Source organism: Streptomyces sp. NBC_01264 (genome assembly GCF_026340675.1).
Classification (GTDB): domain Bacteria; phylum Actinomycetota; class Actinomycetes; order Streptomycetales; family Streptomycetaceae; genus Streptomyces.
Genome location: NZ_JAPEOX010000003.1, coordinates 172,693 through 283,899 on the forward strand (window position 1 = coordinate 172,693; position 111,207 = coordinate 283,899).

Below are 111,207 nucleotides of genomic sequence, written 5' to 3' on the forward strand. Positions count from 1 at the left end.
GAGACCGTCAAGGACGGCCGGGGCTTCGTCACCGCCCTGCGCACCGAGGACGGCACGGCCTTGGACGGCGACCTGTTCGTGGACTGTTCCGGTTTCCGCGGACAGCTCCTCGACGAGGCCATGGGAGAGCCGTTCACGGGCGTGGAGGGGCATCTGCTGGGCGACAGCGTGGTGACCGCCGACGTCCGGCACGACGACGCCGCGCACGGGGTGGAGCCGTACACCTCCGCCATCGCGATGAAGGCTGGCTGGACCTGGAAGGTCCCCATGCCGGGCCGGTTCGGCACCGGGTACGTCTATTCCAGCCGCTTCACCACGCGCGAGGAGGCCGCCGCGGAGCTGTGCGCCCTGTGGGGCCTGGACCCGGCGACGACGCGGATCGGGTACGCCCGGCTGAGGGTCGGCCGCAGCGAGCGCGCCTGGGTGAAGAACGTGGTCGGCATCGGCGCCTGTACCGGCTTCCTGGAGCCGCTGGAGCCCACCGGGGTCCACTTCATCACCACCGCCCTCCACCAACTGGTGCGCTACTTCCCGGACCGCACCTTCCAGCCCGCCCTCGTGGACCGGTTCAACCGGGAGGCCCGGGTGATGTTCGACGACACCCGCGACTTCCTGCAGGCGCACTTCCACTACGCTCCGCGCGACGACACCCCCTTCTGGCGGGCCGGCAAGGAGCTGGAGCTTCCGGAGGGCATCCGGGAGAAGGTCGCCGCCTACCGGGCGGGCCTGCCCATCGACGCACCGGTCACCGACGAGTCGGCGTACTACGGCACGGAGTCCGGGAGCCGTTCCACCTGGACGAACGGCAGCTACTACTGCATCTTCGCCGGTCTGGGCCTGATGCCGGACGCGCCGATGCCGGTCCTCGCCCACATGCCCGACTCGGTGGCCGGGGCGGAACCCCTCTTCGACAGCGTCAAGCGCCAGCAGCAGAACCTGCTGGAGACGCTGCCCAGCACGTACGAATACCTGCGCCGGCTGCACGGCGAGAGCCGGTTCTGACGGGTGCCGGACACCGCGGCGCGACAAGTGGCCGGAAAGGGCGGACCACTACGCCACGCCGGAGTGGTGCCGCTACAGCGTCCGTGGAATGTCACTCGAATCGGGCTCGAGTGATCCTTCCGATTCCGCCGGACAGGCTACGCGAGATGCTTCAATGGCCACCGTCAGGGGCACTATTGGATCAGCAGGGAGCGGGCACGGGGATGCGGAAGTCGTATGTCGCGGCGCATGTCTACATGATCGTCGGAGTGATCTCCGGCCTGTACTACCGCGAGCTGACCAAGATCAACGATTTCGAGGGCGAGACCCAGCTCGGCGTCCTCCACACCCACTTGCTCGCGCTGGGCATGCTGGTCTTCCTGATAGTCCTCGGCCTCGACAAGGTGTTCGGCCTGTCCGGGAACAAGCAGTTCACCTATTTCTTCTGGTTCTACAACGCAGGCCTCTCGATCACCTGCCTCAGCATGCTCTACCGGGGCACCCAGACCGTGCTCGGCAATGAGGTTCCCGAACTCTTCTCCCTGGTCGGAGGGTTGGGCCACATCATCCTGACGGTGGGGCTCGTGCTCCTCTTCATCCTGCTCGGCAAGCGGGTCAAGGAGCACGAGAGCGCGCGGTCCGGGCAGGCCGAGCAGACCGAGCCGGTGAACAGCCCGGTCTGACGGCCGCCTTACGGCGTGCGGGCCGCCGGGCCGGTCAGGATGCCGGTCAGGGCGGCCAGGCGCTCCTGCGCGAGGTCGGGGCGCAGGCGGCGGCCCCAGGTGAGGGTGGCCAGGCCGTGCCAGGCGCTCCACAGCACCTCGGCGACGAGGTCGGGGTCGCGGTCGGCCGCCACCGGCTCGACTGCCTGCCTGATCTCGGCGAAGGCCGCCGACAGCGGCTGCGGCGTACCGGCCGCGGAGTGTTCCAGGCCGACGTCGAGGGTGAGCATGGCCTCGTAGAGGACCGGGCCCCGGGCCGCGAAGTCGGCGTAGGCGCGCGCGACCGCGTCCAGGGCCGCGTGCGGGTCCTGCGAGGAGAGCCGGGCCGCGTGCAGCGCCGCGGTCAGCTCGGTGAAGCCTTCGAGAGCCACCGCGTTGACGATGGCGTCCTTGTTCTTGAAGTGCTGGTAGAGCACGGGCTGGCTGTACTCGATGCGCTCCGCCAGCCGTCGCGTGGTGACGAAGTCCCAGCCCTCCGCCTCGGCCATCTCGCGGGCCGTGGTGAGGATCAACTGCCGGCGCTGGGCCTGCTCGCGGACTCGGCGCTCTCTCAGGGTCATGCGAACTACGGTAGCACTGTCGGTGAAAATCTAGTTGTCAGTGATAGGGTTTCTGTCTTTGGGCGGGGGCGCTTTTCGGCCGGTGCCCACAGCGGTCGTCCGGTGCGGTCGTCCAGTGCGTCTCTAGGTGCGGTCGGCAGCATGCGGGGCAAGACCGCCCACGGAGAGGCCACCCCCATGCAGACCCCGACTCCCCTGGAGCAGCTGCTCGACCTGGCGGCGGACCTGCTGGGCCACGACCGCCGGACCCTGCCCGCCAGGGCCGCGGGTTCGCCCTTCATGACGCTGGGCGGCGGGCTCGGCCAGGCCATGCGGCTCCAGGCCCTGGCCGGCGAACAGCTGCAACTCTCGCTGGACATAACCCAGCTGCTCGGCCCCCTCCCCCTCGCGGACGTCCTCGCGCGGGCCGTCGCCGTCCCGCGCGGCGCCGCGCCCCGGGCGGCCGGCTCCGGGCCGCGCGCCCTGCTGCCCGGGCAACTGGCGACCCTCACCGCGCAGCAGTACACCGGCGCCGCCGCGGTGCACCGCATGCTCAGCGCCGAGCTCACCGGGCCGCTCGACCTGGGCGCGCTGCGTACGGCCCTGGACGCCCTGGGTGCGCGCCACGAAGGGCTGCGCACCGCGTTCGGGCCCTCGCCGCAAGGCCCCGTACGGCGCGTTCTCGACGCGTACGCGCTGCCGCTCGTCGTCATGCCGAAGGTGCCCGCCGACGCCGGCGAGGACCCGGTGGCCGCGGCGCACGCGCGGCTGGCGGTGGACGTGGAACACCTGGCCGGGCATCCGGAGCGGCCGCCGCTCGCCTTCGCCCTGACCCGGCTGGCGGCCGACCGGCACCTGCTGACCTTCCTCTACCACGAGGCCGCCGTGGACTGCTGGTCCGTCTCCCTGGTCTGGCGGGAGCTGCTCGCCGACTACGGCCGCGCCGTACGGAGCCGGCCGCTCGACCGGAGCGACCGCTCCGGCTCCGACGCGGCCCTGCGGCGGGCCGAGGGGCTCGAGCGGTCCGGTGCGCTGCGCGCGCTGGCCGCCCAACGGGTCGAACGGCTGCGCGACTTCCCCGCCGTCGTGGACCTGACGGAGCCGGGCCGGAGGCCGGCGGTGTTCGACTTCCGCGGCGACCGGGTGCTGTTCGGGCTCGGCCCGGGACTGCGCGGGGCCGTCGACGCGACGGCCGCGCGGGCCGGGGTGCCGCACGCGGTCGTCCTGCTCTCCGCGTGGGCGCTGGCCGTGGGCCGGCGCTCCGGACACGAACGGCTGCTGGTGGGCACCGAGATGCCGCGGCGCCCCACGGCCGAGCTGCTGGGCACGGTCGCGCCGTGCTCGGCGACGGTGCCGGTGTGCTGCGAGCTGGAGGGCGGGGTCGACTACTTCCTGCGGGGCGTCGCCTGCGCGTTCGGCGAGGCCCTCGGTTACGCGGACCTCGATACGGCGGCCCTGGCGCGCGAGCTGGGCGTACCGGGTGACCGGTCCCGGCCCGCCCTGACGCAGGTGGTCTTCGCGGCCTGCGACGAACTGCTGCCCGAGACGCTGGAGGCGGGACCGCTCACGTCCCGCTTCCACCACGGACACCTGGGCGGCACCACCGCGGACGCCGCGCTGCGGGTGCTGCGGTGGGGAGCGGATCCGCTGCTGAGCCTGGAGTTCGCCTCCGGAGTGTTCACCCGGGCCGAGGCGGTGGGGCTGGCGAGCGAGCTGACGGACTGTGTGGAGGCGCTGACGGGCGCGGACCCGCAGGATCCCGTCGAGGACCTGCCGGCCATGTCGTGCGGCGGAGGGGCCCGTAGCAGAGCGGCCGCGGCCGGTGGGGCCCACACCTAGGGCAAGTCTCGCCACGGTACATCCGGTGTGCGCACGACCGGGGGATGATCCGCGCACACCGGATGCCATGGGCCCGGACGACGGGGGATGGACGTCCGGGAGTTCGGTGTCAGCCGGCGAAATCGGGGAGGCGGGCGGCGACCTCCTCCGGGGACGGCATCGCGGCGATCTCGGCCGCGATCTTGCGGGCCCCGTCCCGGTAGCTCTCGTCGCCCAGGATGAGGCGGGCCTTCTCCGTCACGGCGTCGGCCGCGAGGTCGAAGACGAACTCGCCCGCGCCGGCGGCGTGCAGGGCCTGGGCGTTGGCCGGGCCGTCCGCGCCCTGCGGGATGATCAGCTGGGGCAGTCCGGCCGAGAGCGCGGCCAGGGTCGTACCGCTGCCACCGTGCTGGACCACCAGCGAGGCGCGCGCCAGGACCTCGGACTGCGGAACCCACGGCGCGGCGATCACGTGGGCGGGCAGTTCGCCGAGCTCGGCGAGCTGGATGCGGAACCCGGTGGCCACCAGCACCGGCACGCCCAGCGGGGTCAGCCCGTCGATGACCGTGCGCAGGTTCTCGGCGGAGCCCAGCGCGGTGCCCAGCGTGAGGTACACGAACGGGTCGCCGGAGGCGCCCAGTCCGCCCGGGATCTCGCCCGGCTCCACGAACGGGACGGGGCGCAGTTCGATGCGCGGCTGGCCGGACTCCAGGAGGCTCCGGTCCTGGAGGGAGGGCGGGCAGATGTCGATGAGGGTGTTGCCCAGGGTGCTGACCCGGTCAGCGGGAACCTCGACGCCCAGGTCGGCCGCGGTGGCGAGGATCTCCTGCCGGAGCCGGTCGGCCTCGTGGTCCTGCGCGAGCAGGCCCACGTCGTGCGCGAGGGCGGGGATGCCGGCGAGCCGCGCGGCGAAGCCGGCGCCCGGGTTGAGGACCTCGTGGACCACCAGGTCGGGGCGGTACGTGGCGAACGCCGTGGCCAGATCGGCGGCGATCCAGCGGGGCAGGACGGAGCCGAACACCTTGATGTGCAGGTCCGCGAGGACCGACGCCGGAACGTCCTGGGCGCCCACCTCGCCGCCGTGCGCCTCGAGGAAGGCTTGACCGCCCGCTGCTTCGATGAACGCCTCGGGCACGGACCGGCCCGCCGTCACCGGTTCGAACCCCGCCTCACGGAGGGTCTGGTGGAACTGCTCACCCGTGGCGAAGGCCACCTGGTGGCCGGCTGCCCGTGCGGCCCTCGCCAAGGGAAGCAAGGGGAAGACGTGCCCGAAATTGCCCACGCTGGCAAAGAGGATTCTCATGAGCCTCAGCGTAGGGACGCCGCCGGGCCATGTCTAGTGTTGCTAGAAATTTTGTCGTCGATCAATTTTCTGTCGAGGCTCGCTCCAGTGGCGGCCGATCGCGCTCCCCCATCCTCGCGATGCGGCCGCCTGCCCCTGGGCATGCGGAACAAGGCGAAGGAGCCATTGATGATCACAGCCCAGACGGTGCCCGCGGGCCTCGTTCCGAGTCTCGGGCGACGGTTCACGCTGTCGGCCCAGACCCTCGACAGCGCGGTGACGCCCAACGCGGTGTTCCGCGCGTGGTTCGCGGAGCAGCGGCGCACCAACCGCTACGACGTGCGGCGCATCCCCTTCTCCGAACTGGTCGGCTGGCACTTCGAGGACTCCACGGGGAACCTCGTCCACGACAGCGGCCGGTTCTTCTCCGTCGTGGGCCTGGACGTGCGCTCCGAATGGAACGGGTACGGCGCGTCCTGGTCGCAGCCGATCATCAACCAGCCCGAGATCGGCATCCTGGGCATCGTCGTCAAGGAGTTCGACGGCGTCCTGCACTGCCTGATGCAGGCCAAGATGGAGCCCGGCAACATCGAGACGGTCCAGCTGTCCCCGACCGTGCAGGCCACCCGGAGCAACTACACCGGCGTGCACAAGGGCGCGGCCGTCAACTACATCGAGTACTTCCGGCCGCCGCGGGTGAACTCGCGGGTCCTCTACGACTCGCTCCAGTCCGAGCAGGGTTCCTGGTTCCTGCGCAAGCGCAACCGGAACATGGTCGTGGAGGCCATCGGCGACGTGCCGGAGCACGAGGACTTCATGTGGCTGACGCTCGGCCAGATCCACCAGCTGCTGAACGAGTCCAACGTGGTCAACATGGACGCCCGTACGGTGCTGTCGCTGATCCCCTCGTTCGCCAGCGAGGGCACTCCGCTGCACAGCACGGAGCACCTGCTGAACCGGCTCACCGAGATCAAGGCGCTCCGGGAGCTCGTGCAGACCACCATGCCGCTGTCGGACGTACAGCGGTGGAAGCGCACGGACTACGCGATCGAGCACGAGACGGGCCAGCACTTCAGCGTCATCGCCGCCTCCGTACAGGCCGCGAACCGCGAGGTGAAGAGCTGGACCCAGCCGCTGATCGCCCCCGCAGAGCAGGGACTCGCCGCCTTCCTGGTCCGCCGGATCGGCGGGGTGACGCACCTGCTGGCGCAGGCCAGGTCCGAGGCGGGCGTACTGGACGTGGCGGAGCTGGGCCCGACCGTCCAGTGCCAGCCGGCCCGGGCGCTGACCCTGCCCCCGGAGCAGCGCCCGCGCTACCTGGAACTGGTCCTGCGGGGTCAGGGCCGGCTGCTGTACGACACCGTGCAGTCCGAGGAGGGCGGCCGTTTCCACCACGCGGGCAACCGCTACGTGCTCGTCGAGGTCGGGGACGATTTCCCCCTCGACGTCCCCGAGGACTTCCTCTGGGTGACCCCGGGACAGCTCGCCGGCCTGCTGCGGCACAGCAACTACCTCAACATCGAGGCCAGGACGCTGCTGACGAGCCTGCGCGCGACCCGGGCGCTGGACGGGGAGTACGGCCTGTGAGCGGGGGCGGTACGGAGTCGCTGCCCGGACGACGGCTGCGGATCGGCGTGCTGGGATGCGCGGACATCGCCGAGCGCCGCATGCTGCCCTCCATGCTGGGGCAGCCGCTCGTCGAGGTGACGGCCGTGGCCAGCCGCAGGATCGAGCGGGCGCGGCAGTTCACCGAGCGGTTCGGCGGCGCCGCCGTGGCCGGGTACGAGCGGCTGCTGGAGCGGGACGACGTGGACGCGGTGTACGTGCCGCTGCCGCCCGAGCTGCACGTGGAGTGGACCCTGCGGGCGCTGGCCGCCGGCAAGCACGTGCTGTGCGAGAAGCCCTTCGCCACCAGCCTGGCCGACGCGGAGAAGGCCGTGTCCTTCGCCCGGGAGAACGGCCTGCTGCTGATGGAGAACTTCATGTTCCTCCACCACTCCCAGCACGCGGAGGTACGCCGGCTGGTGGCGGAGGGCCTGATCGGCGAGGTCCAGCTCTTCGGCTCGGAGTTCGGCATCCCGCTGCGCCCCGACACGGGGCCCGAAGGCCTCCCGCGGCGCGCGAGCACCCTGCCGGAGGTCGCCGCGTACCCGATCCGGGCCGCGCGGCTCTTCCTCGGTGACGGGCTGCGGGTCGCGGGCGCGCAGGTGCGCCCGGACAGTGCGTACGGCCCTCAGCCCTCGGGCAGCGCGCTGCTCGTCGCGCCGTCGGGGGTGGCGGCCCAGCTCGCCTACGGGGTCGAGCACGGGTACCGCAGCGGCTACGGGCTGTGGGGCAGCGAGGGACGGCTGCGTCTGGAGCGCGCCTTCAGCACACCGGACGAACTCACGCCCGTGCTCCGGGTCGAGCGGGCCGGCGGCGTCACGGAGATCCCGCTCCAGCCGGACCGGCACTTCACGAACATCGCCGGCGTGTTCGCCCGGGCCGTGCTGTGCGGGGAGGACTTCACCCCGCACACGGAGGCGATCCTGGCCCACGCCCGGCTCGTGGACGAGGTGGAGCGCGCCGCCTCGTTCTGACGGCGAACGGCGCGACGACCGTACGACGCAACGGCCGATGGGCCGGTGCGCGAGGTGAGGTCCACCCCGCGCACCGGCCCATCGGGCCGCCGGCTCCTGGAGGCCTACTCGCCCTGGCCCGCGTAGAAGTCGGCGCCGAGCTGGTGGAACATCCCCGCCACGTCGAGCTGGTCCCAGTGCTCGGCCAGCAGGCCGTCCTCGACGCGCCAGATGTCGATCGTCTGGAAGGTCAGGGTGCGGCCGGTGGCCGGTATGCCGAAGAAGACGCCCTGGTGAGTGCCCGAGTACTCGAAGCGGCCGACGATCCGGTCGCCCTCCGCGATCAGGTCGTGCACGACGATCTTGACGTCCGGGAAGGCGTCGAAGATCTGCTGGAAGAAGGCCGTGTTGGCCTCGATGCCGTCCGCGACGATCGGGTTGTGGTCGATGTGTCCGGGAGCGGTGTGCTCGGCCATGGTGCTCACGTCGTGACTGTTGATCATGTCCACGAAGCGCTGGATGAGTTCGCGGTGGTTGTCAGACATATCGGGGTGCCTCTCTCGGGCAGTCGTCGCCGGTGGATGGTCGGCGGTCCGAGGATCCTCAACCCCGGTCGAGCCGTTCTGGAGGACGCCTGGCCCCGGGCCCAAGTCGTCTCTCGGTCACTTCCGCCAGAAGAGGTGGTGCGTCACCCCGCTCGGGCTCGGGACCACGTCCATGTGGAACCGGTCGAGCAGCTCGTCGGGGGATTCCCAGAGCCGTACTCCGGACCCGAGCTTCAGCGGTGAGACCACCACATGCAGGGTGTCGACGAGGTCGGCGTCGAGGAACGCGCGGATGGTGGTGGCCCCGCCGCCGAGCCGGACGTCCTTGCCCCGCGCGGCCTCCCGGGCCTGCCGCAGGACCGTAGCGGGGTCGCCGTCGACGAAGTGGAACGTGGTGTCGGACAGCGTGATCGAAGGACGTCCGTGGTGGGTCAGGACGAACACCGGGGTGTGGAACGGGGGCTCGTCGCCCCACCAGCCCTGCCACTCGTGGTCCTGCCAGGGACCGCGCTGGGGCCCGAACTTGTTGCGGCCCATGATCTCGGCGCCGATGTTGCGGGCGTAGTCCCGCGTGAAGTAGTCGTCCAGGCCCCGGCTGCCCCCGGGATCGGTGCGCATGGGCCAGCTGGCCGTGGCGCCGGCCCACGCGAACAGCCGCCCCGGATCGACGTGGCCGAACGGCCTCTCCAGGGTCTGGTCCTCGCCGGCACCGATCCCGTCACTGGAGACGTTGAAGTTCTGCACCCTCAGCAGCTGGGTCACGTGTTCCTCCTGGGTTTGCGACGACGGTACTGAGAACAGACCGTGCGGCCCGGGAGAACTCATCGCCGCATCCGGGTGACGCGTCCAGGTGACGCGTCAGGGCGGCGCCCGCGCGGCCGGTCCCCCACCCCCGCTCAAGTGCCCGCTCCTAGCCTTCGGTGCCATGAAAGCTCTCGTGCTCTCCGGCGGGGCCGGAACCCGCCTGCGCCCCCTCACCCACACATCAGCCAAGCAGCTCGTTCCCGTGGCCAACAAGCCGGTGCTCTTCTACGGCCTGGAGGCGATAGCCGACGCCGGCATCACGGAGGTCGGGATCGTCGTCGGGGACACCGCCGAGGAGATCCGGGAAGCCGTAGGCGACGGGTCGAAGTTCGGGCTCCAGGTCACCTACATCCCGCAGTCCGCGCCGCTGGGCCTGGCCCATGCCGTGGTGATCGCCCGCGAGTTCCTCGGCGACGACGACTTCGTCATGTACCTCGGGGACAACTTCATCGTCGGCGGCATCCGCGACCTCGTCGCGGCCTTCCAGGCGGAGCGGCCGGCCGCGCAGATCCTGCTCACCGAGGTCTCGGACCCGAGGGCCTTCGGGGTGGCCGAGCTGGGCCCCGACGGCCGGGTCGTGGGCCTGGAGGAGAAGCCGGAGGTCCCCAAGAGCAATCTCGCCCTGGTCGGGGTCTACCTGTTCACCGGCGCCGTGCACCGGGCCGTGCGGGCCATCGAACCCTCCTGGCGCGGCGAGCTGGAGATCACCCACGCCCTGCAGTGGCTGATCGACACGGACGAGGACGTCCGCTCCACGACGATCTCCGGCTACTGGAAGGACACCGGGAACGTGGCCGACATGCTGGAGGTCAACCGCTCCGTCCTGGAACTCGCCGAACCGCACACCCTGGGCGAGGTCGACGAGGCGAGCGAGATCATCGGGCGGGTCCAGATCGACGAGGGCGCCAAGGTGAGCGGATCGCGCATCGTGGGGCCCGCCGTGATCGGGCAGGGCACGGTGGTCTCGGGCTCCTACATCGGCCCGTTCACCTCCGTCTCGCGCGACTGCCGGATCATCGACAGCGAGATCGAGTTCTCCATCGTCCTGGACGGGGCCTCGGTCCGCGGCGTCAGCCGGGTGGAGGCCTCCATCATCGGACGCCACGCGGAGGTCACGCCCGCCCCGCCGGTGCCCGCCGCCCACCGGCTCGTCCTCGGAGATCACAGCAAGGTGCAGATATCCTCATGACGACGACACGCATCCTGGTGACCGGCGGAGCCGGGTTCATCGGCTCCCACTACGTCCGTACGCTGCTGGGCCCCCAGGGGCCGGGCGACGTAGAGATCACGGTGCTGGACAAGCTCACCTACGCGGGCAACCCCGCCAACCTCGACCCGGTCCGCGGGCACGCCGGCTTCCGCTTCGTGCGGGGCGACATCTGCGACGCGGAGCTGGTGCGGGAGCTGGTGGCCGGGCACGAGCAGGTGGTGCACTTCGCCGCCGAGTCCCACGTGGACCGCTCCATCCTCGGCGCCGGCGAGTTCATCACCACGAACGTGCTCGGCACCCAGACCCTGCTGGACGCGGCGCTGCGCCGCCCCGGCGGCAGTGCCCGCTTCCTGCACGTCTCCACGGACGAGGTGTACGGCTCGGTGTCCGAGGGGTCCTGGCCGGAGACCGATCCGCTGCGGCCCAACTCCCCGTACGCGGCCTCCAAGGCCTCCTCCGACCTCATCGCCCTGTCCTACCACCGCACGCACGGCCTGGACGTACGGGTCACACGCTGCTCGAACAACTACGGGCACCACCACTTCCCCGAGAAGGTCATCCCGCTGTTCGCCACCCGGCTCCTCGACGGGCTGCGCGTACCGTTGTACGGGGAGGGGCTCAACGTCCGGGACTGGCTGCACATCGACGACCACGTCCAGGGCCTGGAACTGGTGCGCACCGGCGGCCGGCCCGGCGAGGTGTACAACATCGGCGGCGGCACGGAGCTCAGCAACAAGGAGCTGACCACTCTGCTCCTGGACCTGGCCGGCGCGGGCTGGGACAGCGTCGAGCACGTGGCCGACCGGCTGGGGCACGACCTGCGCTACTCGGTGGACTGCTCCAAGATCTCGGCCGAGCTGGGCTACCGGCCGAGCAGGGACTTCGCGGAGGGGCTCGCGGAGACCTTCGCCTGGTACCGGGACAACCGCGCATGGTGGGAACCGCTGCAGCAGCGGGCCGCCCTGACCTGACCTGACCGGGCGGGCGCACGAAGAGACGCGGCGGGCGATGGACGTGCCCGCCGCGTCTCTTCGTGCGCCCGGGTCAGCCGGTGACCCGGTGCGCGTGGGAGTCGGTTGAGGGCTACTGCAACCCCGACAAAGCTGCGGCGGTCTGTTCGTCGTGTTCGCGCAGCATGCGCATGACGGTCGCAGGGGCTGAGTGCCGGCCGCGCTTCTTGCCGGTGCGGATGACCAGCCGGGCGGCGATCTCGCGCAGTGACAGGTGGTCCTGGTAGCGCAGGCGGAGGGCGGTGGCGAGCATGTCCTCGTCGGAGACTTTGACGCCGCCGATGGCCTTGCCGTTCTTGCGGGCGGTCTCCTGGCCTTCGAGGGTCTTGTCGCGGATGTAGTCGCGCTCGGACTCCGCCATGGCAGCGAAGAAGGCGAACAGGGCGGCCCCGCGCCCGGCCGGATCGTGCTTCCCGGCCAGGGGGCCGGTCAGGAACTCCAGCTCGATCTCCGCGTCCCGCAGTTCCTCGGCGGCCTTGAGGATTTCAAGGGCACCACGGCCCAGCCGTTTCATCTCGTGGACGACGAGGGTGACCTTCGCGCCGAGCGAGCGGTACTCGCGGGCGGCGGCGAGGGCGGCCTTCATCTCGGGTCGCTCGCGCACGCGGGTGCTGATGCGTTCCTGGAACAGGCGGTGCACGCTGGAGGCTTCGATCGCGTCGACCTGCGACTGGATTTCCTGCGTCCGAGTCGAGACGCGTGCGTACCCGAGCCGGACTTCCATCGGAGTGGACGCCGCCACGGGCTTCACGGCCGGCAGGGCGGTCCAGAGCGAGCCGGGATGCCGTACGGCTGGGGTGGCGACGTGGAGTTCGGAGCGGAGTGCGGGGACGAGCTGGAAGCGGGCGGTGTGGTATTTGAGTGCGACCTTGCCCGCGGTGGTCCGGCACGGGGAGTCGGCCGGGGCCCGACAGGTGGACATCGGGCACGTGTGCGCTTCGACGAGCTTGTGGGGGTCGGGTTCACACCGGAATCGTTTCAGGAGTGGGTTTCACAAGTCACGAGGAACGAAACGGCCTGTGAAACACAATGACCTGCACGGATGTCCCGACGGCACGGTGTTGCAACGGGGAACACCCATGAAACACGGCGTGTCGATCCGGTTCCGGGCAATCGACGTCGTGGGGCCATTCCGCTCAGGGCTGTGTCCAGCAGCATCCAGCACGTGAACGCGTGGTGCTCTTCGAACCGGCCGGTCAGGGATTCGGCCAAGGTGGCATGACTGGCCTTGATCGTGCCGTGCGCGAGGTCCGCGAGGGCTTTCGGGCTGCATTTCCCGGCGATCAGGGCTTCGAGCATGGCGCGTCCGGAGACACCGAAGGTATCGGCTTCACCACGGAGGACGTGACCCTCAGGGAACCGTAGGCGGCTCGAACGCCGCGGACCGGCGCCGGGCGCTCGCGCGGCACGCCCGCCGAGGTGCCGGCCGGTGGGGAGCTTCCGCTGCACCGTGGCGGCTCGCATCGAGCGCCGTCCGTGGGAGCGCTCCCACTTCCGTGCTCCGCGTGATGCCGTTCGTACGGCCTCCCCTCTTGCGGGGCAGCCATTTTGCCTAGGGCCCGCCTTCCGGATCGGGCCGGGCTCGCGGGGTCCGGTGCGCACGCTCGTCCTTGTCGTCGGTCGCCGAAGCTCAGCGTCGACTCCGCCCTCCGCCTTACGTGCGTAGGCACTTGCCCAGCTCCCCGATCCGGCCCGGTGCCGGAGCCAGGCCCCAGGGGCCCTCGACGTGCAACGCCGTTGGTGAGGTATGGGGCTGCTGAAGCGGGAGTGAATCATGAGGTTTGCCGGATTGGTGGATGTTCGTTTCGTGTAAAGAACTGCCGATCGGTTAAGTCGTGAGCGACAAGGAGCGGTACGGATGGATGCTCGTCGTAAGGCGAGGGTGCGCTCGAGCGGTGCCTGGCTCGTGTGCGGGGCCCTGGCGTCACTGGCGTTGGGTGTGGGAGGTGCTCCGGCCGCGGCTGCTTCGGCCCGCGCGCACCAGGTGAACGTTCCGTCGTATGCGGGCTCCCATCAAGCGCCGTGCGGGCGCGAGGATGACGACCCGCGCAGGGGTGGTGGCGGCGGGGACAAGGACTGCAAGGAAGGCAAGCCCGGCCCTCGCGGCCCGAAGGGCGACACCGGTCCGCAGGGGCCGAAGGGTGACACCGGCCCCAAGGGGCACCCGGGCAAGCAGGGTGACACGGGCCCGCAGGGTCCGAAGGGCGACACCGGGTCGCCGGGCCCCAAGGGCGACACGGGGTCCCAGGGTCCGAAGGGCGACAGCCCCAAGGGCGAAACCGGAATCCAGGGTCCCAAGGGCGAAACCGGAATCCAGGGTCCGAAGGGCGACACCGGAATCCAGGGTCCGAAGGGCGACACCGGAAACGCGGGTCCCAAGGGTGACCAGGGCGCGCAGGGCGTCAAGGGCGACCCCGGCGCGCAGGGGCAGAAGGGCGACACGGGCAACCAGGGAGCGCCCGGCACCGTCGGCCCCGCCGGTCCGGGCGGCCCCGCTGGCCCCGCTGGCACGGCGGGCATCGGCGGTCCGCCCGGTCCGGGAGGCCCGGCTGGTCCCGCAGGCCCGGCCGGTCCCGCCGGACCTGCGGGCCCCGCTGGCTCCTCCGGCAAGGGCAAGCCAGGACCCCAGGGGCCTGCCGGCCCCAAGGGCGACAAGGGCGACAAGGGCGACAAGGGTCCGCGGGGCCCCAAGGGCGACGCGGGCCACAAGGGCCACGCGGAACTCGAGGTGCGACGGGTCGTCAACGTCAGTGCCACGGTGGCTCCGGGCGCCACGACCACCCTCGAAGCCGTCTGCCCCCGCGGGTACTTCGTCACCGGAGGCGGCGTGACGCTGCAGAGCCCGGACCTGAAGGTCCTGTGGGACAACTCCGGTGATGCCCAGAACTGGATCGCGTCCGTGAGCAACACCCTGGCCGCGGGCACCCCCGCCCCCACGGCCGGGACCTGGGTCGCGGAGATCCACGCGCTCTGCGCGAGGCTCGACCACAAGAAGCCGGTCCAGGGTCACGCATGACACGCCTCCCCCAGAGAAGGGCTCTCACTCCCGAGCGCCACTCTCCCACCGTCAGCCGCAACGAGGAGCGAGAATTGAACGTCCACCGCACCCCGGGCCACTCCGGTGCCCGCCTCCGCCGCCCGGCCGTACTCGGCTCGGCTCTGGCGGCCTCCCTGGCCTTCGCCCTGACGGGCATCACGGCCCCGGCCTTCGCCGCGGCCGCACCCGTAGCGGTCGCCGACACCCCGCACCAGTCCAAGGGCGGTGATTGCAACGGCCACGACGGCGACAGGCGCGACGGCGGCGGTCGGGGCTCGGGCTACTGCAACGACCACCGGGGCGGCATCAGCTACGAGCTGCAGTCCCGTACGGTCGAGGCCACCTTCACCGTCCTGCCCGGCATGCCGAAAAACGGAAGCGTCGCTTGCGACGCGGGCTGGCTCATCGACAGCGGCGGCGTCGAGCTCAGCTCGCCCCTGCTCTTCCTGCAGAAGTCCATCAAGGGCGTGAGCTCGTCGTGGGAGACCACCGTGGTCAACAACGACACGACCTCGCACACTTATGACGTGGCAATCGTCTGTAGTCGGCTGATCGCCATCCAGCACTAACCGGGCTGCCCTTCGGACCAAGCCGAGCCGCTTCGGCGCCAACCGTCGAAGCGCCTCGGTGCCGGAACGACTACTCTCCCCGAAGTCCGCGTCAGGCTCCGGGGAGCTTCCCCCCATGAACCGGGGAGCTTCCCCCCATGAACAAGTCGGCTGCCGTTCCCCGGTAGCTGACGCAGTGCCACCGGACATGCCGGTCATGAGCCCCAGGTCTGCAAGAGCCCCACCGACGAAGCGGCTCGGGAGCAGAGGGGGATCCCCGGATCCCCCTCTCACCGGACAGGCCTACGGGGGCCCGCGTAGCGTTTGGGGTTACGCCGTCGCCTCTGCACCGGGGCGGCTGGCGGGGGAACGCTTCCGTCTCCGGTTCTCCGTAACACTCGGGCCGACGTGGAAGAACGCTTCCACGGACCGACGAGTGACAAGGCGACCTCCAGCACCGTCGTGTCGCCGCCGGGGGCGGTGAATGAGCCGGGGTTCCGCTTGAGGAGGCGTTCAAGGGCGTCCCAGCCCACCCGGGGCGGCCGGTGACTCCGGTCGATGAGCGGGACGTCAGCCGCGGCATTGAGCCCTTCGTCGTACAGCAGCCGGCGCAGCCAGTAGCCGTTGCGGTCAGCTCCAAGGAGCCGGATCGCTGCCTTCATGCTCTCGTTGCGCAGTCCCTTGAGCAGCACCGCGGCGAGTTCCTCGCCCGTCCGGCTGTCCTTGATCATGGGAGGCTCTCCCGGTCAGGATGAGATAGAAGATCTGCGACGATCCCACCCCACTGCCTTCAACCCATGGGACGAACCCCGCCCTCACACGCCGTCTGATCACCCGAAGGACGGGCCGCCTCGGCCTTACGGACGCACCTGTGGTGTGAAACCGCCGACCACCCCCAAACGAGAATCACGCCACCCCCGCTTGACCGGCCCCGCGTTAGGGTGTCCGCACCGCCTCGGCACCTCCCTCCCCCGCGGGGCGCCGGGTCCGCTTCACTGTTCTACAGCCCGGCGCCGGGCTCGTGCGTGGCTACGGTCCGCAACGGGCGGTGCCCCTTGTCATCGAGCTGGGCGAGTTCGTGTTCGTAGTCGACGGTGATGGAGCCGTAGAAGTTGACCACCGAACTGCGCGCCGGGAAGATGCGCGCCAGCACCTCGGCATCCACCTCGCGGCCGGCGCTACGGGTGATCTTGCCTCCGCGGGCGTAGTGCAGCTGCCGGCGCAGCGCGTGGAGGGACTCGCCCTTGTCCAGCTGACGGGCGATCTTCCTACGGTAGACGGTATCGGACAGGTACTTCGCGGCACGGATGGTCCTTCGGATCGCCCCGTACTCCTTCAAAGCGGCCGCCAGCGCGTTCTGCCGGGAGGACGCCGAGAGCTTGCCCACGATCAGCGAGGCGGTGGCGTGGCCGTACTTCAGCGAGCCGGCCAGCCGGAGCAGGTCGTCCCAGTGGTCGCAGACCAGGTCGAGGTTGGCTTTCTTCGTCAGCAGCGGCCCCGCGGTCGGGAAGCGCGCCTCGTAGTCGCTCTTGGCACCCATCCTGCAAGGGGATGCCGCAGGACGCGGCCATGCCGTGCAGACCGAGATTCGTGGACAGCCCGATCAGGCAGGCGATCAGATTCCTTTTGAGCTGCGGGGAACGGGCCGGCTTGCCGTCAGCGTGGACGAAACAGGCCAGGAAGGCGGTGTGCCGGTCCATCTCCACCAGCAGCGAGGTGATCGGCAGGCTCGGCAGCATCCGCTCCAACTCGCCGTGCAGTTCCTCCGCCTCGCTGGGGATGTCCTCCGCCGTCAGCGGCGAAATCACCAACTCGCCGCCGTCGTTGGGCCGAACAGGTCCGTCGCCGCGCTTGAGAGTGTCCTCCAGGTCGCCGAGCGCCTCATCGAGTTCGTCCAACACCTGTGGCAGGGCCTCGGAGAAGTCGGGGCTCTTGCCGACCAGGCGACAGAACTCCGCCCGGTGCATCTCCCACTGGGCGGGCTTGAACAGATAGGCGGCCGGATTGTCGGAGCGGCGCGGCACGTACACGTCCCCGCTCCGCAGGCCGTCGCGCAGCGCGAGCAGCGTGCACAGCTCCCAGTAGTGCCGATACGCGCTCGCATCGCCCTTCGCCGCAGCCTCATCCAGGTACCCCTGCCAGCGGGCCGGTACGAACAGGGTCGGAGCACCTTCGGGGACGTTACGGGCGCCGGTGGCGTTCAGCTCCCGCAGGATCTCCAGCGCCTCGATCAGCGGCTTCGCCTCCGTGCCGCCCTTGAACCGTACGGTCTCCAGGACCTTCGGCGCGAACTGCCGGATGTAGCTGTAGGAGCCGTCCGGCAGCCGCAGGTGCCCGTGGTCGCGGGGCAGTCTGACAGTGGATCCGGCATACGCGGACCGCAGGTGGCTCATGCCGATCTTCCCCGCAGCAGCGTCCCGACCTCCTCGTCCCGGATACCGGCATCCGCCAGCACGGGCAGGATCTCCTCCAGCAGCGCGAGCCGGTCCTCCGACAGCTTGGCCCGCTCGGCGAGCTCGTCGCGCAGCTTGATCCTGACCCGGGACTCCGAGCCCGACAGCGTCTGGTCGAACAGCTGCACCACCGAGTCCAGCACGTCGACCGAAGACTGCGCCAGCAGCGTCAAGAGGATCGGGTGGCGCCGGTTCGGCTCCCGTCGCACCAGCGCCTGCGCCTGCGAGGTCAGACGACGCCCGATCTGGGCCAGGAAGCGGCGCCGCTCGGCGGGCAGGGACGACATGTCCAACGTGTCGGCTCCCAGTCCCCGCAGGAACCTCAGCTTCTCGACCTCACCCTTCACTCGTCGAAGACGCCTGCACGGGCCCGGTCACCAACCAGTGCAGCCGCGACGAGCGCAGCTGAGGGTCGACCACGAGCAGGCCGTCCAGGCCACGGGAACGTTCAAGAGCGAGCAGATGGGCCACTCGTGCGTGGGTCTCCCGCTCGGCCTCCGTACGCGCGGCAGCGACCTTCTCCAGCAGCGAGACCACCCCCGGCCTGATCACCTTCGCCGCACACAGGTACTCACAGCCCAGCCGGAACGGCAGCGATGGTGAATCGTGCCGCATCGCCCGCGCCAGCAGGAACTCGTCCGGCTCCTTCAGCTCCAGGACCTTCGCCGCACGCCACCCCACATACTTGGCGACCTGCCGAAGGTGGTCCGTACGCGTCTGTTCCCGGGACGTGCCGTAGCTGCGCAGTACCTCGACCGGTAACTCGAGCTGCCGGGCCAGGCGGCACACCGCCGCCAACGGGGCCGCGGGCCGCCGGCACCTCGTCCGGCACGAAACGCAGCCACGGCAACGTGCACAACTGCACCGCGGCCCCCAAGACCGTCGCAGGGCGCAGGAACTTCCGCAGGAACGCCTCATCAGCCGGGGCGAGGGTGAAGTAGCGGATCAGCTCGTCCTTACCGATCGCCGGGAACGACCGCAGAGCCTCCAACTCCTCATCGGAAAACACGCTCGTGGCCATCGCACGCCCCTCCCGTCACCGAATTCACCCAGTCAGCCCAACGAGACAACCGACTCCAAGGCAACGGGCCAGGTCAGGAGCTACTCCGTTGTTTATTCGGCGGGTAGTACTGGGACCCCGAGCCCCCGTAGGAGGCGACGGCCTGCTGGTAGGTCGGGAGCAGTCCGAGGGCGGCGGCCTCGGAGAGGCCCGGCGCGGCGGCGTCCTTCTCCGATCTGATGAACGGCTCCGAGCTGTTCCACGGTATGCCGATCTCCGGGTCGAGCGCCTGGATGTCCACCATGGTGCCCGGCACGTACTCCTCGGAGCAGAGGTAGTTCATGCAGGTGTCCTCGGTGAGGGCGAGGAAGGCGTGGCCGAGGCCGTCCGCGAGGTAGACGCCGATGCCCGAATCGGCCTCCTGGAGGGTGGTGTCGAACATCCCGAAGGTGGGCGAGCCGACCCTGAGGTCCACGACCACGTCGAGGGCGGCGCCCCGTACGCAGGTCACCAGCTTGGCCTGGCCGGGCGGCAGCAGCGTGCCGTGGATGCCGCGGAGCGTATTGCGGTGGGAGACCGAGAAGTTGACCTGCCGCACGGTGAACGGCTGGCCGGTCAGTTCCGTCAGCTCGCCGATGCGCCAGGCCTCGAAGAACCTGCCGCGGTTGTCCGAGAGCGGTGACGGCGTGATCCGGAAGGCGTCCTGGATCTTCATCTCCTCAATGGGCATGTTTCCTCGGTTCGTTGTCGTAGGTCGTGAACTGGGGCCGGGTCAGAGTCTGTGACGGCCGGCTCCGGCACCGCTCGGAGCGGGCTGGAGCGGGCCTGCGCGGACATGGCGACGGCCTCCGCGCGCAGGCGCGGAGGCCGTCGACGTACGTACGGGCTGCGGTCAGCGCACCGCGGCCGGTGCGGACTCCTCGGCGGCGGCCGGAGCGGCCTTGGCCGGGGCCGGAGCGGAGGACTGGGAGGTGGGCTGGGAGGTGGACTGGGACGCGGACGGGGACGCGGACTGCGCCACCGGCGGACCGCCCGCCTTGCTGCCCGGGGCGATCAGCATGGACAGGGTCGCGGCGGCCACCGCGGCGGCGCCGACCCACATGGCGGGGACGAGGCCGTCGACGAAGTTCTCCGCCGAGGCGTACCCGCCGTTGGCGCTGAAGATCGAGGCCAGGAGGGCCACGCCGAGGGCCGCGCCGACCTCACGGGTGGCGGCGGTGACGCCCGAGGCGATGCCCTGCTCGTGCTCCTTGACCGAAGCCATCGTCAGGTTCATCAGCGGCGCGTAGAACAGGGCCATGCCCGCGCCGCAGATCATCAGGGAGGGCAGCTGGGCGACGTAGGAGGTGCCCGGTTCGAGGACGAAGGCCCACCAGACCATGCCGGCCGTCATCATCGCGAGGCCGACGGTGACCACCGGCTTGCCGCCGATGCGGTCGGAGACCATGCCGCCGAGCGGGGCGACGACCATCGGCATCGCGGTCCATGCGAGCAGCCGGACGCCGGTCTCCATGGCGCTGTAGCCCTGGATGCTCTGGAAGAACTGGGTCATCAGGAAGATCGCGCCGAACATGCCGACCGACATCAGGGTGCCGGCCAGGTTGATCGCGGTGAACGCCTTGATCCGGAACAGCCGCATCGGCACCATCGGGTGCTCGGTGTGGTTCTCCCAGAGGACGAAGAGGACCATGACGACGGCTCCGCCGATCAGGGAGCCGAGCACCAGCGGCGAGGTCCAGCCGTCGATGTTGCCCTTGACGATGCCGAGGACGATGCCGAACAGGCCGATGCCGCCCAGGATGGTGCCGACGACGTCGAGACGGGAGCCGGAGATCTTGCTCTCCGCCAGCATGCGCAGCGAGACCGGCGCGAGGGCCAGGCCGATCGGCACGTTCAGCCAGAAGATCCACTGCCAGGAGAGGTGCTCGACGATGGCACCGCCGACGAGCGGGCCGGCGGCGACCGAGAGACCGTTGACGGCGCCCCAGATGCCCAGTGCCGTACCGCGCTTCTCCGCGGGTACCGCGGCGGTCAGCAGGGTCACCGACAGCGGCATGATCATCGCCGCGCCCGCGCCCTGGACGGCGCGCGCCGCGATCAGTTCGTTGATGCCCGGGGCGAGCGCCCCGGCGGCCGAGGCGGCCGTGAAGAGCAGCAGGCCGAGGACGAAGACCTTGCGCCGGCCGAAGCGGTCACCCAGTGCGGCGCCGAACATCATCAGCACCGCGAAGGACAGCGTGTAGGCGTTGACCGTCCATTCCAGATCCGAAAGGCTGCCGCCGAGTTTGTCCTTGATGGTCGGCAGCGCAGTGATGATCACTAGCTGATCGAGCCCCGCCATGAAGGAGGCGACACTGGTGGTGAGGATGGCCCATAAGACCACCTTCTTGTTCCCACCGCCCGATGCTGGGGGGTTGACGGCGCTCATTCAGAGCTTCCTTTCTGGAGGGTGACACATGCCGAGCCGGCGCTCATGACGCTACGGACGGAACCTCAAGTTCAACTTGAGTTCCGGTCGGGTCGCCGCAACGCCGCGGGGCCCCGTACCGGCGTCGGTACGGGGCCCCGCATCAGCGCGAAGGCGGTACCGGGTCAGCCGAGCTGACGCTGGAAGGTGGCGATGTCGAAGTAGAGGGTCTCGTCGACCAGCACGTCACCGTCGAAGTGGAAGAAGACGGCGACCGGGGCGTCGATGGACTTGCCGAGGTTGGGTATGCCCCGCCAGTCCGCCTCCTGCTTGCCGCGCGCCTGCGCCTCGAGGATGACCGCGGTGGGGGTGTGGTGCACGTGGTGCAGCTCGTGCTCCAGGTTGGGGAACGCGGCCTGGAGCTCGGCGAAGTAGCCCTTCTTGATGGCTTCCGCACCGATCAGCGGGCCCTCCTCGAAGGCCTGGATGCGGTAGACGCCACCGCGCGGGAAGGTGGCGAGCACACCGTCGATGTCCCAGGCGATCTCGGCGACCGTGTGCTCCAGGATGACCGCTTCGCGCTTCTTGCGCAGGTCGGCATCGGGCTGGGGCAGATCCGCACCGGGCAGGATGAACTCGTGCTCCATGGCCATGACATTTCCTCCACGCATGTGACCGTCTTCTGGTGCGGCTGACGCTAGGAGGCACGCCTCGGCGCGCCCTCGCGTCCCGCTCGAATACCGGTTCGTGCGGGTGGACGTACGGGCGAAAGCGGTGGTCGGGCGGGGCGCTCGGTCGGGTCGGTCAGGCGGCGCTCCTGCTCTGCTCGGCGCGCTGGGGCGGACGGTAGGTGGGGCGGTAGCCGCAGGCCAGACCGACCGGAGCGAGCAGGGTGGACAGGGCCATGTCGACCGCGTGGGGGCGGCCGGTGACGGCCCGGTACTCGTCGCGGAAGCCCAGGGCGAGCAGCGGCATCTGCAGGAAGGGGGTGCCGTCGGGGCGCAGCCTGCCCTCGCCGGCCAGTCCCCACAGCGTCTCGAAGAGCTGCTCGGTCCGGTAGGCGGGGGTGACCCGCCAGGTCATCCGGGCCCGCTCCGGACCGTCGTTCCACATCGAGTGGGCCACGCCCGGCGGGATGTGGAACTCGGCTCCCGCGCCGTACGTGTGCAGGGCGCCCTCGAGCCGGACGTTGATCTGCCCGCTCTGGACGCGGAAGAGCTCGGTCTGCTTCGGGTGGTAGTGCGCGGGCGGCATGTGGGCGGCGCTCGCGTAGTCGACCTCCACTTCCAGGTAGGCGCCGTCCGTGTCGGCCGCCGTGGCCAGGAAGGTGAGCCGGTCGGCCCCCATGTGCAGGGTGTCTCCGGAGCGTGCCATCGGATGTTCTCCCATCGGTCCGGACGGACGGTCAGGCTGCGGGGGCCTCGATGTAGCTGAGGGCGTTGAAGATCGTGCGGTTCGGGTCGGTGATGGCCCGGCGGCCGTGCATGACCCGGGTGTTGTCGATGAGGGCGGCGTCGCCGTCCTGCCAGTCGAGGTTCTCCGTGAGCCGGGCGGTCACCGACTCGACCTCGGCCAGCAGTTCCGCGGACAGCTCGGTGCCGTCGGCGAAGGTGATCTTCGGCTTCTCGTAGTTGAAGGAGGGGCCCAGGATGCTGTTGGCGAAGGAGGGCCGCTCGGCGAAGACGGTGCGGTCTGCGGCGGGGGTCCGGAAGGAGTAGCGGACCCCGCCGTCCTCCTGGGCCACGATCTTGGTGCCGGGCGTCCGGTCGCCGAGCGCGATGAGCTCCTCGACGTCGATCTCCGCCGCCGGCGTGGTCCCGCCGAGCAGGTGGTGGGCCATGGCCCGCCACTGCGCCTCGGCGACGTACCGGCTGTAGACGATGTCCTGCGCGGCGAAGGCCTCGCGCGCGGCGGGGCTGAAGGCGTCCCAGACGCGGTAGCCGTCGCAGACGGTGGTCTGGGAGCCGGAGGACGCGGCCTTCTGGCAGAAGAACCAGGCCAGGTGGGAGCGGAAGGGGCTGTTGCCGTTCTCGGTGTGCAGACCGACCTCGTCGAAGCCGGCGTCCACCTTCTGCGCGACCTCGGAGTAGAAGTCGCGGGCCGGGTCGATGGTGGTGGAGGTGGACGTGGACTGCACCAGCGCGGTGAAGCCGGCCATGTCGGAGCCGGTGAACCCGCGGAGCAGCAGGAAGCCCGCCCGGGCCAGCAGGTCGCGCAGGACCTTCGGGCCTATGTCCGCGAGGCTTCCGCCCTCGACGGGCTCCACGAGCAGTCCGGTGCCGGTGCCGTAGGGGGTGGTTCTGACAGCGGTCGTGGTGACAGCGGAGGTCATGCGTGCTCCAGGTTCTTCTCGGTGTGGTCCGGTGCGGTGTCATCCGGTGCGGTGTCATCCGGTGCGGTGTGGTCTTGCAGTACGTGGGCCCGTACGACGTCGCGCCGCGGGCGGCCGGTGACGGTGAAGCAGGTGGCGTACCGGGGGTCGTCCTCGGGCATCAGGTGGATGACCGCGGCGCGTTCGATGCCGGAGAGCCGCTCGCGGCCGAACTCCTCGATCCGTCGCCGTGCGGTGGCGGGGTTCAGGCCCGCGTCGACGACGAAGAGGCCGTGGACCTGTTCGAGCCCGTCGGCGACGACCGCTGCCTCGCGGATGAAGCCGAGCTCCCGGTAGCGGGCCTCGACCCACTCCGGGGAGACGTTGCGTCCGCTCGCGGTGATCACCATGCTCTTCTTGCGGCCGGTGATCCGCAGGTAGCCGTCCTCGTCGATCTCGGCGAGGTCGCCGGTGTGCAGCCGCCCCTGTTCGTCCACGACGACGCTGGAGGGGTCCTCCCGGGTGTACCCGGCGAAGAGCGAGGTGCTGTGGATCAGCAGCTCGCCGTCCTCGGCCAGTTCGGCCTTCACGTGGTCCAGCGGGCGTCCCACGGTGCCGAAGCGGACCTCGCCGGGGAAGTTCCAGGAGACCACCGAGGAGTTCTCGCTGAGCCCGTAGCCCTCGTGGACGGTGAGTCCGTACGCGTCCAGGCGTTGCAGGACCTCCGCGGGCACGGGGGCTCCGCCGCAGGCGATGAAGACCGGGCCGTCGTGGCCGAAGATCCGCTGGTGCCGCTCCCGCACGCTCTCCCCCGGCTGCTCGTCGCACAGCGCGAGGAACAGGGCGGCGACCGTGGGCGGTACGACCAGGGCGGTGGGCCGGGCCTGGCGCAGCAGGGTGAGCATCCGGGGGCCGGCGTCGGCGGCGGTGCCGACCAGCGCGGTGCCGGGCGGCAGGAAGGAGACCGACCCGCCCGCCAGGAAGGGCATGTAGAGCCCGGCGACCTGCTCGATGAGCAGGCTCAGCGGCACGATCGAGAGGTAGCTCTCGAAGAGGGCCGGCTTCGCCCGCGCCCGCAGCGAGGTCAGCAGTTCGTCCAGGCCGTGCCGGCGGATCCGTACCCCCTTGGGGGCGGAGGTGGTGCCGGAGGTGTGGATGACCTTGACGACCGCGTCCTGCTCGGGGACTTCGGGGAGCGGTCCCCCGGCGGGCGGCCCGGCCAGCAGGGCCGGCAGGTCGACGGGGGTCACGGAGCAGCCGGCCGGCAGGACGGCCGCCCGGGTGTCCGCCGTCCAGCGCTCCAAGGCGCGGGCGCCGCTGTCGTCGACGAGGCAGAGGTCGGCGGTCTCCAGGAGGGAGGCCGCCTGCTCGGCGGTGAAGGCGGTGGGGACCGGGATCTCCACGGCTCCGCCGAACAGCAGGGCGAGGTCGGCGACGACCCACTCGGGTGAGTTCTCGGCGAGCAGTCCCACCCGGGCGGGGCGGCCGTGCTCCGCGGCCCACTGTTCGAGCCGGCCGGCCCAGACGAGGGCCGCGCCGATGATCTGGCGGTAGCTCCAGGCCGCTGCGGCCTGGGCGACGGCGCCGTCCGCGGCGGCAGGGGCGAGCACGCGCACCATCACGGCGTCGCTGTCGGCCTGTTCCAGCAGTCCCCCGGCGAGGGACACCCGGGGGGTGTCATGCGGCACGGGTCAGCACCTTCGCCTCCGGGCGGTTGCTGACGAACCGCATGTCGATCTTCTCGAAGCAGTAGCGGCCGATGGCGGCGAGCAGCAGCGTGCTCTGCTCGGCGGCTATGGCGTAGCCGACCATCGGCTGGGTCTCGTAGTACGAGCCCCAGGTGGCGGCCTCCTCGGTGGAGAGCCGGTCGGGCGAGGCGTCGGCGAGGGGGTGGAAGACCACGCCGAGGCGCTGCATCAGGGCGGCGAGCCGGTGGGTCATCGTCATCACCGCGTAGGGCCGGCCCAGGCAGGCCATGACCAGCGGGATGGACTTGATGATCTCGGCGCCCGCGGTCGCCCGGACCGAGGAGATGTTGCCGACCTGCATGACCTGGGAGCGCTTGACCGGCGCGTCGACGTCGGCGCTGATGACCTCCTCGACGGGGGCGTCGAGGTAGCTCTCCAGCAGGAAGTCGGCCCCCTCGGCGTAGGTGATGCCCGCGCAGGCGAGGGCTTCCTCGGTTCCGTCGTCGTTGTCCTCGAAGAAGGCGAGGAAGCTGTCCGGGTCCGGAGCGATGCTGGCCTTGTACTGCTTGGCGAACACCTTCTGGGCCAGGTCTGCGGCGACCAGCCAGTCGGGAGTGCCGCGCTCGGAAAGCGTGATTCTCATGTGCCGCCCCTTTTTGGAGGGTGGAGTGGGAAGAGAGGAACGGGGCCGTCAGCGCAGGCCGGCGACGGCGGTGCGCCGTGTCACGGGCTGGGCGGCGACGGCGAGTCCGGCGGCGTGCACGGCGCTGTTGATCGAGGTCTCGGCGAGGATGCCTGGGGCGGCGACGGCGTCGCCGATCAGGTAGACCCCGTCCCCGCGGTCGACGGCGGGGCGGTCGCGCCAGCTCAGGCCGGGCAGGTCGAGGGCTCCGGTGCGGCCGCGGGAGACTCCGTCGCGGCGCCACAGGATGCGCTCGCGCCAGCCCGGGGTCGTCAGGTCGAAGAGCTTCTCCAGCCGGGCCAGTGCCTCGTTCTTGGACTCGCCGGGCCGCAGCGGCATGGCTCCCTGGAAGAGGGCCTCGCCCTTCGGGGCGAGCGAGGGGTCGTGGTCGGAGTACTGGGAGGTGAAGCCGCCCTCGTCCATGTCGAAGGAGACGTTTCCGTCCTTCTTGGAGCGGGTCACGGCCATGTCCAGCAGCGCGGAGGTGCCGCTGGGCCAGTCCAGCGAGCTGTCGCCGAGCAGGCTGCGGGCCGAGGCCAGGGAGGTGGCGACGATCACCGGTCCGTCGGTGGGCAGTTCGGTGAGCCGCGACCCGGTCTCGATGACCACGCCGTGCCGCTTGGCCACCCGCTCCATGCGCTCGATGACGGTGCCCCAGCCTCCGATGAAGTACCGGCTGGGCAGCGGGAACCGGGGGGTGCCCACGCGCAGCAACCGCTCCCAGACGAAGGCCGCGGACAGCCGGCCCGGGTCCCCGTCGAAGAGGATGGGGCCGAGGAAGCCGAGGGCCTCGTTGACGGTCTGCTGCTCGAAGCGCTCGCTCGCCCAGTCCTGGAAGGAGCGGTCGACGGGGACCTCGATATCCCGGTGGAGCCAGCACATCTTCATGTAGCCGCTCGGCAGGGTCATCCGGAGCTTGCCCTGGTGGCGGAAGCGCATCCGGGTCCACTCGTGGAACGACAGCCGTACGTAGCGGCCGGCCAGGCCGCGCTGGGTCAGCCAGTGCCAGACCGGTCCGTTGTCCATGATGGTGTGCGGGCCGTCGTTGGTGACGTAGGGCGCCGAGGCCGACCGGGCGCGCCCGCCGAGGTGCGAGTGGGCCTCGTGGACGGTGACGCGGGCGCCCTGCTCCGCGGCGGAGATCGCCGCGGCCAGGCCGGCCAGGCCTCCGCCGATGATCGTGATGTTCGCCATGGTCATTCACTCACTCACGTTGGGATGGACGGTTTCAGCCGTCGAGGGTGGCCATGGCGCCGGCGGGGTAGCGGTCGCCCACCGTGCTGCCGTGGGGGGCGATCCGGTCGAGGGCGGCGAGGTCGTCGGCGCTGAGGGCGACGGCACTGGCGGCGGCGTTCTCCTCCAGGTACTTCACCCGCTTGGTGCCCGGGATGGCGACGACGTCGTCGCCCTGGGCCAGGACCCAGGCCAGTGCGAGCTGTCCGGTGGTGATCCCCTTGGTCGCTGCCAGGGCCTCGAGCTGCTCGACGACGTGCAGGTTGGCGTCGAGGTTGTCCTTCTGGAAGCGGGGAGCCACCCGGCGGAAGTCGTGCGCGGCCAGGTTGTCGAGGTTGCGGATGGCTCCGGTCAGCAGGCCCCGGCCGAGCGGGCTGTAGCCGACGAAGCCGATGCCGAGCTCGCGGACCGTCGCCAGGACGCCGTTGACCTCGACGTCGCGGGTGGACAGGGAGTACTCCGTCTGCACGGCGGTGAGCGGATGGACGGCGTGGGCGCGGCGGATGGTCGGGGCGGCCGCCTCGGAGATGCCGAGGTGGCGGACCTTGCCGGCGGCCACCAGCTCGGCCAGGGCTCCGAAGGTCTCCTCGACCGGTACGTCGGGGTCGACCCGGTGCAGGTAGTAGAGGTCGATCCGGTCGGTGCCGAGGCGACGCAGGCTGCCCTCGACGGCGGCGCGGACGTACTCCGGGCGGCCGTTCTGCTTGCCGGTGATCTGTCCGTCCGGGCTGACCTCGTTGCCGACCTTGGAGGCGACGACGACCTGGTCGCGCCGCCCCGCGATGGCCTTGGCGACGAACTCCTCGTTGGTGTGCGGACCGTAGAAGTCCGAGGTGTCGAGGAGGTTCACGCCGAGTTCGAAGGCCCGGTGGGCCGTACGCAGGGCCTCCTGGTCGTCGGCCGGGCCGTAGGCGAAGGTCATGCCCATGCATCCGAGACCCTGCTCGGAGACCACCAGGCCCTGGCTGCCGAGCTTTCGTTGCCGCATCATCATGCGCCTTCCGCGGTAGTTATCGACGCTAGGAATACTAGCAGAGCTAGACTAGAGAACTGCCGGAGCCGCCCTCGAGGCCTGGGCCGGGAGGGCGGCAACCCGTCGTATCGCTGTGGTCAGACATCCCATGCCGTTTCATGTCAAGAGGGATAGAGCTGGGCGTGGTGTGACCAGGCGGTTGCTTCGTCGTAGTGGGTGCGGGTTTTGAGGCATCCGTGGAGGATGCCGACGAGGCGGTTTCCGACCTGGCGGAGGGCAGGGTTGTAGCCGGCGTCGCGGGCGCGCTGCTTGTCGTAGTAGCGGCGGGCGCCGGGTGAGGTGTTCAGCGCGGAGAACGCCTGGAGTTGCAGGGCCGAGGCGAGGCGGTTGTTGCGGACGTAGCGGGCCTGGACGGTGTGGCTCTTGCCGGAGGCCCGGGTGATAGGGCTGGTCCCGGCGTAGTTCTTGCGGGCCTTCGCGTTGTCGTAGCGGGTGGGGTCGTCCCCGAACTCGGCGAGCACCCGGGCGCCGGTGATCTCCGCGATGCCGGGCATCGAGAGGTAGATCTCAGCGTCCGGGTGCTCAAGAAAATGTGCCTTCACCTGCCTTTCGAGCTCGGCTATCTGCTCGTTCAGACTGATCAGCAGGCGCGCGTGGGCTGTCGCGGCGGCCGCGTAGGCGGCGGTCACCGGTTCGGGCAGACCGAGGTGTTCTTCTCGCAGCGCGGTCTGGATCGTGGCGGCTTTCTGGGGCCGGTTGTGCCGGCGGTGGCGGGTCAGGACCGCGGTGATCTGGGGGCGCGTCAGCTTCGCCGCGGTGGCGGGCGTGGGCGCCTTGATCAGCAGCTCCAGTGCGTCCGTGCTGGTCAGCGCCAAGTCGGCGTAGGCGTCCAGGGCCGCGGGGAAGTACTCGCGCAGCGTATTGCGCAGCCGCTGGAAGGTGCGGGTGCGTTCCCAGATCAGTGTCTGGTGGGCACGGGCGACGACCTTCACGGCCTGGGCCTGCTCGCTGTCTCCAGCGACGGGCCGCAACTGGTCACGGTCGATACGGACCATGTCTGCCAGCGCGTGCGCATCGCCTTTATCGCTCTTGGCGCCGGAGGTTCCGTAGCGTTCCTTGAACCGGTTGACCTGCCTCGGGTTGATCGCGAACACCTGGTAGCCGGAGGCGATCAGGGCCTGCACCCACGGGCCGCGATCGGTCTCGATCCCCACCACCACCTCGGCGGAGTCCACATCCGCGCCACCGTACTTCGCGATGAGCGCGTGCAGTTTCGCGATGCCCTCCACCCCCTCGGGCAGGGTCGCGACGGCCAGCTTGCGGCCCGTCCCGTCCTGGACCTCGACATCGTGATGGTCTTCGGCCCAGTCGTCACCGATCAGCAGCAACAGTTCTCTCCCGCTCGTATCCGTTCGTTCAGTTGCACAGCAGCCTGCGGAAGGCACGGCACGCGGCCTAATGGATCCAGTGCTCACGCCCGTGGGCGGGCACGCCATCCCATCAGCGGTCATGGCCTCCCGGCCGACCAGCAGGGGCACGGTCTGACCACAGAACTCGAACGGCTCCGGCATCGGAAGTGCTCACCTGCTGGCGGCTACAACATCAAGTCTCTACGACCCGATACGTCCCATTAGGCGGCGGAGGCCAGTTCGCTCGTGACGGAGGACCAGGTGTGCTCCTGCTCCGCCGCGTTCCCCGCGGCGAACTGCGCCCAGGGGTCGGCGCCGACCGCCTCGGCCGCGGCCCCGCGCAGCCACACGTCGAAGGCGGCGCCGGACTGCGACAGCCGCTTCGCGGCCCCCGCCGGGTCACGCGCCTCCACCCGGTGCACCAGTACGTCCCGGTCGCCGAGCCGCTGGAGGGCGAAGGACTCCTGGAGGATCCCGGCCCTGCGCCGCGAGGCCTCGTACTCCCTCAGGCGCGGCCCGGAGAACTCCGCCTGTACGTCCTTCCAGCGCGCGGCGCCGCCCTCGGGCAGCGGCAGCAGCACGGTGGCCGGCTCGACGCTCCGGCGCGCCGCGGCGCGGGCGGCGGTGCGCGAGGAGGGCGCCAGGCGCCGCATGCCGAGCACGGAGAGCATGTTGGACTCGACGCCGATGCCCCAGCGCTCGGCGATCAGGCCGTCGTCCAGCAGCCGCCAGACCACCACGCCCTGGAACTCGATGTAGTGCCCGGTGGGCGGCATGCCGAGGAACTCGCCCCGGTGCGTGCCGCGCCAGGTGTTGTGGATGACGACGTGGTCGCCGTGGGCGCTCATGTCCTCGATGGTCACGTGCAGGTCGGGGAAGCCCTCGCGCAGGCCGGCGATGGTGTACTTGACGCCCTCCAGCCCCTCGGGCGCGCCCGGCAGCGGCTGGTGGTCGATCATGTCGGGGCTGTAGATCTCCTCCACGATGGAGAAGTCGCCCCGGTTCACGAAGGTGTCGAAGACCGCGCGGATGGTCTTCTTGTTGCGCTCCTCCACGCTCACCGCGCTGGGCACCGTCTCTTGTATCGACACGTTCCGTCCTTAACTGGTGGGGAAGGGTGCTTCCCAGGTGAGGGTGAGTCCCGCGTACAGGTAGCGGCTGGCCTCGATCGCGAGGAGCAGCACGGTGTCCCCGGGCCGGATGCGGCCCTCGGTCCAGCCGGCGTCCAGCGCGAGGGGGACCGCGGCGGAGCCGGTGGCTCCCACGTCGGTGAGGTTCTCCACGATGATCTTGCTGAGGGTCGTCTGGTCCTCGGCGGACAGTCCGGCCGTGCCGTACTCGCTGGCGAAGTACTCGGCGTTGCCCTCCGGCAGGACGCACGCGTCGATGTCCGAGAGGGCGAGCCCCGAGCGGCGCAGCATGTCGTGGATGCCCTCCACGAAGACCTTGGGGCCGAACTGCGCGGTGCCGGGGATGTCGAGCTTGATGTCCATCAGCCGCTTGCGCTGCTGCTGTTCGTGCAGCGGGGCGTCGGTGCCGCCGCCGACGATCAGCATGCCGGGCTTGCGGGCACCGCCCATGGACCGCGTGGCGAACACCTGGCGGCTGACCTCGTGGGCCGAGCCCTCCTCGCCGCCGCGCAGCACGACGGCCCCGGCGCCGTCGCCGAAGGTGTAGACGGTGAGCCGGTCGCGCATCCGCACCTTGTGCGGGTCGACGCCGAGGAAGACGGGTGCGAGCAGCGGCGAGACCGACTCCGCGCCGATCACCAGCGCGGTGCGGTAGGTGCCGTCGGCGAGCAGGCGCCGGGCGATGTCGAAGGCCTGTACGGCGCCCACGCAGCCGGCGCGGACCTCGATCACCGCGCAGTCGGCCAGGCCGAGCTGCTCCTGGACGTAGGTCGCCGCGACGGGCAGCAGGTAGTCCGGACTGGCGGTGGAGAGCACGATCAGGTCGACCTCGGCCGCCTCCACGCCGGCCCGGTCCAGGGCCTGTCTGGCCGCGGCGGTGGCCATGGCGGAGGTGGTCGTACGGTGTTCTCCGGTGAGCGGGTCCACCATCCAGTGGCGGCGTTTGACCTGGATGCCCTCCAGGACGTCGTCGGGCAGCGGCCCGCAGACCCGGGCCAGGGCGTCGTTGTCGAGGGGGTCGCCCGGCAGGTGGGCACCGGTGGCGAGGATCGATACGTGTCGGTCGGTGCTGGGTGACATGGTCAGTTCTCCGTAGCGGGACGCAGGACGAGGCTGATGTGGGTCCCCCCGAGCGAGGAGCTGTTGATCAGGACCGGCCCTCTGGCCAGGCCGTTGTCCCAGCCCGTGAGGGCGAGCACGGCCGCCAGCTGCGCGCCCGCGCCCGCCGGCTCGCCGAGCGTCCGCTTGGGGGTGTGGACCGGGACGGAGCCCGCCCCTTCGAGCCGGCCGGCGGCCAGCTCCTCGGGGCCGTCGGCGCGTTCCAGACCGGCCGCGTTGGCCCAGATCCCGGTCAGCTCGCCCGGCTGGACGCCCGCGTGGGCCAGGGCCCCGCGCATGGCCCGCTCGACGCCCTCGCCCTCGGCGTCCCAGCGGCCGATGCCCTGGGCGTCGCAGGTGGTGGTGTGCCCCGCGAACTCGGCCAGTACCCGGGCCCCGCGGGCCAGGGCGCTCGACTCGCGCTCCAGGACCAGGGCGATGCCCCCTTCGGAGAGGGTGTAGCCCTCGTCCCCGAAGAGGGGCAGGCCGCGGTAGGCCTCCAGTACGCCCGGGGAGAGGTCCTCCACCGCCGGGCACAGCACCGCGTCCGCGCGGCCCTGGACCAGCAGGTCGTAGGCGACGGTCAGGGCCGAGGCCCCGGCCGCGTGCCCGGTCGTCACCGTGGAGGTGGGGCCCTTGGCGCCGACGTTCATGGCGACCTGGCCCGCGGCGGCGTTGAAGACGGTGTTGGGGAACACCGCCGGGCTGCCGTAGGAGGGGCAGATGTCGAGGACGGGCTGCAGGAAGTCCTCGATGCTGCGCATCGGGCCCAGCCCGGTGCCCAGGACGACGCCGACCCGCTCGTCGGCGGTGAGGCCGGCGTGCTCCAGGGCGACGCGGCAGGAGGCCACGGCGAGCTGCCCGAGGCGGTCCACGCGGCGCCGCTCGGCGGGCGAGAAGTGCGCCGCCGGGTCGAAGTCGGCGCGCGCGACGCGCAGTCCGTCCTCCTGCGCGCCTAGCGGGCTGCCCTCGCGCCAGGCCCGCCACAGCGCCTCGGCGCCCGTACCGGCCGAGGTGATCGCGGCGAAGCCCGTGACCACCACCTTTTCCCCGGCGGGCGGGACCTCGGCGGTGAAGCGCCGGCCGTCGGGACGGCCGAAGGCCACGCACGCGTTGGCCCCGGCGAAGGCGAAGTTGTTCGACAGCGCGGCGTCCATGGCGTGCGCGCGCCCGGAGTCCGGCACGGCGTCCAGGCCGCACTTGGGGTCCACACCGGTGAAGTTGGCGGTCGGCGGGGCGATCTGCTCGACCAGCGCCTGGACGGTGACGATGGCCTCGACCGCGCCGGCGGCGCCCAGCAGGTGGCCGATCATCGACTTGGAGCTGCTGAGCGGGGTCTTCTCGGCGGCCTCGCCCAGAGCGGCGCGGACCGCGTTGCTCTCGGCGGAGTCGTTCTTGGGCGTGCCGGTGCCGTGGCCGTTGATGTAGCCGACGTCCTCGGCGGTGAGGCCGGAGGAGCGCAGCGCGCCGCGGATCGCGCGGGCCGCGCCCTCGCCCTTGGGGTGCGGGGCGGTGGCGTGGTAGCCGTCGGCGGAGAGCCCGTAGCCCAGGACCTCGGCGAGGACGGTGGCGCCCGCGGCGCGGGCCACGGACTCCTCGGCCAGGACGAGCATGCCCGCGCCCTCGCCCAGGGAGAGGCCGTCGCGGTCCTTGGAGTAGGGGGCGGCCGGCTTGCTGGACAGCGACTGGAGGCTGGTGAACCCGGCCCACGCCGTCTCGGTGAAGGCGTCGCTGCCCCCGACGAGCATGGCGTCGGAGTGTCCCGAGCGGATCGACTCGACGGCGTGGGCGATGGCGTGGGCGCCCGAGGCGCACGCCGTGTTCACCGACAGCGACGGCCCCTTGAGCCCGAAGGCGCTGCTGAGCGCCTCGGCGATGGCCTGCGGCGGTACGAGCAGGTAGTGCCGGCCGTCGTCCTCGGGCGCCGCTCCGGCCCGGGCGCGGCGGGCGAGCTTCTCCGCGCTGCGCAGGCCGCCGTTGCAGGAGCCGAAGGAGACGCCCCAGCGGGCGGCGGGCACGCCGCCGAGGTCCGCCTGGTCCAGCGCCTCACGCGCCGCCGCCAGCGCGAAGTCGACGGCCGGCTCGCGCTCCCGCCCGCCGAAGGCGGCCAGGTAGTCGTAGCCGGGGGCGAGCTCGCTCTGGACCTCGCCGCCGATGTCGGTTCCGTAGCCGTCCATCGGCATGCCGCGCACCGGTCCGATGGCCGAGTATCCGGCCCGTACGCCCTCCCACAGCGCCGTGGCGGTGGCTCCCTGGGCGGTCACGGCGCCGACCCCGCAGACCACCACGGTCCGGGTCCGGCCCGTGCCGTCCGGCGCGGTGTCGTGCTCGTACACGTCGTCGGTCATGTCCGCTCTCCGTCCGGGTGGGTCCGTATGTCCGTCATGAGGCCCGCCCCATGGCGATGGCCACCGCCTGGCCTTCCAGGCCGCGGGCGAGGGCCAGTGCGCTGTCGGGCCGCGTTTCGCGCGGGGTGAGCGGTACGTAGTCGAGGTCGCACTCGTCGGCGGGGTGGTGCAGGTTCTGGGTGGCGGGGACGACGCCGGAGTTCAGGGCGAGCGCGCTGACGGCCGCGTTCAGCGCCCCGGCTCCGCCGACCAGGTGGCCGGTCTGCGGTTTGATGCTGCTGATCTGCGCCGCCTTGGCGGCCGTACCGAGCGCGTCGTGCAGGGCGAGGGTCTCGCTGGCGTCGCCCTGGACGGTGGCGCAGCCGTGCGCGGCGATGTAGCCACCGTCGTGGAAGACGCCGCCCGCGTCGTCGAGCGCGCGGACGATCGCCCGGGACAGGCCGCGGGCCCTGGCCTGCGGGCTGGGCGGGCGGACGCAGTCGTTGCCCGCGCCGTAGCCGGTGACCTCGGCGTAGCAGTGGGCGCCGCGCGCCAGGGCGTGTTCGCGCTCCTCCAGGACGAGGAGGGCGGCGCCCTCGCCGAACACGGAGCCGCTGCGGTCCCGGTCGAAGGGCCGGAAGGCCTCCTGGCCGAGGTCGGTACGGGTGGACAGGACCCCGAGGCCGTCCATCTTGGACATGGCCCACCAGCCGGTGGCGTCGTCGTACCCGCCCGCGAGCACGATGTCGGCCTCGCCCCGGCGTACGGTGCGCATCCCGCGGCCGATCGCCATGGCGCCGGCGTCGGCGGTGCCCGCGAAGTAGGCGTTGGCGCCGCGGATTCCGTACTTCTCGGAGATGTGGAAGCCGGCCGCGGGCTGCAGCCCCTCGACGAAGAACAGCGGGGCGATCACCGAGGAGGCGGTCTGGCCCAGCTTGTACAGGTCGGGGGTGCCGTCCTCGGCGCGGACCGCCTGGAGCTGGGCGATCAGCTCGTCCATGCGGGGCATTTCCTTGTTGCTGCCGAGGAACAGCCCGGTGCGCTGGCCGAGGTCGCCCTCGCCGTCCAGGCCGGCGTCGCGCAGGGCCAGGGTGGCGCCCGCCAGGGCGAGCTGGTCCCCTCGGCACAGCATGCGCAGGGTGCGCCGGTTGGCCCACTGCTTGGGGTCGAAGTCGGGGATCTCCGCACCGATGCCGGTGCGCAGGGGGGACGGGTCGTAGGCGCGCAGCGGGCCGATGCCGCTGCGGCCCTCGAGGAGGTTCTCCCAGGTGGGTGCGGCGCCCTGACCGATCGCGGTCATCAGACCGATGCCGGTCACCATCACGCGCCGCCTGTCGTCGCTCATGCTGTGCCCTCCCTGGGCTTCTCTGCGCTCACCAGGGTGAGGAGGCGAGCGGCGGCGACCACACGGCCCTCGACCCGGGCGGTGGTCCGTACATCGGTCGTCTGCTGCGTGCGGCCCGTCACCTCGACGGTGATCTCGACCTGGTCGCCGGGGGCCACGAAGTGCTTCCAGCGGACGCCCCGTACGGAGGCGAGCCGCCATCCGGCCGGGTCGGCGCCCGCCACGGCCTTGGCCAGGTCGGCCATGCTCTCCAGGAGCAGTACGCCCGGCAGGATGGGGTGACGGGGGAAGTGGTGGTCGAAGACGGGCAGGGTGGCGGGGATGTTGCGGACGGCGACCGCCCGTTCGCCCGGGACGAGCTCGACGAGGCGGTCGAAGCCGTGGGGGACCTCGGTCCTCGTGCTCACCCGCGTCGCGGTGCTCAGCTCCGTCGCGGTGCTCACCTCGGTCGCGGTGCTCACGCCTCCTCCTGGGGGGCGCTTATGACGATGCTGGTGTTGCTGCCGCCGAACGCGAAGGCGTTGATGAGGACTCCGGCCACCGGCATGGGGCGCGCGGTGTGTGGTACGTAGTCCAGGTCGAGGCCGCGGTCGGGCCGGTCGAGGTTGAGGGTGGGCGGTACCAGGGAGTGCTGCATCGCGTTGACGGCCGCGAGCACGCCGAGTCCGAGGCTGGCCGAGGTCAGGTGTCCGGCCATGGACTTGGGCGCGCTGACCACGATCCGCTGGGCCTCGGAGCCGAACACCTTCTTGATGGCGGTCGTCTCCGACTGGTCGTTGCCGTGCGTGCTGGTGCCGTGCGCGACGACGTAGTCGATGCCAGCGGTGCCGAGGCCGGATTCGGCGATGGCGCCCTCCATGGCCTGGATCGCTCCGGAGCCGTCCGGCGGGGAGTCCGTGATGCGGTAGGCGTTGAGGGTGGAGCTGTAGCCGAGCACCTCGGCGAGGATGGTGGCGCCGCGTTCGCGGGCCGCGTCCATGTCCTCCAGGATGACGGCGACGGCGCCCTCGCCGACCACGAAGCCGCTGCGGTCCGCGTCGAAGGGGCGCGAAGCGTGCTCGGGGTCCTCGTTGTACTGGTCCGTCAGGGCCCCGAGGAGGCTGAAGCCGAGCAGGTCGAGCCAGGTCGTCAGCGAGTCGTAGCCGCCGGCGATCATCAGCTTCGCGTCGCCCTCCTGGATGGCGCGGTACGCCTCCCCGATGGCGTGCCCGGATCCGGCGCAGGCGGTGCTGATGCCCAGCATCGGACCGGTGCCGCCGACCATCCGGGCCATCGCGGCCAGGGGCACGTTCTGGTCGTCGGTCAGGGTGAGGGCGGGGGGCTGGCAGATGAAGGCGTCCGCCCGGCCGGTGGTGGCCCGCAGGTGCCCGATGTCGAGCAGCGCCTGGAGCTCGGGGCGGCCGACGCTGGCCCCCATGGCGACGCCGCGCTCGTCGGCGGAGTACACCTCCTCGGAGAGCTCGTCGACCCCGGCGGAGCGCACCGCCTCCCAGGCGGCCGCGACCCCGAACTGGCCGACGCGCGAGAGGTGCTTGCGCCCGACCTTGGCCGGGATGGCGGCCGCCGCGTCGAAGTCCTTGACCTGTGCGGCGATGCGCACCGGGAATCCGGAGGCGTCGAAGGTGGTCAGCGGACCGACTCCGCTGCGTCCGGTGGCCAGGCCTTCCCAGGTGCTGTCCGCATCGTTCCCGAGAGGGGTGACCGCCCCGACTCCGGTGATGGCTACGCGCTTCATCCGACCGGTCCTCCGCCCTGCAGCTGTCGCGCCATGCGCGCCGTGTTCGCCGGGTCGTCGAGACGCTCGGCGTCGATGAGCGCGCACATGATGCCGCTCGCTTCCAGGACGGTCTCGCCGTCCACCGTGACGGTGCCGTCCAGGATCGCGGCGTCGTCGTTCATCGATTCGATCCTGGCCTCCATGCGGAGCACCTCACCGGGCACCACCGGACGGTGGGCGGTGGCTTCGCCGACCGCGAGCAGCGCCGCGCGCAGCGTGTGGTCGGTGCTGAGCATGATCAGCCAGGTGGCCGACTGGCACAGCGCCTCCAGCGCGAGTCCGAAGGGCAGTGCCGGGCCGTTCGCCGTGTCCTGCCAGTAGTCCTCGTCGACGGTGGTGACCTTGCGTGCGGTGATCCGCTCGCGGGGGGTCCAGGTCTCGATCCGGTCGATCAGATGGAATCGCATGGTCGTCTCTTCTTCTTCCGTTCCCTCCGGTCCGTTACGGGCGGCCGATGCCGAGCTGGGCGGAGAATCCGCCGTCGACGGTGAGCAGTTCGCCGGTGGTGTAGCCGGAGTCCGGGCCGGCCAGGAACACGGCGGCGGCGGCGACCTGCTCGACGGTGGCGAAGCGGCGCAGGGGGATCTGGCGCTTGATGCTCTTGCCGCCGTCGCGCTGGAGCACCTCGCCCACCAGTTCGGTCGGGGTGAAGCCGGCGAGGACCGCGTTGACCCGTACGCCGAACCGCGCGAGCTCGATCGCGGCGGAACGGGTGAAGGAGTTCAGGGCGCCCTTGGAGGCGGAGTAGTTGGACTGTCCGATCCAGCCGCGCTCGCCCATGGCGGAGGAGATGTTGACGACGGTGGCGTCGCCCTGGGCCATGAAGTGCTCCATGACGGCGTGCGTGCAGTGGTACGCCCCGCCGAAGTTGACCTTCATGACGTTCAGCCAGGCGTCGGGCGCGCCTTGGTAGATCAGGCCGTCGTCGCTGGTGCCCGCGTTGTTGACCAGCACGTTCAGGGAGCCCAGCTGTCGGATCGCCTCGGCGACCAGTTCCGCGGCCTCGGCGGGGTCGGAGACGTCGGCGCCGATCGCCACGGCCCGGCCGCCCGCCGCCTCGATCTCCTTGACGACCGCCAGGGCGTCCTCCCGGCGTGAGCGGTAGTTGACTGCGACAGCCGCCCCCTGTTCGGCCAGGGCCAGGGCGATGGCCCGGCCGATGCCCCGCGAGGCGCCGGTGACCAGGGCGGTGCGGTCCTTCAGCTTCATCTGTCTCTTCCCGTTTCTGCTACGAGGTGGGCGTCCTGGCTGCTGCGGCCGACGGCCCAGGGGCCCCGGCGCCACCCCGCATCCGCCCGGCCCGTCGGTGGGCGCCGGGCGGACGCGGGAGGGCATGTCAGGCTGCGGCGGCCGCGTGGGCGCGCTCGGTCAGCAGATCGGTGAGGTTCTGCACGGTGAACAGGCCGAGGACGCCTTCGGCGGTCAGCGGCTCGGCGAGCTGGTTGCGGTCGAACTGCGGCAGGACCTTCTCCAGGTGGGTTAGGCCGGTGTCGTTGACGACCTCGTTCTCGTCGCCGAACTCCTCGTCCGGGATGCCGCCCTGGAGCAGGTTGGCGATGTCGGCCACGGTGATCTTCACCTTGGTGGCGCGCTCCAGCCGGAAGAGGATGTCGAGCAGGTCGATGGACTCGGCACCCAGCGCCCCGAGGAGGGTCGCGTCGGGAACGGCCTCGGCCTCGTCGATGCCGAGGGCGTCGGCTATGGCGGCCTGGACCGCGGGGAGGTAGTCGGTCGACAGGGTGGTCAGGGTTTCGGGCACCGTTTGCTGCCTTTCAAGTGGATTCTCGCGAAGGGAGAAAAGGAGGGTGAGGAGGAGGGCCGGAGGAGACAGGTGGCCGGAGGGACGGAGGGTCCGAGGGTCCGAGGGACGGGCCGGCGTACGCGGCTAGGCGGCGACCGCGCCCACGACGGGCTCCGTGCTCAGGTCGCGCAGCAGGGTGCTGATGCGGCGCTCGTCGTTGGTGCTGCGCACCAGGGCGCCGGGTACGCAGCGGTTGGCGAAGCCGCTGAGGACGCGGCCGGGGCCGACCTCCAGGTAGCCGCCCACGCCGTGCACCGAGGCGGCCGCCAGCACGTCGACCCAGCGCACGGGGCCGGCGAGCTGGCGCCGGAGCAGGTCGCGGGCGTGCGCCCCGTCCCGCACCGCGGCGCCGGTCACCGAGCTGATGACGAGCAGCCGGGGCGCGGAGAACGTGGTGCGCTCCAGTTCGGCGGTGAACTCGTCCTCGACCGCGCTCATCAGCGAACAGTGGAAGGGTGCCGAGACCTTCAGCGGCACGGCCCGTTCGGCGCCCGCCTCCAGGGCGAGCCGGCCGACCTCGGCGACCGCCTCGCTCTGGCCGGAGATCACCGTCTGGCCGGCCTCGTTGTAGTTGGCGACCTCCACCACGCCGAGCGGTGCGGCAGCCGCGCAGAGCTCCTCGATCCGCTCGGGAGCCAGCCCCATGACCGCGGTCATGGCCCCGGACACCCGGCGCGAGACCCCGGCCATCAGCTCGCCGCGGCGGCGTACGAGGCGCAGCGCGTCGCCCGCTTCGAGGACGCCGGCGGCGATCAGGGCCGTGTACTCGCCCAGGCTGTGCCCGGCGACGGCGCCGGGCCGGAAGCCCGTCCGCTCGCGCAGGATCTCGTACACCGCGAGGCTCGTGGCGACGATGGCGGGCTGGGCGATCTCGGTCGGTGCGAGGTCCGCCTCGGGGGCCGTGGTGCACAGTTCCGTCAGGGGGAGTCCCGTGGCCTCCTCCGCCCGGGCCAGTACGCGTCCGGCCGTGCGGGGGTGTTCGCGGAGGAGGTGTCCGGCCATGCCCGCGCGCTGCGAGCCCTGACCGGGAAACATCGTGAAGAGATTGTCGATCATCCCCGTTCCTACCTCACTGAGTTGTGGGTGACAGGCCGCCCCGGTGTCGAGCCGTGGGCGGCCGGTCCTCGACCCCGTGAAATCTGGCAGCACGTTCTGGCGCATTCCTCGAATGCGCCTCGACTCACTCGGCGGCCGCTCCGGGCGCGGCGGCCGGCTGGGTGAGCGCTCGTCCGGGGGCCTTGGCCCAGCGGGCCCCGTAGGCGACCTGCCCCTTCTCGGCCGCGCCGAAGGCCTTGGTGTTCCAGTTCTTGCGCATGAAGGCCTCCCGCGCCTTGATCAGCAGCGGGTTCTCCACGGAGCCCATCTGCCCGATGCGCCAGGCGATGCGCTGCAGGGGCGCCGTGCGCCCGCGGCGCTCGGTCTCGTAGCCGCGCAGCGCCGCGACCGGGTCGCTGCCGGCCCGCTCCAGGTGCTCGGCCAGGACCAGGGCGTCCTCCAGGGCCTGGCAGGCGCCCTGGCCGATGTTGAAGGTGATGGGGTGGGCGGCGTCCCCGAGCAGGGTGACGCGGCCCTTGCCCCACTGGCGTTCGGGCTTGCGGCCCTCGACGTCGCCGCGCAGGATCCACTCCTCGGGGGTGGCGCGCAGGATGTCCGCGACGGGGCCGCCCCAGCCCGCGTGGCGGCGCAGCAGCATGTCCCGTACGCCGGGCTCGTCGCGCCCGCCGGGCGCTCCGTTGGCCACGCTCATCCAGTGCACCAGGCCGGGGGCGACGTCGTAGTAGGTGAAGCGGGTGCCCGGCCCGAACATCGCGTTGAAGGTGCCCGCCGGGATGTCGGCGTGCTCCATGGGGGCCCGGCCGCGCCAGGCGATGTAGCCGCTGAAGCGGTTCTTGGCGGGGCCGAACATGGCGTCGCGCACGGCTCCGTGGATGCCGTCGGCGCCGATCAGCAGGTCGCCGCGGTCGCTGCCGCCGTCGGCGAAGCGGACGGTGACGCCTTCGGCGTCCTGGTCGAAGCCGATGACCTGGGCGCCGGTGCGCACCACGGGGCCTTCCAGCGCGTCGCGCAGGATGCCGTGCAGCACGGAGCGTTCGACGGCGATGGTGGGCTGTCCGTACCGGGTGACGAAGTCGCCCACCGGCCAGGCGCCGAGCACCTCGCCCCGCCAGGTGCTGAAGTGCGCCGTCTGCTGGGCCGGGGCGATCTCCAGGACCTTCTCGGCCAGGCCCAGGTAGTCCAGCGCGAGCACGCCGTTGGTCCAGATGTGCAGTCCGGCACCGCCGTCGCGCAGTTCCTCGGCCCGCTCGAAGACGACGACCTCGAAGCCCTTGCGCTGGAGTGCGAGGGCTGCGGCGAGGCCGCCGATCCCTCCGCCGGCGATGAGTACGCGACGGGGACGTCGTCCTATGGCCATCTCAAGCTCTCCTCGTGGCTGTCCGGGCGGCCAGGCCGCTCCCATCGGGTACGAGATCCCTGACGGACTCCGGTAGTTGTCAACGCTAGCATTACGAGCGTCGATGTTGATAGTGTCAGCAGGACATCTAGCATCGCTATATCCCCGTGGCGCGACGGCCACGCGGCAACCGGCAGAACGACAGAGGTGGTTGTGATGGAAGCGCTCCTGCTCACGCTGGCCGTGGTGGCCACCATGGCCAACGCGGTGGTCTACGGAACCGACGTGTTCTCGGCACTCGTCCAGCGGCCGGCCATGGCCCACGTGGACGACGCGGCCCTGACCAGCGCCATGGGCCAGATCCACCGCTTCGGCGACAGCCGGATGCCCATCCCGGGCGTCTTCGGCCTGGTCGCCACGGTCGGCACCGCGGCCGTGGCCGGATTCGAGGGCAAGACCACCCCGTCCGTGGCCTCGGGCGTGGCCGCCCTGGCCCTCGTGGTGTGGCTGGTCATCTACAACAAGGTGAGCGCGCCCGTGAACAAGGAGCTGACCGGAGCGGCGCTGGACTGCCGCGTCGCACCCGACGCCCGTGGCCTGCAGCGCACCTGGGACAGCGTCATCAACGTCCGGGTCCTGCTCCAGGCGGTGGCGCTCGGCGGAATGTGCGTCGCGCTCGTGGCCTCCTGAGCCGAGGCCCCCGCAACTCCCCGGAAACCCACGCACCGGGGCTTCGAAGGGGACCCGCCACCCGGCGGGTCCCCTTCGGCATGCGCCCCCGCCGCGCCCCCGCCGCCACCCGGAGGCGGCTGTGCGGGAGGCCGGGAGGGGTGGCCGGTTTTCGTGGTTTTCGCCAAGGCTGATGGCCCGTCCGTTTGGGAGAGACTGCCGGTCGGAGGGCTTGATCCGCCGCGCTCACGGGCGGGGCGGGCCCTCTCGCACGGTGAGGAACCAACGGGGAGGACCGCACGATGAGTGCACAGGAGCAGTACGACGAGATCGGTGAGGCGTACGAGGGGTTCAAGGCCCTTCCGCTGGAGCAGTGGGCGATCGTGCCCGGATTCCTGTCCCTGGTCGGGGACGTGACGGGCAAGTCGGTGCTCGACCTGGCCTGCGGCACCGGCTTCTACAGCCGGGAACTCAAGCGGCGTGGCGCGAGCGACGTGCTCGGGATCGACATCTCCGGCGAGATGGTCGCCGTCGCGCAGGCGATCGAGGAGCGCGACCCGCTGGGTGTGCGCTACGAGGTGGGCGACGCGGCCGAGCTGCGGTCCTTCGAGGAGCCCTTCGACATCGGGCTGGCCGTTCAGCTCCTCAACTACGCCTCGGACATCGCCACCACGGAGCGGATGTGCCGCAACATCCACCGGAGCCTGAAGCCCGGCGCCGAGCTCTTCCTGATCAACCAGTCGCCCGACTACCGCTTCGACGGGCCGACCCCGGAGAAGTACGGCTTCCGCACCGAGCTCACCGGTGAGGAGGTCGAGACGGGCCTGCAGGTCCGCACGACGGCGCTGCTCGACCCGCCGGTCTCGTTCGTCGCGAACTTCCCGCGCCGCGAGGTCTACGAGGCCGCCCTGAAGGCGGCCGGATTCAGCGAGCTCACCTGGATCCCGGTGACCGTGTCGGAGGCCGGCGTAGAGGAGTTCGGCGCGGAACACTGGGCGAACCTCGCCGACAACCCCCCGCTGACAATGCTCCGCTGCGTCGCCTGACGCCACGACGGCCCGGCCCCGGAGTCCCGGGGGCCGGGCCGTCGGTGCTTCGCGGGTGCAGCCGTCCAGGTCGCGGCGCCAGTGCTCGCCCAAGGCGTCGAACTCCACGGCATCGCCCGCCGGCTCCAGCGCCGCGAGCGCTCAGAGGCTGCGGGCGGTGATGTCGCCGTAGGAGGTGGTCGCGTGGATGTCCAGCTGGGCAGTGGCGCTCCCGGTGTTCCGCAGGGCGTTGTGGATCCGGCCGTAGGAGGTGCCGGCGTCCAGGGTGGCGCCGGCTCCGGCGGCGGCGCCGACCGAGATGTCGCCGGACTCGGTGCGCAGCACGACCGTTCCCCGCACGGCCTCGGCGATGGTGATGTCGCCCTTCAGGGTGCTGATCTCCGAGGAGCCGTCGAGGCGGCCGACCGCGATGTCGCCGGCCTGGACGGTGAGGCGGGCGCTCGCGGTCTGGTCGAGCTTGACCGAGGCCTGCGCACCCTCGAAGGCGACGTCGCCGAGCCGTCCGACGCCCCGGAGCTCGGCGGCGGCCGCCTTCGCCTCGATGCGGGAGCCGGCGGGGAGCTGGACGGTGACCTCGACGGATCCGGCGGCGCCGAGGATCCGGTTCTCGGCCTCGGGGACCTCGATGCGCAGGACGCCTTCGGTCCAGGTGACCGTCGTGCGCTCCGCGGTCTTCACGTCGCGGCCCTTCGAGGCGTCCGCGGGCAGGACCTCGACGGTGACGTCGGCCCGGTCGGCGGCGATGAGGTGGATGCGGCCGGCGGGGATGTCGAGGACGGCGGCGATCGGGGCGGTGGTGGCGAACTTCTGCATGGCGTCTCTCCTGTGAGCGTCTCCGTGGCGCCGGATGTTTCCGACAGAGGAAAAGCTACGTTGCGTTCCAATACCCCGCAACATACTCGTTGCGAAAAACCCACATCTGCACAGCTCAGAGGCCGAATATCGTTGCAATGGTCTTGAATTCAATGCAACGCGAGCCCTCCACGCGTTGCAATGAACTACGAGTGAACGCTATGCTGGCGATCATCGGAGACCTACAGAGGGAGATCACGGTGCCGGGAGGCAGACTCACCCAGCAGGAGCGCCAGCAGATCGCGCTGGGGCTGGCCGACGGGCTGGCTTACGCGGAGATCGCCCGGCGTCTGGACCGGCCGACCTCGACGGTCACCCGCGAGGTGATGCGCAACGGCGGCCCCGCCTCCTACCGCTCGGACCTGGCCCACCGCGCCACCGAACGCCGCGCCCACCGGAGCAGGCAGGCCGCGCCCCGCGGGCCGCAGGCCTCCCCGCAGAGCGACGGGCGCGATTCCGAGGCCGTGCGCGCGTACGAGGAGACGTTCGCCGGCATCTTCATGCAGTCGGGCCTGTCCAGGATGACGGCCCGGGTGCTCGCCGCCCTCTACACCACCGACGCGGGCAGTCTCACCGCGGCCGAACTCGTCCGGCGCCTCCAGGTCAGCCCGGCGACCGTCTCCAAGGCCATCACCTTCCTCGAAGGCCAGTCCCTCGTCCGCCGCGAGCCCGACGAGGGCCGCCGCGAGCGCTACGTCGTCGACGACGACGTCTGGTACCAGGGCATGATCGCCAGCGCCCGTGCCCACACCCTGCTCGTGGAGACGGCCCGGCAGGGCGTCAACGTCCTCGGCCCGGGCACCCCGGCCGCCACCCGCCTCGAGAACATCGCACGCTTCGTCGACTTCGTGAGCGAGGGCATAACCCGCGCCGCGGAACAGGCCCGCGAGGTCCTCCACACGAAGCCCGCGCCGCACTCCCCGGAGGGCTCCGGCTGAAGGGTGTCGCAGAAGATCCCCAGCCGCGCGGCTCAGACGTCGTGGTCGTGGTCGGCTTCGTGCAGGCGCTGGTCGAGGTCGTCGGTCCAGCGTCGGGCCCAGCCGCGCAGCTCAGCGGTCTCGTCCTCGGTGAGGCCGTACGCGGCGAACTCGTCGTCGTCCGCCCAGTCCGCACCGGCGAGGCGGTCGCGCAGGTCTAGAAGGCGGAACTCGTCACGGCCGTGGCGCTCGCCGAGGCGTTCGAGTTCGGTGGTGGTGCGGTGGCGGGAGGCGGCGTGGACGTCGATGAAGTCGCGGACGGCTCCGCGGTCGGCCAGGGCGCGGACCTTCGTACCGATGACGGAGTCGAAGGCGAGTACCGGCCCGTACGCGGTCTGGGCCGGTGGGTTCCAGAAGTGCTCCTTGAGGACGTCGACCTCGCACTCCTCCCCGGTGTCGGGGTCGACGACCATCAGCCGGGCCGACAGCGGGTCCACGGCGATCACGCGCACCTGCCAGCCCCGGTCCGCAAGACCCTGCTCCAGGCCGGTGACGATCTCGTCCATCGGGGCGGGGTTCTCGGTGGCGACGTCGAGGTCCTGGCTGATGCGCTCGACGAGGCCGTGGGCCTGGACGGCGTACCCGCCGGTGATCACGAGTGGGTACGGAGCTCCGATGTCGATCACGGCTGCGAGGAGTCGGCGGTGCAGGTCGGTCAGCTTCACGCGGCGGCGGATCCCGTCGCCGCGAGCAGCTCGGGGAAGGCGTCCTCCCAGACCTCGCGGAGGTGCCGGCTGACCAGGGTACGCAGGACGGGCCACTGCGCGAGGAGGAGGTCGTGGTTGAGGAGCGTGACGAGGTCCTCGTGCTGGCCTTCGGCGAGGACGGTGCGGTAGAGGCCCATGCGCAGCCGCGGCCGGTCCAGGTCGTAGGACCGCAGCCCGGACCAGGCCACGTGCAGTGGCAGCTCGACCACGCCGTGGTGGGGCCCGGCGAGCTTCTCCAGCGAGGCGGGCAGTCGGCCGGCGTACCGGGCGTGGAGCACCTCGGCCGCCGAGGGCGCCGCGCTGCTGGAGGAGAGCATGACCATGAACCCGATTATCCCGCGTCCCGCCCGTCCCCGGTACCGCAGACGCGCGGGCGGTCCCCACCGGCCGCATGCGGTGTCCTGCACGGGGCCTACGCAGGCTACGACCGGTGCGGGCATCCGTGTACACGCCGTGTGCCGGGCGACGGAGAGGGCCGGTCCGGTCGAGGCGGGCAAGCCCGCAATCCCCTTCTGTTTCTGTCTCTCCCCTGAACTTCGCGTGCATCGTTGCTTACACGGGCGAACGACCTCTGCAGAACTCTGGCCAGGCTCTGAAAACGCGGTGTGTTGAGCCGTCGCCCCGGCCGGAAGAAGCTGTGAAGCACGGTCCGGTCAGCTGTCTCCGCCGGGATCGAGACCAAGGGGAGTGCGCATGTCTCAGCTCGGCTCGCGCGAAGACAGGGTGGTCCGGCCGGACCGGCCGGACCGGCTCGACACCGATGTCGTCGTCGTGGGCGCGGGGCCCGTCGGGCTGATGCTCGCCGGGGAACTGCGTCTCGGCGGCGCCGAGGTGACCGTACTGGACCGCGGGGAGGCCCCGGCGTCGCGGCCTCGGCCGCGGTCCTCGGACCTGCACACCCGCACCATGGAGATCCTCGACGGCCGGGGCCTGCTCGGACCCCTGGGCAGCCCGCCCCGCGAGATGCGGGGGCACTTCGGCCGGTGGGCGGCCTCCTCGGGCGCCGATGTGCGGCGCCGCTTCGAACTGCGCGGGCTCACCGTCACCGAGGAGCACGTGGAGGCCGAGGCCGTCGGACCGGCGGGACCCGTACGCGTCCGTGGCCGCTACCTCGTCGGATGCGACGGCGGGCACAGCACCGTACGGCGCCTGACGGGGGCGCGGTTCCCCGGCCGGGTGCTGTTCGCGGGCGACGCCGCCGACCGGCGGGCGCCGGCCGGCGGGCGGGCGCTCGACCTCGGACTGCAGGACGCGGTCAACCTCGGCTGGAAGCTGGCCGCCGCCGTACGGGGCTGGGCGCCGCCCGGCCTGCTCGACAGCTACGACACCGAGCGGCGCGAGGCCGGCCGCCGGGTCCTGGCCACCATCAGGACCCAGCCGCACCTGCTGCCCGGCGGGCCCGGCGGGCCCGGCACCGATCCTCCAGGGCCCGGTACCGACCCACCACGGACCCTGCTGGGTGCGCGGATCCCGCACGCCCGGCTGGTCACGCCCTGGGGGCCCGTCATGACCACGACGGCCATGCTGCGCCCGGGCCGCGGGCTGCTGCTGGACCTCGTCGGCAACCCGGCCCTGCGCCGCGCGGCCCACCCCTGGGCGGACCGGGTCGCCTTCGTCACCGCCCGCCCCGAACCCGGCGCACCGCCGGGCCCCCTGCACGGCACCGGCGCGGTCCTCGTACGGCCGGACGGCCACATCGTGTGGACCGCACCGGCCGGTACCGGGGCCGGCCTGCCGCGGGCCATGCTGCGGTGGTTCGGCGCCGGGCAGCCGTCCCGACCCCCAAGCGGAATCGGGGACTGAGCCGGACGAAACGAGGCCGGAGCTCTGTCCGAGGGCCGTCGAGCGGAGCGCGATCGGCTCTCCGGAAGCCGTCGGGACGCTCTTGGCAGGGTGACGCCACAGCCGTGCCGCGCCGCTGGTCCGGCGCTCCCGCGCCGTGCACGGACCGACGGTCCGGCCGGCACCGACGAGACGGGGCGACCCCACCACCAGGAGGCGACCGGGCCCCTCCCTACCCCAAAACACTTCCACCCCTCGCAGAAGGCGGTACGAATCATGACACTGCAGACCACCAGCACCTGGCTCGAACGGTTGCCCGACCTCCCGGCCCTGCGCGCCGCGGACACCGGGGCGCGCATACGGATCATCGAGCAGTACATCTGCCAGGAGCTCACCGAGACCCTCGACATCCCGCCCGCCTACCGGATCAACGTCCGTCGGCCGCTGCGCAGCCAGGGAGTGGATTCGATCATGGCCATCCAGCTCAAGCGGAAGCTCGAGACGGCGCTGGGCGTCACGGTGAAGGCGGCGGACCTGCTGCGCGACGACAGCGTGGCCGAGGTCGCCGCCCTGCTGTCCGCGCTGATGCCGGACCGCCGGGAATCCCAGCCCCAGTTCGCCGCGGCGGCCGGCGCGGGCCGATGAGTAATGCCTCCGGGACGGCCCGGATCACCCCGCCGGACCAGGACATGCACCTCTGGGTGTGCCATCCGGACCTGACGGAGGAGAACCAGCACGCCCTCGTCACGGACGAGCTCGACGCGAAGGAGCGCAAACGGGCCGCCGCGTTCATCAGGCCGAACGACCGGCTGACCTACCTGTCCGCCCACATCGCGCTGCGGCGGCTGCTCTCCGCGTACACCGGCATCGCGCCGGGCGAGCTCAACTTCGGCCGCGACGCCTGCCCCTGCTGCGACCGCCCCCACGGCCGGCCGGTGCTCCGCGACTCGCCGCTGCCGCTGCACTTCTCCCTGTCGCACAGTCACGGGGTGGTCCTCATCGGGATCGCGACCTCGACCGTGGGCATCGACGTGCAGCGGGTGCCGTCGCTGGAGACGACCAACCTGTGCATGCCCGATCTGCACCCGATGGAGCAGAAGGAACTGGCCGAGATAGAGGTCGACACGGACCGGCAGCTGGCCTTCGGCCGGCTCTGGACGCGCAAGGAGGCCTACTTCAAGGGCCTGGGCACCGGGCTCGGACGGGAACTGTCCGCCGACTACCTGGGCACGGACGAAGGGCCGGACGTGGCCGACCGCCCCGAGGGGTGGATCGTCCAGAACCTGCCGAGCTGCCCCGCCCACGTGGCGGCGTCGGCCCTGCTCACCGGCGGACCGCACGAGATCACCGCCCGCTTCGTGACGATGGAGATGCTGACGGCCGCCGACGCCCTGGAGCTGATCGCCTCGGAGCCGGCGATGTGCTCCGACATCGAACCGTCTGCCGACCGGTAGCCGACATGGACCAGACAACGGGGAGGAAGTAGCACCGTGGTGACGACACAGCAGGCCGACGGAGCCGGAGCACCGCCCGACCGGCTCGGTGAACTGGCCCGCATCAAGGAAGAGACCCGCGAGGGCGCCAACCCGGCGGCCACCGAGCGCCAGCACGCCAAGGGCAAACTGACCGCGCGCGAACGGATCGACCTCCTCCTCGACAAGGGGAGCTTCACCGAGGTCGAGGGCCTGCGCAGGCACCGGGCGACCGGCTTCGGCCTGGAGGACAAGCGCCCTTACACCGATGGCGTGGTCACCGGCTGGGGCGAGGTCGACGGCCGGACCGTGTTCGTGTACGCCCACGACTTCCGGATCTTCGGAGGGGCGCTCGGCGAGGCCCACGCCCAGAAAATCCACAAGGTCATGGACATGGCCCTGGCCGCGGGGGCCCCGCTGGTCTCGCTCAACGACGGGGCGGGCGCCCGTATCCAGGAGGGCGTCTCCGCGCTCGCCGGTTACGGCGGCATCTTCCAGCGCAACACCAAGGCCTCGGGCGTGATCCCGCAGATCAGCGTGATGCTCGGGCCGTGCGCCGGCGGAGCCGCGTACTCGCCGGCGCTCACCGACTTCGTCTTCGCCGTCCGCGACATCTCGCAGATGTTCATCACGGGTCCGGACGTGGTGCAGGCGGTCACCGGGGAGCAGGTCACGCAGAACGGCCTGGGCGGCGCCGACGTCCACGCCGGGGTCTCGGGCGTGGCCCACTTCGTCTACGACGACGAGGAGACCTGCCTCGCCGAGGTGCGCTACCTGCTCTCCCTGCTGCCCTCCAACAACCGCGAACTGCCGCCGGACGTGCACAGCGAGGACAGCGCCGACCGGCACTGCGACGCGCTGCTCGACACGGTCCCGGCCGACGGGAACCGCTCGTACGACATCCGCGAGGTGATCGCGGAGATCACCGACGACGGCGAGTACATGGAGGTCCACGCCGGCTGGGCGCCGAACCTCGTCGTGGCGCTGGCCCGGCTCGGCGGCCAGGTGGTGGGGATCGTCGCGAACCAGCCCGCGGCCATGGCCGGGGTCCTGGACATCAAGGCGAGCGAGAAGGGCGCGCGGTTCGTGCAGTTCTGCGACGCCTTCAACATCCCGCTGGTCACGCTCGTCGACGTGCCGGGGTTCCTGCCGGGCGTCGACCAGGAGCACCAGGGCATCATCCGGCGCGGCGCGAAGCTGCTGTACGCGTACTGCAACGCGACGGTGCCGCGGATCTCCGTGGTCCTGCGCAAGGCGTACGGCGGCGCGTACATCGTGATGGACTCCCGCTCGATCGGCGTGGACATCGCGCTGGCCTGGCCGACCAACGAGATCGCCGTGATGGGCGCCGAGGGCGCGGCCAACGTGGTCTTCCGGCGGGAGATCGCCGCCGCCGACGATCCCGAGGCCATGCGCCTGCAGAAGATCGACGAGTACAAGACCGAGCTGGTGCACCCCTATTACGCGGCCGAGCGCGGCCTCGTCGACGACGTGATCGACCCGCGCGAGACCCGCTCGGCGCTGATCCGCTGCCTGTCGATGCTGCGCACGAAGGACGCCGCGCTGCCCCGCCGCAAGCACGGCAACCCGCCCCAGTGAGGAGGACCCGGAGATGACCGAGGTACAGGTACGAGACGCCGCACGCGAGAAGCACCACCCGTTCCTGGTGCGGGTGGAGAAGGGCAGCGCGAGCCCGGAGGAGGTCGCCGCGCTCACCGCCGTCCTGCTGGCCAGGGCCGCGGCACCGGGCCCCGCCGCGGAACCGGTCCACCCGCGGCGGCCGGCGGCCGGCTGGCGCCGCCCCGAGCGGGTCGGCGGGTTCGACGGCCCCCGCACCTGGCAGGCCCGCACGCACCAGCCGAACGCATAGGGATCCTGAGAGCACCGAGAAGGGACCAGAGCATGCCTTCGATCGACGAGGACCTCGTCCGGCACCTCTCCGGACAGCTGCGGGAGCTCACCGACCGCGGCGAGATCTCCCGGCTGTGCGACCGTTACGTGAGCCACATGGACCGGGACCGGGACGACGACGCGTGGCTCGGCTCGGTCTTCACCGAGGACGCGGTCCTCAGCTTCCCCTTCGGCGAGTACAAGGGGATCGAGGGGCTCGTCGCCTTCCAGGAGATGGGCCGCTCCAGCTTCGCGCGGAGCCACCACATCAGCGCGAACCACGAGATCGACCTCGACGGCGACCGGGCCCGGGTCCGGGCCCACACGCTGGCCGTGCATCTCAAGCGGCGCGAGGACCCGGGAACGCACTTCGACGTCGGCGGCCACTACGAGGCCCTGGTGGTGCGCACGGAGGAGGGCTGGCGCATTCAACGGTTCACCTACGAGGTCGTGTGGAGCAACGGCGAACCGCCCGCGGTGGGGACGGAGGGCTGAGCCGGGGTGCTCCGCGCGGGGGTGTCCGCGGGCAGGACGGCCCTCGCGCGCAGGCCGGGATGGACTCCGCGCGCACCGAGTTCGAGGCGGCCTCCGGAGGCGGCGAGCAGGGCGGCGGCGATCGTCAGTCCGAGCCCGCTGCCCCGGCCGCCGCCGCCCGCACGGCCCCGCCAGAAGGGTTCGCAGGCGTGGGCGATCTCCTCACGCGTCATTCCCGGGCCCTCGTCGCAGACGTCCACGGCCACCTCACCGGGGATGTCCCGGCCCACGGACACCCGTACGGTCGCACCCCGCGGGGAGACCTTGAGCGCGTTGTCCAGCAGGACGTCGAGGGTCTGCTCCAGCGTGCCCCGCTGCTGCAGGACGGACGCCCGCTCCCCGATGATCTCCAGGTGCGTGCCGGCGGCCCGCGCCGCGGCGGACCAGGCCTCCACGCGCAGGGCGGCGACGGCCAGGGCGTCCGCGGTCTCGGCCCGTACCGCGGCGTGCTCGACCGCGCCCCAGGCCAGTACCTGTTCCAGGACCTCGGAGAGGCGCGCCACTTCGCGCAGGATGGCGGCCACCTCCCGGGCCGGCGCGGGATCGGCCGCGTCCCGGAAGCGGTCCTGGAGGAGTTCGAGGCGCAGTCGTACGGAGGACAGCGGGCCCCGCATCTGGTGGGCGGCGGCCACCGCGACCGTGGGCTGCTCCGGCTCCCAGGGGGGCGGCGCGTTCGTCGCGTTCACGAGGCCCGCGCCTGTGGGACGGTCAGGCGGTAGCCGACGCCCCGGGCGGCTTCGATCCAGTCGTTGCTGCCGAGCTTGCCGCGCAGGGAGCCCACGTGGACGTCCAGCGTGCGGGTGGAGCCGAACCAGTTCTCGTCCCAGACCCGCGCCATGATGTCCTGGCGTTCCATGACCGTGCCGGGTTCCTCCAGCAGCATGGCCAGCAGCTCGAACTCCTTGCGGGTGATGCGTACTTCCGTGCCGTCCAGGTACACCTTGCGGGCGCGCCGGTCCAGGCTGAGCGGGCCCGCCCGCAGGATGCCGCCGGCCCGGTCGGCCCCGGGATCGGCCCCGGCGCCGTGCTCGCGTTCGCCTTCCCGTTCGTACGCGTGCTCGCGGTCGCGGTCGTGGACGTGTACGGGACCGGCCCCGGGCGCCCGTCCGTGGGCGGCGGCGGCGCCGTCGTGCCAGGGGCAGTCGCCTGAGCGCCGGAAGACGGCCTGGATGCGCGCCATCAGTTCGTAGCGGCCGAAGGGCTTGGCCACGAAGTCGTCGGCGCCCATGTGCAGCGCCATCACGCGGTCGAGTTCCTCGGCCCGGCCGCTCAGCGCGATGACGGGTACGCAGGAGCGCTCCCGGATCCGCCGGCAGACCTCGTGACCGGCGAGGTCGGGCAGGCCGAGGTCGAGCAGGACCAGGGCGGCGTCGTCCAGCTGCTCCAGGGCCGCGGCCCCGGTGCCGGCGATGCACGTGGCATAGCCGTGCACGGTCAGCGCCTGCTCCAGAGCTTCGGCGATTCCGTCGTCGTCCTCGACGATCAGTACGGTCCTCATCGGTGCCTCCCGGTCCGGTCCGCTGCCCGCGAGTGGACCCCACTTCGGGACAGTACCGCCGCCGGAAGGCCTGGGACGGGGCGCGAGAGCGGGCCGAGAGCGGGGCGCTAGCGGGCCTCCACCTGGGCCGACGCCCGCCGGGTGCGGCGCGGCCGCCCTGTCACGGGCGGACGTCCGCGGCGGGGACCGCCCGGACCGCGCGCAGGGGCATGAAGCGGCGGGCCGCCTCCTCCGCCTCGGCCAGCGAGGCGAAGCCCCGGTCGCGGGCCGCGGCTTCGAGGGCCGCCGGGCCGCCGGAACCCCAGGTCTCCCGCAGGTGTCCGCGGACCTCGCTCACCGGGATCCGGCGGGCGCGGCCCCCCGGTCCGGTGCCCGCCGCGGCCTCGCCCAGCCGGTCGACGGCGGCGACCGCGCTCGTGCTCGCCGCCCACACCGCGTCCGCCTGGCGCAGTTCCGCGGGCACGCCGTGGAAGGGTGCGTCCCCCGGGGCGCTGCGGAAGGAGCGTACGAGCAGGGTGAGCAGCCGGTGCCAGGGGGTTCCGGAGCGCCGCTCGCCGGGGGTCAGCCAGTGCTCCCACGCCTGGGCGGGGAGCAGGTCCGCGGTGATGCCCGCCCGGGCGGCGGACTCCAGCGCGCAGGTCTCCAGCTCCGATTCCCCCACCGGCAGCTGGTGCCCGGCGATCCGGTGCAGGGCGAAACCCCGGTAGCGGGCGGGGAAGTCGGGGGCGTAGAGCTGCTGGAAGCGGAGCACGTCGAACGCGCGGACGCCGGGGTGGCGCCGCGCCCCCGGTGTGGGCCGGAACGTGCGGCGCCACTGCGCGCGGCGGCTCGTGGGCGCGAGGAACCAGGCCGGTACGAGCAGCGGTTCCGGTGGGGAGGGCGCGGCGGACCCGGGGGCTTCCTGGGCCAGCCAGGACAGCGCGAGCAGGGAGTCCACGCGCTGCAGATCGGTAGTGGAGCGGGTCCGCCGGGCGTACGCGCGCAGGGCGTCCGCGGCCTCGCCGGTCGGCGCCGCGTGCTCGCCGGCCAGTCTGATCAGCCCGGGCCAGCAGCGCTCGGCGGAGTGCATCGAGCCGGCGAGGTCGAGGAGGGTGTCGCCGGTGGCGGCGTCGAGGATCCGGTCGGTGACGGCGTTGGCCACCGTCCAGCGCAGGGTGACCAGCGCGAGGGTGGGGTGCCCGTGGGTGTGCGTGGGCCGGTGCGCGACGACCTCGGCGTCGCCGTCCAGGGTGCCCTGGACGAACATGCCGAAGACGAGGCCGATGCCGCGCATGCCGTACGGCCACAGTTCCGCGGCGCGCAGCGCGCCGAACCCGGCGGCGCCGACGACCCGGGTGTCCTCGGCGAGCAGGTCGAGGATCTCCTCGTGGGACACCGGGGTGCCGTGGCTCTGGATGCCGTCGAGGAGCACGACGGTGTCCCCGGGCCCGGTGCCCAGCGCGAGCAGATCGCCGTGGCGGGCCGGCGGGTGCAGGACCGCCCCGGGGTGCGCGGCGCGGGCCTCGTCGGCGTCGAGGGCGGCTCCGACGAACACGTGGACGGTCATCGGCGCTCCCCGGGCAGGCGTACGGGGCCGGCGGCGGGGGCGGTGAGGCCCGCGGCGACGACCTTGACGACACGGAAGTCGGTTTCGGTGCTGAGGTCCACGGCCACCGGCCGGTGGCCGGTCACCGCGGTGACCAGACCGGCGAGCCAGCGCATCTCGTCGGTGTCCTCGGCGAACTCGGCGGCGTGGAGGGAGGCTTCCCGCCAGTCGAGGGGCCTTCCCGCGGGCGCCCCGGCGGCGCGGGCGGCGCGCGGCGGCCGCGCGCGGGCCCCGGACGCCGCGGCCGGGCCGTCGCCCACCAGGGCGCGCAGCCGGTCGCGGGCGGCGCCGGTCAGCGCCCGGCCCAGCGCGATGCCGGGGTCGCTGTGCACGCCGACGGCGGTGACGGGCACGGGGAAGGACTTCGACCACAGGCCGACGGAGAAGCAGGGCAGCGCCCAGCGGTTGGCCCGGCGGGTGAGGGTGACCCGGACCCCGGCGGCGGCGAGACGGGCGAGGACCTCGGCGCAGAGCGGGTCGTCGACGCCGGCCGGGTCGACGGGACCGGTGGTGTCGAAGCCCGCCGCGAGCGGGGCCGGGGCGGGCGCGGGGGGAGCCTTGGTACGGGAAGCCGGCGTGAGGGCGCAGTCCTGCTCGATCACCTTGTAGAGCGCGTGGACCACGGTCTCCTCGTAGCTGTTGCCGCCGGCCAGCCCGTCGGCCGTGGTGCGCAGCAGCGGGGGCCGCCACTCGGTGCCGGTTTCCTCGCCCATGGCGACGCAGGCCCGGGGGGCGGCCACGGGGGCGCCGGTGACCAGGTCGCTGCCGATGACCCAGTCCAGGGGCGTGTGTTCGCTGAGCAGGCTGCCGGGCCGCAGGGGCAGGGCCCGTACGTCGTAGGGCAGGGCGAGTTCGCGCGCGGGCGTGCGCAGCACTTCGGCGGGCGGGCAGGCGTACTCGGCGTGCCAGAGCTCCACGGACTCCATGACGGCGGAGATCCGGGCGAGCAGGGGGGTGGCTCCGCGGCCGTAGGCGAGCGGCCGGGTCCGGGCGGCGGGCCGGACCGCGGCGACGACCGGGACGCCGAGGGTGTCGAGGCCGGTGACATCGGCGACCCGGGTGATCCCGAAGGAGTCGCGGAGCTCGTCGAGGCGGGCCCAGGTCTCCTCGGGGTGGCGGACCCGGTGTGTCCCCGCGAAGTGCACCTTCTTCACGCGTCGTCCTCCCCTGCCCCGTCCCGGAGGCCGTCGGTCGCCGTGTTTCCGGCTCCTGATCCTCCAGCGTGCGCGAGCGACGGCCAGCCGATCGGCAAGGGAGCGGCAGAAGTTCGACACGGGTGGTGAAAACCCTGCCGCGGGGGCCCTCCGGGAGTTCGCCGGGAGATTTGCGGGAGATCGCCGGTAGGTCGCGGAGGTCTGATGGGAAGCGGGGTCCATCGGGGCTCTAGCGGCGTGTGCCGACAATGCACCGGTTATGCCGTGCACGGAGCAGGAGGGGAGCCGCCGATGTCCCAGCGAGAGCGCGGCCGGCAGGTGACGGTCGTCGAGCGGATGACCACGACCGGGGATCCCTCCTCGTTCGAACGGGCACTCGTCGGCTACGCGCGCCACCGGGAGTCCGCCAAGGGCTTCGAGGCGCTCGTCACGGCCGCCTGCCCGGACCGCCCCGGCAGTTACGTCCACCTCGACCAGTGGAGCACCCTGGACCGGCTGCTCCAGGCCTCGCACGAGGCCGGGCAGGAGGACGGGCCGTCGCCGCTGCGGCATCCCGGGCTCGGTCCGGGAACCGTCTCCACCAGCGAACTGATGGTCACCGTCGGACGGATGACCGTCGGGGGCGAGCTCTCGGAGGCCGCCCACGTCGTGCTGGTCCATGCCGTCCTCGACGGCCCGCCGAAGCAGTTCGAGCTCGACTTCGGCGCCCTGGTCGCGCAGTGCGTGTCGGACAGCGGTTTCGGCGGCAGCGATCTGCTCCGCTCGGCCGCCGCCCCCCGCTCCTACCTGGGCGTGCTGTGGTGGCTGGACGCCGGGGCCTGTGCGCGGGTGCGCGCCGGCGCCGGCTACCGCGGCCGGCTGGCGGAGCTGTCCGCCGCGGCGGAGGTCACCGAGGAGTCGACCCGGGTCCTGCGAGTGGCCTGAGCCCCCTCGCGGTGGCCCGAGCCTCCCTCCCGGTGGCCTGAGCCGCCCTCCCCCGCCCGGCCGTTACGGGATCCAGCCCGCCTCCTCCGCGATGCGGATGGCGTCGATCCGGTTGCGGGCGTTGAGCTTGTCCACGATGGCCGTCAGGTAGTTCCGTACCGTGCCCTCGCTCAGGAACAGCTGCTCGGCGATCTCACCGGCGTCGGCGCCCCGGGCGGCCAGCCGGAGCACCTGCGTCTCGCGCGGGGATATCGGATTGTCCAGGGCCTCCCAGGCGCTGAGCGCGAGATCGGGGTCGATCACCCGCTGCCCGTTGGCCACGGCCCGTACGGCCTGGGCGAGCCGGGCCGGCGGGGAGTCCTTCAGCAGGAACCCCGAGACCCGGGCGGCCATCGCCCGCCGCAGGGTGCCGGGCCTGCCGAGGCTGGTGAGGATCAGCGTGCGGCAGGCGGGCAGGCGTTCGCGCAGTTCCGCGGCCGCCGTCAGCCCGTCCATCCCGGGCAGGTCGATGTCGATGATCGCCACGTCGGGACGCGATTCGAGTGCGGAGGCCACGATGAGGTCACCGCGGTCCACGGAGGCGACCACCTGGAAGTCAGGTTCCAGTTCGAGCAAGGCGATGAGTGCGCCGCGGACCATGTGGACGTCCTCGGCAAGAAGCAGCGACAGCATGGTTGTTGTTCCCCCGTATACCCCTCGTGCCGGTCGGCTCGCGCCGGTTCAGCCGGCTCGACGTTCCAGCGCCGCGACGGACGCTCTTCCCGCGCTCCCGTCGTACTCGCGTCCCTGTGGCCCGATGTTGTCCGGCGGGTCGGGGGCGATCGGTCTCATCGGCGCCCTCGCCGTCACCCGGAACCGGCTCTCCGGTTCGATGCCCGCGGTCAGGGTCCCGCCGATCGCGGTGAGCCGCGCGGCCAGGTTGCCCAGCCCGCTGCCCCGGTCCACGGGGTCCGCGAGCCCGACGGCCACGACCCCGTCGTTCTCCATCACCAGTTCCACCATCTCCCCGTCGATCACGGCCGTGATGGTGCAGGACTGCACCTTGCTATGCCTGAGGATGTTGGTCACGCCCTCGCGCAGGGCGGTCGCCAGCACGGTGTCCACCAGCGGGTGCAGTCGCCCGCAGTCGATGTCCACCTTCGCCTCCACGCCGGCCGAGGCCATCACGTCGGCCACCGACACCGCCTCCGCCGCCAGCGACATGTCGCGGTACCCGCGGGCGACCGCCCGTACGTCGACGAGTGCCTGGCGGGACACCCCGAGCACGGAGACGACCTCTTCCCGTGCCCGCTCGGGGTTGTTGACGACGAGCCGCTGGATCAGCTCGCACTTCAGCGAGATCGCCGAGAGGCTGTAGCCGAGCAGGTCGTGCAGGTCCCGGGCGAACCTCAGCCGTTCCTGGATGACGGCCATCCGCGCCATCTCGGCACGGGTCTCGTGCACTTCCTTGACCAGGTCCGTCAGCCGGGTGAGGCCGTAGATCACCAGGCCGGTCAGCGCGGTGGAGATGGCCGCGTACGCGAGGTCCAGCACGGTGACGCCCTGTCCCACCGCCCACCACAGCACCACGCCCGAGATGGCCGCGAAGGAGGGCCAGGCGATCCTGGGCGGTGCGAGCAGCAGCACCGAGGCGCTCAGGGGGCCCGCCACACTGCCCCACAGCACGTTCAGCCAGACCAGGGGCAGGAAGGTCAGGAACAACTGCACCCCCAGGGCGGCGCACTTGCGGCCGGTGGACCAGCGCCGGGCCTTGGGCGAGGTGAGGACCAGCTGGAAACCGTAGAGGAGCAGAACCGCCGCCGCGCAGACGAAGAGTTCGCGCCGCCGGTCGCGCAGCGCGTATTCGACATTCAGCAGGGTGACGATTGCGTACCCGGACAGGACGGTGACCACGATGCCCTGCGCGAGGCGCGGGGCGAGCACGTCGGTGACCCGCCGCTTGTCCGGATTCTTGGTTTCCGCTTGCTCGGTCCCCTGAGCTAGGTCGTTGTCCGCAGTCCGGAAACGGCCCGTCATATGCTCACTCCTCGGTAGGAAAACGAGAGCGTCCGAGTCCGCACTATATGCCGAGCCCGGCGAAGATCGGAGAGGTAGCCGAGAGCTGATCTGCACGGGCATCCGGAAGGGCTTCCGTAAGGCCATCCGGAAGGGCGTGCACAGGGGCATCTACAAGGGCAGCGGAAGATCGTTGAGTTCACGGAATGCGGTGGAGGTATTCAGCTGACCGAGACGCACCGGTACCTCGAAAAGGCGTCCGGGGGCGAACCTGGCGTAGAACGGGCGCAGTCCGGGCACCAGGGTCTTGACCACGGGTATGCCCACGTCGGGCCGGGTCTGGTCGAGGACCAGCAGCTCCATCCCGTGCGATTCCAGCAGGGTCCGCAGGTGCGTGACGTCGTCGAGGAGGTCGGCGTTGCGTCCGGCGTACCGCCAGGACGCGGGGGTCCGCGCGGACTGCGCCGGGTCCGCGAAGAGTTGCGGCTGGCCCGGCAGGTCCGTACCGGAACCGCCGGCGGCCGGCAGCATCTGCACCATCTCGGTGACCGCCCTGCGCAGGGCGAGCCGCGGGTCGAGGTGGGCTCCGAAGCCGTAGACGAACTCCCCTTCGGGGCCGTCGGTGCGCCGGGAGACGGCCGCCACGACCGGGATTCCGAGGTCTGAGGTGAGGTCGAGGGCCCAGACCTGGCGCCCGGCCCGGCCGAGCGCCGATCTGGTGGCCGCCAGCCAGGGCTCGTCGAAGGAGTCCAGGTCGATCCCGGGCAGGCGCAGCCGGTTGTACCACCACAGCGCCACGGCGTCCCGCTCGACGAGTTCGAGCACGCCCTGGACCACGGCGTCCTCCGGGCTGCCGCCCGCGGCGTTGCCGTTGGAGTCGGCCCACAGACCGTCCGGGGAGGAGCTCCCGCCCGTGTTGAAGTACAGCGTGGAGGTGGGCAGGAGCCGGTGGGCCCCGGCGGTGAGCGACCACACGGGCGTCCACTCGGTCGCGGCGTCGGCGTCGAAGGGCCGGCTCACGTGGTGGAAGGGCTGCTGCAGGGCGTTCCAGCGCTGCCGGTCGGCGTACTGCCGCTCGTCGAACAGCTGGTACGTGTTGGGGTGGACGGCCGAGGAGCCCAGCCCGGACAGGGAGTCCCGGATGACCAGCTCGTCGCCCTGGCGGGCGGCGCTGTACCGTTCCGCCGCCTCGCACAGCGCGCTCGCCCGGGCCTCGGTGGCGGTCGCCCCCTTGCCTCCGCTGCGGGCCCGCAGGACCTGGTGGACCCCGGCCAGCGAGTGCCCGCGCAGGGCGAGGTTGTGCCCGGAGTCGTAGGCGTGCAGTCCGTCGGGCAGTCCCGGGACCGGGCGGACGTTCGTGACGATGCCGGTGACCGGGCTGATCAGGTGGCGGTTCTCGATGAGGATGCCCTCGGCGCAGACGGCCCGGTCGTTGCTGCCGGTGCCCTCCGCCTTCGGCCGGGAGGCCAGGGCGAGGGGCCGCGCCGTCCGCCGGGCGACGAGCGAGGGGTCCCCGCAGTCGGGGCACTGCGGCCGGCGCAGCACGGTGTGGTGGGTGGTGCTCAGGTTGAGGCTGTCCAGGACGCACACGGAGCGCTGCTCCGGGTAGCGCAGTCCCGCGAGCCACTTCGACAGTTCCAGCACGGCGCACTGCAGACCCAGCGACCGTACGGCCGAGAGGGTCGGGGCGGGTCTCGGCGCCGGCCCGTCCAGGCCCAGGGCGCGCTGTACGGGGAGTTCCCCGGCGCGGTGCTCGGACAGCCGGTGCGCCAGGCAGGACCAGCAGGGCCCGTCGGTGGGCCCGTCGGGTCCGGCGGGTCCGGCCGCTCCGTTGGTGGGCGGCGAGAAGAACGGGCCGGTCCAGGGGTCGGCGCCGAACGGCCTGGCCAGCAGCCAGGACCGGCCCTGGCGGCGCAGCCGTCCGGAGACGGCCCGCAGCCCGGGGTCCAGGTAGTCCGCGCACACCACCAGGGCCAGCGGGGTGTCGGCGTGCTCGTCCACGGCGTTGAGCCCGGAGGCGGCGCAGGCGGCGCGGGCCGCGTCGGCGTCGACCCCTCCGACCGGGATCACCGCTACGGGCGCCGTGCCGACCTCGGTCGTCGCCTCGTACCCGTCGAGGCCCGCCCGGTCCCAGTAGGCCTGGGCCAGGGCGGTGTCCCCGCCGGCCGGGGCGGCGCCGGCGGTGTCGGCTCCGCCGTGTCGGTACCCGACCAGATTGGCCTGCGCGAGACTCCGCAGCGCCCGTCCCACCTCGGCGACCGGCATGGTCCGCGAGGCGGCTCTGAGTAAGGCGTCCAGGGTGTGGCTGCCGTCGAGCAGCGGGACCAAGCTCTCTATCCCGGCTCCGCGCAGGACGGTCACGCCCTGGTCGGACAGGACGAAGGCGGCCTCACCCGGTACCGCTTCGGCCCGCACGTGGCGCTTGAAGGCGACGAAGGGGCCCGCCTGGCCCTCCGGCGGGGGCGTCATGCCGCGACCTGGAGGTCGGCCTGGTCGGTGAGGCTGCCGCCGGTGCAGATGCTGCACCGCAGGCAGCTGGACACCGAACCGGTGACGGCGCTCAGGTCGTCGATGGAGAGGGTCGCGCCGGACGTCCAGTCGAGTCCCTTGGCTTCCAGTCCGAACTCCAGCAGGACCCCTGCCGGGTCGGTGTCGAAGCGCTGTCCGAGCTTGGGTTCCAGAGCGGTACGGGCGGCGAGTTCCGCGAAACGGAAAAGTTCCTGGGCCACGTTCATGACTTCCCCCTGAAACGAACGGTGCTGCACTGGTGTCCTGTTGGGACGAGAGTCTGGAGGGGGACCTCACAGCACCGGCAGTGCCACGTTCACCGGCCGCGTATGACATTTTCATGATTCACCTCGTGCGCACCTCACTGGGCCGCCGAGGGCCTCTGCTGCGAGGCTGTTTGCCTGACTCCAAAGGGGTCGTCGCACACTGTCCGGCATCCGTGGCCCGATGAGGGAGAGCGCACAGATGGAGATCAAAGTACTCGGGTCGCTCACTGCCCAGGAGCGCGGCGTCTCGGTCGTTCCGACCGCTACGAAGCCCCGGCAACTGCTGGCCCTGCTCGCTTTGCACGCCGGCCGGGTCGTCACCGTGCCGACGCTGATGGAGGAGATCTGGGGGGAGGACATCCCCCGCAGCGCCACCACGACGCTGCAGACGTACATCCTCCAGCTGCGCCGGAAGATCGGCAGCGCCCTGGAGCGGGACCCGGAGCTCGACGCCAAGGAGGTCCTGGTCACCCGGTTCGGGGGCTACCTGCTCCAGGTGCCGCCGGGCCAGGTCGACGCCCACGAGTTCGAGCGGCTCGCGGGGCAGGGCCGGGCCGCCTACGACATCGGCGACTACCGTGCCGCGTCCGATCTGCTCGGCCGCTCGCTCGCGCTGTGGCAGGGCCCGGCGCTGGTCGACGTACGTGCGGGATCGATCCTCGAACTCGAGGTGCTCCAGCTCAACGAGGAGCGCACGGCCGCCCTGGAGCGGCGCATCGAGGCCGACATCCGGCTCGGCCGGTGCGCCGAGGTGATCCCCGAACTGCGGGTGCTGGCGGCCCGCCACCCCCTCCACGAGGGCTTCTGCGGGCAGCTGATGCGCGCCCTGCACCGCTCGGGCGGGGGCTGGCGCGCGCTGGAGGCCTACCAGAAGCTGCGGGCCTCGCTCGTACGCGAACTGGGGCTGGAGCCGTCCGCTCCGCTCCAGCAGCTGCACCAGGCCGTGCTCTCCGGCGATCTGGCCCGGACCGATCCGGCCGGCTCGACGGTCCCCCGCCGGCTCCAGCCGATCGCGGCCGCCGAATAACGAACAGGAATTCCCGACTGGCGCCGACCGGCTCCGGCGGGGAAAGGCAATTCGGCGCCCGCACCCGCCGGTTCGGCCCTTTCCCCGGAAAGGGCCCGCGGCGGGCTCACTCCGGGAGCGGGGTCCGCAGGCCGTCCAGCCAGCTCTGCCACGCGGCCGCGTGCAGCGGGGCGCCGGCCGGGAGGGAGCTGCCCGTCCAGGCGGTGACGGGGCGCAGCCCGTGGAGGGCGTTGGCCACCCAGACCTCGCGTCCGGCCAGCGCGGACAGCCTGCGCCGGGCGGGCCGTACGGTCACGCCCGTGCGCGCCGCCCGCTCCAGCAGCAGCGCGGCGGTGACCCCGGGGAGAACGGGGAGTTCGGCGGGCGGATGGCACAGGACGTCCTCCTCCCACCACAGGAGCGAGGAGTTGGCCGCTTCGAGCAGCACCCCGTCCGCGGTGACCAGGATCGCCTCGTCGGCCTCCGCGGCCGCGGCCCTGGAGCGGACCGCTGCCAGGGCGCCCAGGTCCGGCCCCTTGTGACGGGGCGTCCGGCGCGGGTCGCGTACGGCCAGCCCCCAGACCCTGGCGGTCGTGGAGAGCGCGGGGGCGGGGCGCAGCCGGTACAGCAGCCGGTGGCCGCCGGGCAGGACGGTGTCCGGGAACGCGGCGGCGGACGCGGTCTCCAGCTCGACGCGCGGGAACCAGAGGCCGGGCTCCCGGGGCAGCAGGGCGGCCGTGTCGGTCCAGAAGGTGTCCAGCAGCGCGCCGGGCACGCCGGCGGCCGCGGCGCAGGTCGCGGTGAAGCGGCGGCGGTGCCGGGCCAGGGCGCGGACCCGGCCGTCGGCGACCAGCCAGGAGTCCGCGGCGAGGAGCGTGCCGGGTGCGTCCGTCGCGGGAACCTCGTGCAGGGCACCGTCCGGGGTGAGCGCGAAGAGCCGGTCGGCGGCCCGGACCGGGCCGGTCGGCGCCGTCCGCCCGGTCAACGGGACGCCGCGGGCTCGGTGGACGCCGCCCCGTCGCGGCCGGGGAAGCCCCTGCCGAGGAGGCGGAGCAGCGGGGTGGTCTTGGTGATGGTCTCCTCGTACTCGTCGGCCGGGTCGGAGAGCGCGACGATGGCGCCCCCGACTCCGTAGCGGATGCCCTCCTCCGTCACGACGGCGGTACGGATGACGATGCTGAGGTCGGCGCCGCCGCACAGGGAGAAGTAGCCGATCGCTCCGGAGTACACACCGCGCGGGCCCTCCTCCAGTTCGTCGATGATCTGCATGGTGCGGATCTTAGGGGCGCCCGTCATGGAGCCGCCCGGAAACGCGGTGCGCACGCACTCCACGGCGCTCACTCCGGGGCGCAGGGTGGCCCGTACGGTGCTGACGAGCTGGTGCACCGTGGCGAAGGTCTCCACGTCGAACAGCTTGGGCACGTGGACCGAGCCGACCTCCGCGCACCGGCCGAGGTCGTTGCGGACCAGGTCGACGATCATCAGGTTCTCGGAGCGGTCCTTCTCGTTGGTCCGCAGATCGGCGATCAGCGCCTCGTCCTCCCGCGCGGTGGCGCCGCGCGGCCGGGTCCACTTGATCGGCTTGGACTCGGCCAGTCCCTCGGCGGTGACGCGCAGGAACCGCTCCGGCGAGGTGCTGAGGACGGCCAGGTCCTCGAAGAGCAGCAGCGAGGCGAACGGCGCCGGGCTGGTGCGGCGCAGGAAGCGGTATCCCTCCCAGGGGTCCACCTTCGCCTCGCTGTGCAGTTCGTTGGTGAGGCAGACCTCGTAGGTCTCGCCGGCGGCGATGTCCTCCTGGCTGCGCCGGATGCGGTCCAGGTAGGCGTCCCGGTCGTGCCGCAGGCTGAGGTCGCCGGCGTCCAGGGGCTGCGCGGGCACGTCGGCGTCCGCCGTCCGGCCGGCGAGGGCGCGCAGCCGCCCGGTGGTGGTGTGCAGCCATGCGCGGGCGGCGGCGTCGAGGGCGAGCGCCTCGGCATCGTCCGCACCGGGGTCGGCGGGGGCCAGGGCGAGCCGGTGCGTGGTGCCGGTCAGGTGGTCGAAGGCCAGGGCGCGGGCGGCGAACACCATCGTGGCGTCGGGCTGCCGCGAGCGGTGCACGACCGGGCCCGCGCCGCACTGCGCCTTGAGTTCGTACCCGAGGTACCCGACCCAGCCGAGGGCGAAGTTGCAGGGGTTCTCGGCCCTGTCGGGCAGGTCCGTCCGCAGGGACTTCAGGTCCTCGTCGATCCAGTCGAAGAAGGGCCGCCGCTCGACCTGCGCGCTGCGGACGCCGTCCCGTTCGGAGACGACGGTGACCGTGCCGGCCGCGACGTCGGCCGTGGCCACGCGGGCCAGGTCGCCCGAGGCGTCCCCCATGATCGAGAAGCGGCCCGTGGCGCCGTCGCCGCGGCTGCTGTCGAGCCAGAAGGCGTGGTTCCCGCCGCGCAGCAGCGCGTCGAAGACGATCTCGGGGTCCCATGCGGTGGGCAGCCGCTCGGTGAGGACGCGCAGGTGCCGGCCCGGGGCGGGCCGGGCGGGCGCGGCCGCGGGCGCGGCGGGTGCGGGGGGCCGCGCGGCGGGGTGCTCCTCCTGCCAGCGGGCCGTGAGCTCGCGGAAGTTGCGCATCATCAGCAGTCCGTGCTCGCTGCTGATGGATTCCGGGTGGAACTGCACGCCCCACAGCGGGCGTTCGCGGTGGCGCAGGCCCATGAGGATGCCGCCCGGCGCCCACGCAGTGGCCTCGAAGACCTCCTCGGGCAGGTCTTCGACGGTGAGGGAGTGGTAGCGCACGACGTCGAAGGGCGAGGGGATCCCGGCGAAGAGGTCCGTCCCGGTGTGCTCCACGGGGGAGACCCGTCCGTGCCGGGCTCGGGGGCCCGCCGGACGGAGCCGCCGCCGAGGTGGGCCATGCCCTGGTGGCCGAGGCACACGCCGAGGACCGGGCGGTCCGCCGCGCGGACGATCTCGGTGCAGACGCCGAAGTCCTCGGGGCGCTCGGGGGTGCCGGGTCCGGGAGACAGGACGACGTTGTCGAACCCCTCCAGATGGCTGATTCTCCACCCCGGCTCGTCGTTGCGGATGACGACGGGCTCCTGCCCGTTGGCCTCCGCCAGGAGGTGGAACAGATTGAAGGTGAAGGAGTCGTAGTTGTCCACCAGGAGCGTGCGCATGCTCACCTCACGAGGTCATGGAGGGACGGATTCGACAGCCGGATCCGATAGAAAGATCTGATGACTGAATTCCGGACGGACGACGCAGCCCGGGAAAGATCGTCTCGACGGCCTCCCGGATAAACCGGTCCCTCCCGATTCCCCGTCAGGGAAATCGGGGAATGCATGATCTCCCCGTTCAATACGGGCAGACCCTACAGGGAGTCCCTGTTCAGTCAAACATTTCCGCCCCGCGCGACGGGCTCCGCGAGGCAACCCGGGAGTAGGAATTCGCAATTCCGCAAGAATGCTGTCGCGCTTTGCATATGACGCTTGACAGTCCCCGAGGGGTCCTTTCTATTGTGCGGAACTGCTGAGCCAGTCAGGGCTAATCAGCAGTACAACGGGGCAGTGCAAACGGGGAGATGTTTGTTCGTGATCAGCGATTTCGGGGGCCCCGGGCCCGGGGCGGCCGATCCGCGGCAGCACGACGGAAGCTGGGTCGGGGAGCTGCTCCTGCACGCCGGCCACGACGACGCCGAGCCCGCCGTGCACATCGGCGAGCGGCTGGATCGCGCCGGTCTGCGCCACGAGGTCGGGGACCGCCACGCGGAGCTGGCGGAGGCCGGACTGCGCCGCGGCGGATCGGTCGCGCTGCAGCTGCCCCCGTCGCTCGCGCTGCTCACCCACCTGCTGGCCGCCTGGCGGACCGGGGCCCAGGTGATCCTGCTCGACCACCGGCTGACCGCCCACGAGAGCGACCGGGCCCTGCGTCGGACGGCCCCTCAGTTCCTGGTCCGGCCGGCCGGACCGGTGCGCCTCGGCGTGCTGCGCGGCTTCCACGCGGTCGACCCCGTGGCCGAGCCGTACCCCGGGGGCCGCCCGGCCGAGAGCGGGCACGCGCTCGTCCAGCTCAGCTCGGGTTCCACCGGCCCCTCCAAGGTGATCGGGCGCACGGCGGCGGATCTCGTCGCCGAGGTCCACCGCTACACCCTGATCCCCGGCATGCCCCGCCGGGGGGACCGCATCGTGGTCCTCAACTCCCTGATCCACGCGATGGGGTTGATGGCCGGGGTCCTGCACAGCCTGCACACGGGCGTGGAGATCGTGCTGCCGGAGCGGATGAGCGCCGACGGCATCCTCGCCGCCGTGGCCGCTCGGACCGCGCCGACCGTGATCACGGGCGTCCCGTTCCACGCGCAGCTGCTGGCCTCGGTGTCCGCTCCCCCGCCGCTGCCGCACCTCGTACGGGCCGTCTCCGCGGGCGAGCCGGTGCGGCCCGGGGTCGCCGAGGCCTTCGCCGCGCGGTACTCCGTACCGCTGGGCGAGGTGTACGGGATGACGGAGACGGGCGTCCTCGCGGCCGACCTGTCCGGGGCCTCCCGGCCGGCCACGGGGCGTACGGCTCCGGGCATCGAGGCGAAGGTCGTGGACGGGGAGCTCCTCGTACGGCGGCCCGTCAGCCCGTACCTCGGCCCGGCCGGTCCGGACCGGACCGCTGGGCGGACGGCTGGCTGCGCACCCGCGACGCCGCGACGCTCGACCCGGAGACCGGGCTGCTCGCCGTCGTGGGCCGGCTGGACTCCCAGGTGTCGGTCGGCGGGCTCAAGGTCGATCTGACCGAGGTCGAGTGGACCCTGTCCGAACTGCCCGGCGTGCGCGAGGCGGTGGTGGTCCACGACGGGGCGATCGAGGCCTACGCGGTCCTCGGCGAGGGCGTCACGACACGGTCCGTGGAGGCCCTCCTCACCGAGCGGCTGGCCGCCTTCAAACTACCGCACCGCATCCACCCCCTGTCCGCCCTGCCCCGTACAGCCACGGGCAAGCCACGACGGGACCCGGCCACCCTACGAGCCGCCGCCCTGGAACAGGCGTGATCCCGGTGAACCGCCCCCACCCCGCCACCCCGCGCGGAATCCCGGTGGCACCGCACGGGCAGCCCGGGCCACACCGGAGGCTGGCAGCCCCGCGCCTGAACTCCGGCACGGCGTGCCGGAGTTCAGGCGTCCACGTGGGTGACGGAGACCAGGGCGCCCTCGGTGCCCGGGCCGCCGGCCACGCACAGTACGTAGCCCTCGGGGCCGGCGGGGACGGCGCTGGTCAGACCCGCTCCCGGGAAGATCTCCCGCAGGGTCACCGGACGCCCGGCGGGCTCCGGCTCCGGCGGCAGTCCGGAGGCGGGCAGCGGGACCGGCCGCAGCCGGCCCCCGCCGGCCAGTCCGGTGCCGAGCGCCTTGCCCAGTGCCTCCTTGTGCGTCCAGACCCACAGCAGGGCGCGGGCCCGCAGGGCGGGTGCGTGACCCTCGATCCAGCGGACGTCCTCCTCGCCGAACCAGCGCCGGGCGAGGGCCACCGCCGGGAGCTCGCGGGCCGGCTCCACGCCCACGTCCCCGTCGGTGCAGACCGCGACCGCGGTCAGGCCGCGGGTGTGGCTCACGCTCACGTGAACCCGTACCGGCGGCCGCCGTCCACAGTCCGCGGCGCCGGGCCGTGACACCACGTACGGCCGTCCGCCCGGTTCCCTGCCCACGGCCAGGCCCTCGGGCCCGACGCCCAGGACCGCCGCCGCGGCCCGCCGCAGCAGCACGTGCGCGTGCTTGCGCTGGTCACCGACCGGGACCGCGAGCCACACCTCCACACGGGACACCGACACCGACACCCCCACTCGTCCCGGTGCCCAGACACGTCCTGAACACACATACGAACACTGATACAAGGAGCCGGTTCATGAGCACCCCTGTGCGCGCATTCGTAGTGAACACCCTCGAAACCATGAACCTCGACACGGCCGGGGTCACGGACGCCACCCCCCTCGGCGACGACGGCCTGGAGCTGGAGTCGCTCACCACCGCCGAACTCGTCATGCAGGTCGAGGAGGAGTACGGGGTCAAGTTCAGCGACGAGGACGTCGAGGCCCTGCAGACCCTGACCATCGGCGAGTTCGTCGCCCAGGTCGAGCAGCGCCGGACCCAGGTCACGGCCCAGGCCGGCTCGGCGTGAGCGGCCGGCCCCCTGCCCCCGGCCGCCCGGAGGTGATCGCCCTGCTGGCCCAGCACGACGAGTGCGCCCCGGGCGACGTGGGCGAGCGGATCGATTCCCTGCAGCTGGCCTGGCTGGTGCACGTGGTCGAGGAGCGGTACGGCATCCGGATCGACCTCGACGAGGAGCTGGAGGCCATGGACACGGTCGACGGCGCCGTCGCGGTGCTGGCGGGCGCCCTGGCCCCACCCGCGACGGGCGGGAGCGGCTCGTGACCGGGACGGACCCGATGGCGGACCGGGCGGCGAACCCGGCGGCCGACCGCACGGTCGTCATCACCGGACTCGGCGTCACCAGCGCCTTCGGCCGCGGCGAGGAGGCCCTCGGGCGGGGACTGGCCGCCTCCCGGGCGGCCTTCGGACCGCTCGGGCGCTTCGCCACGGACCGGTACCGCACGGGCGTCGCCGCCGTACTGCCGGGCTCCCCCGACCTGGACGAGGAGCTGCGCCGGGTCGTGGACGAGGCCTGTGAGCAGGCCGGGCTGTCGCCGGCGGAGCGGGCGCAGGCTCCGCTGCTGCTGGGCCGGCACGCCGATCCGGCGGTGGCCCGCGGGCCGCTGGCCGTCCAGGCCAAGTCGGCGATCTCGGACACCGCGGCCGCCCTCGCGCGGCCCTGCGGGCTGCTGGGCGCGGCCCGGACCTACACCAACGCCTGTGTGGCCGCCAGTACGGCGGTCTTCGAGGCGGCCGTACGGATCCGCACCGGCCGCCAGGACCGCGTGGTCGTCTCGGCGGGCTACCTCGTGGACGAGGACAACTTCGCGCTGTTCTCCGCAGGCCGGGCGCTCGCCCCGGACGGCGTGCTGCGCCCCTTCAGCGCCGGCCGCAAGGGCCTGCTCCTCGGTGACGGGGTCGGCGCGGTGGTACTGGAGTCCGCGCGGGCCGTCGGCGCCGCGCTGGACCGGGCCGGGCTGGCGCCCGCGGACATCGGCTACGTCAACGCCCACGGCACCGGCACGCCCGCCAACGACTCCTCGGAGAGCGCCGCCCTGCGCCTCGCCCTCGGGGAGGCCGTCGACAGCACCCCGGTGAGCTCCACGAAGTCCCTCCACGGACACGCCCTGGAGGCCTCGGGAATGCTCGAACTCGCCGTCAGCCTGCTGGTCCTGCGCAACGGGGAACTCCCCGTGAACGCGGGCTACTCGGGCCCCGACGACGACTGCCGCCTGGACCTGGTCCTCGGCTCGCCCCGCCGGGTCTCCCCCCGGCACGTCCTCAGCCTGAACGCCGCCTTCGGCGGGGCCGACACCGCATTGGTGGTGAGCGCGCCATGACCCTTTCCACCTACCCCCTGGCAGCCGTGGAGGTCCTCGCCGAGGGCGTCTGGCCCGCCCCGGGCGACCCCCGGCTGCCCGCTCCGCTCGCCGGTTTCGCCGTCTCCTCCTTCAGCCCGATGGCCTCGGCCGCCGCCGACCGCTGCCTGGAGCCGATCTACGGGGCTCCGGGCGCGCAGGAGTCGCAGGAGTCGCAGGAACTCGTACGACGGGCCGGCCGCACCGCGATCGTGCTGGCCTCCCGGGGCGGCGACCTGGAGACGCACACGGCGACCGCGGTCGCCGTGGACGCCGGCCGGCCCGCGGCGCCCCTGCTGTTCTTCCAGTCGGTGCCCAACGCGGTGGTCGGCCACATCGCCAAGCGCTGGGGGCTCGCCGGCCCGGTGATCTGCTTCAGCCCCGACGCGGCGACCGCCGATCCGCTGAGCGAGGCCCTGGACGTCGCCCGCTCCCTGGTCGACGGGGGCGATACCGAGGAGGCGCTGCTGCTGCTCGTGGAGCAGGCCGGCCCGGACGGCGCGCCCGCGAACGCCCGCGCCCTGCTCGTACGGCCCGCGCCGTTCGCCGGGGAGGCGCCGTGAGGAGCGGGCTCCGGGAGCGGTACGACGTCCGGGTCACCGGGATCGGACTGGTCACCCCGCTGGGGATCGGCGTACCGGCCTTCGTGGACGGGCTCGCGGCCGGACGCTCCGGGCTGCGCCGACTGGAGGGCGAGGCATGGGCCGCGACCGGCGCCGACGTGGCCGGGGTGGCCCCCGAGATCAACGCCCTGGACCTGCTGCCGCGCACCGAGGCGCGGTCCGTCGACCGGTTCGTGCTCATGGCGCTGGCCGCCGCCGACGAGGCCCTCGGCGACGCGAAGCTGACGGTGGGCCAGGACGTGGCGCCGGACCGGGTGGCGGTCGTGGTCTCCAACGGCGCCGGCGGGCTCGCGACGTACGAGGAGCAGGCCGTGGCCCGCGCCTCCCGGGGCCGGGCCGCGGTCAGCCCGTACCTCCTTCCCGGCATGCTGCCCAACATGGCGGCGGCCCGCATCGCGATGCGCCACGGCGTACGCGGCCTCAGCAGTTCCATCGCCACGGCCTGCGCGGCGGGGGCGATGTCGGTGGCCGAGGGGCTCCGGCTGATCCGTGAGGGCACCGCGGACGTGGTGGTCTGCGGGGGCACCGACACCGCGCTCGCCCCTTCCGTGGCCACCTCCTTCGGCAACGCCCGCGCACTGGCCCGCGCCGGGGCGGGTGATCCGGCGGCGGCCAGCCGCCCGTTCGACCTGAACCGGAGCGGTTTCGTGCTGGCCGAGGGCGCCGGGATCCTCGTCCTGGAGCGGGCCGCCCACGCCCGCGCCCGCTCGGCGCACGCCTACGGGCGGGTACTGGGCTGGGGCGCGACCAGCGACGCCCACCACCCGACCTCGCCCCGGCCCGACGGCGCGGGCGCCGCGGCCGCCATGCGGCTCGCGCTGGCGGACGCGGGGCTGGCGCCCCGGGACATCGGCTACGTCAACGCCCACGGGACCGCCACCAAGGCGGGCGACGTGGCCGAGGCGCACGCCATCCGCTCGGTGTTCGGCGAGGACGGGCCGCCGGTCAGCCCGGTCAAGGGCGCCATCGGCCATCTCCTGGGCGCGGCGGGCGCGGTGGAGGCGGCGGCGACCGTACTCGCCCTGCACCACCGGAGCCTCCCGGCGACGGCCAACCTCGACCGGCCGGACCCCCGGTGCGCGCTCGACCACGTCCGCGGCGCGCCCCGTGCGGCGGCGCCCGAGGCGGCGGTGTCCAACTCCTTCGCCTTCGGCGGCCACAACGTGAGCCTCGTGCTCGGCCGGGCCCCGGAGGCGGTCTGACCCGCCCGGCACCCGCTCCCCCCGCACCGGAACCACCGCACCAGTCGAATCCCCCACCCACCCGAAGGACGAGGACACCGTGACCAGTTCCGCTCCCCAGGCCCCCGGACCGGCGGGCCCCGGCGAGCCCTCCGCCGACCTGCTGCGCCAGTTCTGGTGGCTGCACGACGCCCGCTGGTACCAGGGGGTCGCGCGGCGGTTCGGCCAGGACGCGGCGAACGAGGTCAACGCGGAGGCGATGCGGTTCGTCACCCGCCGGATCGCCTCCGCCTACGCACGGGACGAGGGGCTGGGCCCGGGGCTCTCCGCCGCCGAACTGGCGGGCGCGCTGACCGGCATCTCGGAGCTGATGACCGGGGACGCCGTGGAGGCCTCCAACAAGGTCACCGGCGAGGAGTCCTTCGAGACTGCGGTGACCCGCAACTTCGCCCTGGACATGCTCGCGCGCGCCGGGACGCTGGCGGACTACGAGTGCCCGTGCCCGCAGATGCGGGCGGGCTGGTTCGAGGGGCTGAAGACGGAGGTCAGCGACCACCGGGTGGAGTGCCTGCGCACCGGCGGCTCCGCCTGCCGCTTCCGTACGACCACGACCACAGCCGGCGCCACCGGCACCACCACCCCCGGGGAGGAGACCCCGTGACCACGCCCGGCTCCGGCGCCCCCGCCGCGTACGCCACCAGCGCCATCGAGCAGTTCGCCGCCCGCGGCGAGCGCATCGCGCTGATCCACGGCGGGCGGTCCATGACCTTCGCCGAACTGCTCTCGCTGGCCTACCGGACGGCCCGGGTCCTGCGGGACGCGGGCCTGGGCCGCGGGGACCGCCTGGTCCTGCTGGCCGCCAACCCGATCGAGATGTCGGCGGTGGGCCTGGCCGCGCACCTGCTCGGCGTCGGCTACACCCCGGTGTACGCGGCCGGCGGCGAGCAGGTCGCCGAGCACATCCTGCGCGACGCCGGGCCCGCGGCCGTGATCCGGGCCGATCCTGCCGGGGCCGCGGATGGCCGAACTCGCCCGCGCCGCCGGGGTGAAGCTGCTGTTCGGGCTCGGCCCCGTCGCGGACCCGGACGTGACCGACCTGCTCGCCGAGGCCGCCCGCCGATCGGACGCCCCGCTGCCCGTGGAGGCCCGGGAGGACGATGTCGCCCGGGTGCTGTACACGGGCGGAACCACCGGCCTACCCAAGGGGGTCGTGTACACCTTCGGCGCGCTGACCGCGGCCGCCGGCGCCTGGGCGGGCGCGGCGCCGCCGCCGGGGCTGCGGTTCCTGGCGATGACCCCGATGGCGCACGCCGCGGGCGCGATCGCCTGCGGCCTGCTGCGCCACCACGTGAGCGTGGAGCTGTTCGACGAGTTCGACGCGGAGGTGCTGCTCGTACAGATCGCCGAGGCCTCCGCCGAGGGCCGGCCGGTCACCACGTACCTCTACCCGCCGTACCTGTACCGCCTGCTGGACCACCCCGGCCTCGCGCACACCGACCTCTCGGGGCTCGCGGCCGTCAGCTACGGCAGCGCGCCGGTGACCCCGCACCGGCGCGCCCAGGCGGTCCGCGTCCTCGGCCCCCGGCTGCGGCAGAGCTACGCCCTGACCGAGGCCATCGCGATCACCAGTCTGGGTCCCGAGGACCACGCGGCGGCCGCCGCGTCCCGGCCCGAGCTGTTCGGCTCGGTGGGCCGCGCGGTGCCCGGGGTGTCCCTCCGGGTCACGGGCGGGGACGGCCGCGCGCTGGGGCCCCGTACGGAAGGGGCGGTCGAGGTGTCCGGACCCACCGTGATGGCGGGCTACTGGCAGCGGCCCGAGCTGAGCGCAGAGGTGCTGCGGGACGGCTGGCTGAGCACCGGCGACCTCGGGGTGATCGACGAGGACGGCTACCTGTACCTGACCGGGCGGGCGAAGGACCTGGTCGTCGTCGACGGCACCAACTGCTATCCGCAGGCCGTCGAGAACGTGCTGACGGCCCATCCGGGCATCCGGCGCGTCGCCGTCATCGGGGTGCCCGACCCGCGCACGGGCGAGGCCCTGGTCGCCGTGTGCGCCGCGGAGGACGACCGGCCCGGCCTCGTGGCGGAACTGCGGGCCTCGGTGGGCGAGGCGCTGGGCGCGGCGCACGTGCCCGGACGGTTCGAGTTCGTCCCGGACATCCCCACGGCCTCGTACGGAAAGCCCGACAAGGCGGCGCTGCGCGCCCGCTTCTCGCCCCTGACCCCGCAGAACCTCACAAGCCTGACGTCCTCCGGGAGCAACGGATGAACATCGAAGCCAAGCCGTGGACCCGCCCCGCGTCGCCGCGGGGCCCGGAGGGCTGGCTCGACTCCCTCCGCGACCTGCTGGTGATCCCGCCGGAGCTGCGCGACGAGGGCATCTTCACCGACGACGTCCTGCCGCGCTCATGAGCACGCTGACCGGCTTCGACGCCGTGATCCAGTACCTGCTGACCAAGCGGCCCGAGCTGACCTCGATCGATCCGGACCTCGACCTGGTCGAGAACCGCATCCTCGACTCCCTCGGCTTCGTCAACTTCCTCTACGTGCTGGAGGAACAGACCGGCGAAGAGATCTTGATGGAGAACGTGACCCCGTCTGATTTTCGTACGATCAACTCGATCAGGAAGAGGTTCTTTCATGAGTCCCGGTAGCGCGGTGAGCACGGGTCCGGAGGCGGGCCGCAGCCCCTCGACGCGGGGCGGTCTCGCCACCCTCGGGCCGGGTGCCCTGAGGCTGCGGGCCTCGCTCGAAGGGGTGTTCACCGGCTGGGCGGCCGAGGTCGGCGCCGACGCGGTGCAGTACCCGCCCCTGATGCGGGTCGAGGACCTGCACCGGCTGGACTACTTCCAGAACTTCCCGCAGCTGGCGATCCTGGGAGCGGCCCTCACGAAGGAGGCCGCTCCGCAGTACGCGACGGGCGGCTCGCGGAAGCCCTCGCTGCCGGCCGGGCACCTCACGGAGGCCTCGTACGCGCTGCCTTCGGCGGCCTGTTACAACGTCTACCTCGATCTGACGGGCCGCACGCTGACCGACGGTCCCCACCAGGTGACCACCGTCGCCACCTGCTTCCGCCGCGAGACGCACTACGACGCGCTGCGCCGGCTGCTCGGCTTCAGCATGCGCGAGATCGTCTGCGTCGGCACCCGGGACGAGGTCCTGGCCCACCTGGAGCTGTTCCGGAAGAAGATCACGGGCTACCTGGCGGAGCTCGGGCTGCCGGTGGGGATCGAGGCCGCCACCGACCCGTTCTTCGACGCGAGCGCGGGACGCGCGCTGATGGCGCAGCTCTTCCCCGCGAAGGAGGAGTTCGTCTTCGACGGCTCGCTGGCCATCGGCTCGCTCAACTTCCACCGCAACTTCTTCGGCGAGCGCTGCGACATCCGCACCGCGGACGGCGAGCCCGCCTTCACCGGGTGCGTGGCCTTCGGCCTGGAGCGCTGGATCAGGGCCCTGACCTCGCACTTCGGCCTGACCGAGGACGAGCTGGCCGACCGGGTAGAGGCGACCGGCCGGCCGTGACCGGCAGCGGATCGGAGGGGCCACGCAGCGGATCGTGGCCGCGCAGCGGATCGGAGGGGGCCCGGCCGGAGGTCGTGACCGCCGTGGCGGAGCCCGTCGCCGCGGGCCGCGGTGTCGTACGCGCCTGGTGGGCCGACGGGCGCGGTCTGCCGGCCGGCACGGTCGCGGAGCTGGCGGCCGCCGCGCTGGCCCCGCACGAGCGCTCCCGGTACGAGGCCGTCCGCGATCCGCTGGGCCGGGCCGAGTTCGTGCTGGCCCGGTTCGTGCTGCGCGGCGTGCTGGGGCGGATGCTCGGGCGGCCGCCCGCCCGGGTGGGCCTCGCCGTGGACCGGGCCGGGCGGCCCTGGGTGACGGGCGCCCCGGGGGTGGACGTGAGCATCGCGCACGCCGCGGGCCTGGTCGCCGTCGCCGTGGGCAGCGGGCTCGCGCCCGGGACCCGTATCGGGGTGGACGTCGAGGAGGTACGTACGGTCCCCGGGGCCGGCGAACTGGCCCGGCGGCTGTACTCCCCCTCCGAACGCGCCCGCCTGGGCCGGACCTCCGGCCGGGCCGGGGACCTTGTGTGGCTGGACCTCTGGACCAGGCGGGAGGCGTACGTGAAGGCCGTGGGCACCGGGGTCCGCGCCCTGGCCGGGGCTCCGGACCAGGACGTCGGCCACCGCTGGCACCCGCTGCGGCTGCCGAGGGGATTCACCGGGGGCCTGGTGGTTGTTGAACCCGGCTGACCGGCCCGTCCCTCCTTCTCTTTTTCCATTTCACCGTTCGAGTGGCACTTTCCGAGGAGCAGTTCCATGACAGAGAACACCGCCGCACAGCTCGCCGTCACCGTGGTGGGCGGCCCCACCACGGTCATCGACCTGGGCGGGCTGCGGTTCGTGACGGACCCGACCTTCGACGCCGCCGGTTCCTCCTACGAGTTGGGCCCGGTCGCCCTGCACAAGCTGACCGGGCCGGCGCTTGCCCCCGACCGGCTGGGCCCGGTCGCGGCCGTCCTGCTGTCGCACGACCAGCACCCCGACAACCTCGACGGGGCCGGGCGCGCCTTCCTCGAGGAGGTCGCCCTGGTGCTCACCACCGAGCAGTCCGCGGAGCGCGTCGGCGGTACCGGGCTGGCGCCGTGGGCCGAGCACGTCCTGGAGCGCCCGGACGGCGGCCGCCTCGTGGTCACCGCGGTCCCGGCGCAGCACGGTCCGGCCGGGACCGAGCCGATGCTCGGCGCCGTCACCGGCTTCCTGCTGACCGGCGAGGGCCTGCCGACGGTCTACGTCAGCGGCGACAACGTCTCCCTGGAACCGGTGAAGGCCCTCGCGGAGCGCCTCGGCGGGGCCGGCGTCGACCTGGCGGTGCTGCACGTGGGGGCGGCGCAGCTCGCCCCGTTCGGCCCGACGCTGCTCTCGCTGACCTCGGAGCAGGCGGTGGAGGTGGCGGAGCTGCTGGGTGCCCGCAAGGTGCTCGCCGTGCACCAGGACGGCTGGCAGCACTTCACGGAGGGTCAGGACACCGTCGGCGCCGCCTTCGAGAAGGCGGGCGCGGCCGAGCGCCTGGTGGTTCCCGAGGCGGGCAGCAGCTTCGCGCTCTGACCCGCGGGTCAGGGAAGGGGTGGTGCCCCGGGCCGCGCTCGCGGCCCGGGGCACCGGTCCGTTCGTACGTGTGCTCCGTCGCTCAGGCGCCCATCGCGTGGTGGCCCCCGTCGACGTGGACGATCTCGCCCGTGGTCGCCGGGAACCAGTCGGAGCCGTTGATCCCGCCGAGGGAGTGGCCGAGGACGACGGTGCGGTCGATCCCGAGGTGGGCGAGAAGGGCGACCAGGTCGGCGAGGTAGCCGGCGCGGGTGTACTCCGCGGCGCGGTCCGAGTCCCCGTGCCCGCGCTGGTCGGGCGCGATGACCCGCCACTCGGGTCCGAGGGCGGCGGCCAGGGCCGTGAAGGAGGAGCCCTCGGAGAGGTGCCCGTGCAGGGCGAGCAGCGGGCGGCCGGCGCCGCCGAAGTCCAGGTAGGACAGGGCGCGGCCGTCGATGGTCAGGGTGGCGCGGGTGGGCCGGGCGGCGGCGTTCGACATGGCGGTTCCCCCTGGTTCCGGTGCGGATGCGGGTGCCGGTGTGACCCCGCGCCAGAAATATACAACCGTCTAAGACGAATGTTCAATACGCTCGTATAGATCCCTGCCGACTCGGGGCCTCGGCGCAGGGCTCGGGGACGCGGAGCTTCGCCTCGACCGGTGAGTTCAACCGGCGCGGTCAGGTCCGGCATCCGGAGCAGCGTCAGCGCGGCGAACGCGCCCGTCCACGTCCTCGGCGCGCCCGTGTGGTCTCGTTCTTGTCCGACGGCGGTCGGGCCGGCCGGCTCGGCGCTCCGCGCCCGGACGGGTGCGACTCACGCAGAAGGCGGGCAGGTTCTTTGGGATCCGGATGGTTCACCCTCTCCGCCGTCTCCGCCGCCTGCGTGCTGGCGGCCGTACCGGGCGTCGCTCCCGTGCCCGTGCCCGCGCCCTCCGGCGGGCTCCGCTCCGCGGAGGCGTACTGGACGGCCGAGCGCATGGCCGCGGCCGTGCCCGTCGACGCCGCCCGGAGCCGCGCCGCCGCGGGCGTCCGCGCGCCCTCCGGCACTCCGACCGGTGTCCACTTCGACGGCATGCCGATGGTGGGCACCTTCTTCTACCGGCAGGCCGGGATCGGCACGGCGGACACCTCCTGCACCGGCAGCGTCGTACGCAGCGCGGGCAGGAGCATGGTGCTCACCGCGGGGCACTGCGCCGTCGGCATGGGCGGGCCGGCGAACCGTGCCGTCTTCGTACCGCGCTACCGCCACGGAAAGACCGCCGCCGCCCAGCCGTTCGGCATCTTCCCGGTCAGGGCCGGGGGCGTCTACACGGACCCCCGCTACCGGGTGCACGGCCGGGCCGCCGTGTCCGACCTGGACCTCGCCTTCGTCCTGGTCGAGCCGAACGCGAAGGGACGCGTCGAGAACGTCACCGGGGCGCTGACCTTCACGCCGGTCGACACGTACGAGCACAGGGTGACCGTCGTCGGCTATCCCTCCGCCTCCCGCGTGAACAAGGGCCACGAGGCCGTCCGGTGCGACGTGCCCACCACGCGGCTGCGCGGCTTCCGCCAGCTGCGGATGGTGTGCAAGGGCTTCTACGGCGGGGTGTCCGGCGGCCCCTGGATCAAGGACTACGACGCCGCGCGCCGCACCGGCAAGGTCATCGGCAACACCGGCGGCTACCACGGCGGCGGCAACGACTCCTGGGTGACGTACGCGCCGGTGTACGGCAAGGACGCCCGGGACCTGTACGAGGACGCCGCCGCCGGCCGCAACCCCGGCTCTCTCTCCCGGCCGCCCTACCCGGGCTCCGCGAACGGCTCCCCACTGCCCGGCTCGGGGGAGCTGTGGACCCATGCCAAGGCCATGGCCTCCGGCGACTTCACCGGCAGCGGCCGCAGCAGCCTGCTCGTGGTGTGGACCGACGGGGAGGTGACCCTCTTCCCGGGGGACGGCCGGGGCGGCTTCCTCCCGGAGCGCCGGCTCATGGCACCGAACGCGGGCTGGAAGGACGTCGCCACCGTCACCGCGGGCGACTTCACCGGCTCGGACCAGTTCGACCTGCTGGTCCGCCGGAAGAACGGCCGGACGACCCTGCACGGCGACGTCGGCTCCCACGGCCTGGGCCGCGTCACCGAGATGGCCCCGGCCGGATCCGTCTGGAAGCACGCCGCCCAGATCACCGCCGGACGCTTCGACGCCTCCCACTACGTCACCGACCTCGTGGTCCGCTGGTCCGACGGAGAAGTCACCCTCCACACCGCCGTGGGCGCCGGCACCTTCGGCCGCGAGCACCGGCTCACCGGCCCCGGCCCCGCCTGGAAGGGCGCCGCCCTGCTCGCCGCCGGGCAGTTCTCCGGCAACCGCAAGTGGGACCTGATGGTCCGCTGGTCCAACGGCGCACTCGGCAGCCACCCGGGCCTCACCACCCGCGGCCTCGGCAGCCAACGGCGCCTGCGCGGCCCGAACCGGACCTGGACCCACAGCGTCCTCATGACCACCGGCCGGTACACCGACGACGGCCTCACCGACGACCTCCTCGTCCGCTGGAGCGACGGCGAGACCACCCTGTACGAGAACACCCGCGCGAGCGGTCTCGGCACCGAGCGCCCGCTCGTCCCACCGCGAGCCCCGTAGCCTCGCCCCGGGGTGACAGGTAGACCCAGGCCGGGTGCCGACCGGCCACGGCGTGCTGGGGGAATCGCGCCCGGTCAGTCCCGCCAAGGCGGTGCAGCACCTAATCGACGCGCGGCTCGCGCGGATCCGGCAGGACTTGGAAACCAGGGCGGCATCGGACGCGATCGTTGCCTCGCTGCTCGCGGAACGGGGACCGGCTCGACGCGTCGAACCGCTTCCACGCGGCGCTGCTCGCCCGGGAGCGCGGCTGGATCTGAGCGCGCTTACGAACGGGACCGCTGGAGCGCGCGGGCGCAGGACAGCACGCCGACGGCCAGCACACCCATGACCACGTACCGCGCGGTGCCGTCGAACAGCACGGTGGACGAGGCCAGGAGGGCGATCAGCACGGCGGTGGTGACGGCGAGCGGGTTGTTGTGAGTCCGGGGCTGGGTCTGGCTCTGGCTCTGGGTCTGGCTCTGGGCCATGGTGGTGGCTCCTTCGGAGGCTCGGAGGCGGGGGGCGGCCCTTCCACTCTGGCAGCGGGGCCAGGCCGCCCGGCCCCGTCGCGGGCACAGCTTCCGGCATTCCGGGTCGCAGCATGCTGCGACCCGGACCAGGGGCTGGCAGGACGTGGCCGTCGAGGCCCAGGGCGCCAAGTCCGCCTGATGTCAGCCCCTGGCCGGGGCCGCGTCGCGGCGCAGCCCGAAGACGACCACGAGGCCGACGGCCAGGTGCGTGAGCGCCAGGAGGATCTTCGTACCACTGGTGGCCTCGACGCCGAACGGCAGGACCAGCGAGGCGAGGAGCACCACGAAGGCGACGGCGGTCCAGATCTTCCGGGACCCGGCCGGCACGAACTTCTCCAGCAGGGCGAGCAGGGCCCAACCGAGCAGGGCGGCGCCCGCGGCGGAGCCGAGGAAGCTGCCGAGGCCGAGGCCGACCGGCCCCTTGCCGTCGTTCTGGTCCACGGCGAGGGCGACACCGCCGGCCTTGCCGGCGAGGAAGACGACGGCAGCGCCGGCCGCGGCCCCCAGGACCGTCAGGAGCCGGGGCCGCCAGGTGGAGGCGCCGACGGAGGCGGAAGAGGTGGCGGCGAGGCGGGTGTTCGTGGTCACGGGAGCTCCTAGGGCAGGTGAAAGGGAGTAAGGAGAGGAAGAGGGAATGGGAAACGGACTGGAAGGACGTACGAGCGGTCAGGGAGCCACGGCTTCGTGGGCTCGCCGGGGCGGCGTCCCCGCGGAAGCGCCGTCGCCCGGCGGCACCGGCCGGCCCGCCAGCAGTACGAACCGGCCGACCGCGGCGGCCACGAGGACCAGGCCGGCGGCGATGCCGAAGACGAGCTGGAATCCGCCGGTGGCCGCGGAAGCGGCGCTCTCGCCGCCGGCCAGGGCCCTGCTGGTGGAGGAAGCGGCGATCGCGGTCATGGCGGCGATGCCGAGGGAGTCTCCGATCATGCCGGAGGTGCCGGAGAGTCCGGAGGCGGCGCCCGCGTCCCGCGGGTCCCGTACGGACATGGACAGCGTCATCACCGCCGGCATGGCCAGACCGCCGAAGAAGCCGCGGAGCAGCATCACGGGCAGCAGGTCCAGCACGTAGGCGGGGTCCTCGGGGACACGCGCGGCCAGCAGAAGGGCCGCCGCCACCCCCAGCAGGCCGAGGACCAGGACGCCCCGGGCGCCGAAGCGCGCGTTCAGCCGCTGGGACAGGGCGAGCGAGGAGAAACCGCCGACGAGGGCGAGCGGTACGAAGGCGAAGCTGGTGACCAGCACCGAGTAGCCGGCGACCTGTTGCAGGTAGAGCGCGATCAGGATGTTGAAGGAGATCGTGGCCGCGACCAGCAGCAGGTGGATCAGGTTGGCGCCCGACAGCTCGCGGGAGCGGAAGAGGGACAGCGGCAGCAGCGGCACCTCGGCCGTGGCCTGGCGGGCGAAGAATCCGGCGAGCAGCACGATCGCGCCGAGGCCGAAGCCGAGCGTACGGGCGGAACCCCAGCCGTTCCCGGAGCCGGTGGCCAGGGTGTAGACGCCCAGCATCATGCCCGTGGTGACCAGGGCCGCGCCCAGGAGGTCGACGCCGGCGCCGAGTCCGGGGCCCTTGTCGTCGGGGATCAGCCGTGCGGCGAGCAGCACCGCGGCCGCGCCGATCGGGACGTTGACGTAGAAGACCCAGTGCCAGCCGGCCCCGTGGGTGAGCAGACCGCTGATCAGGATGCCGAGGGAGGCGCCGGCCGCGGCGGCGAAGCCGATCGCGCCCATGGCCTTGCCCAGCTGACGGGGGTCGTCCCGGAAGATCATGAAGACGATGCCCATGACCACGGCGTAGGCCATGGCCGCGCCGGCGCCCTGCAGGAACCGCATCGCGATCAGCATCTCCTGCGTCCCCGACAGACCGCAGGCCGCCGAGGCGAGGGTGAAGAGGCCGACGCCGCCGATGAACACCCGCTTGCGGCCGATGAGGTCACCGAGCCGGCCCGAGAGGAGCAGCAGGCCGCCGAAGCCCACGGTGTAGGCGTTGGTGACCCAGGCCAGGCGGGCCGCGTCGAACCCCAGGTCGCTCTGGATGGAGCTCAGCGCCACGGTCACGACGCTGATGTCGATCACGATCATCAGCTGCATGGAGCAGAGCACCGAGAACGCCAGCCAGCGCGCTCGGGGGGACTCGACGAGGGGCACGGACACGGATTCGCCTCCTGGGCTCTGCACTCACTGGACTCAGTAGGACCGTACTGTATAGTTCTGTTCTTTATTATCGAGTCCAGGACTTTAATTTTCGGAACCGAACAGTCCGGACACTTCTGGTTCGAAATGTTCTGGTGCAGAAGCAGATTGGTTACACTCGCCCCATGAAGACGCCCACCACGGACCTCAGCTTCCTGCTCAACTGGGCCGGCCACTCGTTGGCGACCGAGATGACGGCGAACCTCGCCGAAGTAGGGGCGACGCCGCGCGCCCACTGCGTGCTGCACCGGGCGCTGGAGGGCGAGTTCACGCAGAGCCAGATCGCGGACGCGGTCGGCCTCGACAAGACCACGATGGTCGTGATCACCGACAAGCTGGAGAAGGAGGGCCTCGCGGTCCGCACGCCCTCCCCGGTGGACCGGCGCGCCAGGATCATCGTGGTCACCGACAAGGGCCGGGCCCTGCTCACCCGATCGGACGAGGTCGTCGAGCGCACGCACGAGAGCGTGCTCGCCGCCCTGCCCGAGAAGCTGCGGAAGTCGTTCACGGAGGCCCTGACCCTCCTGGTGGAGGGGCGCCTGGCGAAGTTCGTGGAGTGCGAGCAGCCGCCGCGCCGCCGCTCCGCCTCCTAGGTCACGTCCATGACCTTCAGCCATGCGCCGGCTCCACCGCCGGTCAGCTACGTGTTCACCGGCGCACGCCTCGCCCCGCTCTCCCGCCCGCGCTGAGTCCCGGCAACGAACCTCCGGGTCAGCGCGGGGTACGGGTCAGTGCGGGGTCCGGGGCGTGCTCAGGCCCGTGACGACCATGTGCGTCAGGAGGGCGTAGCTCTCGTCCAGGGCTTCAGGCAGGGCGAAACCGCCCCCGGTTTCGAGGGAGACGAAACCGTGGGCGGTGGCGCGCAGACAGCGGGCCGCGTGGACGGCCGCGGAGTCCTCCAGGCCGTATCCGCGCAGCGTGGCGAAGAGGACGGTGAGCAGACGCTCCCCGGCTTCCGCCGTCCGCGGTTCGGGATGGTGCGGCAGGGCCGCGTACCGGTGGGGGTGGCGCAGGGCGTAGCTGCGCCAGGCCGTCATGAACGCGCGGATCGCCTCGTCGGCGGAGCGGCCGATGACGGCCACGCCGATCTCGTCCGCCATCTCGTTCATGATCCGCGCCGTCAGGAGGTCGCGGAGCTCGGCGAGGTTGCGTACGTGCTTGTAGAGGGAGGGGGTCGCCACGCCGGCCCGGCCCGCCACCGCCGACAGGGTCAGGCCCGCCGGCCCCTCTTCGTCGACGAGGCCCAGCGCCACGTCGACCACCGCGTCGGCCGAGAGCGAGGCCCTAGGCACGGGCGGCCTCCTTCAGGAAGGACACGATGGCCGCGGCGGTCTCGGCGGGGAACTGCGCGTGGGCGTAGTGGCCCGCGCCCTCGATCATGACGAGGCGGCCGCGCCCCGCGGGCAGTTCGGCGACGATGGCCGCGCCCTCGGCGGCCGGGTCGGCCCAGTCGCAGTCGAGGTCGCCCTCGATGATCAGCGCGGGGCACCGGACGTCGCCGAGCCGGGCGCCCGCGTCGGTGGGGGCGGACATCCCCATCTTGGCGACGACGGCCATCCGGCCCGGCCGGCCGAGGTCCGTGTCGAGCGCGGCGAGGTGGGCGGCGTGCCCGGCCGGGCGGGCGCCCGGGTAGGCGTGGTCGAGGTAGCGCTTCCAGATGCCCGCGCTGCGCAGGATGCCGGTGCCGAGCAGCAGGAACATGCCCTTGCGGTAGCGGGCGTTGGAGCCGAGGGCGCCGAAGTCGACCTTCTGCGCCTTGGTGAACGGGCTGATCTCGACGATGGCGTCGACCAGTTCGGGTTCCTGCGCCGCCGCGATGGTGGCGGAGCCGCCGGCGAAGGAGTGGCCGACGATGACGGCCGGTCCGCCGAGGTGCCGGATCAGGGCGAGCAGGTCGCCGGCCACGTCGGTACGGGTGTACGAGCTCCAGCCGGTGCTCGATTCCCCGTGTCCGCGCAGGTCGGTGGAGGCGACGCGGTACCCGGCGGAGACGAGGAGGGCGGCGGTCTCGCGGTAGGCCGCGCGGTTGTCACCCATGCCGTGGGCGAGCAGGACCAGCGGGCCCTCCCCCGTGACCTCGTACGCGAGCTGTCCGCCGTCGATGCTCAGAAACTCCGTCATGACCGTCCCCCGGAAGTAGTGGCTAATCACTGTTGCTCATAAGCTAATATCATTAGCCACTGCGGTCAACCCCACATCGCTACTTCGGGTCACTGTTGAACTTCGAGGCCGACCAGAAGTAGCCGAGTACCGCGAGGCCCAGGCACCAGGCGACCGCGATCCACCCGTTGTTGCCGATCTCGCTGCCGAGGAGCAGGCCGCGCAGGGTCTCGATGGCCGGGGTGAAGGGCTGGTATTCGGCGATCGGCTGGAACCAGCCCGGCATCCCCTCGACCGGCACGAAAGCACTGGACAGCAGCGGCAGCAGGATCATGGGCAGCGCATTGTTGCTCGCGGCCTCGGCGTTCGGGCTGATCAGCCCCATGCCGACGGCGATCCAGGTCAGCGCCAGAGCGAACAGCACGAGCAGCCCGAACGCCGCGCACCACTCCAGAACCGTCGCGTCCGTGGACCGGAAGCCGATGGCCACGGCGACGGCGCCCACGAGAACCACGCTCGCGATCGACTGCAGCACACTGCCGACGACGTGCCCGATGAGCACCGCCCCGCGGTGGATCGCCATCGTGCGGAACCGGGCGATGATGCCCTCGGTCATATCGTTGGACACCGACACGGCCGTGCCGATCGTGGTGCTGCCGATGGTCATCAGCAGCAAGCCCGGCACCAGGTACGCGATGTAATCGGAGCGGCCACCGCCACCGATGCCCGCGCTCATCACATCACCGAAGATGTAGACGAAGAGCAGCAGGAGCATGATCGGCGTGAGCAGCAAGTTCAGCGTCAGGGACGGATAGCGGCGCGCGTGCAGGAGGTTGCGGCGCAGCATCGTGGACGAGTCGCGGACGGCGAGGGCGAAGGAACTCATCGGACGTTCTCCTTGGACTGAGCAGGCAGGGCGGACTTACCGGGACGAGGGTCGGTGCCGGTCAGAGCGAAGAACACGTCATCGAGGTCGGGCGTGTGCACGGTCAGCTCGTCCGCCTCGATGCCCGCGGAATCCAGCAGGCCCAGGAGGGAGCGCAGAGCGCGCTGACTGCCGTCACTGGGGATCCGCAGCTCCAACGCCTCGTCGTCCCGGGTGACCTCGCCGAGCACGGTGGTCGCCCTCCGGTAGACGGTCGGGCCGGAGAACCGCAGCCGTACATGGCCTCCAGGGATCAGCCGCTTCAACTCCTCCGCAGTCCCCTCGGCCGCGATCCGACCGTCGTTCAGCACCGCGATCCGATCCGCGAGCTGATCGGCCTCCTCCAAGTACTGCGTGGTCAAGAAGACAGTCACCCCGCCCGTGACGAGCTCGCGGATGATCTGCCACATGTTGTGACGAGAACGGGGATCCAGACCGGTCGTCGGCTCGTCAAGGAAAATGATCCGCGGATCACCGACCAGGGTCATCGCGATGTCGAGGCGACGCTTCATGCCACCGGAGTAGGTCGAGGCCGGCTTCTTCGCGGCCTCCACCAGGTCGAATCGCTCGAGGAGTTCGGCGGCCACCCGCCGCCCCTCCCGCTTGGACAGGTGGTGCAGGTCCGCCATCAGCAGCATGTTCTCCTCACCGGTGATCAGCCCGTCAACGGCCGAGAACTGCCCCGTGACACCGACCGCACCACGCACCGCCTGCGGGTCGGCCGCGATGTCGTGGCCGCCGACCCGGGCCTGTCCGCCGTCGGCGGTGATGAGCGTGGAGAGGATCTTCACGACGGTGGTCTTGCCGGCACCGTTCGGGCCGAGCAGGGAGAAGACCGTTCCCTCCGGGACGGCGAGGTCGATGCCGTCGAGGACGGTCTTGTCGCCGTAGGACTTGCGCAGCCCGATGGTGGAGACGGCCGCCGGAGACGGGTGGCCGTCGCCTCGACATGATGTGGGCATGACAGAAGAAGGCATGAGGCCCTCCATTCGAAGGCTGAAGTGACAGGGGGGTGGAGGTGACGCGGAGGGAGAAGAAACTCCTGGTCAGACCGCGGAAGCCGCGGCGCGACGGACGTCGATGTTGCCGTACTTCGTCCGGGCGCGGACCTTGACGGTGTCCGTGCTGCCCTCCGGGCTCCCTGACGCGGTGAGCGTGTTGCGGACCTGGCCGGAACCGGAGCTGACGTCGAGCCAGGCGGCCGTACCCTCGCGGACGCCGACCTCGATGGCCCCGTAGGAGGTCTCCAGCTCCACGGTGCCGCGGGCGACTTCGCCCACCCGCAGGGTGCCGTGGGCGGTCTTGGCGGTGACCGAGTCCTCGGCCCGCCGGATCTCGATGTCACCGTTGGCACCGCTCACCCGCAGCTCGCCCATGGCCGCGCCGACGGTCGTGGTGCCGTGCGAGTTCTTCAGGACGGCGGAGCCGTCGACGAAGCCGAGGCGCAGGCTGCCGGAGCTGGTGGTGATCTCGGTCGCGCCCTCGGCCCGGTCCACGGTGATCGAACCGTGCGACGCGGTCAGCTTGAGCGGGCCGGTGGTGTCGAGGCGCACGTCGCCGGACGAGGTCTTCACCCGGACCTCGCCGAGCCGGCCCTCGCCGACCACCTGGGTCCAGGCGCCGGTCGTGTCGACGTGCGAACCGGTGGGCAGTTCGACCGTCACGTCGACGATGCCGGGCTTGCCGAACGGGTTGGACTTGGGCGTCCGGACGGTCAGCACACCGCCCGCGAACGTGACCTCGGTCTGCTCGGCGGTCCGTACGTCCTTGTCGCGCTTCGTGTCCCGGGGCTGCACCGCGACGACGGTGTCGAGGCGGTCGCCCGCGGTGAACTGGATGGAGCCGGCCTCCACGTGTGCGGTGACCGAGATCGCTTCGGAGGTGTCGAAAGAAGGCATGACTGTCCCGTCCTCTTGGGTCTTCCGGGCGTCCCCGCTGGTGGGACGTGGTGTGGGCGAAAGATGCGGTGCGGTGCGTACGTAATCGAGCTGAACTGATCGAGCTGGACTGATCGAGCCGGACTAGCGGACCCAGCCCGTGAAGCTCTGCCCCACGCTCTGGGACTTCTCCGCCGTACCGGGCCGGGAGCCGCCGTCGACCGCGGCCGATACGGCGCGCACCAGCCAGGCGTTGACCGACAGCCCCTCGCGGCTCGCGGCCTCCTCGGCGCGGGCCTTGAGGTGGGCCGGCAGGCGCAGGTTGACGCGGGCGGTGCCGCCCTCGTCGCCTTCGGCGGAAGCGTGCGGCGCGAGCGGTTCGGCGAACGGAGCGGCGGAGAACGGCTCCGCGGGGGCATGGCTCTCGCCGGCCGGCACCGTCACCACGAACTCGGGGTCGAGCCCCCGCAGCCGTACGTCGACCGAGCCGGGGGCGAGTTCGCGGGTGATCTCGTCCATCGCGGCGGAGAGCACGTTGAGCAGGGTCAGCCGGGTGGCCGACTCCAGGGGAGCGGTGAGCCTCTCGGCCAGCTTGCGGGCTTCGTCGCCGCCGGCCTCGGCGGCGACGGCGAGCTCCTGGCGGAGGGTGGTGACGTAGGGCGTGAGGTCCATGTCGCACAGCATGGCACAGAAATGGCGCCATGTCGAGCCAATGTGGCGCCACTCCACCCCACAGTGGCGCCGCAGCACATAAAATCGCTGGTCAGAGCAATGACACCATCGTGCGCCATGGTGACACCAGGACGGCATCACCGCTGCGCGGGGCACGTCCCCCAGCTGAGCCGGTCAGCTGGGGGGGGGCAGTTCCCACACGGTCGTCCGAAGCCTAATGGGACGTATCGGGTCGTAGAGACTTGATGTTGTAGCCGCCAGCAGGTGAGCACTTCCGATGCCGGAGCCGTTCGAGTTCTGTGGTCAGACCGTGCCCCTGCTGGTCGGCCGGGAGGCCATGACCGCTGATGGGATGGCGTGCCCGCCCACGGGCGTGAGCACTGGATCCATTAGGCCGCGTGCCGTGCCTTCCGCAGGCTGCTGTGCAACTGAACGAACGGATACGAGCGGGAGAGAACTGTTGCTGCTGATCGGTGACGACTGGGCCGAAGACCATCACGATGTCGAGGTCCAGGACGGGACGGGCCGCAAGCTGGCCGTCGCGACCCTGCCCGAGGGGGTGGAGGGCATCGCGAAACTGCACGCGCTCATCGCGAAGTACGGTGGCGCGGATGTGGACTCCGCCGAGGTGGTGGTGGGGATCGAGACCGATCGCGGCCCGTGGGTGCAGGCCCTGATCGCCTCCGGCTACCAGGTGTTCGCGATCAACCCGAGGCAGGTCAACCGGTTCAAGGAACGCTACGGAACCTCCGGCGCCAAGAGCGATAAAGGCGATGCGCACGCGCTGGCAGACATGGTCCGTATCGACCGTGACCAGTTGCGGCCCGTCGCTGGAGACAGCGAGCAGGCCCAGGCCGTGAAGGTCGTCGCCCGTGCCCACCAGACACTGATCTGGGAACGCACCCGCACCTTCCAGCGGCTGCGCAATACGCTGCGCGAGTACTTCCCCGCGGCCCTGGACGCCTACGCCGACTTGGCGCTGACCAGCACGGACGCACTGGAGCTGCTGATCAAGGCGCCCACGCCCGCCACCGCGGCGAAGCTGACGCGCCCCCAGATCACCGCGGTCCTGACCCGCCACCGCCGGCACAACCGGCCCCAGAAAGCCGCCACGATCCAGACCGCGCTGCGAGAAGAACACCTCGGTCTGCCCGAACCGGTGACCGCCGCCTACGCGGCCGCCGCGACAGCCCACGCGCGCCTGCTGATCAGTCTGAACGAGCAGATAGCCGAGCTCGAAAGGCAGGTGAAGGCACATTTTCTTGAGCACCCGGACGCTGAGATCTACCTCTCGATGCCCGGCATCGCGGAGATCACCGGCGCCCGGGTGCTCGCCGAGTTCGGGGACGACCCCACCCGCTACGACAACGCGAAGGCCCGCAAGAACTACGCCGGGACCAGCCCTATCACCCGGGCCTCCGGCAAGAGCCACACCGTCCAGGCCCGCTACGTCCGCAACAACCGCCTCGCCTCGGCCCTGCAACTCCAGGCGTTCTCCGCGCTGAACACCTCACCCGGCGCCCGCCGCTACTACGACAAGCAGCGCGCCCGCGACGCCGGCTACAACCCTGCCCTCCGCCAGGTCGGAAACCGCCTCGTCGGCATCCTCCACGGATGCCTCAAAACCCGCACCCACTACGACGAAGCAACCGCCTGGTCACACCACGCCCAGCTCTATCCCTCTTGACATGAAACGGCATGGGATGTCTGACCTGGCCGCCGTTTCCCGGGCCGGGTGTGAAGTACCCGACCCGGCCGGCGTCGGTTCCGAAGCAGGCGCTGCGGCCTGCGGGGACGTCCGCGGAGCGCTGTCCGAGGCCCCCCAGCGGTGCCCGCTGTGGCGGGACGGGAACCAGGAACCAGCCCGTCACCGGGATCCCGTTCCTGCTGCCGTCGTCCAGGGTCAGTGTCCCGCTCCACCGGACGCGTACGGCCTCGGGCACCGTCGGGGCGGGCGGCTTGGTCTCCGGCGGCGGGGTGGAGCTCGGTGGCGGGACGGGCGCGGGCTCCGGCGCGGGGGAGATGGAGGCCGGGGCGGACGGCGTGGAGGAAGGCGTCGGCGGAGGCGTGGGGCTGGACGAAGGGGTCGGGATCGGTGCGGAGCTCTCGGGCCGAGCTCCGGTTGTCGTGTGCTGTCCCGGGGCCGGGTTGCCCCGCTGGAGCAGTACCGCTCCCCAGACGATCGCGGCCACCGCGATCAGAACGGCGGCCAGACCCGTCGGCGGGAGGCGGTGTCCCCAGGGGGAAACCGCCCCGCGGCCAGGGCCGGAAACAGCTTCGGGGAACGGCCCTGGCCCCTGGTGGGGCTCGAGTTCGGCCGAACCCTCGCCGGGAAGCCGGGCCGGCCCCCGGGTCCTGACTCCGGGCGGCCGGCTCGGCCAGCAGCCGGGCGGTCTCGGCCTCCCGGTCCTGGACCTCCCGCAGCGCCCGCTCCTGTTCGTAGAGCGCGGCCCGCTCGCTGTTGCGCCCGCCCACCGGGCCCAACGCCCGCTCGTACAGGGCCGTCACCAGCTCGCGGACAGCGGTGGTGAGCGGGGCCCGCCCGCACCGGTCCGCTTCCTCCAGCAGCGCCTCCACGTAGGCGCTGCGCGGCAGCCGGTCCCCGTTCTCGTACCGCGAGACCGAGGTGATGCTCCCCCCGTGCAGGGCCACCATCGCCCGCTGCGACAGACCCGCGTTCTCCCGCAGCAGCCGCAGCTGTTCACCCAGCGCCCGCGCCGCCGCCGCGGAACCCGGCACCCTCCAAGCCGGAGCCGCCCCCGCTCCGGCCGTCGCTGTCAGACATGGCTGCTCCTGGCGGGCGCCATCGGGTACGCCGTCCACCGCCACCCGGCCCTGACCGCCCCGCTGACGGCGGCCGGGATGGCCGTGGCCCTCGTCGTGACCTGCGTGTGCACCATCGCCGCCCGTTGACGTGCCGTGCGGCCCCGAGCGCGCACGCCTACGCCGGACCCCGGCAGGGGCGCCGCACCGCTCAGGCCGTGGACGCCGTCCGGCGGGCATAGTGGCGGGCGGCCTTCGCGCGGTTTCCGCAGCCGGTGCTCGTGCACCACCGGCGGGTGCCGTTGCGGCTGACGTCGTGGAAGCGCAGCCCGCACGTCGGGTTGGCGCAACTGCGCACCCGGTCCCCCGCGGTGCTGAGCAGCCGGAGGTAGTCCGCCGCCGCGAGGTACCCGAACAGGCGGCCCGAGTCCGGCGCCTCCAGTCGCTCCACGGGCCCGGCGGCCGTGAGCAGCCGGCGGATCCGGCCCGCGTCGAGCAGCCGGTTGAAGGCGTCGAGCGCCCGCGGCCCCGCATCGGCGCGCCCGACCACACCGGCCAGCGCGGAGCGGGCGGCCCGGGCGGCACTCAGGGTGTTCCGGTCGGCGCGCAGCTCGCCGCCGGCGTAGGCGGCGGCCACCCGGGACCCGGACAGCCAGCACGCGAGGCCGGCGGTGGAGTCCAGCAGGTCGTAGCGGCCGTACCGGTCGTGCCAGTGGGTGTTGAGGAGGTCCAGGCTGAGCGGTTCGCCGGTCAGCGGACGCGGATCGGGCACGCTCGCCCCCATCGCCGCCCTCGTCGCGGACCCCGTCGCAGCGCCCGTCGCCGCCCCCGCGCGGTCCGCACTCATGCCCGCAGCCCGGTGTGCACGGGTTCGGGTACGGCCGCGAAGGCGCAGTACGGCGAGGAGCCCTCGGCCCGGTACAGCTCCACGGCCTGCGGCGCCACGAGGATCCCCGGCAGGATCAGCTGCCACAGCCGGGTCAGGTGCCCGCGCAGCGGCCTGCAGGATCGGCCCGGTCGGTGCACCTCCCCCCGCAGGCACACGTCCATCCCGATCAGGGAGTACACGAGCTGCGCCGCCGTCCCCCAGGGGTCGGCCGCGCCGGCCAGCGCGTCGGCCAGTTCCTCGCGGACGGCATCGGTCCAGGAGAAGCTGCCGTCGGGGTAGTGCACGAACTCCCGGGTCAGCCGCGCGCCCGCCCGTACGACGGGGTCGTGCCCGAGCCGCCCGGCGACGGCGTGCGTCATGTCGACGGCGGCCTGCAAGGGCCGCATCCCGCGGTGCGGCACGGCGCCCAGCGCGCTGACGATCGTCTGCCGGGCTTCGGTCCGCACCGCTCTGACCAGGTCGTCCTTGGCGGGAAAGTGGTACATCAGGGCGCCCTTGGTCACTCCCGCGGCGGTGCAGATCACCGCGAGCGAGGCCCCTTCGTAGCCGTAGAGGTCAATGGCCTTGGCGGCGCCGTCGATCAGAGCCCGTCGTGTCCGCTCGGCTCGCTCCTGCTGCGCCATGGGCGCTCCTCGTGCGTAGGGGATGGAGACGTACGGATGGTGCCGCCGGGGGCTGGGCCCGCACCGGCGGCACCATCCGTACGGTCAGGCCGCGGTGCCGGCCGGGACGGAGGCCCGGCTGTCCTCGAAACTCTTGCGGAGCTGGGCGCGGCGGAGCTTGCCGATGCCGGTCTTGGGGATCTCGGACCGGTCGACGGGCAGCAGGTGCGGAACGTCGACGCCCAGCCGCTCCCGGACCCGCTCGCGGATCCGCTCGCCCTGTTCCCCGGTGATGCTGCCGGCGCGCGGGCTGAAGAAGACCGCGAGCTCCTCGGCGCCGCCGGGTTCGGCGGTGACCAGGGAAGCGACGGTGTACGAGGGCTCGATGAAGTCGAGTTCCTCCACGGCGGCCTCGATCTCGTGGCCGTGGTAGGCGATCTCCCCGAGCTGGATGACGTCGTCGGTGCGGCCGGTGACGGTGAGGATGCCGTTCTCCACGTAGGCCAGGTCGCCGGTCTTGAACCAGCCGTCGTCCGTGAAGGACTGCCGGTTCTGCACGGGGTTGTCGTAGTAGCCGGAGGTGATGGTCGAACCGGTGACCTGGAGCCGGCCGGTGACGCCCCACGGCACGAGCGCGCCGTGCTCGTCGACGACCCGGACGCGGGTACCGGGCTGCGGGCGGCCGACCGGCACGTAGCGGTCGTCGCCGGCGGCGGCCTCGGTGAACTGGCAGTCGGCCACGCCCGCGGTGGTCTCGGACATGCCCCAGCCCGGGAACATCGCGGTGGCGGGCAGCCCGTAGGGGGCCAGCAGGTCCAGGAAGCGGCGGACGACGCCGGAGCGGACGGCCTCGCCGCCGTTCATGATGTAGCGCAGCGGGCTCAGGTCCCAGCCGCGGCCCTCGAAGCGCTCGGCCTGGTCGTTGACGAGCACGAAGGCGAAGTTGGGCGCCCAGGTGGTGTCGGCCCGGTGGGTGGAGACGGCGTCGAGCCAGCGCAGCGGGTCCTCCAGGACCCACTGGATCTTGGCGTGGACCTGGGCGCAGCCGAGGAAGACGTCGCGCGCGTGGAACATGATCAGCCCGCCGATGTGGTCCAGCGGCATCCAGTTGAAGGTGCGGGTGTCCGCGTCGAGCTCGTTCACGCGGGAGGTGGCCGCGCTGCGCGTGAGGATGTTGCGGTGGGTGAGGCTGACGGCCTTGGGCACGCCGGTGCTGCCGGAGGTGAGCAGCAGCACGGCCGGGTCCGCGGCGTCCGGCTCGTGCCAGGCGAGGTCAGGCTCGTGGGCGGTGCGCAGGCTCGCTACGTCGCCCAGGTGGGCGGCGCTCCACCCGGCGTCGGCGGTGACGGCGGGCGCGAGCTCCTGGCCGGTGCCGGTCAGGACGCGGGGGCGGCCGTAGCCGGCCCACACGCGCTCCAGCAGGCCGGGGCCGTTGACCGCGTCGGCGCTGACGGGCAGCGGGAGGAAGCCGCCGAGGACACAGCCCCAGAAGCCGGCGAGCAGGTCGGCGTCGTCGGCGGACTGCAGGATGATCTTCTCGCCGATCACGGCGCCGGAGGCACGCAGGCCGGCCAGGACGCGCGAGGCGTCGTCGAGCAGCCCGCAGTAGCTCTGGTGGACCTCGGTGCCGTCGGCGCGGATGTACGTCACCCCGCGGCCGTCGCTCTCGCCGACGGCGCGGACGAGGGCGGCGCCGAGGTGCGCGACGCCGGTTTTGGGGGCGGGCCCGCCGTCGAGCAGCGATATGCCGGTGCCGGTCATACCTGGTTCTCCTCTTGCTGAGCGGTGTCGGAAGCGGTGTGGGACGCGGTGTCGGCGGGGGTCACGGGGGTCGCGGTGGCCACGATGACGAGCGGGCCCCGGCCGTGGAAGGGCGCGGGCTCCTTGCGGAACCCGCCGTACTCGGCCGTGATGGTCAGTCCCGCCGCGGCCAGCAGTTCGCGCACCTCGGGCCCGGTCAGGACGGCCTGGTCGAAGAAGTTGTCGTACATGGCGACGTTGCCGTCCGCGGCGCGGACCAGCAGGGTTTCCTCATTGCGCCAGTTCGCGGCGTGCGCGTTGATGAACTGGCGGGCGAGTCGGGTGATGAGGACCCCGTCGCGGCGGTGGTGGCCGACGCTGTGGGGCTGGAAGGAGTCGACGAAGTTCAGCAGGTGGCCGAACTCCAGGACGACCTGCCCGCCGGGGTTGAGCAGCTCGCGGACGGAGCGCAGGACGGCGGGGAGCCGGCCCCGGTCCAGGTAGTTCAGCGTCATGAACAGGCTGTACACGAGGTCGTAGCGCTCGTCGGTGCGGTACTCCTCGGCGCGGGCCTCCACGTAGGAGATGCCCTCGTCGCCTGCGGCCCGGGCGTACTCCAGGAACGCGGCGCTCTGGTCGACGCCGGTGCCTCGGTGGCCGCGCTCGCGCAGGGCGCGCAGGTTGGAGCCGGTGCCGCAGCCCAGGTCGAGTACGGTGCCCGCGTCGGGGAGCAGGGACGCGAGGAACTCCGTCTCGGCGTCGAGGTTGCGGAAGTCCTTCCGCATGATCTCGTAGTACTCACCGGGGAATTCGAAGCTCGTGCCGGTCAAATCCGTCATCCTCCTCGGATGTCAGTGCTCGTCGGTCGTCGGTGCTCGGCGGTCGCGTCGGTGCTCGGCGTTGTCCTGCGGCGCTGCCGTCCCCTACGCGGGCACGGCCTCGCGCATGGTCCGGTAGCCGCGCGGGGTGAGCCCGTACCGGTCGCGGAAGAGCCGGCTGAAGTGCGAGGCCTGGTAGAGCCCGGACCGCTCGCCGATCACCCCGACGGGCAGGTGTTCGAGCCGCGGGTCGCGCAGCTCCGAGCGGCAGCGGGCGAGGCGTTCGTCCCGGATCCACCGGGCGGGGCTGGTCCCTTGCTCGTGGAAGATCCGCTGGAGGTAGCGCAGCGAGATGTTGTGGTGCTCGGCGACCGCCTGCGGGGTGAGGTCGGGGTCGGAGAGCCGTGCGCGGATGTACGCCTGGATGCCCAGCATCAGGTCGTGCCGGGCCACCTCGTCCTCGGCGGCGACGTGGCGCAGCCGGTCGGCGAGGACGGCCGCGGTCAGGCCCGCCACGGTGGCGCCGACCCGGTCCATGGCGGAGTGGATCTCGGTGCCGTGGTCGTGGAGTCCGGCGAGCAGCTGGGAGAGCAGGGCGCCCGCGCCCATCCGCCCGCACCAGCCGGTGGCGGTGAGCTTCGCGGTGTCGCCGGCCGACATGCCGAGGTGCCGGTGCGGCAGTTGGACCTCGACCAGGTGGAAGGGCCGGGGCAGGAGGAGCCGGTAGGGCCGGCTGGAGTCGCAGCAGATGATCTGCGGGCCGCTCGCCTGGCCCCGGCGGCCGTCCTGGTGGACGTGGATCTCGCCGGCCAGTGCCCGGAACACCCGCAGGGACTCGGCGGGGTCGGGGCGGATGTGCCGGCCGGGGCGTACGGCCTCGTGGGCCTCCCCGGTGACGAGGGAGATGGTGACGTCCCCGAACTCGCGGCGGACGGTAGTCCCGTGCACGGACTCGCCGTGGGCCCGGATGACCCGCGCCGCCGTACCCGAGACGGGCGGGGCGGGCGCGGTGAGCGCGGCGAGCGGTGGACTGCGGTCCGGCACGGATGCGCTCGGCCCGCGAAGGGGCAGCATGTCCATCGTTCTCCTCGCTCCGGGAAGCGTCGTGTCATCGTGACAGGCAGGCCCATAAAAACATACCTGCGTGCACGTACTCGCATAGCATCAGATGTTCCAATGCGCGGGGCCCCACCTCGGCTTTCGTGCGTAAACAGGCCATGAACAGGCGCATTTACGCAAGCCGGTCGACAGGTCAGCCAGTACAGTTGATGGCGAAGACTGGCCGGACAACGCGGCTTCACGTGCGGTCATGGATGTAGTTTCCGAACGAGGGGTATCACGTGACGATCAAGGTCGGCATCAACGGATTCGGCCGCATCGGCCGCAGCTTCTTCCGCGCCGCCCTTCAGCGGGGCACCGGCCTGGAGGTGGTCGCCGTCAACGACCTCACCGACGCCAAGACGCTGGCCCACCTGCTCAAGTACGACAGCACGCTCGGCAAGCTCGGCCACGACGTCCGCGCGGTCGAGGGCAACCTCGTCATCGACGGGCGCACCGTACGCGTGAGCGCCGAGCGCGACCCCGCCAAACTCCCGTGGGGCGAGCTGGAGGTGGACGTGGTCATCGAGTCCACCGGCGTCTTCACCGACGCGCACAAGGCACGCGCCCACCTGGAAGCCGGCGCCCACAAGGTCATCATCAGCGCACCCTCGAAGAACGAGGACCTGACGATCGCCTTCGGCATCAACGACGCCCTCTACGACCCGGCCGTGCACGACATCGTCTCCAACGCCTCGTGCACCACCAACTGCCTGGCCCCGCTGGCCAAGGTCATCGACGACGCCCTCGGCATCGAGCACGGCCTGATGACCACGGTCCACGCCTACACCGCGGACCAGAACCTCCAGGACGGTCCGCACACCGACCTGCGCCGCGCCCGCTCGGCGGCGACGAACACCGTGCCGACCACCACCGGCGCCGCCAAGGCGATCGGCCTGGTCCTGCCCCAGCTCAAGGGCAAGCTCGACGGGTACGCGCTGCGCGTGCCGATCCCGACGGGCTCCGCCACCGACCTCACCGTCCGCGTCGGCCGCGCGACGACGGTCGAGGAGGTCAACGAGATCTTCGCGAAGGCCGCCGAGGGCCCCCTCGCGGGCATCCTCACCTACACCGACGAGCCGATCGTCTCCAGCGACATCGTCACCGACCCCGCGTCGTGCATCTTCGACTCGGGCCTGACCAAGGTGATCGGCGACGGCCGCCAGGTCAAGATCGTCGGCTGGTACGACAACGAGTGGGGCTTCTCCAACCGTGTCGTGGACACCGCCCTGCTGATCGGCGCCCGCTGACCGGCGCCCCGTAGACGGGCGCCCCCCCGACGGCGACCCCGTCGGCCACGGCGCCCGTCCCGACCGGAGGTTCCCGATTCCCGTGATCAAGACCCCCCATCACGAGGGTGAACAGGCCGTCCAGAAGCAGGCCGGCGAAGGCGGTCCCGGCTGGGGCTCGCCGATGTTCGACGACGTGATCCAGCCCGGGTTCGACCAGTACCTGATGCGCCAGCGCATGCTCTTCCTGGGCGGCGCCGACGCCACGGGCGCCATGTGGTCCTCACTGGTCACGGGCGACCCCGGCTTCGCCCTGCCCACGAGCCGGCGCACGATCGCGCTGTCCTCCCTGCCCGTCCCGGGCGATCCGCTCGCCGGAGCCTTCGCCGAGACGGCCGACATCGGGCTGCTCGCCCTCGAACCCCACACGACGACCCGGATCCGGATCAACGGCGTGGCGCGGCGCGAAGGGGAATCCCTGCACATCCGCACCGAGCAGGTCCTGGGCAACTGCCCCAAGTACCTCCAGGTACGGGTCCCGGTCGCGGACGGGCCGGCCTCCGCCTCCCGGGAGACCCGGGGCGGCGACGCGCTGACACCCGAGCAGGAGAAGTGGATCCGCAGCGCGGACACCTTCTTCATCGCCAGTCAGGCCGACGGCTACGGCGCGGACTCCTCGCACCGGGGCGGCGACCCCGGCTTCGTCACGGTGGCGGGACCGCGCAGGCTCGTATGGCCCGACTACTTCGGCAATTCCTTCTACATGACCCTGGGCAATCTGCAGCTCAACGAGAACTGCGGACTGCTCTTCCTGGACTGGGAGTCCGGCCACACCCTGCAACTGACGGGCAAGGCACGGATCAACTGGGCCGAGGGGGACCGGGCGGACGTGCCCGGAGCCCTGCGGATGTGCGAGTTCGACATCGAGCGCGTGGTGCAGATCGACGGGGCGACCCGGCTGCGCTGGGCGTTCGGCGGTCCCTCGCCCTACAACCCGCCGGCGCCGTCGCGGGGCTGATCCCCCCTCAGCCCCGCGCCGCCCCCTCCCCCGGTCCCCCCTGGTCACCGTCCGGCCGTGCCGCCCTCCCCCGTCGGCGCGGCCGGACGGTGTCGCATCCCCGTCCGGCACCTCTCCCCGTCTAAGGACTGACTGCGCCATGCCCGATGCCGACGATCCGTACACGACCTCCCCCCCGGCTCCGCGCCGACGTCTCGACGCTCCCCGCCTACGTGCCGGGCCGCGCGGCACGCGACGAGTTCGTGGACAAGCTCTCCTCGAACGAGAACCCGTACCCGCCGCTCCCCTCCGTGATCGCCGCGGTCGAGACCTGGCTGGGCCGCCTCAACCGCTACCCCGACCCCGGCGCGGCCGAGCTCATCACGGAGCTGTCGGACCTCCTCGCCGTACCCGCCGACCACCTGGTCCTGGGCACCGGCTCGGTCGGCATCACCCAGCACCTGGTCGCCGCCGCCGCGGGCCCGGGTGACGAAGTCGTCTTCGCCTGGCGCTCGTTCGAGGCGTACCCGCTGCTGGCCTGGGCCGCCGGCACCACCTCCGTCCAGGTCCCGCTGCGCGACGAGACCCACGACCTGGACGCCCTGGCCGACGCGGTCACCGACCGCACCCGCCTGATCTTCGTCTGCAACCCGAACAACCCGACCGGCACCGCCGTACGCCGCGCAGAACTGGAACGCTTCCTGAACCGCGTGCCGGCCGACGTCCTGGTCGTCATGGACGAGGCCTACCGCGAGTTCGTCGACCCCGCCGAGGACATCCCGGACGGCATCGACCTCTACCGGGACCGCCCCAACGTCGCGGTCCTGCGCACCTTCTCCAAGGCCTACGGACTGGCCGCCCTCCGCGTCGGCTACGCGGTGGCCCACCCCCACGTCACGGCCGCCCTGCGCGCCTGCTCCGTCCCCCTCGGCGTGAGCGGCCCCGCCCAGGCCGCCGCCCTGGCCTCGCTGCGGGCCACCGCGGAACTCCGCGACCGCGTGGCCGACCTGGTGGCGGAACGGTCCCGCGTCAGCGCCGCCCTCCGCGCGGAGGGCTACGAGGTCCCCGAAAGCCACGCCAACTTCGTCTGGCTGCGCCTGGGCTCCCGCACGTCCTACTTCGCGGACGCCTGCGAGGCGGCCGGCCTGATGGTCCGCCCCTTCGCCGACGAGGGCGTCCGCATCACCATCGGCACCCCCGACGCCAACGACCGCCTCCTCAAAACGGCAGCCGACTGGGACCGGTGAACGCAGCCTCGTAGCTCATCCGGCCGCGCCTGCCTGAAAGCAGACCCGTGTCGAGCTCAGCCACAGAAGGTGTGCCCAGTGCGGCCCGCACCCCGGATCCGGCGAACGGGCGCTACTCCGCACCACAGACGGCATCAGCCACTGTGCTGCTTGCCTCCGACGGAAACCCCACCCGGCCCGCCACTGACCGGCCGACCCGCACCCAAGAAGCGAGCACCGGAGCGCAGCGCAGGGCGCAGCCGACCCGTGGAGTCCGCAAGGTGCCCACCGGCACCAGTTGCTCTTATGGAAAAGAGGGCAGTTCCGAAAAACCTACTCTGACCTGCGAGTTCACCAATGTCGATGTGTCAGCGCTGACACATCGACAGGCGACGATGTGTCAGTGGGCAGCACCAACGACCCCATTTTCTCCCATCCAACTGGGAGAAAATTCGATACGCCCTGGTCAGGCAAGGGGAGGCCCCCGACGCACGCGAGGAGCGTGTCGGCACCGACACGCAAAAGTCACACCGGCTGGGAGGTTTTCTCCCAGTGCACTGGGAGAACCCGCTAGGCTACGTGCCGACTTCCCCTTGAGTGAGGATGGAACCCACGCACATGGCGCGCCCCCAACCCATTCGTCGAGCGTCCGCCGCGCAGCCTCCGCTCGTGCCCGTCTCCGGCTCCGGCGAGGAGTTCAGGGAGACGCTGACCGAGAAGTTCGCGGACCTCATCGGGAAGGGCCCTGTGCGTGGCCGGCCGGTCCAGCAGGTGGACGTCAGTGTCCGGGTGACCCAGCGTGCCCCGCACGAGATGTACGGGACGGCCGGCTTCAGCGCCGTCAGCAACGAGTTCCTCAGCGAGGTCCTCGCCGTCCTCATCGCCCAACACGGCATGTCCCCCATCCAGTCCGCCGTCCTGGTCTGGTGCATCGGCAAGCAGAAGGAGGGCTGGGTCAGGGCGACGCACAAGCTGATCGCCGAGCGGCTCGGGGTCGAGCGGGCCAACGTCACCCGGGCCGTCAGCCGCCTGGAAGAGTGGCACATGATTCAGAAGGTCCGCCCCGGTGTCCTCTTCGTGAATCCCCTGATCGGCTTCATGGGCAACGGCGATCGGCAGCAGGAGATCCTGGCTAAGCTGCGGCACGGTACCCCAGAAAATGCGTTTCCCCTGCTCAATGCTCCACCCGCCCCACGAAGCGCGCAGGTGGAACTCGGTCAGGACCAGGAGGAGGAGTCGGCATGCTGATCCAGGCGACCTTCGGGCACGGGATGCTTCACAAGCTGCAGCTCTCCCGCGGCGCCCAAGATCTTCTGAGCGCCCTGATCGACCTCCAGGAGCCGGGTGGCGAGGTCCGGATGTCCCAGCAGGAGCTCGCGGCTCGTGTGGGCCTCGGCAAGAACGCCGCGTCGACCGCCATGGCCTCACTGGTCGACCGGCACCTCGTTCTGCGCCCGGAGCACAGTTACCGCACCTACATCCTGCATCCCTACATCGCGGGCTACGAGACCGTCGAAGCCCTCACGGCCGCGGTACGGGAAGCGGCCCGCAGCATCCAGAACGGCACGCTCGGCGAACCGTCCGCCCCCCGCTACGAAACCGCGCCCCCCAAGAGGCAGATCCGAGAACTCCGTGCCGTCAGCGGCGCGTAGCCACCGCCGGCATCCGCAGACGAACGGGGCGGCGCACTCCGACCTGTCGTCGGGGTGCGCCGCCTGTGGACGGGGTGGGGCGCGGGAGGGCCGGCTGCGGGGCCTCGGGCGCTACTTCGGGTCACTGTTGAACTTCGAGGCCGACCAGAAGTAGCCGAGTACCGCGAGGCCCAGGCACCAGGCGACCGCGATCCACCCGTTGTTGCCGATCTCGCTGCCGAGGAGCAGGCCGCGCAGGGTCTCGATGGCCGGGGTGAAGGGCTGGTATTCGGCGATCGGCTGGAACCAGCCCGGCATCCCCTCGACCGGCACGAAAGCACTGGACAGCAGCGGCAGCAGGATCATGGGCAGCGCATTGTTGCTCGCGGCCTCGGCGTTCGGGCTGATCAGCCCCATGCCGACGGCGATCCAGGTCAGCGCCAGAGCGAACAGCACGAGCAGCCCGAACGCCGCGCACCACTCCAGAACCGTCGCGTCCGTGGACCGGAAGCCGATGGCCACGGCGACGGCGCCCACGAGAACCACGCTCGCGATCGACTGCAGCACACTGCCGACGACGTGCCCGATGAGCACCGCCCCGCGGTGGATCGCCATCGTGCGGAACCGGGCGATGATGCCCTCGGTCATATCGTTGGACACCGACACGGCCGTGCCGATCGTGGTGCTGCCGATGGTCATCAGCAGCAAGCCCGGCACCAGGTACGCGATGTAATCGGAGCGGCCACCGCCACCGATGCCCGCGCTCATCACATCACCGAAGATGTAGACGAAGAGCAGCAGGAGCATGATCGGCGTGAGCAGCAAGTTCAGCGTCAGGGACGGATAGCGGCGCGCGTGCAGGAGGTTGCGGCGCAGCATCGTGGACGAGTCGCGGACGGCGAGGGCGAAGGAACTCATCGGACGTTCTCCTTGGACTGAGCAGGCAGGGCGGACTTACCGGGACGAGGGTCGGTGCCGGTCAGAGCGAAGAACACGTCATCGAGGTCGGGCGTGTGCACGGTCAGCTCGTCCGCCTCGATGCCCGCGGAATCCAGCAGGCCCAGGAGGGAGCGCAGAGCGCGCTGACTGCCGTCACTGGGGATCCGCAGCTCCAACGCCTCGTCGTCCCGGGTGACCTCGCCGAGCACGGTGGTCGCCCTCCGGTAGACGGTCGGGCCGGAGAACCGCAGCCGTACATGGCCTCCAGGGATCAGCCGCTTCAACTCCTCCGCAGTCCCCTCGGCCGCGATCCGACCGTCGTTCAGCACCGCGATCCGATCCGCGAGCTGATCGGCCTCCTCCAAGTACTGCGTGGTCAAGAAGACAGTCACCCCGCCCGTGACGAGCTCGCGGATGATCTGCCACATGTTGTGACGAGAACGGGGATCCAGACCGGTCGTCGGCTCGTCAAGGAAAATGATCCGCGGATCACCGACCAGGGTCATGGCTATGTCGAGGCGACGCTTCATGCCACCGGAGTAGGTCGAGGCCGGCTTCTTCGCGGCCTCCACCAGGTCGAATCGCTCGAGGAGTTCGGCGGCCACCCGCCGCCCCTCCCGCTTGGACAGGTGGTGCAGGTCCGCCATCAGCAGCATGTTCTCCTCACCGGTGATCAGCCCGTCAACGGCCGAGAACTGCCCCGTGACACCGACCGCACCACGCACCGCCTGCGGGTCGGCCGCGATGTCGTGGCCGCCGACCCGGGCCTGTCCGCCGTCGGCGGTGATGAGCGTGGAGAGGATCTTCACGACGGTGGTCTTGCCGGCACCGTTCGGGCCGAGCAGGGAGAAGACCGTTCCCTCCGGGACGGCGAGGTCGATGCCGTCGAGGACGGTCTTGTCGCCGTAGGACTTGCGCAGCCCGTTCGCCGTGATGGCCCAGCTGGTCATGAGCGGTGCTCCTTTACGGATCTACGGATCTACGGACGTCAGAGGCTGCGGGCGGTGATGTCGCCGTAGGCGGTGGTCGCGTGGATGTCGAGGCCGGCGGCGGCGCCGTCGGCGTTGCGCAGGGCGTTGTGGATCCGGCCCAGCGAGGTGCCGGCGTCGATCGTGGCGCTGACCCCGGCGGCGGCGCCGATCGAGATCTCGCCGTACTCGGTGCGCAGTTCGACCGTGCCGCGCACGGCCTCGGCGATGCGCAGGTCGCCCTTCTGCGTGCTGATCCGGGCGGGGCCGCCCAGGCGGCCGACCGCGACGTCCCCCGCCGCGAGGGTCAGGTGGGCGCTCGCGGTCTCGTCGAGCTTGACCGAGCCCTGGGCGCCTTCGAAGACGACGTCACCGAGGCGTCCGACGCCGCGGAGTTCGGCGGCGGCCGCCCTCGCCTCGACGCGGGAGCCGGCGGGCAGCTGGACGGTCACCTCGATGAAACCGGAGGCGCCCAGCAGCTGGTTCTTCGCCGGGACCGCGATCCGCAGCACCCCGTCGGCGTACTCGACCGAGGTCTGCTCGGCCGCCTTGACGTCGCGGTTCTTCGAAGCGTCGGCGGGCCGGACCTCGACCGCGGTGTCCGTGCGGTCCGCGGCGATGAGGCGGATGCTGCCGGCCGGGATGTCCAGAACGGCGGAGATCGGGGTGGGGGTGGCGAACTTCTGCATGATTCTCTCCTGCGACTCGTTGTTTCCGATGAGGGAAAAGCTACGTTGCTTTCCATATCTCGACAAGGAAGTCATTACGAGGAATCTAAATAACACCAGGTCAGACCGATCAAATCGTTGCGCAGGCTTAAAGTTGAATGCAACGACGAGAACGCGCCCGTTGCAATGGATTGGAAGTGAAAGCTACAGCCGCGGGCAGCACGAAGCCTCCGCACGGCGGTTCCACAGCCGGCGGAGGCTCGCTCACGGGATGTCAGCCGCGCAGGGCGGCGATGGCCTTCTCGATGCGCCCCCGGCGCGTTTCGGGCTTCTTCGCGCTCTCGATGGCGCGGACGTGCTCGCGCTTGCGGCTGTACGTGAGGTGGTCGTACGCGGCACGGGCGACCGGGTCGGCGTCCAGGGCCTGGGCGAAGTCCGCGGGCTCGACGACGACGCGCGGCTCGGTGTCGAGCTCCAGCTCGACCTCGACTTCTTCGCCGATCTCGACTTCCGCGGCCTGCCGGTTGGCATGGCTGAGGCCGATCAGGTGGCGGCCTCGCAGGAGGGCGACCCGGCTCTGCCAGGAGTGTCCGTTGATCGTGATCGTCACCGGCGGCCGCGCGCCGCCGCCGAGCGCCGAAACCACCTCCGGCGGAACTACGAGGCCCCGCATGGGCTCGGGCGGCTCGACGACGGACTGGAACTTCAAGGCCTTCTCCTCTTCTTCCTGCTGGTTCAAAGCCGTCCGGGACGGCGGAGGAACGTTCCCCCGCCGTCCCGGACGGCTGTCGGACACCGGTCGCGGCTGCTCGCGACTACTCCGCGTAGGGCTGGTCGGTGCCCTGGTCGCTGTAGCCGAGGCTCCAGACGTAGCCGTCCGGGTCGGCGAAGGTGCCGCCGTACCCGCCCCACGGCAGGGCGCCGGCGGGCTTGAGGACCGTGGCGCCGGCCTTCTGCGCCTCCGCCATGATCTCGTCGACCCGCGACTCGCTACGGACGACGTACGTCAGGACCAGCCCGCTGAAACCGCTGCCTTCCTGGTCCGTGCCCACCTGCTGCGCCAGGCCTTCGCGGCTGTAGAAGCCGACCGGCGAGGCGCCGTCCGACTCGAAGAACACCGAGATGCCGAAGTCGCTCTGGACCTTCCAGCCGAGCCCCTCGGTGTAGAACTGCTTGGCCCGGTCCATGTCCCGGACACCAAGAAGGATCGAGCTGACGTGCGCCTTCATGTCCTGCTCCTCGCGCTGTGAACGGTTGCGGTGGTTGCGGTGGCTGCGGTTGCTGTGACCATCACGCTAGGGCCTGGAGGGCGGCCGTGGCTTCTCGATTCCTGACCGGTCTGGAGACCTGCTTCGCCACGCACGCCGGCATCCCCTCCACCTTGATCACCGGCCCCACGCCGCCGGCCGTACCCGTGGCACCCGCACCACCCGCAGGGTCAGCCCCCGCGTCCGCCGCCTGGCGCCGGAAGGCCCCCGGGGGCATGCCGACCAGCTCGGTGAAGCGGGTGGTGAACGTCCCCAGCGACGCGCAGCCGACCGCGAAACAGACCTCGGTGACGCTGAGGTCGCCCCGCCGCAGCAGCGCCGCCGCCCGCTCGATGCGCCGGGTCATCAGGTACGCGTACGGCGACTCCCCGTACGCGGCCCGGAACTGCCGGCTCAGGTGTCCGGCGGACATGTTCACGTCGTGGGCGAGCGCTTCCACGTTCAGCGGCTGCGCGTACTCCCTGTCGATCCGGTCCCGGACGCGGCGCAGCCGCGCGAGATCCTCCAGGCGCTGCGCCTGGACGCGCGCACGGCGCCATGCGGGCTTGCACATGAGAACCCCCTGCCCTTCGTCGGCTCAGCGCAGTTCCTGGATGCGGACCAGGTTCCCCGCGGGGTCGCGGAAGGCGCAGTCGCGGACGCCGTACGGCTGCTCGGTCGGCTCCTGGACGACCTCGGTGTCACCGGCCTGCGCCTTCTCGAAGGTGGCGTCGAGGTCCGGGGTGGCCAGCAGGATCCAGCCGTAGGTGCCCTTGGCCATCATCTCGGTGACGGTGCGGCGCTCGTCCTCGGTGATGCCGGGATCGGAGGCGGGCGGCGTCAGCAGGATCGACGTGCCCGGCTGACCGGGCGGGCCGACCGTGATCCAGCGCATCCGGCCCTGCCCGACATCGCTGCGGACCTCGAAGCCGAGGACGTCGCGGTAGAAGGCGAGCGAGGCGTCCGGGTCGTCGTGCGGAAGCGACGTCGTGTGAATGGTGATGTCCATGGCGAGCAGGCTAGGACGGCTCCCCGACCCGCGCTTCTCGATTCCTGATCGGTCCGGACATCCCAGGACGTTCGGGGCCGCGCCACGGGCACACGACTGCGAACTCCCCGATGGTCAGGGCTGGTTGAGGACCGAAACTGTCCGCAAGCGCTCCTAGAGTCTGTTCTGCCGCCCCGAACGGGCCGCGGCCGCACCACGAGAGCCAAGGGAGACGCTCATGATCCTCGTCACCGGAGCCACCGGGAACGTCGGCCGCCACGTGCTGGACCTGCTGATCGAGGACGGCCACGGCGTCCGGGCGCTGACCCGCGACCCGCTGCGCTCGGTCTGGCCGGCCGAGGCCGACGTCGTCGCCGGCGACCTGTCCGACGCCGTGTCGCTGGAGGCGGCGCTGTCCGGGGTCGACGCGGTGTTCCTGTTCGCGGCGCCGGGCAGCGGGCCGGGCTTCGTCACCGCCGCCGAGCGCGCCGGGGTGCGCAAGGTGGTGCTGCTGTCCTCCGGCGCGGTCGACGACGACGCCGAGGTCCAGGACGGGCCGATCGCCGCCTACCACGCGGAGGTCGAGCAGGCCCTGCGCGCGTCCGGGCTGGAGTGGACCTTCCTGCGCCCGGACTCGTTCGCCGCCAACACCCTGATGTGGGCCGGGCAGACCCGGTCCGGCGACGTGGTGCGCGGCGCCTACGCCGGGGCGGCCTCCGCGCCCGTGCACGAGGCCGACATAGCCGCCGTCGCGGTCGCGGCCCTGACCGGGGACGGGCACGGGGGGCGCGTCTACGAGCTGACCGGGCCCGAGTCGCTGACCCACGCCGACCAGGCCCGGATCCTCGGCGAGGCGATCGGCCGGCCGATCGAGTACGCCGAACTGCCCGCCGAGACCGTGCGCCAGGCGATGAGCGCCCACGTCCCGGGCCCGGTCCTCGACGGGATCCTCAAGGTCTGGTCGGAGGCGGTCGGCCGGATCGCGCCGACCACCACCGACATCGAGAAGGTCACCGGCCGCCCGGCACGCAGCTACCGCACGTGGGTCCTCGACCACGCGGCCGCCTTCTGAACGACGCCAAGAAAAGATTCGCGGGGCCGATGAGTTTCCAGGCGATCATCGGTCCTAGATGGTGAAAGGCCCGCCGAGAGCCCGCCACGAGATCACGAGATACCGAGGACCCACGATGCGCACCCTGATCAGCTCCGCCTTCATCTCCCTGGACGGCGTCGTGGAGGCCCCCGGCGGCGAGCCCGGGTACCGGAACTCCGGCTGGACCTTCAAGCACGGGGAGTTCCTGCCCGAAGCGTTCGAGATCAAGGGCCGGGAGCAGAAGGAGGCCTCCGCGATGCTGCTGGGCCGCACGAGCTACGAGGCCTTCAGCCCGGTGTGGCCCGCCATGGAGGACTTCGCCGACTACAAGGTGATGCCGAAGTACGTCGTCTCCACCACCCTCGCCGAGGACGCCCTGGTGTCGGACTGGGGCGACACCACGATCCTGCGCTCGCTCGACGAGGTCGCCGCGCTGAAGGAGACCGAGGGCGGCCCGATCATCGTGCACGGCAGCGCCACCCTGAACCGGGCGCTCTCCGACGCCGGCCTGATCGACCGTTACCACCTGCTCGTCTTCCCGCTGCTGCTCGGCGCGGGCAAGCGCCTCTTCAGCGCCGCGGACAAGGACGCGCAGAAGCTGAGGCTCGTCGAGCACGCGGCCTACGCCAACGGCCTGCAGCTGAACGTCTTCGACGTAGTCCGCTGACCCGCACGGTCCCGGACCCGGAGCGGCGCCCCCACAGGGCGCCGCTCCGGGCGTCTCAGCCGAACAGCCGCCGCAGCTCCTCGTGGAACCCGGGGAAGGTCTTGGCCACGCAGGCCGGGTCGTCGAGGGTGATCCCGGCGGCGCGCAGGCCCAGTACCGAGAGGGACATCGCGATGCGGTGATCGCGATGGCAGTCGACCGTCGCCGGGGCGGGGACGCCCGGGTGGACGGTGATCCGGTCCGGGCCCTCCTCCACCCGGATGCCCAGCACGCGGAGGTTCCCCGCGACGGCGGCGATCCGGTCGGACTCCTTCAGCCGGGCGTGCGCGATGCCCGTGATGGTGACCGGGGCGTCCGCCAGCGGGGCGATCGCGGCCATCGTCATGAAGGTGTCCGAGATGTCGCCCATGTCGACGGTGAATCCGCCGCGCAGCGCGCCGGTACCCGTGACCTCGGTCCAGTCGGCGGTCGTGGTGACCTCGGCCCCGGCCCGCCGCAGCACCTCCACGAAGGCGGTGTCGCCCTGCAGGCTCCCCGTGCCCAGGGCCCGCACCCGTACGGTGCGCCCGGTGACGGCCGCCGCCGCGAAGAAGTACGAGGCGGTCGAGGCGTCCGGCTCGATGTCGAGGTCGGTGGGCCGGTAGCCGCCCGGGTGGACCGTGATCGCGCTGCCCTCCTCCTCGACCCGGGCGCCGAACTGCCGCATCAGGGCCAGGGTCATGTCCACGTACGGGCGGCTGACCAGCCGCGGCACGTCCACCGTGAGCGGCCCGCCCATCAGCGGAGCGGCCATCAGCAGCCCGGAGAGGTACTGGCTGCTGAGCCCGGAATCCAGCTCGATCCGGCCACCGGCCAGCCCCCGCGCGGTCAGGGTGAAGGGCAGGCCCGTACCGCGCACCCGCGCCCCGAGCCCGGCGAGCGCCTCCAGCAGCGGCCCGAGCGGGCGCGCCCGCAGCTGGTCGGAGCCGTCGAAGGCGATCTCCCCGCGCCCGGTGGCCGCGAAGGGCGGCAGGAAGCGTGCCGCGGTGCCGGCGTCGGCGCACCAGACCCGGCCGGGGCCGGCCGGTCCGGCACCGCGCCCGGTGACCTCCCAGACCTCGCCGGAGCCGTCGCCGTAGCCGGAGCCGTCCCCGTACCCGTAGCCGCTGTCGCCGATGTCGCGCACCCCGGTGCCCAGGTCCGTCAGCGCCGCCCGGAAGGCGAGGGTGTCGTCGCTGACCAGCGGCGCGCCCAGGCGGCTGCTGCCGGGAGCGGCGGCCGCGAGGAGCAGCGCCCGGTTGGTGATGCTCTTGGAGCCGGGTATCCGGGCGTCCAGTACGGGAGTCGTCGCGCCGCTCATCGTACGGAGCCTCTGCGTTGGGCCCGCTCGACGCTCGCGCGGGCGGCCGCGGCGACCTTCGGCGCGGTCAGGCCGTGGAGTTCGTACAGGGATTGGTACGGGGCGGAGGCCCCGAAGGAGTCGATGCCCAAGGAGGTGCCGGCCGCGCCGACCAGCGCGTACCAGCCCAGGCTGGACCCGGCCTCGACGGAGACCCGGGCGGCCACACCAGTGGGGAGCACCTCCTCGCGGTAGCCCTCCTCCTGCGCCTGGAACCACTCCAGGCAGGGCATGGACACCACGCGGGTGGCGAGGCCCCCGTCCTGGAGGATGCGGCGGGCGTCGAGCGCGATGGGCACCTCGCTGCCGGTGGCGATGAGGATGGCCTCGGGACGGCCGCCCTCGGCCTCGGCCAGGACGTAACCGCCGCGCGCGGCGCCCTCGGCGGGGGACAGCCCGCTCTCTTCGGTGCGCTCCAGCACGGGCAGGTTCTGCCGGGACAGGCACAGGCCCGCCGGGCGGTCGTCGTTCTCCAGGATGGTGCGCCAGGCGACAACGGTCTCGTTCGCGTCGGCGGGCCGGACCACGTCCAGGCCGGGGATGGCGCGCAGCGACCAGAGGTGCTCGACGGGCTGGTGGGTGGGTCCGTCCTCGCCGAGCCCGATGGAGTCGTGGGTCCAGACGTAGGTGACGGGCAGCTTCATCATGGCCGCGAGACGGACCGCGGGGCGCATGTAGTCGGAGAAGACGAGGAAGGTGCCGCCGTAGGGGCGGGTCCCGCCGTGCAGGGCGATGCCGTTGAGGATGGCACCCATGGCGTGCTCGCGGATGCCGAAGTGCAGGGTCCGCCCGTACCGGTGCCCGGCGTAGGCCTCGGTGGCCAGTTCCTCGGGGATGAAGGAGGGCTCGCCCTTCATGGTGGTGAGGTTGGACTCGGCGAGGTCGGCGGAGCCGCCCCACAGTTCGGGCAGCGCCGCCGCCAGCGCGCTCAGCACCTCGCCCGACGCCTTGCGGGTGGCGATCTGCGCGCCCGCCTCGAAGACGGGCAGCGCGTCCGTCCACCCCGCGGGCAGCCGGCGCTCGGAGAGCCGGTCGAAGAGCTCGGCGCGCTCCGGGTTGAGGGCGCGCCAGTCGGCGAGGGTCTTGTCCCACTGGCGGTGGGCTTCGGCCCCGCGGTCGGCGACCCGGCGGGCGTGGGCCAGGACTTCGGCGGGGACCTGGAAGGAGAGCGAGGGATCGAGGCCCATGGCGGCCTTGGCGGCGGCGGCCTCCTCGGCGCCGAGGGCGGATCCGTGGATGCCGCCGGTGTTCCGCTTCTTCGGCGCGGGCCAGCCGATGATCGTGCGCAGGGATACGAGGGAGGGCCGGTCGGTGGTCTCCCGGGCGGTGACGAGCGCCCGGTGCAGGGCCTGCACGTCCTCCCGGTACTCCCCGCCCGCCGTCCAGTCCACCTCCTGCACGTGCCAGCCGTACGCCCGGTAGCGGGCGAGGGTGTCTTCGGAGTGCGCGATCTGCCGGTCGTCCTCGATGGAGATGCGGTTCTCGTCGTAGAGGACGACCAGGTTGCCCAGGCGCTGGTGTCCGGCCAGGGAGCTGGCCTCGTGCGCGACGCCCTCCTCCAGGTCTCCCTCGGAGGCGATGGCCCAGACGGTGTGGTCGAAGGGGCTCTCACCGGCGGGCGCCTCCGGGTCGAACAGGCCGCGCTCGCGGCGGGCCGCCATGGCCATGCCCACCGCGTTGGCGAGGCCCTGGCCCAGGGGGCCGGTGGTGGTCTCCACGCCCGGGGTGTGCCCGTACTCGGGGTGCGCGGGGGTCAGACTGCCCTCGGTGCGCAGGCCCTTGAGGTCGTCGAGGGTGAGCCCGTAGCCCGACAGGTAGAGCTGCGTGTAGAGGGTCAGGCTGGCGTGGCCGCAGGAGAGCACGAACCGGTCGCGGCCGGCCCAGCGCGGATCCCGGGGGTCGTGCCGCAGCAGCCGCTGGAAGAGCAGGTACGCGGCCGGCGCGAGGCTCATGGCGGTGCCGGGGTGTCCGTGTCCGGCCGCCTCGACCGCGTCCACGGTCAGGGCGCGGGCGACCTCGACGGCCCGGCGGTCGGCGTCCCCCCAGAGCAGGGCGGACGCGGTGCCCTGCGGGGCGGTGGCGACGGTCATGACGGGCCTTCCTGTTCGGGGGATTCGAGTACGGGGAATTCGAGTACGGGTGCGAGAGCAGTTGCCGGACCCATGGGTTCTGCGAGTACGGGGCCTGCGGTGCGTTCAGGTGCTGCGCCCCCGCCGGCCGCCCCCGCCGGCCGGCCCCGCCGGCCGGACCGATCCGCCGTGGCGGACCGCGCGGGCACGCCGGACCGCGCGGGCACGGGCGTAGCGGACGGGGGCCCGCTTCACCGGGAGATCCGCTCGTAGGCGGCCCGGAGCAGGTCCTCGTCCGGGGCGGTGAACAGCGCGGGGCGGCCGATGGCGTCGAGCACGACGAACCGCAGCCGGTTGCCCCGGGTCTTCTTGTCGATGCCCATCGCGTCGCGCAGCGGGGCCCAGGCCCCGTCGTGGCGGGTGGGCAGCCCGGCGGCGCCGAGCAGGGAGCGGTGGCGTTCCACGTCGGCGGCGGACAGCCGGCCGTCGAGCCGGGCGAGTTCGGCGGCGAAGACCATGCCGGCGGCCACCGCGTGGCCGTGCCGGACCCGGTAGCCGGCTACCCGCTCGATGGCGTGGCCCAGGGTGTGCCCGTAGTTGAGGTGCTCGCGGCGGCCGTCCTCCCGGAAGTCCTCGGTGACGACCTCCGCCTTGACGCGGACGGCGCGCTCGACGAGCTCCCGGGTGCGGACGGCGCCGGCGGGGTCCTCCTCGACCAGGCGCAGGATCTCCGGGTCGGCGATGAACCCGGCCTTGAGGACCTCGGCGAGCCCGCTGACGTAGTCGGCGGGCGGCAGGGTGTCCAGCAGGTCCAGGTCGCACAACACCCCGGCGGGCGGGTGGAAGGCGCCGACCAGGTTCTTGCCCTGGGGCAGGTTGACGGCGGTCTTCCCGCCGATGGCGGCGTCGACCATGCCGAGCAGGGTGGTCGGCACCAGGACGAGGCGTACGCCGCGCAGCCACCCGGCGGCGGCGAACCCGGCGAGGTCGGTGGTGGCTCCGCCGCCGACGGCGACG

Annotated in this window: 114 protein-coding genes and 5 pseudogenes (2 of these 119 cut by a window edge); 47 read left to right on the top strand and 72 right to left on the bottom strand. The window is 72.1% G+C overall.

Features of this window, described 5'->3' with window-relative positions:
- Both OG435_RS44540 and OG435_RS44545 read left to right on the top strand, forming a co-directional pair.
- On the top strand, nt 1-1,002 hold the 3' portion of the coding sequence (locus OG435_RS44540; protein WP_266886834.1) for a tryptophan halogenase family protein. The gene continues 615 nt to the left of window position 1, outside the view; 1,002 of the gene's 1,617 nt are visible here — the last part of the coding sequence; its start codon lies off the left edge, out of view; its stop codon occupies nt 1,000-1,002.
- 203 nt (nt 1,003-1,205) lie between these two features.
- A complete protein-coding gene (locus OG435_RS44545) occupies nt 1,206-1,664 on the top strand; it encodes a DUF2871 domain-containing protein (RefSeq protein ID WP_266886835.1) in 459 nt (152 codons plus the stop codon).
- An 8-nt stretch (nt 1,665-1,672) separates the two neighbouring features.
- Here the strand turns inward: OG435_RS44545 and OG435_RS44550 are convergent, their stop codons facing one another.
- Nucleotides 1,673-2,263, bottom strand: a complete 591-nt coding sequence (locus OG435_RS44550; protein WP_266886837.1) for a TetR/AcrR family transcriptional regulator — start codon at nt 2,261-2,263, stop codon at nt 1,673-1,675.
- A 141-nt stretch (nt 2,264-2,404) separates the two neighbouring features.
- On the opposite strand from OG435_RS44550, the gene OG435_RS44555 reads away from it, so the two are divergent.
- On the top strand, nt 2,405-4,081 hold the full coding sequence (locus tag OG435_RS44555) for a condensation domain-containing protein (protein WP_266886839.1): 1,677 nt from the start codon (nt 2,405-2,407) through the stop codon (nt 4,079-4,081).
- A 109-nt stretch (nt 4,082-4,190) separates the two neighbouring features.
- Here OG435_RS44555 and OG435_RS44560 read toward each other — a convergent pair whose 3' ends face one another.
- On the bottom strand, nt 4,191-5,363 hold the full coding sequence (locus tag OG435_RS44560) for a glycosyltransferase (RefSeq protein ID WP_266886841.1): 1,173 nt from the start codon (nt 5,361-5,363) through the stop codon (nt 4,191-4,193).
- A 168-nt stretch (nt 5,364-5,531) separates the two neighbouring features.
- Between OG435_RS44560 and OG435_RS44565 the strand changes: the two genes are divergently transcribed.
- Together OG435_RS44565 and OG435_RS44570 are read left to right on the top strand one after the other, a co-directional pair.
- On the top strand, nt 5,532-6,929 hold the full coding sequence (locus OG435_RS44565; protein ID WP_266886844.1) for an NDP-hexose 2,3-dehydratase family protein: 1,398 nt from the start codon (nt 5,532-5,534) through the stop codon (nt 6,927-6,929).
- On the top strand, nt 6,926-7,921 hold the full coding sequence (locus OG435_RS44570; RefSeq protein ID WP_266886846.1) for a Gfo/Idh/MocA family protein: 996 nt from the start codon (nt 6,926-6,928) through the stop codon (nt 7,919-7,921). Before OG435_RS44565 ends, OG435_RS44570 begins: the two co-directional genes overlap by 4 nt.
- Nucleotides 7,922-8,025: 104 nt before the next feature.
- Here OG435_RS44570 and OG435_RS44575 read toward each other — a convergent pair whose 3' ends face one another.
- Entirely contained in the window at nt 8,026-8,445 is a 420-nt protein-coding gene (locus tag OG435_RS44575; RefSeq protein WP_266886848.1) for an ester cyclase, read from the bottom strand.
- A 117-nt stretch (nt 8,446-8,562) separates the two neighbouring features.
- Nucleotides 8,563-9,207, bottom strand: a complete 645-nt coding sequence (locus OG435_RS44580) for a dihydrofolate reductase family protein (RefSeq protein ID WP_266886850.1) — start codon at nt 9,205-9,207, stop codon at nt 8,563-8,565.
- A 163-nt stretch (nt 9,208-9,370) separates the two neighbouring features.
- On the opposite strand from OG435_RS44580, the gene OG435_RS44585 reads away from it, so the two are divergent.
- Both OG435_RS44585 and rfbB read left to right on the top strand, forming a co-directional pair.
- Nucleotides 9,371-10,438, top strand: a complete 1,068-nt coding sequence (locus OG435_RS44585; RefSeq protein ID WP_266886852.1) for a glucose-1-phosphate thymidylyltransferase — start codon at nt 9,371-9,373, stop codon at nt 10,436-10,438.
- A complete protein-coding gene (gene rfbB / locus OG435_RS44590; protein ID WP_266886854.1) occupies nt 10,435-11,430 on the top strand; it encodes a dTDP-glucose 4,6-dehydratase in 996 nt (331 codons plus the stop codon). Before OG435_RS44585 ends, rfbB begins: the two co-directional genes overlap by 4 nt.
- A 112-nt stretch (nt 11,431-11,542) precedes the next feature.
- Here rfbB and OG435_RS44595 read toward each other — a convergent pair whose 3' ends face one another.
- Nucleotides 11,543-12,451: a recombinase family protein gene (locus OG435_RS44595; RefSeq protein ID WP_430625859.1), complete on the bottom strand. Its 909-nt coding sequence runs from the start codon at nt 12,449-12,451 to the stop codon at nt 11,543-11,545.
- A 191-nt stretch (nt 12,452-12,642) separates the two neighbouring features.
- Here OG435_RS44595 and OG435_RS44600 point away from each other — a divergent pair, with 191 nt between their 5' ends.
- From OG435_RS44600 to OG435_RS44610, 3 genes are all read left to right on the top strand, one after another.
- On the top strand, nt 12,643-12,834 hold the full coding sequence (locus OG435_RS44600) for a hypothetical protein (protein ID WP_266886858.1): 192 nt from the start codon (nt 12,643-12,645) through the stop codon (nt 12,832-12,834).
- A 493-nt stretch (nt 12,835-13,327) separates the two neighbouring features.
- On the top strand, nt 13,328-14,485 hold the full coding sequence (locus OG435_RS44605) for a hypothetical protein (protein ID WP_266886860.1): 1,158 nt from the start codon (nt 13,328-13,330) through the stop codon (nt 14,483-14,485).
- A 74-nt stretch (nt 14,486-14,559) separates the two neighbouring features.
- Nucleotides 14,560-15,075, top strand: coding sequence for a hypothetical protein (locus OG435_RS44610; protein WP_266886862.1), 516 nt, complete (start codon nt 14,560-14,562; stop codon nt 15,073-15,075).
- A 269-nt stretch (nt 15,076-15,344) separates the two neighbouring features.
- Here the strand turns inward: OG435_RS44610 and OG435_RS44615 are convergent, their stop codons facing one another.
- The 27 genes and pseudogenes from OG435_RS44615 to OG435_RS44740 form a co-directional block, all read right to left on the bottom strand.
- Entirely contained in the window at nt 15,345-15,785 is a 441-nt protein-coding gene (locus OG435_RS44615) for a hypothetical protein (protein ID WP_266886864.1), read from the bottom strand.
- Nucleotides 15,786-16,054: 269 nt separating this feature from the next.
- On the bottom strand, nt 16,055-16,594 hold the full coding sequence (locus OG435_RS44620; RefSeq protein ID WP_266886866.1) for a Tn3 family transposase: 540 nt from the start codon (nt 16,592-16,594) through the stop codon (nt 16,055-16,057).
- Between the two features lie 28 nt (nt 16,595-16,622).
- Nucleotides 16,623-17,447, bottom strand: a pseudogene (locus OG435_RS50260) (Tn3 family transposase); the annotation flags it as partial.
- Nucleotides 17,444-17,794, bottom strand: a complete 351-nt coding sequence (locus OG435_RS44630) for a hypothetical protein (RefSeq protein ID WP_266886868.1) — start codon at nt 17,792-17,794, stop codon at nt 17,444-17,446. The gene OG435_RS44630 and the pseudogene OG435_RS50260, both read right to left, overlap by 4 nt.
- A 49-nt stretch (nt 17,795-17,843) precedes the next feature.
- Nucleotides 17,844-18,425, bottom strand: a complete 582-nt coding sequence (locus tag OG435_RS44635; protein WP_266886870.1) for a DUF4158 domain-containing protein — start codon at nt 18,423-18,425, stop codon at nt 17,844-17,846.
- A pseudogene (locus OG435_RS50480) lies at nt 18,340-18,528 on the bottom strand (DUF4158 domain-containing protein); the annotation flags it as partial. The pseudogene OG435_RS50480 and the gene OG435_RS44635, both read right to left, overlap by 86 nt.
- A gap of 73 nt (nt 18,529-18,601) precedes the next feature.
- Nucleotides 18,602-19,237 (bottom strand): dTDP-4-dehydrorhamnose 3,5-epimerase family protein, encoded by a 636-nt coding sequence (locus tag OG435_RS44640; protein WP_266886872.1) that lies wholly within the window; start codon nt 19,235-19,237, stop codon nt 18,602-18,604.
- A 162-nt stretch (nt 19,238-19,399) separates the two neighbouring features.
- Entirely contained in the window at nt 19,400-20,935 is a 1,536-nt protein-coding gene (locus tag OG435_RS44645) for a DHA2 family efflux MFS transporter permease subunit (RefSeq protein ID WP_266886874.1), read from the bottom strand.
- A 164-nt stretch (nt 20,936-21,099) separates the two neighbouring features.
- Nucleotides 21,100-21,567 (bottom strand): ester cyclase, encoded by a 468-nt coding sequence (locus OG435_RS44650; protein WP_266886876.1) that lies wholly within the window; start codon nt 21,565-21,567, stop codon nt 21,100-21,102.
- A 151-nt stretch (nt 21,568-21,718) separates the two neighbouring features.
- Complete coding sequence (locus OG435_RS44655) at nt 21,719-22,288, bottom strand: cupin domain-containing protein (protein ID WP_266886878.1); 570 nt, start codon at nt 22,286-22,288, stop codon at nt 21,719-21,721.
- Between the two features lie 31 nt (nt 22,289-22,319).
- Nucleotides 22,320-23,246 (bottom strand): TauD/TfdA family dioxygenase, encoded by a 927-nt coding sequence (locus OG435_RS44660; RefSeq protein WP_266886880.1) that lies wholly within the window; start codon nt 23,244-23,246, stop codon nt 22,320-22,322.
- Nucleotides 23,243-24,913, bottom strand: coding sequence for an AMP-binding protein (locus tag OG435_RS44665; protein ID WP_266886881.1), 1,671 nt, complete (start codon nt 24,911-24,913; stop codon nt 23,243-23,245). Before OG435_RS44665 ends, OG435_RS44660 begins: the two co-directional genes overlap by 4 nt.
- On the bottom strand, nt 24,903-25,556 hold the full coding sequence (locus OG435_RS44670) for a thermostable hemolysin (RefSeq protein ID WP_266886883.1): 654 nt from the start codon (nt 25,554-25,556) through the stop codon (nt 24,903-24,905). The genes OG435_RS44665 and OG435_RS44670 overlap by 11 nt, the downstream gene beginning before the upstream one ends.
- 48 nt (nt 25,557-25,604) lie before the next feature.
- Nucleotides 25,605-26,789, bottom strand: a complete 1,185-nt coding sequence (locus OG435_RS44675; protein ID WP_266886885.1) for an FAD-dependent oxidoreductase — start codon at nt 26,787-26,789, stop codon at nt 25,605-25,607.
- 34 nt (nt 26,790-26,823) lie between these two features.
- A complete protein-coding gene (locus tag OG435_RS44680; protein WP_266887151.1) occupies nt 26,824-27,816 on the bottom strand; it encodes an aldo/keto reductase in 993 nt (330 codons plus the stop codon).
- Between the two features lie 146 nt (nt 27,817-27,962).
- On the bottom strand, nt 27,963-29,189 hold the full coding sequence (locus tag OG435_RS44685; protein ID WP_266875563.1) for an IS110 family transposase: 1,227 nt from the start codon (nt 29,187-29,189) through the stop codon (nt 27,963-27,965).
- Between the two features lie 242 nt (nt 29,190-29,431).
- Entirely contained in the window at nt 29,432-30,301 is an 870-nt protein-coding gene (locus OG435_RS44690; protein WP_266886887.1) for an ester cyclase, read from the bottom strand.
- A 9-nt stretch (nt 30,302-30,310) separates the two neighbouring features.
- The gene (locus OG435_RS44695; protein WP_266886890.1) at nt 30,311-31,420 is read right to left on the bottom strand and encodes a 3-oxoacyl-ACP synthase III family protein; all 1,110 of its coding nucleotides are present in this window, start codon (nt 31,418-31,420) and stop codon (nt 30,311-30,313) included.
- A gap of 2 nt (nt 31,421-31,422) precedes the next feature.
- A complete protein-coding gene (locus tag OG435_RS44700; RefSeq protein ID WP_266886892.1) occupies nt 31,423-33,786 on the bottom strand; it encodes a beta-ketoacyl-[acyl-carrier-protein] synthase family protein in 2,364 nt (787 codons plus the stop codon).
- Nucleotides 33,787-33,820: 34 nt separating this feature from the next.
- Nucleotides 33,821-35,110 carry a beta-ketoacyl-[acyl-carrier-protein] synthase family protein gene (locus OG435_RS44705; RefSeq protein WP_266886894.1) on the bottom strand — a complete coding sequence of 430 codons (1,290 nt, stop codon included), beginning with the start codon at nt 35,108-35,110 and terminating at the stop codon, nt 33,821-33,823.
- On the bottom strand, nt 35,107-35,571 hold the full coding sequence (locus OG435_RS44710) for a 3-hydroxyacyl-ACP dehydratase FabZ family protein (RefSeq protein WP_266886895.1): 465 nt from the start codon (nt 35,569-35,571) through the stop codon (nt 35,107-35,109). Before OG435_RS44710 ends, OG435_RS44705 begins: the two co-directional genes overlap by 4 nt.
- Nucleotides 35,568-36,845, bottom strand: coding sequence for a beta-ketoacyl-[acyl-carrier-protein] synthase family protein (locus OG435_RS44715; protein ID WP_266886897.1), 1,278 nt, complete (start codon nt 36,843-36,845; stop codon nt 35,568-35,570). The genes OG435_RS44710 and OG435_RS44715 overlap by 4 nt, the downstream gene beginning before the upstream one ends.
- A complete protein-coding gene (locus OG435_RS44720; RefSeq protein ID WP_266886899.1) occupies nt 36,842-37,294 on the bottom strand; it encodes a 3-hydroxylacyl-ACP dehydratase in 453 nt (150 codons plus the stop codon). The genes OG435_RS44715 and OG435_RS44720 overlap by 4 nt, the downstream gene beginning before the upstream one ends.
- A gap of 34 nt (nt 37,295-37,328) precedes the next feature.
- Nucleotides 37,329-38,096, bottom strand: a complete 768-nt coding sequence (locus tag OG435_RS44725) for an SDR family NAD(P)-dependent oxidoreductase (RefSeq protein ID WP_266886900.1) — start codon at nt 38,094-38,096, stop codon at nt 37,329-37,331.
- Nucleotides 38,097-38,223: 127 nt separating this feature from the next.
- A complete protein-coding gene (locus tag OG435_RS44730; protein ID WP_250745298.1) occupies nt 38,224-38,646 on the bottom strand; it encodes an acyl carrier protein in 423 nt (140 codons plus the stop codon).
- 126 nt (nt 38,647-38,772) lie between these two features.
- Nucleotides 38,773-39,744 (bottom strand): ACP S-malonyltransferase, encoded by a 972-nt coding sequence (fabD, locus tag OG435_RS44735; protein ID WP_266886903.1) that lies wholly within the window; start codon nt 39,742-39,744, stop codon nt 38,773-38,775.
- A 124-nt stretch (nt 39,745-39,868) separates the two neighbouring features.
- Entirely contained in the window at nt 39,869-41,101 is a 1,233-nt protein-coding gene (locus OG435_RS44740; protein ID WP_266886905.1) for an FAD-dependent monooxygenase, read from the bottom strand.
- Between the two features lie 195 nt (nt 41,102-41,296).
- Here OG435_RS44740 and OG435_RS44745 point away from each other — a divergent pair, with 195 nt between their 5' ends.
- Together OG435_RS44745 and OG435_RS44750 are read left to right on the top strand one after the other, a co-directional pair.
- Nucleotides 41,297-41,770, top strand: coding sequence for a DUF1772 domain-containing protein (locus tag OG435_RS44745; protein ID WP_266886907.1), 474 nt, complete (start codon nt 41,297-41,299; stop codon nt 41,768-41,770).
- A 281-nt stretch (nt 41,771-42,051) separates the two neighbouring features.
- On the top strand, nt 42,052-42,795 hold the full coding sequence (locus tag OG435_RS44750) for a class I SAM-dependent methyltransferase (RefSeq protein ID WP_266886909.1): 744 nt from the start codon (nt 42,052-42,054) through the stop codon (nt 42,793-42,795).
- A 141-nt stretch (nt 42,796-42,936) separates the two neighbouring features.
- Here OG435_RS44750 and OG435_RS44755 read toward each other — a convergent pair whose 3' ends face one another.
- A complete protein-coding gene (locus OG435_RS44755) occupies nt 42,937-43,608 on the bottom strand; it encodes a DUF4097 family beta strand repeat-containing protein (RefSeq protein ID WP_266886911.1) in 672 nt (223 codons plus the stop codon).
- A 239-nt stretch (nt 43,609-43,847) separates the two neighbouring features.
- Between OG435_RS44755 and OG435_RS44760 the strand changes: the two genes are divergently transcribed.
- Nucleotides 43,848-44,585, top strand: coding sequence for a GbsR/MarR family transcriptional regulator (locus OG435_RS44760; protein WP_266886913.1), 738 nt, complete (start codon nt 43,848-43,850; stop codon nt 44,583-44,585).
- Between the two features lie 32 nt (nt 44,586-44,617).
- Here OG435_RS44760 and OG435_RS44765 read toward each other — a convergent pair whose 3' ends face one another.
- Nucleotides 44,618-45,289 carry a nucleotidyl transferase AbiEii/AbiGii toxin family protein gene (locus OG435_RS44765; RefSeq protein WP_266886915.1) on the bottom strand — a complete coding sequence of 224 codons (672 nt, stop codon included), beginning with the start codon at nt 45,287-45,289 and terminating at the stop codon, nt 44,618-44,620.
- Nucleotides 45,286-45,654, bottom strand: a complete 369-nt coding sequence (locus tag OG435_RS44770; RefSeq protein ID WP_266886917.1) for a hypothetical protein — start codon at nt 45,652-45,654, stop codon at nt 45,286-45,288. The genes OG435_RS44765 and OG435_RS44770 overlap by 4 nt, the downstream gene beginning before the upstream one ends.
- A gap of 370 nt (nt 45,655-46,024) precedes the next feature.
- Here OG435_RS44770 and OG435_RS44775 point away from each other — a divergent pair, with 370 nt between their 5' ends.
- From OG435_RS44775 to OG435_RS44800, 6 genes are all read left to right on the top strand, one after another.
- A complete protein-coding gene (locus OG435_RS44775; protein ID WP_266886919.1) occupies nt 46,025-47,134 on the top strand; it encodes an FAD-dependent monooxygenase in 1,110 nt (369 codons plus the stop codon).
- A gap of 255 nt (nt 47,135-47,389) precedes the next feature.
- Nucleotides 47,390-47,758: an acyl carrier protein gene (locus tag OG435_RS44780; RefSeq protein ID WP_266886921.1), complete on the top strand. Its 369-nt coding sequence runs from the start codon at nt 47,390-47,392 to the stop codon at nt 47,756-47,758.
- A complete protein-coding gene (locus OG435_RS44785) occupies nt 47,755-48,567 on the top strand; it encodes a 4'-phosphopantetheinyl transferase family protein (RefSeq protein WP_266886923.1) in 813 nt (270 codons plus the stop codon). The genes OG435_RS44780 and OG435_RS44785 overlap by 4 nt, the downstream gene beginning before the upstream one ends.
- Before the next feature lie 36 nt (nt 48,568-48,603).
- Entirely contained in the window at nt 48,604-50,184 is a 1,581-nt protein-coding gene (locus OG435_RS44790; RefSeq protein WP_266886925.1) for an acyl-CoA carboxylase subunit beta, read from the top strand.
- Nucleotides 50,185-50,197: 13 nt separating this feature from the next.
- A complete protein-coding gene (locus OG435_RS44795; RefSeq protein ID WP_266886927.1) occupies nt 50,198-50,455 on the top strand; it encodes an acyl-CoA carboxylase subunit epsilon in 258 nt (85 codons plus the stop codon).
- Nucleotides 50,456-50,487: 32 nt separating this feature from the next.
- Nucleotides 50,488-50,970 carry a nuclear transport factor 2 family protein gene (locus tag OG435_RS44800; protein WP_266886929.1) on the top strand — a complete coding sequence of 161 codons (483 nt, stop codon included), beginning with the start codon at nt 50,488-50,490 and terminating at the stop codon, nt 50,968-50,970.
- Here OG435_RS44800 and OG435_RS44805 read toward each other — a convergent pair.
- The 4 genes from OG435_RS44805 to OG435_RS44820 form a co-directional block, all read right to left on the bottom strand.
- On the bottom strand, nt 50,916-51,695 hold the full coding sequence (locus OG435_RS44805; RefSeq protein ID WP_266886931.1) for a sensor histidine kinase: 780 nt from the start codon (nt 51,693-51,695) through the stop codon (nt 50,916-50,918). The two genes, OG435_RS44800 and OG435_RS44805, sit on opposite strands and share 55 nt — an antisense overlap.
- Nucleotides 51,692-52,507, bottom strand: a complete 816-nt coding sequence (locus tag OG435_RS44810) for a response regulator transcription factor (RefSeq protein ID WP_266886933.1) — start codon at nt 52,505-52,507, stop codon at nt 51,692-51,694. Before OG435_RS44810 ends, OG435_RS44805 begins: the two co-directional genes overlap by 4 nt.
- Before the next feature lie 160 nt (nt 52,508-52,667).
- Complete coding sequence (locus OG435_RS44815; RefSeq protein WP_266886935.1) at nt 52,668-54,053, bottom strand: TfuA-like protein; 1,386 nt, start codon at nt 54,051-54,053, stop codon at nt 52,668-52,670.
- Nucleotides 54,050-55,246: a YcaO-like family protein gene (locus OG435_RS44820; protein WP_266886937.1), complete on the bottom strand. Its 1,197-nt coding sequence runs from the start codon at nt 55,244-55,246 to the stop codon at nt 54,050-54,052. Before OG435_RS44820 ends, OG435_RS44815 begins: the two co-directional genes overlap by 4 nt.
- A 291-nt stretch (nt 55,247-55,537) precedes the next feature.
- Between OG435_RS44820 and OG435_RS44825 the strand changes: the two genes are divergently transcribed.
- A complete protein-coding gene (locus OG435_RS44825) occupies nt 55,538-56,170 on the top strand; it encodes a hypothetical protein (protein WP_266886939.1) in 633 nt (210 codons plus the stop codon).
- Between the two features lie 63 nt (nt 56,171-56,233).
- On the opposite strand, the gene OG435_RS44830 is transcribed toward OG435_RS44825, so the two are convergent.
- From OG435_RS44830 to OG435_RS44845, 4 genes are all read right to left on the bottom strand, one after another.
- Entirely contained in the window at nt 56,234-56,842 is a 609-nt protein-coding gene (locus OG435_RS44830) for a response regulator transcription factor (protein WP_250745316.1), read from the bottom strand.
- Between the two features lie 48 nt (nt 56,843-56,890).
- Entirely contained in the window at nt 56,891-58,186 is a 1,296-nt protein-coding gene (locus OG435_RS44835; protein ID WP_266886941.1) for a sensor histidine kinase, read from the bottom strand.
- 150 nt (nt 58,187-58,336) lie between these two features.
- Nucleotides 58,337-60,634, bottom strand: a complete 2,298-nt coding sequence (locus tag OG435_RS44840; RefSeq protein ID WP_266886943.1) for a TOMM precursor leader peptide-binding protein — start codon at nt 60,632-60,634, stop codon at nt 58,337-58,339.
- The gene (locus tag OG435_RS44845) at nt 60,631-60,900 is read right to left on the bottom strand and encodes a hypothetical protein (RefSeq protein WP_266886945.1); all 270 of its coding nucleotides are present in this window, start codon (nt 60,898-60,900) and stop codon (nt 60,631-60,633) included. The genes OG435_RS44840 and OG435_RS44845 overlap by 4 nt, the downstream gene beginning before the upstream one ends.
- A 238-nt stretch (nt 60,901-61,138) precedes the next feature.
- Between OG435_RS44845 and OG435_RS44850 the strand changes: the two genes are divergently transcribed.
- A complete protein-coding gene (locus OG435_RS44850; protein ID WP_266886947.1) occupies nt 61,139-61,966 on the top strand; it encodes an AfsR/SARP family transcriptional regulator in 828 nt (275 codons plus the stop codon).
- Between the two features lie 106 nt (nt 61,967-62,072).
- Here the strand turns inward: OG435_RS44850 and OG435_RS44855 are convergent, their stop codons facing one another.
- Both OG435_RS44855 and pabB read right to left on the bottom strand, forming a co-directional pair.
- The gene (locus OG435_RS44855; RefSeq protein WP_266886949.1) at nt 62,073-62,930 is read right to left on the bottom strand and encodes an aminotransferase class IV; all 858 of its coding nucleotides are present in this window, start codon (nt 62,928-62,930) and stop codon (nt 62,073-62,075) included.
- Nucleotides 62,927-65,094, bottom strand: a pseudogene (pabB, locus tag OG435_RS44860) (aminodeoxychorismate synthase component I). Before pabB ends, OG435_RS44855 begins: the two are co-directional and overlap by 4 nt.
- Before the next feature lie 414 nt (nt 65,095-65,508).
- Here pabB and OG435_RS44865 point away from each other — a divergent pair.
- Nucleotides 65,509-66,693, top strand: a complete 1,185-nt coding sequence (locus OG435_RS44865) for an AMP-binding protein (RefSeq protein WP_266886951.1) — start codon at nt 65,509-65,511, stop codon at nt 66,691-66,693.
- Nucleotides 66,663-66,950 carry an AMP-binding enzyme gene (locus OG435_RS44870; RefSeq protein ID WP_266886953.1) on the top strand — a complete coding sequence of 96 codons (288 nt, stop codon included), beginning with the start codon at nt 66,663-66,665 and terminating at the stop codon, nt 66,948-66,950. The genes OG435_RS44865 and OG435_RS44870 overlap by 31 nt, the downstream gene beginning before the upstream one ends.
- Before the next feature lie 122 nt (nt 66,951-67,072).
- Here the strand turns inward: OG435_RS44870 and OG435_RS44875 are convergent, their stop codons facing one another.
- On the bottom strand, nt 67,073-67,726 hold the full coding sequence (locus tag OG435_RS44875) for a 4'-phosphopantetheinyl transferase family protein (RefSeq protein ID WP_266886955.1): 654 nt from the start codon (nt 67,724-67,726) through the stop codon (nt 67,073-67,075).
- Nucleotides 67,727-67,800: 74 nt separating this feature from the next.
- On the opposite strand from OG435_RS44875, the gene OG435_RS44880 reads away from it, so the two are divergent.
- From OG435_RS44880 to OG435_RS44935, 13 genes and pseudogenes are all read left to right on the top strand, one after another.
- Nucleotides 67,801-68,073 carry an acyl carrier protein gene (locus OG435_RS44880; RefSeq protein ID WP_266886957.1) on the top strand — a complete coding sequence of 91 codons (273 nt, stop codon included), beginning with the start codon at nt 67,801-67,803 and terminating at the stop codon, nt 68,071-68,073.
- Nucleotides 68,070-68,327, top strand: coding sequence for an acyl carrier protein (locus OG435_RS44885; protein ID WP_266886959.1), 258 nt, complete (start codon nt 68,070-68,072; stop codon nt 68,325-68,327). The genes OG435_RS44880 and OG435_RS44885 overlap by 4 nt, the downstream gene beginning before the upstream one ends.
- Complete coding sequence (locus tag OG435_RS44890; protein WP_266886961.1) at nt 68,324-69,385, top strand: beta-ketoacyl-[acyl-carrier-protein] synthase family protein; 1,062 nt, start codon at nt 68,324-68,326, stop codon at nt 69,383-69,385. The genes OG435_RS44885 and OG435_RS44890 overlap by 4 nt, the downstream gene beginning before the upstream one ends.
- The gene (locus OG435_RS44895) at nt 69,382-69,966 is read left to right on the top strand and encodes a beta-ketoacyl synthase chain length factor (protein ID WP_266886963.1); all 585 of its coding nucleotides are present in this window, start codon (nt 69,382-69,384) and stop codon (nt 69,964-69,966) included. Before OG435_RS44890 ends, OG435_RS44895 begins: the two co-directional genes overlap by 4 nt.
- Nucleotides 69,963-71,228, top strand: a complete 1,266-nt coding sequence (locus OG435_RS44900; RefSeq protein WP_266886965.1) for a beta-ketoacyl-[acyl-carrier-protein] synthase family protein — start codon at nt 69,963-69,965, stop codon at nt 71,226-71,228. The genes OG435_RS44895 and OG435_RS44900 overlap by 4 nt, the downstream gene beginning before the upstream one ends.
- A gap of 79 nt (nt 71,229-71,307) precedes the next feature.
- Complete coding sequence (locus OG435_RS44905; RefSeq protein WP_266886967.1) at nt 71,308-71,868, top strand: hypothetical protein; 561 nt, start codon at nt 71,308-71,310, stop codon at nt 71,866-71,868.
- Nucleotides 71,865-72,191: pseudogene (locus OG435_RS50485) on the top strand (AMP-binding protein); the annotation flags it as partial. The gene OG435_RS44905 and the pseudogene OG435_RS50485, both read left to right, overlap by 4 nt.
- Before the next feature lie 34 nt (nt 72,192-72,225).
- The gene (locus tag OG435_RS44910) at nt 72,226-73,476 is read left to right on the top strand and encodes an AMP-binding protein (protein ID WP_266886969.1); all 1,251 of its coding nucleotides are present in this window, start codon (nt 72,226-72,228) and stop codon (nt 73,474-73,476) included.
- Nucleotides 73,473-73,619, top strand: a complete 147-nt coding sequence (locus OG435_RS44915; RefSeq protein WP_266886971.1) for a hypothetical protein — start codon at nt 73,473-73,475, stop codon at nt 73,617-73,619. Before OG435_RS44910 ends, OG435_RS44915 begins: the two co-directional genes overlap by 4 nt.
- Nucleotides 73,616-73,861, top strand: a complete 246-nt coding sequence (locus OG435_RS44920; protein ID WP_266886973.1) for an acyl carrier protein — start codon at nt 73,616-73,618, stop codon at nt 73,859-73,861. Before OG435_RS44915 ends, OG435_RS44920 begins: the two co-directional genes overlap by 4 nt.
- Nucleotides 73,848-74,729: a hypothetical protein gene (locus tag OG435_RS44925; protein ID WP_266886975.1), complete on the top strand. Its 882-nt coding sequence runs from the start codon at nt 73,848-73,850 to the stop codon at nt 74,727-74,729. The genes OG435_RS44920 and OG435_RS44925 overlap by 14 nt, the downstream gene beginning before the upstream one ends.
- Nucleotides 74,730-74,803: 74 nt before the next feature.
- Nucleotides 74,804-75,454 carry a 4'-phosphopantetheinyl transferase family protein gene (locus OG435_RS44930; protein WP_266886977.1) on the top strand — a complete coding sequence of 217 codons (651 nt, stop codon included), beginning with the start codon at nt 74,804-74,806 and terminating at the stop codon, nt 75,452-75,454.
- A 66-nt stretch (nt 75,455-75,520) separates the two neighbouring features.
- Nucleotides 75,521-76,309, top strand: coding sequence for an MBL fold metallo-hydrolase (locus OG435_RS44935; RefSeq protein WP_266886979.1), 789 nt, complete (start codon nt 75,521-75,523; stop codon nt 76,307-76,309).
- A 109-nt stretch (nt 76,310-76,418) separates the two neighbouring features.
- Here OG435_RS44935 and OG435_RS44940 read toward each other — a convergent pair.
- Nucleotides 76,419-76,787 (bottom strand): annotated as a pseudogene (locus OG435_RS44940) (alpha/beta fold hydrolase); the annotation flags it as partial.
- 338 nt (nt 76,788-77,125) lie between these two features.
- On the opposite strand from OG435_RS44940, the gene OG435_RS44945 reads away from it, so the two are divergent.
- Nucleotides 77,126-78,907: a trypsin-like serine peptidase gene (locus OG435_RS44945; protein ID WP_266886983.1), complete on the top strand. Its 1,782-nt coding sequence runs from the start codon at nt 77,126-77,128 to the stop codon at nt 78,905-78,907.
- 263 nt (nt 78,908-79,170) lie between these two features.
- Here the strand turns inward: OG435_RS44945 and OG435_RS44950 are convergent, their stop codons facing one another.
- The 3 genes from OG435_RS44950 to OG435_RS44960 form a co-directional block, all read right to left on the bottom strand.
- On the bottom strand, nt 79,171-79,374 hold the full coding sequence (locus OG435_RS44950) for a hypothetical protein (RefSeq protein ID WP_266886985.1): 204 nt from the start codon (nt 79,372-79,374) through the stop codon (nt 79,171-79,173).
- Between the two features lie 183 nt (nt 79,375-79,557).
- Nucleotides 79,558-80,004: a DUF6069 family protein gene (locus OG435_RS44955; RefSeq protein ID WP_266886987.1), complete on the bottom strand. Its 447-nt coding sequence runs from the start codon at nt 80,002-80,004 to the stop codon at nt 79,558-79,560.
- A gap of 78 nt (nt 80,005-80,082) precedes the next feature.
- Complete coding sequence (locus OG435_RS44960; RefSeq protein ID WP_266886989.1) at nt 80,083-81,567, bottom strand: MFS transporter; 1,485 nt, start codon at nt 81,565-81,567, stop codon at nt 80,083-80,085.
- Nucleotides 81,568-81,731: 164 nt separating this feature from the next.
- Here OG435_RS44960 and OG435_RS44965 point away from each other — a divergent pair, with 164 nt between their 5' ends.
- Nucleotides 81,732-82,199 carry a MarR family winged helix-turn-helix transcriptional regulator gene (locus tag OG435_RS44965; RefSeq protein ID WP_266886991.1) on the top strand — a complete coding sequence of 156 codons (468 nt, stop codon included), beginning with the start codon at nt 81,732-81,734 and terminating at the stop codon, nt 82,197-82,199.
- Between the two features lie 135 nt (nt 82,200-82,334).
- Here OG435_RS44965 and OG435_RS44970 read toward each other — a convergent pair whose 3' ends face one another.
- From OG435_RS44970 to OG435_RS44995, 6 genes are all read right to left on the bottom strand, one after another.
- On the bottom strand, nt 82,335-82,898 hold the full coding sequence (locus tag OG435_RS44970; protein WP_266886993.1) for a TetR/AcrR family transcriptional regulator: 564 nt from the start codon (nt 82,896-82,898) through the stop codon (nt 82,335-82,337).
- Nucleotides 82,891-83,727 carry an alpha/beta fold hydrolase gene (locus OG435_RS44975; RefSeq protein WP_266886995.1) on the bottom strand — a complete coding sequence of 279 codons (837 nt, stop codon included), beginning with the start codon at nt 83,725-83,727 and terminating at the stop codon, nt 82,891-82,893. The genes OG435_RS44970 and OG435_RS44975 overlap by 8 nt, the downstream gene beginning before the upstream one ends.
- 79 nt (nt 83,728-83,806) lie before the next feature.
- The gene (locus OG435_RS44980) at nt 83,807-84,592 is read right to left on the bottom strand and encodes an ABC transporter permease (protein ID WP_266886997.1); all 786 of its coding nucleotides are present in this window, start codon (nt 84,590-84,592) and stop codon (nt 83,807-83,809) included.
- Nucleotides 84,589-85,608 (bottom strand): ATP-binding cassette domain-containing protein, encoded by a 1,020-nt coding sequence (locus OG435_RS44985; RefSeq protein ID WP_266886999.1) that lies wholly within the window; start codon nt 85,606-85,608, stop codon nt 84,589-84,591. The genes OG435_RS44980 and OG435_RS44985 overlap by 4 nt, the downstream gene beginning before the upstream one ends.
- A 69-nt stretch (nt 85,609-85,677) precedes the next feature.
- The gene (locus tag OG435_RS44990; RefSeq protein ID WP_266887001.1) at nt 85,678-86,529 is read right to left on the bottom strand and encodes a DUF4097 family beta strand repeat-containing protein; all 852 of its coding nucleotides are present in this window, start codon (nt 86,527-86,529) and stop codon (nt 85,678-85,680) included.
- A gap of 123 nt (nt 86,530-86,652) precedes the next feature.
- Complete coding sequence (locus OG435_RS44995; RefSeq protein ID WP_266887003.1) at nt 86,653-87,180, bottom strand: toxin-antitoxin system HicB family antitoxin; 528 nt, start codon at nt 87,178-87,180, stop codon at nt 86,653-86,655.
- Nucleotides 87,181-87,640: 460 nt separating this feature from the next.
- On the opposite strand from OG435_RS44995, the gene OG435_RS45000 reads away from it, so the two are divergent.
- On the top strand, nt 87,641-88,867 hold the full coding sequence (locus OG435_RS45000; RefSeq protein ID WP_266875563.1) for an IS110 family transposase: 1,227 nt from the start codon (nt 87,641-87,643) through the stop codon (nt 88,865-88,867).
- Here the strand turns inward: OG435_RS45000 and OG435_RS50490 are convergent.
- Nucleotides 88,855-89,835: a hypothetical protein gene (locus tag OG435_RS50490; protein WP_353962809.1), complete on the bottom strand. Its 981-nt coding sequence runs from the start codon at nt 89,833-89,835 to the stop codon at nt 88,855-88,857. The two genes, OG435_RS45000 and OG435_RS50490, sit on opposite strands and share 13 nt — an antisense overlap.
- Between OG435_RS50490 and OG435_RS45005 the strand changes: the two genes are divergently transcribed.
- Complete coding sequence (locus tag OG435_RS45005; protein WP_266887005.1) at nt 89,821-90,093, top strand: hypothetical protein; 273 nt, start codon at nt 89,821-89,823, stop codon at nt 90,091-90,093. The genes OG435_RS50490 and OG435_RS45005 overlap by 15 nt on opposite strands.
- 61 nt (nt 90,094-90,154) lie before the next feature.
- On the opposite strand, the gene OG435_RS45010 is transcribed toward OG435_RS45005, so the two are convergent.
- From OG435_RS45010 to OG435_RS45030, 5 genes are all read right to left on the bottom strand, one after another.
- A complete protein-coding gene (locus OG435_RS45010; protein WP_323188036.1) occupies nt 90,155-90,715 on the bottom strand; it encodes a CGNR zinc finger domain-containing protein in 561 nt (186 codons plus the stop codon).
- Nucleotides 90,716-90,786: 71 nt separating this feature from the next.
- On the bottom strand, nt 90,787-91,455 hold the full coding sequence (locus OG435_RS45015) for a TetR/AcrR family transcriptional regulator (protein ID WP_266887007.1): 669 nt from the start codon (nt 91,453-91,455) through the stop codon (nt 90,787-90,789).
- A gap of 84 nt (nt 91,456-91,539) precedes the next feature.
- Nucleotides 91,540-93,195: an AMP-binding protein gene (locus tag OG435_RS45020; protein WP_266887009.1), complete on the bottom strand. Its 1,656-nt coding sequence runs from the start codon at nt 93,193-93,195 to the stop codon at nt 91,540-91,542.
- Nucleotides 93,192-94,004 (bottom strand): class I SAM-dependent methyltransferase, encoded by an 813-nt coding sequence (locus tag OG435_RS45025; RefSeq protein ID WP_266887011.1) that lies wholly within the window; start codon nt 94,002-94,004, stop codon nt 93,192-93,194. The genes OG435_RS45020 and OG435_RS45025 overlap by 4 nt, the downstream gene beginning before the upstream one ends.
- A gap of 93 nt (nt 94,005-94,097) precedes the next feature.
- A complete protein-coding gene (locus OG435_RS45030; RefSeq protein ID WP_266887012.1) occupies nt 94,098-95,066 on the bottom strand; it encodes a helix-turn-helix domain-containing protein in 969 nt (322 codons plus the stop codon).
- Between the two features lie 266 nt (nt 95,067-95,332).
- Here OG435_RS45030 and gap point away from each other — a divergent pair, with 266 nt between their 5' ends.
- The 5 genes from gap (at nt 95,333) to OG435_RS45055 (ending at nt 100,194) form a co-directional block, all read left to right on the top strand.
- Entirely contained in the window at nt 95,333-96,340 is a 1,008-nt protein-coding gene (gap, locus tag OG435_RS45035) for a type I glyceraldehyde-3-phosphate dehydrogenase (RefSeq protein WP_266887014.1), read from the top strand.
- Nucleotides 96,341-96,422: 82 nt separating this feature from the next.
- Nucleotides 96,423-97,337: a pyridoxamine 5'-phosphate oxidase family protein gene (locus OG435_RS45040; RefSeq protein ID WP_266887016.1), complete on the top strand. Its 915-nt coding sequence runs from the start codon at nt 96,423-96,425 to the stop codon at nt 97,335-97,337.
- A gap of 146 nt (nt 97,338-97,483) precedes the next feature.
- Complete coding sequence (gene hisC, locus OG435_RS45045; RefSeq protein WP_266887018.1) at nt 97,484-98,563, top strand: histidinol-phosphate transaminase; 1,080 nt, start codon at nt 97,484-97,486, stop codon at nt 98,561-98,563.
- 648 nt (nt 98,564-99,211) lie between these two features.
- Nucleotides 99,212-99,790 carry a MarR family transcriptional regulator gene (locus OG435_RS45050; protein WP_266887020.1) on the top strand — a complete coding sequence of 193 codons (579 nt, stop codon included), beginning with the start codon at nt 99,212-99,214 and terminating at the stop codon, nt 99,788-99,790.
- Entirely contained in the window at nt 99,784-100,194 is a 411-nt protein-coding gene (locus OG435_RS45055) for a hypothetical protein (RefSeq protein WP_266887022.1), read from the top strand. The genes OG435_RS45050 and OG435_RS45055 overlap by 7 nt, the downstream gene beginning before the upstream one ends.
- Nucleotides 100,195-100,305: 111 nt before the next feature.
- On the opposite strand, the gene OG435_RS45060 is transcribed toward OG435_RS45055, so the two are convergent.
- The 7 genes from OG435_RS45060 to OG435_RS45090 form a co-directional block, all read right to left on the bottom strand.
- Entirely contained in the window at nt 100,306-101,091 is a 786-nt protein-coding gene (locus OG435_RS45060) for an ABC transporter permease (RefSeq protein WP_266886997.1), read from the bottom strand.
- A complete protein-coding gene (locus tag OG435_RS45065) occupies nt 101,088-102,062 on the bottom strand; it encodes an ATP-binding cassette domain-containing protein (protein ID WP_266887024.1) in 975 nt (324 codons plus the stop codon). Before OG435_RS45065 ends, OG435_RS45060 begins: the two co-directional genes overlap by 4 nt.
- A gap of 38 nt (nt 102,063-102,100) precedes the next feature.
- Complete coding sequence (locus OG435_RS45070) at nt 102,101-102,769, bottom strand: DUF4097 family beta strand repeat-containing protein (RefSeq protein ID WP_266887026.1); 669 nt, start codon at nt 102,767-102,769, stop codon at nt 102,101-102,103.
- A gap of 253 nt (nt 102,770-103,022) precedes the next feature.
- Entirely contained in the window at nt 103,023-103,457 is a 435-nt protein-coding gene (locus OG435_RS45075) for a YdeI/OmpD-associated family protein (protein ID WP_266887028.1), read from the bottom strand.
- A 106-nt stretch (nt 103,458-103,563) separates the two neighbouring features.
- Nucleotides 103,564-103,977, bottom strand: a complete 414-nt coding sequence (locus OG435_RS45080) for a VOC family protein (protein ID WP_266887030.1) — start codon at nt 103,975-103,977, stop codon at nt 103,564-103,566.
- A 61-nt stretch (nt 103,978-104,038) separates the two neighbouring features.
- Nucleotides 104,039-104,569 carry a helix-turn-helix transcriptional regulator gene (locus OG435_RS45085; RefSeq protein ID WP_266887032.1) on the bottom strand — a complete coding sequence of 177 codons (531 nt, stop codon included), beginning with the start codon at nt 104,567-104,569 and terminating at the stop codon, nt 104,039-104,041.
- 24 nt (nt 104,570-104,593) lie between these two features.
- Complete coding sequence (locus OG435_RS45090; RefSeq protein ID WP_266887034.1) at nt 104,594-105,004, bottom strand: VOC family protein; 411 nt, start codon at nt 105,002-105,004, stop codon at nt 104,594-104,596.
- Nucleotides 105,005-105,221: 217 nt separating this feature from the next.
- Here OG435_RS45090 and OG435_RS45095 point away from each other — a divergent pair, with 217 nt between their 5' ends.
- Complete coding sequence (locus OG435_RS45095; RefSeq protein ID WP_266887036.1) at nt 105,222-106,055, top strand: NAD(P)H-binding protein; 834 nt, start codon at nt 105,222-105,224, stop codon at nt 106,053-106,055.
- Nucleotides 106,056-106,170: 115 nt separating this feature from the next.
- Nucleotides 106,171-106,743, top strand: coding sequence for a dihydrofolate reductase family protein (locus OG435_RS45100; RefSeq protein ID WP_266887038.1), 573 nt, complete (start codon nt 106,171-106,173; stop codon nt 106,741-106,743).
- A gap of 55 nt (nt 106,744-106,798) precedes the next feature.
- Here the strand turns inward: OG435_RS45100 and aroA are convergent, their stop codons facing one another.
- From aroA to aroB, 3 genes are all read right to left on the bottom strand, one after another.
- Nucleotides 106,799-108,082: a 3-phosphoshikimate 1-carboxyvinyltransferase gene (gene aroA / locus OG435_RS45105; RefSeq protein ID WP_266887040.1), complete on the bottom strand. Its 1,284-nt coding sequence runs from the start codon at nt 108,080-108,082 to the stop codon at nt 106,799-106,801.
- Nucleotides 108,079-110,211, bottom strand: a complete 2,133-nt coding sequence (gene tkt, locus OG435_RS45110; RefSeq protein WP_266887042.1) for a transketolase — start codon at nt 110,209-110,211, stop codon at nt 108,079-108,081. The genes aroA and tkt overlap by 4 nt, the downstream gene beginning before the upstream one ends.
- A gap of 230 nt (nt 110,212-110,441) precedes the next feature.
- Nucleotides 110,442-111,207 carry the 3' portion of a 3-dehydroquinate synthase gene (aroB, locus tag OG435_RS45115; RefSeq protein WP_266887044.1) on the bottom strand. 341 nt of this gene lie beyond the right edge of the window, so only the last 766 of its 1,107 coding nucleotides appear in the window; the start codon falls outside the window, past its right edge; it ends in the stop codon at nt 110,442-110,444.

Bases quoted from the DNA above. Each gene is read 5' to 3' on its own strand.
- OG435_RS44810 (WP_266886933.1), bottom strand. From the start codon at position 52,507: ATGAGGACCGTACTGATCGTCGAGGACGACGACGGAATCGCCGAAGCT.
- OG435_RS44620 (WP_266886866.1), bottom strand. From the start codon at position 16,594: ATGGGTGCCAAGAGCGACTACGAGGCGCGCTTCCCGACCGCGGGGCCG.
- OG435_RS44670 (WP_266886883.1), bottom strand. From the start codon at position 25,556: ATGAGAATCACGCTTTCCGAGCGCGGCACTCCCGACTGGCTGGTCGCC.
- OG435_RS44630 (WP_266886868.1), bottom strand. From the start codon at position 17,794: ATGTCGTCCCTGCCCGCCGAGCGGCGCCGCTTCCTGGCCCAGATCGGG.
- OG435_RS44950 (WP_266886985.1), bottom strand. From the start codon at position 79,374: ATGGCCCAGAGCCAGACCCAGAGCCAGAGCCAGACCCAGCCCCGGACT.
- OG435_RS44550 (WP_266886837.1), bottom strand. From the start codon at position 2,263: ATGACCCTGAGAGAGCGCCGAGTCCGCGAGCAGGCCCAGCGCCGGCAG.
- OG435_RS44965 (WP_266886991.1), top strand. From the start codon at position 81,732: ATGAAGACGCCCACCACGGACCTCAGCTTCCTGCTCAACTGGGCCGGC.
- OG435_RS44815 (WP_266886935.1), bottom strand. From the start codon at position 54,053: ATGACCGTCCACGTGTTCGTCGGAGCCGCCCTCGACGCCGACGAGGCC.
- OG435_RS44675 (WP_266886885.1), bottom strand. From the start codon at position 26,789: ATGGCGAACATCACGATCATCGGCGGAGGCCTGGCCGGCCTGGCCGCG.
- OG435_RS44880 (WP_266886957.1), top strand. From the start codon at position 67,801: ATGAGCACCCCTGTGCGCGCATTCGTAGTGAACACCCTCGAAACCATG.
- OG435_RS44575 (WP_266886848.1), bottom strand. From the start codon at position 8,445: ATGTCTGACAACCACCGCGAACTCATCCAGCGCTTCGTGGACATGATC.
- OG435_RS44975 (WP_266886995.1), bottom strand. From the start codon at position 83,727: ATGACGGAGTTTCTGAGCATCGACGGCGGACAGCTCGCGTACGAGGTC.
- OG435_RS44655 (WP_266886878.1), bottom strand. From the start codon at position 22,288: ATGGCACGCTCCGGAGACACCCTGCACATGGGGGCCGACCGGCTCACC.
- OG435_RS45080 (WP_266887030.1), bottom strand. From the start codon at position 103,977: ATGAAGGCGCACGTCAGCTCGATCCTTCTTGGTGTCCGGGACATGGAC.
- OG435_RS44840 (WP_266886943.1), bottom strand. From the start codon at position 60,634: ATGACGCCCCCGCCGGAGGGCCAGGCGGGCCCCTTCGTCGCCTTCAAG.
- OG435_RS44980 (WP_266886997.1), bottom strand. From the start codon at position 84,592: ATGAGTTCCTTCGCCCTCGCCGTCCGCGACTCGTCCACGATGCTGCGC.
- OG435_RS45100 (WP_266887038.1), top strand. From the start codon at position 106,171: ATGCGCACCCTGATCAGCTCCGCCTTCATCTCCCTGGACGGCGTCGTG.
- OG435_RS44990 (WP_266887001.1), bottom strand. From the start codon at position 86,529: ATGCCTTCTTTCGACACCTCCGAAGCGATCTCGGTCACCGCACACGTG.
- OG435_RS44845 (WP_266886945.1), bottom strand. From the start codon at position 60,900: ATGAACGTGGCCCAGGAACTTTTCCGTTTCGCGGAACTCGCCGCCCGT.
- OG435_RS44585 (WP_266886852.1), top strand. From the start codon at position 9,371: ATGAAAGCTCTCGTGCTCTCCGGCGGGGCCGGAACCCGCCTGCGCCCC.
- OG435_RS44935 (WP_266886979.1), top strand. From the start codon at position 75,521: ATGACAGAGAACACCGCCGCACAGCTCGCCGTCACCGTGGTGGGCGGC.
- fabD (WP_266886903.1), bottom strand. From the start codon at position 39,744: ATGATCGACAATCTCTTCACGATGTTTCCCGGTCAGGGCTCGCAGCGC.
- OG435_RS44795 (WP_266886927.1), top strand. From the start codon at position 50,198: ATGACCGAGGTACAGGTACGAGACGCCGCACGCGAGAAGCACCACCCG.
- OG435_RS44800 (WP_266886929.1), top strand. From the start codon at position 50,488: ATGCCTTCGATCGACGAGGACCTCGTCCGGCACCTCTCCGGACAGCTG.
- OG435_RS44705 (WP_266886894.1), bottom strand. From the start codon at position 35,110: ATGAGCGACGACAGGCGGCGCGTGATGGTGACCGGCATCGGTCTGATG.
- OG435_RS45055 (WP_266887022.1), top strand. From the start codon at position 99,784: ATGCTGATCCAGGCGACCTTCGGGCACGGGATGCTTCACAAGCTGCAG.
- OG435_RS45090 (WP_266887034.1), bottom strand. From the start codon at position 105,004: ATGGACATCACCATTCACACGACGTCGCTTCCGCACGACGACCCGGAC.
- OG435_RS44700 (WP_266886892.1), bottom strand. From the start codon at position 33,786: ATGACCGACGACGTGTACGAGCACGACACCGCGCCGGACGGCACGGGC.
- OG435_RS44615 (WP_266886864.1), bottom strand. From the start codon at position 15,785: ATGATCAAGGACAGCCGGACGGGCGAGGAACTCGCCGCGGTGCTGCTC.
- OG435_RS44640 (WP_266886872.1), bottom strand. From the start codon at position 19,237: ATGCCCATTGAGGAGATGAAGATCCAGGACGCCTTCCGGATCACGCCG.
- OG435_RS44985 (WP_266886999.1), bottom strand. From the start codon at position 85,608: ATGCCTTCTTCTGTCATGCCCACATCATGTCGAGGCGACGGCCACCCG.
- OG435_RS44635 (WP_266886870.1), bottom strand. From the start codon at position 18,425: ATGAGGCGTTCCTGCGGAAGTTCCTGCGCCCTGCGACGGTCTTGGGGG.
- OG435_RS44835 (WP_266886941.1), bottom strand. From the start codon at position 58,186: ATGACGGGCCGTTTCCGGACTGCGGACAACGACCTAGCTCAGGGGACC.
- OG435_RS44920 (WP_266886973.1), top strand. From the start codon at position 73,616: ATGAGCACGCTGACCGGCTTCGACGCCGTGATCCAGTACCTGCTGACC.
- aroA (WP_266887040.1), bottom strand. From the start codon at position 108,082: ATGAGCGGCGCGACGACTCCCGTACTGGACGCCCGGATACCCGGCTCC.
- OG435_RS44720 (WP_266886899.1), bottom strand. From the start codon at position 37,294: ATGCGATTCCATCTGATCGACCGGATCGAGACCTGGACCCCCCGCGAG.
- rfbB (WP_266886854.1), top strand. From the start codon at position 10,435: ATGACGACGACACGCATCCTGGTGACCGGCGGAGCCGGGTTCATCGGC.
- OG435_RS44560 (WP_266886841.1), bottom strand. From the start codon at position 5,363: ATGAGAATCCTCTTTGCCAGCGTGGGCAATTTCGGGCACGTCTTCCCC.
- OG435_RS44825 (WP_266886939.1), top strand. From the start codon at position 55,538: ATGTCCCAGCGAGAGCGCGGCCGGCAGGTGACGGTCGTCGAGCGGATG.
- OG435_RS44565 (WP_266886844.1), top strand. From the start codon at position 5,532: ATGATCACAGCCCAGACGGTGCCCGCGGGCCTCGTTCCGAGTCTCGGG.
- OG435_RS44780 (WP_266886921.1), top strand. From the start codon at position 47,390: ATGACACTGCAGACCACCAGCACCTGGCTCGAACGGTTGCCCGACCTC.
- OG435_RS45015 (WP_266887007.1), bottom strand. From the start codon at position 91,455: ATGGCGCAGCAGGAGCGAGCCGAGCGGACACGACGGGCTCTGATCGAC.
- OG435_RS44725 (WP_266886900.1), bottom strand. From the start codon at position 38,096: ATGAAGCTGAAGGACCGCACCGCCCTGGTCACCGGCGCCTCGCGGGGC.
- OG435_RS44745 (WP_266886907.1), top strand. From the start codon at position 41,297: ATGGAAGCGCTCCTGCTCACGCTGGCCGTGGTGGCCACCATGGCCAAC.
- OG435_RS44785 (WP_266886923.1), top strand. From the start codon at position 47,755: ATGAGTAATGCCTCCGGGACGGCCCGGATCACCCCGCCGGACCAGGAC.
- OG435_RS44925 (WP_266886975.1), top strand. From the start codon at position 73,848: ATGAGTCCCGGTAGCGCGGTGAGCACGGGTCCGGAGGCGGGCCGCAGC.
- OG435_RS44830 (WP_250745316.1), bottom strand. From the start codon at position 56,842: ATGCTGTCGCTGCTTCTTGCCGAGGACGTCCACATGGTCCGCGGCGCA.
- OG435_RS45065 (WP_266887024.1), bottom strand. From the start codon at position 102,062: ATGACCAGCTGGGCCATCACGGCGAACGGGCTGCGCAAGTCCTACGGC.
- OG435_RS44775 (WP_266886919.1), top strand. From the start codon at position 46,025: ATGTCTCAGCTCGGCTCGCGCGAAGACAGGGTGGTCCGGCCGGACCGG.
- OG435_RS44680 (WP_266887151.1), bottom strand. From the start codon at position 27,816: ATGCGGCAACGAAAGCTCGGCAGCCAGGGCCTGGTGGTCTCCGAGCAG.
- OG435_RS44555 (WP_266886839.1), top strand. From the start codon at position 2,405: ATGCGGGGCAAGACCGCCCACGGAGAGGCCACCCCCATGCAGACCCCG.
- OG435_RS44660 (WP_266886880.1), bottom strand. From the start codon at position 23,246: ATGACCTCCGCTGTCACCACGACCGCTGTCAGAACCACCCCCTACGGC.
- OG435_RS45060 (WP_266886997.1), bottom strand. From the start codon at position 101,091: ATGAGTTCCTTCGCCCTCGCCGTCCGCGACTCGTCCACGATGCTGCGC.
- OG435_RS50490 (WP_353962809.1), bottom strand. From the start codon at position 89,835: ATGGTGGCCCTGCACGGGGGGAGCATCACCTCGGTCTCGCGGTACGAG.
- OG435_RS44755 (WP_266886911.1), bottom strand. From the start codon at position 43,608: ATGCAGAAGTTCGCCACCACCGCCCCGATCGCCGCCGTCCTCGACATC.
- OG435_RS45095 (WP_266887036.1), top strand. From the start codon at position 105,222: ATGATCCTCGTCACCGGAGCCACCGGGAACGTCGGCCGCCACGTGCTG.
- OG435_RS44695 (WP_266886890.1), bottom strand. From the start codon at position 31,420: ATGTCACCCAGCACCGACCGACACGTATCGATCCTCGCCACCGGTGCC.
- OG435_RS44750 (WP_266886909.1), top strand. From the start codon at position 42,052: ATGAGTGCACAGGAGCAGTACGACGAGATCGGTGAGGCGTACGAGGGG.
- OG435_RS44545 (WP_266886835.1), top strand. From the start codon at position 1,206: ATGCGGAAGTCGTATGTCGCGGCGCATGTCTACATGATCGTCGGAGTG.
- OG435_RS44645 (WP_266886874.1), bottom strand. From the start codon at position 20,935: ATGAGCGCCGTCAACCCCCCAGCATCGGGCGGTGGGAACAAGAAGGTG.
- OG435_RS44715 (WP_266886897.1), bottom strand. From the start codon at position 36,845: ATGAAGCGCGTAGCCATCACCGGAGTCGGGGCGGTCACCCCTCTCGGG.
- OG435_RS44915 (WP_266886971.1), top strand. From the start codon at position 73,473: ATGAACATCGAAGCCAAGCCGTGGACCCGCCCCGCGTCGCCGCGGGGC.
- hisC (WP_266887018.1), top strand. From the start codon at position 97,484: ATGCCGACGATCCGTACACGACCTCCCCCCCGGCTCCGCGCCGACGTC.
- OG435_RS44650 (WP_266886876.1), bottom strand. From the start codon at position 21,567: ATGGCCATGGAGCACGAGTTCATCCTGCCCGGTGCGGATCTGCCCCAG.
- OG435_RS45070 (WP_266887026.1), bottom strand. From the start codon at position 102,769: ATGCAGAAGTTCGCCACCCCCACCCCGATCTCCGCCGTTCTGGACATC.
- OG435_RS44895 (WP_266886963.1), top strand. From the start codon at position 69,382: ATGACCCTTTCCACCTACCCCCTGGCAGCCGTGGAGGTCCTCGCCGAG.
- OG435_RS44740 (WP_266886905.1), bottom strand. From the start codon at position 41,101: ATGGCCATAGGACGACGTCCCCGTCGCGTACTCATCGCCGGCGGAGGG.
- OG435_RS44850 (WP_266886947.1), top strand. From the start codon at position 61,139: ATGGAGATCAAAGTACTCGGGTCGCTCACTGCCCAGGAGCGCGGCGTC.
- tkt (WP_266887042.1), bottom strand. From the start codon at position 110,211: ATGACCGTCGCCACCGCCCCGCAGGGCACCGCGTCCGCCCTGCTCTGG.
- OG435_RS45085 (WP_266887032.1), bottom strand. From the start codon at position 104,569: ATGTGCAAGCCCGCATGGCGCCGTGCGCGCGTCCAGGCGCAGCGCCTG.
- OG435_RS44605 (WP_266886860.1), top strand. From the start codon at position 13,328: ATGGATGCTCGTCGTAAGGCGAGGGTGCGCTCGAGCGGTGCCTGGCTC.
- OG435_RS44770 (WP_266886917.1), bottom strand. From the start codon at position 45,654: ATGGTCATGCTCTCCTCCAGCAGCGCGGCGCCCTCGGCGGCCGAGGTG.
- OG435_RS44910 (WP_266886969.1), top strand. From the start codon at position 72,226: ATGGCCGAACTCGCCCGCGCCGCCGGGGTGAAGCTGCTGTTCGGGCTC.
- OG435_RS45030 (WP_266887012.1), bottom strand. From the start codon at position 95,066: ATGCTGCCCCTTCGCGGGCCGAGCGCATCCGTGCCGGACCGCAGTCCA.
- OG435_RS44995 (WP_266887003.1), bottom strand. From the start codon at position 87,180: ATGGACCTCACGCCCTACGTCACCACCCTCCGCCAGGAGCTCGCCGTC.
- OG435_RS45020 (WP_266887009.1), bottom strand. From the start codon at position 93,195: ATGACCGGCACCGGCATATCGCTGCTCGACGGCGGGCCCGCCCCCAAA.